The organism is Acinetobacter sp. P8-3-8 (genome assembly GCF_000214135.1).
GTDB lineage: Bacteria > Pseudomonadota > Gammaproteobacteria > Pseudomonadales > Moraxellaceae > Acinetobacter.
This window is the reverse complement of the sequence record NZ_AFIE01000004.1, coordinates 1-115343: the sequence shown is the minus strand read 5'-3', so window position 1 is coordinate 115343 and position 115343 is coordinate 1. Positions and strand designations below refer to the sequence as shown.

The window sequence follows — 115343 nt, the reverse complement described above, 5'->3', positions numbered from 1 at the left end:
TGTACGTGCTGGTTACCGCTTCTAATTTACAACTCTATAAAAAACCGCTCAATCGAGCGGTTTTTTATTTAATTTAACCTGAGTTCGGGATAAGATATTTTCCCAGCTATATGATACGTGGAAATGTCAGTCGCATTGTTCGAGGCAGGGCTACATCTGTAATATACTGTTTTTGCAATATATTAGGTACTTGATAGTATCTGTCGAGTTGGCGACTGACAAATGGTTTTGCCTACTTTTCCCGAAAGCCTTGCGAGGTAGTACCTCTCAGGTCGAACCGAAGGTTAATCCCTACATCTGACTTTAAACGATGGGACTCCGCTGTGCCTGATCAATCTTTTCAATAACTTACATCAAAATCTATCCCGAACTGACGTTAATTTAATTAGCGCTATTTATTGTGGTTAATGTTGTAAATGCAGCATTCTTAATTGCAAACTAACATTGCCATTAAATTGATTTTTATCTAACTCATAAACAATACGAACATTTTTTTGCATGGGATCAAAGTTAAATTTATTTAATGCATTAAACGCAATAGCATCCACAGATTGACCATTCTCCAAAGCCAATTTTAATTTAAGATGTACTTCTTTTAGCCAACGATAATCCAGTATTTGAAATTGACCTTCAAAAACAGGCGAAGGAAACTTTTGTCCCCACGGCCCCATCGCTTCAATTAAATCGACGGTTTGAATTTGAAATGCCTGACTTGGCAACTCACCATCTGTCCATAAAGTCGCTTGAAACAATTCATCTTCCGATTGTGCAATCAGTTGAGTAAAGACCTGTTTAAATTCTTCAAAATGTTGTTTTTGAATGGTTAAACCTGCCGCTGCTGCATGCCCACCAAAATGACTAACCAAATGCGGATATTGCTCAGCGACTTTTTCTATACAGTCACGGATATGAATTCCATCGATTGAACGTGCTGAACCTTTAATATGAACACCGTCTTTATCTGCTGCAAAGATAATACTTGGACGGTGAAATTGTTCCTTTAAACGCCCTGCAACAATCCCAATCACCCCTTGATGCCAATGTTCTTCAAACATCACCAATGCCGCAGGTAAATTGTCCTGATCAAGCTGTAATCCCTCAAGTGCAACCAATGCCTCTTGCTTCATTTGAGATTCAACTTGGCGACGCTCTAAATTTAAATCATTTAATTGTCGAGCCAATGCATAAGCTGTTTGCATATCGGTTGCTAATAAGCATTCAATCCCGATATCCATGGTTTCCATACGCCCAGCGGCATTAATCCGCGGGCCCAAAACAAAACCTAAATCAGAAGCTTTTAGTTCTGCTGGATCACGCCCTGCAATATCCAATAACGCACTGATTCCAGCACGACATTGATTTTGCTGAATGCGTTTAACACCTGCATCGACCAAAATTCGATTGTTATAATCTAAACTGGCCACATCGGCATAGGTTCCCAATGCCACCAAATCTAAATACTGCGGCATTTTCGCAGTCGATTTATTCAATTTAGCACGATGACTGCTTAAATTTGCCAATAAATAAAAAGCAACGCCTACACCTGCCAAAGCTTTACTAGGGAATTCACACCCCAATTGATTGGGATTGACCACGGCTTCAGCTTTAGGCGTCTCTTTAGTGGTTAAATGATGATCGGTAATGATCACTTGCATGCCATGTGCTTGAGCTTGCTCAACCCCTGCATGACTAGAAATACCATTATCAACCGTAATCAGTAAATCTGGTTGGAAGCTTTCAAAGGCTAAATCTGCAATTTTCGGGGTTAACCCATAGCCATACTTAAAACGATCGGGTACTAAATATTGCACATCAGCGCCCATTTCACGCAGTGCCAAAATCATCAATGTGGTACTGGTTGCACCATCTGCATCATAGTCACCAACGATGACCATTTTTTTATTTTCATCAATGGCTTGATCAATGATTTGAATGGCTTGATCTAAGCCTTTCATTTTCGGTGCAAGTAAATATTTGAGTTTTAAATCAAGCTCTTGTTCAGATTGCACACCACGACGTGCCAAAATTTCAGCAATAAAGGGTGACACGCCCTGAAATTGTTCAGGGCGTGTTAGAAATGGACGTTGTTTTATTTGAATGTTTTGCATTTATGGCATCAATCGCTGTAATTTCCATACATGATCAATACGCTCATAGGTCAAACGATCATGTAAACGATTTGGACGACCTTGCCAAAATTCATAATAGTTAGGCTCTAAGCGATAGCCACCCCAAAATTCGGGTTTAGATAATTCTTGTTTATTTTCAACACGATCTTGCAATGCTTGAAAACGTTGTTGTAACAATTCACGGCTTTCGATCACACCACTTTGTGGTGTGCTGATGTGCGCTGCAATTTGGCTATCACGTGGTCGTTTATGATAATAATCTGTTGATTCTTGTTCAGAAATTTTAATGACATCGCCACCAATACGAACTTGGCGTTCAAGTTCAGGCCAATAAAATAATAATTCTGCATAAGGATTTTCAGCTAAATCCAAACCTTTCTGACTGTCATAATTGGTATAAAAATCATAACCTGCTTCTGTTGCACCACGTAATAAAACCGTACGTACATGCGGACGACCTTGTACATTCGCCGTTGCTAATGACATGGCATAAGGTTCATGTAATTTTGCTTCTAAAGCTAGATTAAACCAATTGAGGAACTGCTCATGCGGTTGTGCATCCACCTGTTCCTCATGCAATTCACCCTTTTGATAAGTCAGTCTTAACTCACTCAAATCTTTAATCACATCACTCATGAACCTTACCTTTTTACATACTAAGCATTGGCATGTTGGCGTACAGAATCTGCTAAATGATTTGCTAAATCAGTCACTTCTTGCAGATCATCCCCTTCAACCATAACACGAATCACAGGTTCAGTACCTGATTTACGAATCAAAATTCGGCCACGGCCTTTCAGCTGTGCTTCTACTTGATCAAATTCATTTACCAATGCAGGAATCGCAAATGGATCAAACATTTGTTCAAGGCGAACATTGACCAATACATTCGGTAAGGCTTTAAAATCTGCAACCAATTCATCTAAAGATTTATTTTGTTCAACCAATACCGTTAACACTTGTAGTGCTGCAATAATCGCATCACCCGTCGTACTCTTGTCCAGCGTCAAGATATGACCTGATGGCTCACCGCCCACAACCCAACTATTTTCTTCAAGATTTTGAAGGACGTAGCGATCACCCACTTTGGCACGTACAAAAGGTACGCCTGCTTTTTCAAGTGCCAATTCAAGCGCCATATTACTCATGACCGTACCAACGATACCTGTTGGCTTAGTATTTGCCTGCGTCGCAAGAATATATAGAATATGATCGCCATCGACCAATTTACCGTAACGATCCACCAAGACCACACGGTCAGCATCACCATCAAAAGCAATACCTAAATCAGCTTGATGCTCAACCACTGCTTTTTGTAAATGTTCAGGATGGGTCGAACCACAATCTTTATTAATATTTAAACCATCAGGCTCATTATAAAGTGCAATCACTTTTGCACCCAACTCACGGAATACCGCAGGGCCTACGCTATAAGCAGCACCATTCGCACAATCCACCACGATTTTTAGATGACGTAAATTATAGTGATATGGGAATGTTGATTTACAGAATTCGATATAACGACCATTGGCATCTTTAACACGCACACTCTTACCTAAGTTTGCGTTGTCTTCAATCACGATGTCTTTTTCAAGTTCTTTGTTGATTGCTTCTTGGATTGAATCCGGTAGTTTTTTACCTTCATCTGAAAAGAATTTAATCCCATTATCAAAATATGGGTTATGTGAAGCTGAGATCACAATACCTAAGTTGGCATGTAATGCACGAGTCAAATGAGCAATCGCAGGTGTAGGCAAAGGGCCTAATAGATGTACATATACACCCGCAGCATTTAAACCCGCTTGTAAGGCTGCTTCTAAGATATAACCTGATAATCGAGTATCCTTACCCAACACCACAATCGGTTTAGATTTTGGGCTAATTTGCTTTAATACTTTACCAGCAGCAAACCCTAATTTAAGGGCAAATTCAGGGGTAATCGGAAGCTGACCAAATTGTCCACGAATACCATCTGTTCCAAAATAACTCATTTTTTACCCACTTATTATGTGTTGTATAACAATCAATTTTTCAATGGCACCACTTTACACCAAAATAAAAAAGCCGTCATAAACTGACGGCTTTTTTCAATAAAAATACTACGAAAGATTAACCCACACGATAGTTTGGCGCTTCTTTTGTAATCGTTACATCATGCACATGCGACTCTTGCATACCTGCAGCAGTGATTTTTACAAATTTTGCATTTTGACGTAAATCTTCAATCGTTGCAGAACCTGTATAACCCATAGATGAACGTAAACCACCCATCATTTGGTGCACGATATTGCCCATAGGACCTTTGTACGGTACGCGACCTTCAATCCCTTCTGGAACCAATTTCTCTGCGCCTGCTTTAGAATCTTGGAAATAACGATCCGCAGAACCTGTTGCACCCGCCATCGCACCCAATGAACCCATACCACGGTATGCTTTGTAGTAACGTCCTTGGAAGAATTCAACTTCGCCCGGCGCTTCTTCAGTACCCGCCATGAGTGAGCCAACCATGATCGTACTTGCACCTGCACCAATCGCTTTCGCCATATCACCAGAGAAGCGGATACCACCATCAGCGATTAAAGGAATTTGATCTTTCAGTGCATTGGCAACGCTATCAATTGCAGAAATTTGCGGCATACCAATACCAGCAACAATACGTGTTGTACAGATCGAACCTGGACCAATACCGACTTTTACAGCATCTGCACCAGCATCTAATAATGCCAAAGCAGCATCACCTGTTGCGATATTACCGCCAATCACTTGAACTTGTGGATAGTTGGCTTTTACCCAACGTACACGTTCAATCACACCTGCTGAGTGACCATGTGCAGTATCGACAACAATCGCATCGACACCCGCTTCAACTAAAGCTTCTACACGACTTGGAGTTTCTGCACCTGTACCTACAGCAGCACCGACGCGTAAACGACCTAGGTCATCTTTACAACTATTTGGGTAAGATTCTGCTTTACGGAAATCTGTTACCGTAATCAAACCTTTTAACGCGTTTTGATCATCAACCACCAATACTTTTTCAATACGGTGTTTTTGCAATAATGCTTGGATGTGTTCTTTAGATTCATTCTCACGAACAGTCACAAGACGATCTTGCCCAGTCATGATATTGCTGACAGGTTGTTCTAAGTTCGTCACAAAACGTGTATCACGACCAGTCACAATACCCACAACTTTACCGTCTTTCACAACGGGTACACCACTGATGTTGTTTGATTGAGTAATTGCAATCAATTCACGAATGGTTGTTTCAGGCGTCACAGTAATCGGGTCTTTGACCATTCCTGCTTCAAATTTCTTTACACGGCGAACTTCTGCAGCTTGCGCAGAAATATCCATGTTTTTATGTAGAATACCAATACCACCATTTTGCGCCATCGCAATCGCCATACGTGACTCAGTCACAGTATCCATTGCTGCTGAAACCATTGGGATATTTAAATTTATGCCACGAGTCAGGCGTGTCTTTAAAGAGACATCTTTTGGGAGAATAGTAGAGTAGGCAGGGAGTAATAAGACATCATCGAAGGTTAGCGCTTCTTGAACGATGGTCAACATAACAGTCTCGCTGGTAATTTCCGTGAGCTATTATATACAAATTTCAGTTCAATTTTCATTTTATAAGATAATTTTTATATTTTTGATGCTAAATATTGGTAATTATAGATTTTTTGAAAATAAAGTTTTTCGTCTTTATCACTTTCTCAAACTTAAAATGAATCTGGTTAAAATAGACAACTGAATTTACATTTTCGCTTTTATGAATCATTTAAATGATTGAATAAAAAACACGATGAATAGATCAACCATCCATGAGCAAATATGTGAATACACATCATTGTGCTTTAACAAACTTGGTCAAAGTTTTCATCATTACTTGGATATGCAGACTCGATTTCAATGAGAGGAATTAAGCCGTAGCCTTGTCTTGCTTTAGCACATTGCTCATCACCCGCCTGAACTTCTTTGCAAGTTGAACTGCGATGTTCATACATCATGCAACTGACCTGCTCTCCAACCGTACCACTTAAAGCGATACACCTCACTTGCTGTTGATTGGTACCTTTCATGCAGGAATATACCGCAGTTAAAGGCTCTACATAATCTGAAGGCATGGCCTCTCCTTCAGCCCAATAGAATGAGACTCGGAAAAAAGCACAACATGCTCCACAAGTTAAACACGCATCCTGCGCAGAAATTTGAGACAACATCTTTTTAAAATTCTCGTAGTCAAACAACCTCCTCCATTTTGACTCAATGGAAGAGGTTTACAATAGATTTAACGCAGAAAATTTTAAAAAAGTGAGCTATAAAAGCGAATATTTTGAACGCTTATTCAGGACAGGTAAAAACCGATTCATCCATCAAATCGATACCACATTGTAAATTTTCAATCCAATCTAAAAATTGGTTAATCATCTCTTTACCTATGAAGGGTTTACCATGTTGTGGCACGATCATTTCAATATCCATTTGACGAACCATTTTGACCCATAAACGAATAATACGATTACTACACATATAACGCTGATGAAATCCACGCATAGTTGGAATATGCAAAGCAAAATTCTCTATCGGCGTAGCTGCATCATCAACAATGGATGCACCCATATCTCCCGAAAATAAGATTTTTGAAATTGGATCGTAGAATTGAAAATTACCCACTGAATGCAAAAAATGGGCAGGAACCACAATAATTCGTGTTTCACCCAAAGCAATTGAACCGCCTTGATCAGGTAGTTCAATCAATCGTTCTAACCAACCACCTTTCATGCGATCACTCATAAATGCAGAATTTAAGTGTGGCAAAAAGCGGGCCCATAATTTTGAAGCCACAACCTTTGCATCGGTATATATCAACCAACGTGGCATAGAGGTGATAATGTCAGGGTCTTGATGTGAAGCCATCACATAATCTAAGTTTTGTAATCGAGTATATTTATTCAACTCCATGGTTAATGGCACATAAGTTAAATCACCACCTGGATCTAAAATTGCTGCTCGCTCATGATTGAGAATTAAAAACTGATTGGCCTGTACACCTTCCCCTTTGACCAAACTAGTAAAACTGATGCATTTATGTGTACCATTATCAAATAATACCTGTGATGTAGTGCGATCCAAAGCCATAACAAAACCCCAAAAAAATCTTTTAAAATAAATCTTTAATAATTCCATACAAGATATAAGGTTTTATTCTTACTGGCAATGAATATACAACTGAAGTTTAATAATTATTTATGTGATTCTTATATAAATATTACTTACTGATAATATGCCGACAATAAAAAACCCAACATCACGTTGGGTTCAATATCAATTAAAAAGAATACGGAACTTTATAGGAAATAATGTTGAACCAATGCCGCAACGCCGATAATAAAGAAAATCGCAGCGCCAATTTTATGAATCAAAGCAATCGGCAATTTATCCGCCAATTTATTACCAATAAATACAGCAGGCGCATTTACTAACATGATCCCAAGTGTTGTACCCAATGTCACCCAACCCACACTGTCAAATCGAGCTGCTAAAGCAACTGTAGCAATTTGAGTTTTATCACCAATTTCAGCAAGGAAGAACAAGACAAAAGTCGCCCCAAACACACCATATTTTTGCCATTTATTGATACTTTCAGATTCATCATCCAATTCATCTGGAATCAGCATCCAACCCGCCATGGCGATAAAGCCAAGTGAAACGATCCATAACAACACGGTAGGACTCAGAACTGTCGTGATCCATTGCCCTAATACAGCAGATACACCATGATTGACTAAGGTTGCTAATAAAATTGCAAAAAGAATTGGAATAGGTTTTCTAAATTTTGCTGCAAGAAGTAGTGCAAGAAGTTGGGTTTTGTCGCCCATTTCAGATAAGGCAACAACCACTAAAGAGATGAGGAAAGCGTTTAACATATCTTAGTCTCTGGCTAGCAAATATATACCGATGACTTACCCCTCCCGCTAGCCTATTTTGAATAGTCGCCTATCCAATGCGGAGTGATAAATCAAAGGTCTTGCCAACAAAAGATAACTGATTTAGAAATCAGTTAAATTGGTTCTTTGCTATGATGACCATGTTCTGTTGAACAATTATGTTGACCATCACCTATTCACTCATCAAATTTGATCGTGAATAGCGGCTACTCCCCAATGAAGTGCTTGTAGTTTACAATGTATTGTCATTTTTTTCATCTTTTTATCAAAAAAATCATTTCGACTTTATAATAGTTCAGTTATGCCTTCTCATTTTGATCAATATATTCAAGACCATAAGTTCATAGACACCATTTTCATTATCGGTGGCGGCCCCTCAATAAAAACAATGAATTTAGAAGCATTACGTGCCCCCAAGCACTTTATTATTTGTTGCAATCAAGCTTTTGAATTATTTCCTGACGCACAAATTGCACACCACAGCGATTACAGCTGGTGGACAAAATATCAATCATCATTGGAAACTCAGTTTAAAGGACATTTTATAACGGGATGTGGTTTGGGAAACAGCCGCAGTTATCCTGAAACAGTAGTGCCTATGCAATTTATTCACCACGCTAATCAAGATCAACTTTTCAGAACAAGCAATCATGTGTATGGGAATAATTGTGGCTTACAAGCTTTATCGCTTGCTCACTTATTCCAACCTAAAAATATTGTTTTAATTGGTTTTGATTTTAAAAGTCTGAATGGGCAAAGTCATGGTTATGAGAAATCAACGACAGATCCAAGCATAAATTACCCTCACTTTTGGAATACGTTTTTAAAAAGCTTTCAAGCTTTTGAACGACTGAAAACAGCCCAATGGCAAAGCGTACACCCTACACACAGCCCACCGCAGATTTGGAATTTGAATCCAGATTCAGCTTTAACCCTATATGATAAAACGAAGACTTTAAAAGATTTTTTATAACATTAGCTCTGAAATACGAGCAATAAAAAACCTCGCCGAAGCGAGTAATGCCAGTCAGTTAAGAGTAATTTAGTGATTACTGATTTAAGAATCTCCCCTAACCCCTCTTTGGAAAAGAGGGGAACTATTGCGAATTTAAAATAATTTTAGATTCTGGATGCTCCCTCCTTTGAAAAAGGAGGGTTGGGGAGATTTAAAAAACTTAACTAATCAACATTACGCCGAAGCGAGGTTTTAAATTCAAAAAACTCTTTTAAAGCAAAATATTACGAATATCAGCTAAAAGTTTCGTCAATTTATTGGTGAAACGAGCTGCATCCGCACCATTAATCACACGATGGTCATAAGACAATGACAATGGCAACATCAATTTAGGATCAAAACCCGAACCATTCCAAACAGGTTGCATGGTCGCAGGGGAAATACCTAAAATTGCTACTTGTGGCCAATTCACCAATGGCGTGAATGCTGTACCACCAATAGAACCCAAGCTGGTAATCGTAAAGTTCGCACCTTGTAAGTCTTTTGGAGAAAGTTTCTTATCACGTGCTTTTTTACTTAATTCACCTAGTTCAATCGCAATCTGCTTAATTGATTTTTGGTCAGGATTACGTAATACAGGAACCGTTAAGCCATCTGGTGTTGCCACTGCAATGCCCATATGGATTTCATTACGCAATAAAACACCTTTCTGATCATCAGCTAAATGACCTGCAAAATACGGCTCTTCTTTCAATAAGAAAGCAACTGCTTTTGCAATGAAAGCAAGGATCGTTAAGCTAATACCATCTTGCTTAAATTTACCTTTTAACTCACCACGCCAAGCTTCCAGTTCAGTGATATCAGCAAGATCAAACTGTGTCACTTGTGGAATAAAGTTATTTAAAGACAACTGCGGTACTGACACTTGTTGCAAACGTGTCATCGCTGCTACTTCACCACCACCAAATGCACTAAAGTCTGGTAATGCAGGCAGGCCCGAAGCCACTGCGGCAACGGCAGGCGCTGCTTTTGCAGGTGTCGTTAAACGTGCTTTCACATAAGCAAATACATCTTCTTTAATCACACGTTGGTGTGGCCCAGAAGACTCAACCTGTGCAAGTAAAACACCCAGCTCACGTGCAAGTTTACGTACAGCAGGGCCTGCATATACTTTGGCATTTTCAGCTTGCTGTTCTTTGCTGAGTTTATCTGAAGAATTTGCTACATGTGCTTTCGGCTCAACCACCGTTTCAGACGAAACTACAGTTTTTGATTCAGCTTTAACAGGTTGCGTAGCCGCTTTTTCTTGCGCTTGCTCAGAAGGTTTAACATCTGCAATACCATCAATCGTGACCAATGGCATGCCTTGTTTCACTTCTTGATTGGCACTGACATGAATCGCTTTGATGGTCCCTGCAACTGTACTCGGCACTTCAACAGAGGCTTTGTCAGACTCAGCCACCACTAAACTTTGATCTTTTTCAACGCGGTCACCCACACTGACTAAAATCTCAGAAATCGTCGCTTTATCTACACCCAAATCAGGAACAGCGATTTCAACTGGCCCAGATTGAGTTGCTTGCTGTGCTGACGCAGCTTTTACAGGCTCAGCTTCTGCTACAGGGTGAGAGGTAGTCGTTGGTGCTGATGAAGTTGCCGTTGCAGAAGCTACAGTTTTAACGGTAATTAAAACCACACCTTCTTGAACACTGTCACCTTCTTTGACCACAACACTTTCAACCGTACCAGCGACTGTACTCGGTACTTCTACTGTCGCCTTATCCGATTCAACCACAACAATACTATCGTCTACAGCAATTTCATCACCTACTTTAACCAAGATTTCCCCGACTAAAGCTTTTTCAACACCAATATCTGGAACTTTTACATCTACCACTTGTGTTGAAGTTGTTGCTGCTGGTGCAGATGGCGCTGCCGCAACTTGCGCTTCAACCTTTGCTTCTGGTTGAGTTGCTACAACAGGTTCGGCTTTTACAGTTTCCTGTACTGTTTCTTGAGCAGCAGATGCATCTGCTGATTCAACCTCAATCAAAACTGCACCTTCTGAAACTTCATCACCTTCAGAAACTGCAATACTTTTCACCACACCTGCTGAAGTGCTAGGCACTTCAACAGAGGCTTTATCTGACTCAAGTAGAACGATACTGTCATCAACTGCAATCGTATCGCCAACTTTCACTAAGATTTCTGCAACAGTGGCTTTATCTACACCAATATCAGGAGTCTTAATTTGCATGATTATTTCTCCTCAGTATAAGCCGCAACTTCTTGTGTAGATGGGTGAGCTTGCGGTAACCACGCCACAGGACGATCAACATCAAGTTCAAATGTAGAAATCGCATCTTTCACTAAACGTGCATCCACTTCGCCTTCGTCAGCCAATTTTTTCAACGTTGCAACAACGATATGCGCTGCATCTACACCGAAATAGCTACGTAAGTTTGCACGTGTATCCGAACGACCATAACCATCTGTACCTAAAGTTACATAAGGACGGCTGTCTGGAAGATAAGCACGGATTTGCTCGCTATACGCACGAACATGGTCTGTTGCAGAAACCACGATACCATTCGTATCACGTAACTGCTGAGATACCCACGACTCTTTGCCATCTTCTAATGGATGTAAACGATTAAATTCTTCAACAGCCATACCATCACGAGCCAACTCATTGAAGCTTGTTACGCTCCAAACGTTTGCATGGATTTGATATTCATCACGTAGGATTTGAGCTGCTTTAATCACTTCACGCAGAATCACACCTGAACCAAGCAATTGAACTGTGGCTTTGTCATCTTTTTCAAACAAGTACATACCACGTTTGATGCCTTCAATCGCCTCTTGAGGTAGAGCAGGCTGATCGTAGTTCTCATTCATTAAGGTTAAATAATAGAACACACGCTCTTGTTTCACATACATGCGCTCTAAACCATCATGGATGATTACAGCCAATTCATAACCAAAACAAGGATCATAAGCCACACAGTTTGGAATAGTATTGGCTAAAACATGTGAATGACCATCTTGGTGCTGTAAACCTTCACCATTCAGTGTCGTACGACCTGCTGTTGCACCAAACAAGAAACCTTGAGCTTGCGCATCACCTGCCGCCCATGCAAGATCACCAATACGTTGGAAACCAAACATAGAGTAGTACATGTACATTGGAATCATAGGTAAGTTATTGGTTGAATAACTTGTACCTAATGCAGCCCATGCACTCATCGCACCTGCTTCATTGATCCCTTCGTTCAACATATGACCATCTTTTGCTTCACGATAGTTCATTAGCTGTTCTTGGTCTTCAGGCGTATAGTTCTGTCCGTGTGCTGCATAAATACCTAACTGACGGAACATGCCTTCTAAACCAAAAGTTCGTGCTTCATCAGGAACAATCGGTACAACACGATCTTTAATCGCTTTATCTTTTAATAATGCTGCAATTAAACGCACCATGACCATCGTAGTCGATTGCTCTTTACCACCACTGCCTTTCAATACGCTGTCAAAGATCGATAGATCAGGAATATCTAAAGCAACACTCTCTTTACGACGAGCAGGTAAATAACCACCTAAAGCTTCACGACGTGCTTTCAAATACTTCAATTCAGGTGAGTTTTCACTTGGACGATAAAAAGGAAGTTCTTCCAATTGATCATCTTCGAATGGAAGATTGAAACGATTACGGAAATACTTTAACGATTCCAAATGCATTTTTTTGATTTGGTGTGTTTTATTCACCGCTTCAATTTCATCAGATAAACCATAACCTTTGACTGTTTTTGCCAAGATTACAGTAGGTTGACCATTACTGGTCATTGCAGCAGCATAAGCAGCATACACTTTATATGGGTCATGACCACCACGGTTCAAGTTATCAATATCTTCATCACTTAAGCCTTTAACCAACTCTTCAGCTTCAGGATATTTACCAAAGAAGTGCTCACGTGTGTATGCACCACCTTTCACTTGATAACGCTGGAAATCACCATCTAAGGCTTCGTCCATACGTGCTTTTAAAGCGCCTGAAGTGTCTTTGTCCAATAATGGATCCCAATGACGCCCCCAAACCACTTTAATGACACGCCAACCTGCACCACGGAACAATGATTCAAGCTCTTGAATAATTTTACCGTTACCACGTACAGGGCCATCTAGACGTTGTAAATTACAGTTCACCACCCAAATCAGGTTATCTAACTTTTCACGCCCTGCAAGAGAGATCGCGCCTAAACTTTCTGGCTCATCCATCTCACCATCACCCAGATAAGCCCAAACTTTACGGTTCTCATCTTTGATCAAGCCACGATTGGTCAAATATTTTTGAATATGTGCTTGGTAAATCGACATGATTGGGCCAAGACCCATCGAAACCGTTGGGAACTGCCAATAATCAGGCATCAAATAAGGATGTGGATAACTTGAAAGACCTTGACCACCGACTTCACGACGGAAATTATTCAATTGATCTTCAGTTAGACGACCTTCTAAATACGAGCGTGCATAAATACCAGGCGCACAGTGCCCTTGGTAATAAATCATATCACCGCCAAAGTTATCGCTATTGGCACGGAAGAAATGGTTAAAACCAACATCGTATAATGTTGCTGAAGATGCAAAACTTGCCAAGTGACCACCTAGGTCATCACCTGTTTTATTCGCTCGTAATACCATCGCCAAAGCATTCCAGCGAATCAATGCACGAATACGACGTTCCATATCTTGGTCGCCCGGCATCGCTGGAGATTCTTCAACTGTAATGGTATTTAAGTAAGGTGTATTTAACCGTTGAATAGGAACATGTTTCGAAATTGCTTGTTGATATAATTTTTCTAATAAAAAAGCAGCACGATCAGTTCCCATGTGCTGTAACACTGACTCAAAGGCATCTTGCCATTCTTTGGTTTCTTGAGCGTCGCTATCACCATAATACGCCATTTGCCACTTACTCCATGAACTGTTTTCTATATCTTATATGTATCATGTTTTGGACTTGTTAAGTTATCGTTACAGCTGAATGTGGATTGTCGCTATTATTTAGTAGCTAAATAGTCATTGACCAAACGTCACATAAAACAACAAAAAACCGCCAATTCAGGCGGTTTTTTATACAAACAAAATTTTATTTGGTGATAATGTAAATACTCAATCTAGGCCATTGCGACGGATGCTTTAAATTCAGATCCATTACCCTCAAGTGATCAAAAGCTTAAGGTAGCATTGCCAAGTATGAGCTTGGGTTTTTACGTTGACCATCTTTCACTACTTCATAGTGTAAATGAGGGCCAGTACAACGACCTGTGCAGCCTACATTGGCAATATGTTCACCCGCTTTGACTTGATCACCTACACGTGCAATTAAACGTGAAGCATGGGCATAACGAGTGATATAACCATTACCATGGTTAATTTCAACATATTGACCATAACCCGTACCCCAACCAGACTTGGTTACAATACCAGGGCCTGTAGCGTAAATCGGTGTACCGCTTGGTGCTGAAAGATCTAAACCTGAATGGTGTTCTGCACGACCACCCATAGTACGACCACCAAAATCAGAGCTTACACGCTTCATATCTGGAAGCGGATGAGTCACTAACCATGAATATGGAGAATTTGCTGAATAGCGATTAGTTGAAGCAGTACTAGAACCGTATTTTTTAGCAATTGATGCATTATTCAGTTCGATTGGTTTGTCTTGGCTACGCAAAGTAATATTTACTTTTGCACTAGCAGGAAGATCAAGATCATCAGGATGGCTATAAGAGCCTTGAGATAATGTTTTTGATAATTGTTCTAAACGATCAGGTGTTTGAGAATAACTTGAATCTACTTGAACCAAATCTGCGAATGCAACTGAAGCAGCAGAAGCCGCCAAAGTAAAAGCCAATAAAATACGTCGCGTATGCATAAAAAACCTCTTAAACTGCTCTTAATCAAGTTTCTTGCGTGATCTCATCCTTGATATCAACCGAAATGAGCGCTTAAGATAAGACATGGTCATGTAGGAACAATGTATGTCGGAACCCAAAAACGTCTTTCAACCAACAAGACAGCACATAAAAACAGGAAACTTATCGTTTCTTACAAAGCAAGTCACCGAATGGCAAAAACTTACTAAATTAATTCAACCGCTATTACCTCAACCTGAGGTATGGCAAGTTGTCTGTTATCAATACGGTATTTTGACCATCACCGGTGAAAATCAAGCCATGATTAGTCAGCTCGGTTATCTTCAAAAACAGTATATTTCTCAATTATCACAAATGAACGAGTTACGTGACTTACAAAAACTACAACTACGTTTACGTACCCCAAACAATAATACCGAAAAAAACCAGCAATCCAATAGAACCGTGAAAAGTATCGAACCAGCAACCTCTGAAATGTTACAAAATGCCGCTAGTTTTGTGAGCGACCCTAAGCTTAGCCAAGCTCTACTGCGTTTGGCAAGCAATAAAAAGTAAACAAAATAGCTGAATTTATAATTTAGAATCTTTAAAATGTGATAAATATCACAATAAAATTCGTTACACTATAACATAGCCCCTAAAAGACAATGACTTATGTCACGTTGACGAAATGAATTGGACATAATTTCTCGTCATCAAATGTTACAATTTCGTAGCTAGTTGGATCACTTTTCACATTGCGTAAAAGCTGATTATTGAGTGCATGGCCTGATTTGTAACCATCAAATTTGGCGATCACTTGATGACCAAGCAAATATAAGTCACCGACTGCATCTAAAATTTTGTGACGAACAAACTCATCTGCAAAGCGCAATCCTTCCTCATTGACCACGCCCGTATCGTCTAGCCCCACTGCATTATCCAAACTCGCACCCAAAGCTAAATTATTTGCCTTGAGGTAATCTAAATCCTTCATAAAACCAAATGTACGCGCACCACTCACCTCATACACAAAAGTTTCCGTAGAGAAATCAATCGTTGCAGATTGGTATTCTTTGGCAAAAGCAGGATGATCAAAATCAATAGTGAAGTTAATTTGGAATCCATTATGCGGCGAAAAAATGGCACGCTTATCGTCAATGAGTGCTTCAACAGGTTTTAAAATACGAATAAATTTCTTTGGTGCATCTTGTTCAACCAACTCACCTTGCATGAGTAGGTAAATAAATGGCCCTGCACTCCCATCCATAATCGGAATTTCTGAAGCGGACACTTCGATAATTAGATTATCAATCCCTAAACCTGCAATTGCACTGGTGACATGCTCAATTGTTCCCACTTTGGTTTCTTGATTGACCAAATTTGAGCACATAAAGGCTTCTTGAATCAGCATTGCATCTGCTGGAATCTCAACAGGTGGATCTAAATCAATACGGCGAAAAACAATACCCCCATCCGCCACATGCGGTAAAAAGTTAATCATGACTTTTTGTCCGCTATGTAGTCCGATGCCACTCGCTTTAACGACTCGCTTCAGGGTACGTTGTTTCAACATGCTGGTTAGGTCTTCATTCTTAAATCTGCTATACGTTAGCACATTTAGCCATTGATAAAAAACAAAAAAGGTAATGAATCTCACTACCTTTTTTGATGATTTTTCTTCTTTTTAAGAATTATCAATTATTTACGTTGTTGATTTTTCAAATAATCTTGAATACTCATTGGCGTAGAACGTGCGCCAGAACTTGGTGCAGCCGTTGGTGCAACACCATCTTGACGTTTATTGATCGCAGGAATATCGTCCTCATCTACAGCTGTGTTTTGTGCAACTTGCTGGATATGAGTAGTATTGCTGTTGGTTACATGTGTTCTACGTTTAGTATCATGCGCATCTGCTGCATTACGTGTTAAGCCTGTCGCAATCACAGTTACACGGATTTCATCACGTGCATCAGGGTCGAATACTGTACCAAAGAACACTTCACCTTCTTCAAGGTCAACAATTTGGTTCACAACATCTGTAATGACTTCAGTTTCACGTAAAGTAACATCTGCACCACCAGTGATGTTAATTAACACCCCTTTGGCATTCATGATGTTTACGTTGTCCAATAACGGACTACGAATTGCCAAACGCGCAGCTTCTTCAGCACGATCTGGACCACTACTTTTGCCTTCACCCATCATGGCATAGCCACGAGTGCTCATCGCAGTTTTTAAATCTGCGAAGTCAAGGTTAATGTGACCTGGACGCACCACTAAATCAAAAATGCTTCGTACTGCGTTCAACAAGACATCATCCGCTTTACGGTAAGCATCTTGCATAGAGATGTCACCATAAACACTGAGTAAGCGTTGATTTGGAATGATAATTAAAGAATCTACATGCTGCTCTAAAGCTTCAATACCCTTTTCAGCCGAACGTTGACGACGACGACCTTCAAAGTTAAATGGTGTAGTCACAACACCAACGGTAAGAATACCCATTTCTTGAGCAATTTCAGCAACTACTGGCGCAGCACCTGTACCTGTACCACCACCCATACCTGCGGTCACAAATACCATATCAGCACCTTCAAGGTGTTGACGAATTTGTTCACGGCTTTCTTCAGCAGCTATTTGCCCTACATCTGGATTTGCGCCTGCACCCAAACCACGTGTACTTTGTTCACCCAATTGCATTTTGAATGGTGCATTCATACGATCAAGCGCTTGCTTATCCGTATTTGCACAAACAAATTTCACACCTTTAATATCAGATTGCACCATGTGTTGTACGGCATTACCACCGCCACCACCAACACCAAACACTGTAAAACGGGCTTGACCGTTGTTATCGGTTTGTTCATCGTCTAAAAATTCAAATGAAGCCATGACCTATAAATTTCCTAATATATTTGGCAGTCACTTAAGCCCGTATACTGCCTTGATCTTCAATAATAAAAATTGCTTTTAGGATGCTGTTCATTGCGGAGCTTGTCAAGCGTAGAACGGCTAGCTTACAACTTCCTAACAATATTCCCCAAAAAATTACACCTAAAAAATACCCTTTAATTTGTTATTTAAGGCATTCCAACCACTTACGACTCGATCAGCAAATGATCGACGATCTGTAACTTCTGGTTCTTCAACAGCCTCTTGCATATCACTTTGACTGAATAATAATAATCCTGCTGCTGTAGCATACATCGAACGGCGCAATGATGGTAAGTGCTGATCATCGGCAACAACTTGTAACGGTGGATTACCCAAGTGCGCAGAAACACCTAACATACGACGCGCCAAGGTCACCATACCTTCAATTTGACAAACATCACCTGTCAATACAACGCCATGATACAAACTTTGTAATGCACCACGTTGCTCTAACTCATTACGCACCATCGTTAAAATTTCTTCATGACGTGCAATAATAATTTCAGATAATTCAATACGACTGATCGTTTGTGGACCATCAATTGCTTCAAACTGAATCATATGATCAGGTTTTACTTGGTGAATATCAACACAACCGTATAAAAGCTTAATGCGTTCAGCTTCTTCTGTCGTCGTTTGCAACACTGAAGCAATATCACGTGTCACATTCTCACCACCACGTTGAATGGTGTGTGCAAGAACAAGATGTCCTTCTATATATACAGCAATATTGGTCGTACCTGCACCAATATCAACCAAACATACACCATATTCTTTTTCGTCTTTGAGCAAACTTGCCTCAGCCGTTGCCAAGCAAGACACCACCATTTTCTCTACAGAAATATTGGCACCTTTCATTGCACGGTCTAGGTTTTGCATCGTACTAATCGGCATCATCATCAATTGATAATGTGCGGTCATACTATTTGCAGACAAGTTAATTGGATTTTGCACCCATTCAGATGAATCATCCAACTCAAAACCCAAAGGCACAGCACTTGCTAGATAATGGTCTGCCGTCATATGACTGGCTTTCGCAAGCTCTAAAGCACGCACCACTTCTGTAGTCGTAATCGTATGTTCAGCATTCGAGATTGGAGTACGGCCTATCGCATAATGGCTTTGTAATTCAGTACTTGGAATAGATACCCATGCTGAATGTATGCGACATTCAGCCATATCTTCAGCCTCTTGAACGGCTTGTTTAATAGCATTTGTAACTTTATCAAGGCTAACAATTTTGCCCTTATTCATTCCTTTATTGCGTGCACTAGCCATGCCAATAACCTGAATATGATCAGGGGCATGTACTTTTCCAATCAGTACTGAAACTTTATGTGTCCCAATGTCAATTGCAACAACTGAGGGAACAGCTTCATTCATCACATCACTACCATTATCTTGATTGTTTATGTTTTGGCTTAATGCCTCTTTTTCAAGCCAACTATTATGGCTTTGCAGTTATCCCACCTGCAACGCTTATGTCATTACTCGTTACAACAAATTGACCATTCACAATTTTTGGTGAAACTGAATTTTTCCATTGAATTGCTAAACCATTTCGATAGCGCAAATCAATTGCAGAAATATTCGACCAAATTGGCTTTAGATCTGTTTGTGCTAAATGACTTAAGCGTTGAAGCTTACTCATCGTCTGATCTTGATCGACAATAATTCGTAAACCTGAATCAAACTGCATAAACCAAGTCATACGTTCAGTGAGATATAATTCTTTTAAACGTATATTAACTGGGTGAAATAATTGATTAATTTCATTATAGCGACGCATCATGACTTTGGATTGGCTGAGCGGTCCATGAAGCAATGGCAGATTTGAATGATTTTTCGCCACTACTTCTGTATAGACATCTCCAGCATCACTTAACAATCGCCCTGTTCCCCAACGAGCAATCGCATGACGTGGCATAACGCGCACTCGAATACCATTTGGCCATGCGCGTGATACCACGACACGATCTACCCATGAGACATCAAGCGCTTTATCTCGAATTTGTTCTAAATCCGAAGTAAAATAATTCGCCTTCACAACAGGTGTTAAATGTTGTGACATAAATTGTGTTTCTACCGCTGAATTTGTTCCAACCACTTCAAGGGTTGCAACTCTTGCATCGGTAACAACTTTATAAAATCCGTATATCCCTGCAAGCAATACAACAACAGCAATCAACATGAGCAACCAACTCCCCACGTTCAGAAGCTTGTCCTTACGTGTAGGAGGTTTATCATGGATCGATGTGATCGCTGCACGTTTACGGCGCATTGAAGCAGGAAGTTGAGCCATAAACTTAGTGTGCTTGTTCCGTTAAAGTTTGCTCAAGAATAGCAACACATAATTCATCAAAACTATAACCTACCGCTTTGGCTGCTTTTGGTACCAATGAATGACTGGTCATACCTGGAACGGTATTCACTTCCAATAACCAGAAATTGCCTTGCTCATCTAACATGGCATCAATACGGCCCCAACCACTTGCACCTACAGCCTGAAAAGCACGTAAGCACAATTCTTGTAGACGTTTTTCTTCAGACTCGCTTAGACCACATGGAATACCATATTCCACATCATTGCGGCTATATTTCGCTTCATAATCATAAAAAGCAACATCTGCTGGTGGTTGTAAACGAATTACAGGCAATGGCAAACCATTGAGGAATGAAATCGTATATTCACGACCTGTAATCCATTTTTCAGCCATAACAACAGCATCATGTACTGTTGCTTTATCAATTGCTGCTGCTAGATTTTCAGCTTTTTCAACCTTACTCATACCGACACTTGAACCTTCGTGTACAGGTTTGATAATTAAAGGTAAACCAAGACTGTCGATCACTTCTTTTAAATCTGAATCTTTATTGATAATACGATATGGCGCTGTCGGCAAATCCGAACCTTGCCAAATCTGTTTGGTTTTTACTTTGTCCATACCGATGGCAGAACCCTGCACACCCGTACCGGTATAAGGCACATTCATCCATTCCAATGCACCTTGGATTTGACCATCTTCGCCGCCACGACCATGCAAAACAATAAATGCACGATCGTAGTTTACAAGTTCTGTCACGCTACGCTCTTTTGGATCGAAGCCTTCAGCATTCACACCCGAACGTAATAATGCTTCTAGTACAGCTTTACCACTATCTAATGACACCTCACGCTCAGCAGATTTACCACCAAGCAATACCGCTACTTTGCCGAATTTAGAAGCATTTGACACGTTTAAATCCTTAAACTTATAAGTTAGTCAATTTAAATTCCGAGATTAAGCTCATTATTCATAAGCTCAACCGAATTCATTATTTTAAATAAAGTTGGTTCTGCGCTAATTCTAGCGAAATTGCTCCAACGTTACCCGCACCTTGTGTTAATAACAAGTCGTTTGCTTGTAACACTTTTTGTATAGCGTGCTGCAAATTGCCTTCTACAGGGTCAATCAGAATCGGTTCAACTTCGCCACGCAAGCGAATACTGCGTGCCAATGCACGACTATCTGCACCGACAATTGGCTTCTCACCTGCAGCATAAACCTCGAGCAATAACAATTGATCCACTTGTGACAACACATCTACAAAATCATCAAAACAATCACGTGTACGGCTATAACGATGTGGTTGGAACATCATCACCAAACGACGATCAGGATGGCTAGCACGTGCAGCTTTGATCGTTGCTTCAACTTCTTTTGGATGGTGACCATAATCATCAACCAACTTGACATTGCCTTCACCCAGTTCAAATTCACCTTGAACTTGGAAACGGCGACCAACACCACTAAAGCCTTCCAATGCACGAGCAATCGCAGCATCAGATACGCCTTCATCGGTTGCAATACCAATCGCAGCGAGCGCATTTAAAATATTATGCAATCCTGGGAGGTTAATCGTTAAACGTAGTGGCTCACGACCTTTACGCAATACAGTAAAGCTTGATTGCATACCTGTTTGATCAATATCTACCGCACGGATATCGTTATCTTCGTTAAAACCGTAAGTCACTAATGGACGACCAATACGTGGCATGATTTCACGAATATTCGCATCATCACCACACACGACAGCCAAACCATAAAACGGCATTTTTTGTAAGAATTTTACAAAGGTATCTTTCAAAACATCGAAACTACCGCCATAGGTATCCATATGATCTGCATCAATATTGGTGACAATGGCAGCCATTGGCTCTAAATATAAGAATGAAGCATCAGACTCATCTGCTTCAGCAACAATAAAACGACTCGCACCCAATGCAGCATTCACACCTGTACGGTTCAACAAGCCGCCAATCACATAAGTTGGATCCATGTTTTCTTCCGCCAACATACAAGTCACCAAACTTGTTGTTGTGGTTTTACCATGCGTTCCAGCAACAGCAATACCATGACGGTAACGCATAAGTTCACCAAGCATTTCAGCACGACGAACCACTGGAATACGATTTTCAATCGCTTCTTTTACTTCTAAATTTTCAGGATCAATCGCTGTAGATACAACCAGAACGTTCGCACCTTTAATATTTTCAGCCGCGTGACCAATAAATACTTGAATACCATTTTCTTCAAGTTTTGCAGTTGTTTTAGATGCTTTAATGTCTGAACCCGAAACTTTATAGCCTTGGTTTTTCAACACTTCTGCAATACCGCACATCCCTGCACCACCGATACCCACAAAATGGATATGTTTAATACGGCGCATTTCAGGAATTTTAATCAGGCTTTTTGCTTTATCAGCTGGGCTTGTTGGAGACATAATCAACTCTAACTTACAAATCTTGAATTAAACCAACCACACGATCTGTTGCGTCTGGTTGAGCTTGTTGACGAGCTTTTACAGCCATTTCCATCAATAATTGACGGTTCATCAACGGGGTTAATACATCTTTTAACGAATCAGGTGTCATGGTGCTTTGTGGGCAAATCTTCGCAGCACCCGTTTTTTCTAAAAATCTTGCATTTGCTGTTTGGTGATCATCCACCGCACTTGGCAAAGGAACAAAAACTGCTGCCACACCAGCAGTTGCGACCTCTGTTACGGTTAATGCCCCTGCACGGCAAATAATCAAATCTGCATTGCTATAGGCCTGTGCCATATTTTCAATAAAAGGTTGAACTTCAACCTGTAAATTTTCAGGCGCATCAGCATATAACGCTTGGGTTGTATCTTGTTTATTTTGCCCACATTGATGAAACACTTTTAAGGGTACATCAAACTGTTTTAGCGCTTGTGGTACACATTCATTTAACGCTTGTGCGCCTAAAGAACCACCCACGATCAACACATGCAACGGTTCACCTGCATTTTCACGCTCTTTATAACGAAAAGATGGATTATAAATTGCTGTGATTTCAGCACGTACTGGATTGCCAGTCGTCACCACTTTTTCACTTTTTGGAAAGGTATTCGGAAAAGCTTCACATACGATTTTTGCTACACGAGCAAGTTGAGTATTGGTAAATCCTGCAACAGCATTTTGCTCATGGATAATCACAGGAATACCCAATAAACGTGCAGCTAAGCCACCCGGCCCTGCAACATAGCCACCAAAGCCTGCAACAGCATCGACTTTGAGTTGTTTCATATAGCGCATAGCACTAAGTGTCGCTTTTAAAATTTTAAACGGCGCACCCAATTTGCGAATGATACCGTTACCTCGTACACCTTGAATATCAATTTGATAAATTGGAATATCGTGTTGTTGTAATAATCGATTTTCCATGCCTGTTGGTGTTGCCAACCAAGACACCTGACAGCCTTGTTGTTGCAATTCTTTTGCAACTGCAAGTGCAGGGAATACATGTCCGCCTGTTCCTGCTGCCATCATCATGACGTGTTTTGGTGTGCTTTGTTGAGGTTTGGTCACAGTCTAATTCTTCAATTCAAAAATAAATGTTAAACGAATATTTAAAAAACCAATTGTAATCACAAACTGCTATAGGGGAAAAGTTTATTTACTTTTTTTCACCAAGCACTTCATTGTTTTTTTCTACTGATTTGGAAGTTTAAACTACTTTTATCATTAATCAGCTAAAAATTGTTTAACTATTCGTTATTTTTTATATTTCTTACATCTTTAACACTTTGAAAATAAGACAGAGCCATTCAATGACTCTGTCTTATTTTAGTTGAAATTTATAATTTCCAACCGAGTTAAAATAATTTTCTAAATCAAGTTGGCTTTCCAGCTTCGAGGACGTCAAATAAATCATCCGCAATCGATGTTCCAAACTGAGCATCAATCTCACGGATACAGGTTGGACTGGTCACGTTAATTTCGGTGACATAATTGCCAATCACATCTAAACCAACAAAAACCAACCCTTTTTCTTTTAAAAATGGGCCAACTTTTGCTGCGATCGCTTTATCATTTTCAGTCAATGGACGTGCTTCACCCAAACCGCCAGCAGCCAAATTACCACGCACTTCGCCATTTTGAGGAATACGTGCTAAGCAATAAGCCACAGCTTCACCATTGACCATCAAAATACGTTTATCACCATCCACAATTTCAGGAATATAGCGTTGTGCCATAATCGGTTGTGTGCCATTTTCAGTTAAGATTTCAATGGTTGAACCAATATTCACACCATCTTGATAAAGTCGGAAAATGCCCATTCCGCCCATACCATCCAATGGTTTTACAATCACATCGCCATGTTCTTTCAAAAATTCACGAATCAAACTTTGTTGTGAAGTCACCAGTGTTGGTACTTGTAATTCTGGGAATTGTGTTGCGAAAAGCTTTTCATTACAGTCACGTAGGCTTTGTGGTTTGTTAATAATCCACGAACCTTCACGCTCTGCTTGTTCTAAAATATAGGTGGTATAGACAAAATTCATATCGAAAGGTGGATCTTTACGCATCAATATCACGTCATAGGTCGCTAACGATTCTTTGGTTTTTTCACCCAATTCATAATAATGGTTGTAATCTTCAAACACTTTTAATGGTGAAATAAGACCAAAAGCTTTGCCTTGATCGATATATAAATCTTGTTGCAATGCGTAGCCTAACTCATGTCCACGACGTGCAGCAGCCCAAAGCATTGCCATAGTGGAGTCTTTTTTAAGGTTTACATTTTCGATGGGATCCATCACAACAAGTACGCGCATATCGATGCTCTTATAAAATTTTGGATTGCATGCAGTATAGCGGAGATTCTAGGTTTCTTTTTCTAAATTTCGCTAAACTGTTCGCAATTATTGTGAACAAGTTATAACGATATGCAACAAAAAATTATTGGCTTTCATTTGGATGATGAGCAACATTGGGTGGCTGATTTGGCTTGCGGTCATACACAACATGTCCGCCATACACCGCCTTGGCAAAATCGTCCGTGGGTGCTTAGCGAGCAAGGGCGCAATGAAAAGTTGGGCGTTGAGTTAAATTGTAAAGAGTGTGATTGTTTGAACAACGTTTAAGACATAAAAAAACTTAACGATAGAGATAAAATAGTTTATTAATAATTTTAATATTGTTGAAACTTTCACCATACCTTAAAAAAGATTCAATCGTTTTAATAAAAAATAACCAATCGAAGATATGTAATACATGAGCCATTTTTATGCCCAATTCAAAACATCAATCCAATATTAAAAGTTATTACAACCAACTTGCACAAAACTACGATGACAATCGATTTAATAATAGTTATGGGCAATACCTTGATCAGCAAGAAAGAGCTTTTCTTGCTGATGTTTTGATGGATGTTTCTACTAAAAAATGCATGGACATTGGTTGCGGCACAGGGCGCTTATTGGATTATGCTGACTACGGTGTAGATTTCAGCCCTGAAATGCTGAAAATAGCTGCACTAAAATATCCGAATAAAATACTTTTAGAGGGAAGTTTGACTGATATTCCAATTGAAAATAATGTCTTAGACGTGATTTATAGTTTTCACGTCATCATGCATCAAGACATGAATACAACTCAAGAATTTCTCAATCAAGCACATCAAAAACTAAAACGGGGCGGAAAGCTTATTTTTGATTTCCCATCGGCAAAACGCCGAAAAACCGTTCAACATGAACAAAAAGACTGGCATGCAGCCAATCAAATGACACGACTAGACATTGAAAAGCTGGCAGGTTCTCAATGGAAAATCATTAAAAGTCAGGGCTTTTTATTCTTTCCCATTCATCGTATTCCGAGCAGTATGCGTTCAATATTTAGACCTTTGGATAATTTTATTTGTCGCTCATTTTTTAAAGAATATGCTTCTTATTTAGTCATCGTTTTAGAAAAACAATAACTCAATAAACTTAAATAAGGAAAACAAGATATGAAACAATATTTACCTAAATCATGGAAATTACTTTATCAATTGTTTCGTAGATATTGTCGTGAGCATTTATTTTCTAAGCAAAATTTTGCTTTAAAGCATGAACAGCTTTGGCAGACACAATTTCAAATTTCAACACAACAAGAAATTAAGATAAATCAATATTTTGACAATAAAACTCATAATATTGATTTAACCATTCAAGCCCTACATGGCTTAGTGATTGAACCCAATCAAACCTTCTCTTTTTGGCATCTCGTCCCAGCACCTACGCAAAAAAATGGATATAAAATAGGACGTAATTTAGTTCAAGGGAAAGTGACTGAAGACGTTGGTGGTGGAATCTGTCAAATTTCTTGCTTGCTGTATATCAATGCATTAAAAGCGGGTTTAAGAATCATTGAAAGGCATGCTCATTCTGTTGATATTTACCAAGAACATGAACGTTTTACACCTTTAGGCAGCGATGCGAGTGTGGTTTATGGCTATAAAGATTTACAGTTTCAAAATACTTTAGATTTCGCCATTCAAATAAAAATACTCAGACAAAATGATCAATTACGTGCAATTTTTGTGACAAAGCGACCTGCACGCATCTATCTCTTAGATTTTGTTATTGAAGATTCCGAAAACTATCGAATTGTAAATACTTATGCAGATCATAAACATATCGCAAAGAATACATATCCATTGCCAAGTCAGTTAGGTACAGACTGAACTTATTTGGTTTTTTCCTGTTTCATGTTGGTAATCAAATATTCATGTGCTGTCCGCGGATCACGTGGTAAATCCAATTTAACGCGACAACCTAAATCAATATCATCTTTTTCAAAAACAATAATTTCTGCATTTAGCTCAATCGGACGCCCCGTTTCAAAATCGGTTTGTTGTAAGTTTTCACCCAATAATTCAGCATATCTTTTTTCTAAACGACCAATGGTTAAATCTTGGATCATCACTTTAATTGAATATTGCTGATTTGCGCATTCAGGCTCACGCTGTACGCGTGCTTTTTTGAAATAACCCGTTTCAGATGCTCTTAACATCAATGTATTGATCAATTTTTTTTGCGCATTACTATTCACATTTAGAACCAATTCAAACTGTTCTAAACCTTTCCATTGAAATGGGTTTTGGCGAAAATACATATCCCGTTCAAATTGATAGCGTTGCCAGCGCCGTTGATCGACATGTTTGGCAAAAATTACACCAAGTGCGATAACAGCGATAATGATCACTAAAATTAACATTGAAGATTGATATCCATTTTTAAATGAATCATAAAAATAAGGAGCATGAGCTCCTTATATTATCTAATTTTGAAACTTATACACCATATTTCACACGGTAAGCTTCCATTTTTGCTAAAGCTTCTTTTTCATCTTTCGATTCTAAATAATTCATCAAATCTTTCATGGTGATCAAAGCATGTACAGGAATTTCTAATTCTTTCTGAACTTCTTGAATTGCAGAATATTGCCCTTGTCCTTTTTCTTGGCGATCTAAAGCCACCAATACACCTGCAATCGTTGCACCTGCATTTTTAAGAATGGTCACCACTTCACGAATCGCTGTTCCTGCGGTGATCACATCATCAATGATCCAAACTTTTTTGCCTTCTACTGATGCACCCACCAACACGCCGCCTTCACCATGATCTTTGGCTTCTTTACGGTTAAAACCCCAAGGTACACTCACGCCATGTACCTGAGACAATGCCACTGCGGTTGCTGCAACAAAAGGAATCCCTTTATAAGCAGGGCCAAATATCACTTCCACATTGTTACATTGTGTGATTTTATCTGCATAACCTTGAGCTAAAAGCGATAATGCTTCACCATCATTGAGTAAACCTGCATTAAAAAAATAAGGACTCACACGGCCTGATTTTAAAGTAAACTCACCAAATTTAAGCACGCCTCGTGATAATGCGAGTTCGATAAAAGCTTGCGGGTTAAACTGAGCTGGCGTTGACATGAGGTGCTCCAAAAATTCATACATTGAGGTTATGACTGCACATGATACCAAAGAGTAGCTATCCAAGTGATCAAAAAATTTTAAGAGTCGTATCAATCAACGTAAATGGTCTACGTTCATCGGTTACTAAAGGACTTCTTGAATGGATGGAAAAGTCAGATGCTGACGTCATCTGCATACAAGAAAGTCGTATTACCCATGAACAATGGACAGATAAATTCAAACCCGAAGGTTGGTTTACGCATTTATTCCCTGCTGAAAAATCTGGCTATGCAGGTACAGCGATTTATAGTCGTTTACCATTTAAATCTGTTCATAATGGTTTAGGCTTTGAGCTCGCAGACTCTCAAGGTCGTTTTATTACAGCTGAATTTGATCTTGGTTTAGACAAGCCTGTACATATTTGTTCTTTGTACCTGCCTTCTGGTTCATCTGGTGATGAAGCTCAAGCACGTAAAGATCACTTTTTAGAAGAATATACAAAAATTTTAAAACAATGGCGTGATGAAGATAAATCTATCATCGTTTGTGGCGACTACAACATTGTGCATAAACGCATTGATATTAAAAATTGGTCAGGGAATCAAAAATCTTCAGGTTGTTTACCACATGAACGTGCATGGTTAGACCATATTTATGATGATTTAGGTTATGTCGATACGTTCCGTGAAGTTCGTAAAGAAGCAGAAGTATATTCTTGGTGGTCGAATCGTGGACAAGCTCGCGCTAAAAATGTCGGTTGGCGTATTGATTATCAAGCATGCTCACCCGATTGGAAAGCGCGCACTGTGAATGCGTGGGTTTATAAAGATGAATGGTATAGCGATCATGCACCTGTGATCATTGATTATACAGTATAAATTTTTCAATCCGCATATTGAGTTTACACATGTAAACTCAATATGCGTCAAATTCGCACAAAACTTGTCGTGTTATCTTATATTTTCATCATGCAAATAAGAGCATTATAGCTTCACGGCACAGGGACATTGTCAGGATGACAGCAAAAGGATAGGACGCCGTAGGATGAAAAGAAAATAAATATTTTTATATTTGTTTTCCAAGGATGTGACATTGGACGTTGTACTGAGACCCGCATAATCAGGATGATTTGATGCGGGCTTTCTCTTTTTTAAAAAGGCACTTTACCAAATCGCCATTCTCAATTTTTAGAATTATTATATTAGTGGTATGTTGTCATTTATTCAGAATGTAATCTCAAAATATTAAAGCTGTATGACAATCATTGCATCCTTTAAAAGATATTACCCATTCTCATACATTTTTCATTGGCAATTTTGCTATTCTTTCAGTCAAATCAGACAATTAAATACTTAGGTTTAATCATGCTTAAAATTTATGGAATTAAAAACTGCAACTCTATGAAAAAGGCTTTTGACCTGCTTACTGAAATTGGTTTGAGCTATGAGTTCCATGACTATAAAAAACAAGGGATCGATGCTGAAACGATTAAAGTATGGCTAAAACACATTCCTCAAGAGATTCTTTTAAATAAAAAAGGCACAACTTGGAAAAAACTGACAGAACAAGAGCAACAACTTGCCCTTTCAAGCCAAGAAGAACTGATTAAAGCATTAACCACGCATACAAGTTTAATTAAACGACCTGTGATTGATCAAAATGGTGAATATGTAGTTGGTTTTGATGAAGACAAAATCAAAGCTTTAAAATAGTGAATAAAATAATTAACCTGAGTTCGGGATAAGATATGTTCCCAACTATATGATACGCGAGAACGTCAGTCGCATTGTCTGAGGCATGAGGAATATATTCCGCAAGATCTGCAATATATTGTTTTTGCAATATATTAGGTACTAACTAGTATCTGTCGAGTTGGCGACTCTTGCGCTGCTTTAATCACAGCTCAGGTTTTACCCTTGCGTGGCAGTGCCACTCATCCCGAAAGCCTTGCGAGGTAGTACCTCTCAGGTCGAACCTGAGCGAGATTGAAATATATTTCAAGTGAAGTGCAAGACGAAGTAGGTTAATCCTTACATCTGAATTTAAATGATAAGACTCCGTTGTGCCTGATCTATCTTGCCAATGAATTACATCAGAGTTTATTCCGAACTGAAGTTAATCAGGTTAAAAACAAAAACCCGATCAATTGATCGGGTTTTTGTTCAAACGCAATTCGATTAGTTGGCACGAACCCAAGTTTGGTTACGACCAAGCGCAGCAATACCAATATAGCCACGTAGTTTCAACTGATTACCAGCCAATTCTGCTTTTAATTTATACGTTTTACCATTTTTCGGATCTAGAATTGAACCATTGTCATAGTTCTTACCACCAACATTCTTCAATCCAGTAACAATCGTTACGCCTTTCAAAGACTTATTGTGATATGGACCTTCACATTTAACACAGGCATTTTCTTCACCTGGTGTTAATACATTTTGAATGGTCGCATTCAGCGTTCCATTTTTCTGTTCTGTGAATTTCACAACAGCTTTTGGTTGTTTCGTTGTATCGTCAATTGTTTTCCACACAGTTCCATTTAATGGATCTGCAGCATTTGCGAAAACTGTTGCAGATAGTAATCCTAGTGCAAGAGCAATTTTTTTCATTGTTTTGTTTTCCCTAGTCATATATGACACTATATAGTATTAAAAACTCACAGCAAATTAGCAATTTTTGTCTGTGACTATATAGTGTACCCTTGTAAGAATTGTTGGTAAATCCACAAAAATAATGATCAAATTTGAAAAAAATGGAAGAAACATGAAGATTAATCCTGTTTTGAAACAATATTTTACAGAATCGATTTTGAAGGCAAATTTTAAGTTTCCAAGTCGCTTTAATCTTCCACCAACCACGGCTCGTTTTGCTATGGAACAACTCGCTCGTGTTTTTCCACAACGTAAAGATGTGCATATTCGAAGTTTACGCATTGCAGGTATTCGTGCAGAAGAAATCAAGCCCCAAGCGCATGCGACACAACTGATCTTACATATTCATGGCGGTGCTTTTTTTGTGGGGTCTTTAAATACGCATCGTGCATTTTTATCTGAAATTGCAGCTAGAACGCAAATGCAAGTTTTGCATTTAGATTATCCCCTAGCACCAGAAAATCGCTTTCCTGAAGCTGGAGATGCTATTTATGATGTGTATCAACAACTTTTAGATCAAGGCATTTTGCCTAAAGACATTATTATTTCAGGTGATTCCTGCGGTGCTAATTTAGCTTTGGCACTGGCTTTGAGAATAAAAGAAGAAAATAAACATCAACTGCCAAGTGGGCTGATTTTGCTGTCGCCTTTTTTAGATTTGACACTCACAGGTGAATCACTGCGCTACAACCAAAAACATGATGCTTTATTGTCCTTAGAAGCACTCGAATCAGGGATTGAATATTACGTACCTAAACATTTAGATCGCTCTTTGGCCCCACTTTCACCTATTTTTGGCGACTTTGAAGGTCTCCCTCCGACATTAGTACAAATTGGCTCAAAAGAAATTTTGTTATCTGATGCGCAACGTTTTGAAGAAAAAGCCAAAGCAGCCCATGTAGATGTGACCTATAAACTCTATACAGGAATGTGGCATAACTTCCAGATGTTTAGCCCATGGTTTGACGAAGCAAAACGCTCACTTGCAGATATTGCTGAATTTGCTCACCATCTTGATCGTGATTAACCTGAATAACGTTTGAGTTCCACATATTCAAGAATAAATTGTGATATATAAATCATATATTTATATATCACGATATTTTTTTAAAATATTTGTATTAAAATAAAATCATTTTAACAATCAACTTTTTTTGAAAAAATACTTTAAAATTAAAATAGATTAGTTATTAAATATGAATAACATACAAAACTTTTTAATGTGTATTTTTTAAATAGTGTTGTTTATTTTTCAGATTTATACTCATCACTTTTTTTAACTGAAAAACCCGTCACAATTTCAATAATAATGCATAGATCTATCAATAATTTATATGAACTTTAATTTGAATCTGAACGAATTAATTGCTACATTTGCACAGTGATACAATAAAAACTGAGCGTATGGGTGAAAAAGTATGCGAAATAAAGTTTATTCAAACAGACGCCGTAAAATCCACTCGCTGTTCAATCAAGTATTGAAGACGTCTTTTATTTCTAAATTAATGGGTAAAAATAAACTCGATAATGATTTAGAAATCGATCCTGTCACAGGTATCTATAATCAGTTTGCAATGAACCATTATCTGAAAGAATTACATCCTCAATCTGAATCAAATTTCGGTATTATTTTGTTGAGTCTTGATAATTTCAATCAGATTAAAGAAAAATACAATCAGAAAATCGCCAATAAAGCATTGATTTCTACTGCACAACAATTGACCCATCATCTCCGTGATACGGATTTAGTGGGACGGTATAGTGAATCTGAATTTATTGTCATTCTTGGAGACGTCACTCAAGATCAAGCGACTCGTATCGCGGGTCGACTCACGACCTTAGTCAATAAAAAAGCGTTGAAAGCAAACCGCCAAAACGTTGCATTAAAAGCGAGTTTTGGTGTATCTGTATCTGAAAAGAACTCCATCAGTGATAAAGTACTTCAGCAAGCAGACCAAGCTTTATATCTTGTGAAATCCAGTGGAAATAATGTTTCTTCGAATCCAAATTTTTAACCTTAATCGATTTATATTATTTTGGGTTTGATTAAAGCCAACGTTGCGGATATCAATATTTTGAATTGATACGAAAGAGCATTTAAATTTTTAAATGCTCTTTTTAACGATAATCATTACATCTCATTCTAAAAATATATTTAAAATAAAATCATATTCTTTTCAATCAGATAAAACTATTTTCTAAACTTTAATGAAAGATAAGACCATGCTCAGCCGATATTCGGCTCTTGTTTTTTTACTCTTTTTTTATATACTGGCTTAAAACATTTTGTATATAATTTAATCAATATAATTAACCTTAATTTAATTATTTAAAAATCAAGCTGTTACAAATTTATTTTAAATTTAGAAAGGGACAAAAAATAAATGATCTTTCCCGACCCAAAAATGAATAAACACCTTGAAATGCTACAACACCAATTTAACTCAAATATCATTATGAATTGGAGTAATGTTCATAAATCCATCTTGATGCTTTTTCTTACTTTAGGTGTCCATTTTGTCTGGATTGCATGGAAATTTTTAATTATTTTGGAACCAAGACTTTGGCAATGGGTCAATTTACCCTTACTCAAAACTCAGGTTTATCTCAATATTTATACCGCTTTGCTGGTTTCTTGCTTGATTATTTTTTGTTATTTTTTTCAAAAGAAACCTTGGGCAAACAATATTTTACCGCACTTTATCATTGGTTTTTTTGTGAATCTCATGCTGGCTGATGGGTTTTCAGTCGGTCTTTACAGCCCTGCAACGATTTTCGCATTTGTCTGTATTTCAGGTTTAGGACTCATTCTATTCAGTCGGAAATTTTTTTATGCGCAGCTCAGTTTTGCACTGATTGTGTACTTTACACTCATGTATTGTACCTACCATAAGCTGATTCCCTATGCCCCTTTATTCAGTGAACATCTCTTAAATCATCAACCTCAATACAATCTGTTTTGGATTGTGAGTATGCTTTATTTCATTATTCCAATATTTCTCACCTGCTTTATTTTATGTGAAATTTTACTTTCACAATGGCGTCACAGAGAAGCACTGATTAAATGCTTAAGCCAAACGGATCCTTTAACCAATTTATATAACCGTCGTTTTTTTAATGAAAGACTCAATGTCATTCAAAAAAATCAGTCGCATTATTCAATTATTTTGATGGATATTGATCACTTTAAATCAATTAACGATCAATATGGCCATCATTTTGGAGATGAAGTCTTACAACGTGTAGCACATTTATTGTCCACTCAAATACGAAAAACAGATATTGTTGCTCGTTATGGAGGTGAGGAATTTATTATTGCGCTCCCTGACACCTCACTGACTGTTGCGCAAGACATTGCCGAACGTTGCCGTCTCATCATTCAGAATGAAATTTTAGAAACACTTGAACATAAAAACATCCAATTCACTGCAAGTTTCGGTGTCGCTATTTCCATATATGAAACCAATATCAGCAAAGTGATTCATCTCGCCGATCAAGCTTTATATCATGCAAAACAACGTGGTAGAAACCAAGTACAACTCTACAATGAGCGAATTAAAGAGTTTAATTAAACTTATTCTCGTGTCCGATACTGCTCTTCACATGCAACAAAGACATGTTCTGCTTTAGCTTCAGTCATCCAGCGTTGTACCGCAGCAAGGTTTAATATTTTTTGCATATAGATCCGATTGTAATCTGATATTGGTATGCCATACCCAATAAAACGCATCACCACAGGCGCATAAAAAGCATCTACGATACTCAATGCATCTCCGCAAAGAAAACCATCTTGACTTGGCCGCTCAGCCCACAAAGCTTCAATCCGTTTCACATCCTCTTGCAACTGTGGGTGATCTAACCAAAGTTGAGCACCAACTTCAGATAAGTCTGCATCAAGGTTCATACCGCATGTGCTGCGTAAAGCCATAAAACTACTGTGCATTTCAGCACTCATTGATCGTGCACGTGCTCTTTGCTTTTGATCCTGTGGCCACAATTGTTTTTCTGGAAACTTTTCTGCTAAATATTCACAAATAGCCAAAGAGTCCCAAATCAAAAGATCACCATCTTTTAGTGCAGGGACTTTCCCCGTAGGGTTGATCGCTAATATGGTCTTTTTAAAAGGGCTTTCTAACTGAAAATCATCAAAAGGAATCAAATGCTCTGTGAATGCGATATCAAAATGTCTTAAAACCAACCATGGACGCATAGACCACGTTGAATAATTTTTATTGCCAATAAACAAATCCAACATCAGCCAAACTCCTTAAATTTCTTCTCAATTTTTATCTTAGAATAAAGCGTATAAGACTGATCGAATAGTTTTTATTCACCTATTTTTATGAAAATTTATGTCAAAACAAAACATTCAGGCAATAAAAAAGGATAGCTGAACTATCCTTCTTCAAATTCATTACGTTTCTACTGCTGTATGTGGCTTAGAATAGGAATGAAACGCCAAAGCCCGCTTTGTAACTGCGATCATCGCCATTTAAATCCACACCGATGCTACCATCAAACTGAGTACGATCATTTAAAGCATAGACCAAACCAGACTCAAGACCATATTCATAATCCTGACTTTCAGCTTTATGATAAACAAACTCTGAAAAACCAGACAAATTGCCGACAATTTTATAGCCAATGGTTGGAATTGCTGTAACAGCCCAATCACCATCTTGAACAGCATAATTCATCACGATTCCAGTATTCACTAAATCGTTATATTTATAATCCAAAGCTGTACCGATGCTATAAATATCATCTTCTTCGCTAAACTCTTTATTGCCCGTTGCAATTAAAGCCTGCGCCAATACAGCCATAGATAATCGATCATCTTGCAGATCAATGGCTTTTTTAATCCCGATTGAGACATCGCCCAAACCAGAATCGTCAGTTTTCTCACCTTTGTATTTGGTTTGTGTCCAAGCTGGACCTTGCCAACCCAGTTGTAATTCCATACTCGGTGTTAAACCTGTACGCAATAACATATCACCGTTCAAAGTAACTGTTTTTGCCTTTGCACCATCGATTTTGGTTTCAGTATAGGTTGCGCTCGGTAAACCTTGCTCCCATGCTAAATGACCAACAGGTGTAATACCTGTACCAAAACCTTCACCAGGACGGTCAAAGGAAAACTCAGCAGCCATTGCACTGACACTTAGGCTTGAAACAAGGGCTAGAGTTGCTGTTTTTAAAATTGCCATAATCTGACTCAAAGTTTATGCTATTTCTTTAGACATTTTCGCACCGCGACTACGTAGTAACTCTAAAGATTCTTTCTCTTCAGGTAAAGCCTGCGACCAATCTATTTGATCAAATTCACAATCAAAGAATAAATCACTAATTGACGATAAGATAGTCTTACCTTCTTCATCTTTAGTATTTGGATCAACTTTATAGTCTAATAGCTTTTGAATCGCAGGGGAACATGCTGCGCTTGCCGCATCCCATAATGGACCATAACATTCTTCAGCATCCCACAAATAAAAATTTGCTTTGGCTTTAATTAATTCATCTAAAATTTCTAAATGTGGTTGTAAATCTTCTACTTTTTGTTCGGTCGTGAGTGGTTGGCCTGCTTCATAAGCATCACAAACTTTTTCCCACCATTTAAATAATCCATCAGACCAGATCGAAACGGCTGGACCTTTTTCAGGTTCCATAAAATCTGGATCAAACCCCTCTGCAAGTAAGCGTCTAACTTGAGCAATATCTAAATCTTCCAAAGCCTGAACAAAGACTTGTTGCTGTGCTGATAACATATTGATCACTCTATTATATTCATATCTCCATTATGCCGAATATTTTGAAAATTACTGAAAAAAATTAATAAGGTCTTATTTTTCTGATTAAAGCAGCATTTATTGTTAATTTCTGACAAAGTTAACCCCTTTTGTAACTGAGGAATAAAATCACCATTAATAAAAAAAAGCCCCGTAGGGCTCTTTTCTTAAACTTCCTCGTCAACTATTTCAAGCTGACCACCACGAGGATTCTCTTTTTTCTCAAATACATGTTCCAAACTACGTTTTACTCGCTCTATCGCCCCATGCAAAGCTAAATCAATATTTTTTGCTTTATGCGTAGCGACAATAGGTTTGACTCCAGCAGCTTTTGCTTCGACCATACAGCGAATATCATCATCGCCACCTTTATCGCCATTTTCATCACTTAAATGAACCGAAAATTGAGTAATACGTTCACTATGACGTTGAAATTCCTGATTTAGCTCTTCTCTCACATATGTAATCAAACGTTCACTATTTTGTATATTTTTATCTGTACGGATTTCAATGTTCATAAAATATTATCCTCACATTATCTGAATCTTATTTACTGCACAAAATGATCAATGAATTTCAATTTTGTACATGATTTAAGCTTGCTGTTTACACAGCTTGTCATCTTCAATGAATTGGAACTTGTCACTCCTCAATTGAATAAATGAACACCTATTTATCTGCAGATTCGTGTTCTTATACATTCAATATCAGGCCATATTCAAAAATATGCAAGCGTATTTTTGAAATTTTTATGAAAAGAATATGAAAAATGACAACTTGTTACTTTGTTATATAATTTTATGATTTCTATATATTTTTTTGACTTAATTTTATCTATAATAATGCCTATCAAATTGACAATAGAAGCAATAGGTATCATTTAAGTCTTTATCTTTGTTTTTTTGATTAAAATAAAACCTCAACTAAAAATGACGAATGAGAAACATTCTCTATCTTGATATTTACATAATTTATTTATCTTTCATCTTATTTTCACTTTATTTTTATTGAAGAATCTGTATCCTTGAAGCGCTTTCTTGGGGGGAAGATTTTTCATGAAACTTACACAAATTGCTGCGATCTGCGCAATCGCTTCAACTGCTACTTTGGCTCAAGCTACACCAGTTTGGCAAGATTTTAGTATTACTGGGCTTTATGGTGAAAACTATGAATTAACACCAGATGAGAAACAATCGACAATCACATTTGAATATACTGCAAAACTTCAATATGGTGATTTCTTTGCATTTGCTGACCGTACAAACAGCGGTGGTCAATCAGATACTTATTTTGAAGCTTCACCACGTTTAAGCTTAGGCGCTGTTTCAGGTAAAAAACTTGAATTAGGCCCAATTAAAGATGTCCTTATTGCAACCACTTGGGAAGGTGGTAAAGATATGAACAACTATCTTTATGGTGTTGGCGTAGATTTAGCGATTCCGTATTTCCAATATGCACAATTGAACTTCTACCGTGCAAATAATGAAATCCAAGAAGACGACTATCAAATGACGTTTGCTTACGGTATTCCATTCAAACTTGCTTCTGAAGAATTTCTTGTAGATGGTTTCCTTGACTGGTCTACTGCTGAAAAAGATGAAGTTGCGCATAAGAGCGAACTTAACTGGACGACTCAGTGGAAATGGAATGCAGGTAAACACATTTCTCCAAATACTAAGCTTTATCTTGGTATTGAGCATTCTGTATGGCATAACAAATACGGCGTTCCAAACAAAGATGAAAACAACGTAAGCGCTTTAGTTAAATATCACTTCTAAGCGATATTGCAAACGTGATTCAAAAGCAAGGCTTCGGTCTTGCTTTTTTATTGCCTGTGTATTGCCTATGAGTTGCATGGATTTTATTGCACGACGTTATTTACCGAATTTATTGAATGATCGGATTGCTCTAAAACACAATTCTTCTTAAAATCATGATTCAAATTTTTAATCGATATTTTTTCATGAATTTTCAAATTCGACCTGCACAAAGTGCAGACATAGAACAAATCATGCATATTTATAATCATGAAATATCGACAGGATTGGCGACATGGAACAGTGAGCCTAAGACATTAGAAAATTATCAGCAATGGTTTTTGGACTTAACTCAACAGCAGTTCCCCATCTTTGTTGCAGAAGAAATTTCTACACAAAAAATTGCAGGTTATGCAGATTATTCTAGTTTTAGACAAATCAATGGTTATAAACAAACAGTTGAACATTCAGTTTATATCGACCCACAGTTTGCTCGACAAGGTTTAGGAAAAGCACTCATGTTCAAACTGATTGAGCATGCAAAACAGCATCATATTCATGTGATGGTTGCTGCAATTGATTTTGAAAATACAGGTTCTATTTATTTACATGAACAATTAGGCTTTAAACAAACAGGTTATATGCCACAAGTTGGGCAAAAATTTGGACAATGGCGTGATTTAGTCTTGATGCAACTCAATTTTGATTAAATACTGATAAAAAATTCGAGATGATCAAAATGAATAAAATATTACTCAAAACAATATTTTTAACAACTGGCGTTTTATTGGCTTCTCATAGTCATGCTGAATTTTCTTATGAGCAAGAATTAAAACAAGGTTGTGCACAAATCAAACAATACCGCCAATCAGGTCAAAAATTCTATCAACAAAAAAATTATAAAAAGGCTTTAGAACCTTTTCAAAATCAAGCCTCATGGTCAGCATTTTGTTTAAGCCAAGAAGATGAAAGTGGTATTCAAATTTCTGAAAAAGAGGTCGATATTGCAAATAATAATGTCGGTCTCACTTATGCAAAATTAGCAAAACCTTTATGGGCGAGAGCTTGGTTTCAAATCAATGCTCAATCCAAAACCAGTCAATTTAATTTAAAACAACTCCCAATACCTAAAAAACAAACTGATTTATCAGGTCAATATGTCAATTATGCAGGTTATGGGGCATGGAACTACATTACAGTTAAAAAGCTGAATCAAAAATATAACATTGAATTTGAAGGTGTTTATATGGGCCTTCGTAGTCTGATTTATGGCCCTAATCTAGGTCAGTTTGAAACCACAATGCCGCTCAATCATAAGAAAACCACAACGCAAGAATGCGCTATTGATTTAGCATTTGGTTTTAATGCACAAGTCGGAAATTTTGTTTCTGTAAACCAAAAGCAAAACTTATCAGATTGTGGATACTTTGGGCACAATGTTTCTGCGAATGGACTATATCGAAAAGTGGAAATTCGGTAATCGAATTGATACCAATCCATATTATTAATATAAATCAAACTGCTACTGTTTTTTCACTTATTAGCCCTACCACGATATTACTATCGTGGTAGGCGGCATCCATGCCGCCGTTGGACAAGGGCGATAGGGATATCCCCTTTGTCCAACAAAGGATTTTAGTTACCTTACGGAGCAATACTCTTCATCCTTCAAAGTAACAAACGCCTACACAAATTGTTTTAAAATTTTCATTATCATTGAGGCAATGCAAACTATTCATTTGTTTTTACAGGATGTTATTAAAAGCCCTTTCTTTTTGTAGAGGGAGGCTTGGAGGGATTCAAATTTAAAATCAAATCGCCACTAAATCTCGAATTCCCTTTTCAGGCATTTCTAAACCAATGCCTTGAGCCACCACTTGCCCACGCGCCATGACTGTATAATTGTCAGCCAATTCTTCAGCAAAATCATAAAACTGCTCAACCAATACAATGGCCATTTCACCACCATCTGCCAGCCTACGAATCACTCGACCAATATCTTTAATAATAGAAGGCTGAATGCCCTCAGTCGGTTCATCTAAAATCAAAACCTTAGGTTCAGATGCCAGAGCACGTGCAATCGCCAATTGCTGTTGCTGACCACCTGACAAGTCACCACCACGGCGATATTTCATTTCATCTAAAATAGGAAAAATTTCATACAAATGCTCAGGTACTTTTCGGGTTTTCGCCCCTGAAAATTTTGCCATACCAATTAAAATATTCTCCTCAACCGTCAATGTTGAAAAAATATCACGCCCTTGAGGTACATAAGCCAAACCTGCACGCACGCGTTGTTCAGGACTCATTTTGGAAATGTCTTTGTCATCCAATAGAATTTGTCCCGATTTGATCGGTAAAATGCCCATTAAACATTTTAATAATGTGGTCTTACCAACACCATTTCGCCCTAAAATCACAGAACATTCACCAATCGGGGCTTGTAAAGTCACATCACGTAGAATGTGACTGCCACCATAAAACTGATTGACGTCTTTAACTTCTAACATGCTGTTCCCCTTAACGACCTAAATATTTTTCAATCACATCTTCATTGGCTTGAACTTCAGCCAGTGTTCCTTCTGCAAGAATTGCCCCCTGCGCAAGTACAGTGACTTTCTCACTAATGGTATCGATAAAACTCATATCGTGTTCAACCACGATCAAAGTGTGGTTCTTTTTCAACTCTAAGCACAGTTCAGCCGTTCGTTCTGTTTCGGCATCGGTCATACCCGCAACTGGCTCATCCAATAAAATCAGTTTCGGGCGTTGCATCAACAACATGCCGATTTCAAGCCATTGCTTTTGACCATGTGACAATAACCCTGCTGGTTTTTGAATAAATTCCTGTAAACGAATTTGTTCTAAAGACTCATCCAAAGCCAATTGTGCATCGGGCGCAAGTTTGCTGAAAAAGCTCTTTTTTACTGTTTTATCTTTTGGTGCAGCCAGTAACAGATTTTCCATGACTGTAAAATTTTCAAATACAGTCGGTTTTTGAAATTTACGACCAATTCCAGCTTCTGCAATTTGTTCTGTACTCATTTTGGCTAAATCATAATTCTGCCCAAAAAATGCAGAACCTTCGGTTGGGCGAGTTTTGCCTGTGATCACATCCATCAACGTGGTTTTTCCAGCACCATTGGGGCCAATGATGCAACGCAATTCACCTTCTTCGATATAGAGGGACAAATCATTTAACGCACGAAATGAATCAAACCAAACGCTAACTTTTTCTAAATACAGCGCAATACCATGGCTGAAATCGGCACCTTCTGCTTTTGGTCGACCATAACCTTCGCCAATTTGACCACCATGTTGTGAATTTAGACCTAAATCTGAGAGTAATTCTGACATCAGTGATCCTCCTTTTTAAAACGCTCGAATAAGCCAATCACACCTTTGGGTAGGAAAATAGTCACAACGATAAACAGTGCACCGAGGATCAATAACCATGCTTCTGGATAAGCCACAGTAAAATAAGTTTTAACACCGTTGATTAAACCTGCGCCCAAGATTGGCCCGATCAACGTCCCACGCCCACCCGCTGCGACCCAAACAGCCATTTCAATCGAATTGACTGGATTCATTTCACTTGGATTGATAATTCCTGCCTGTGGTACATAGAGCGCACCTGCAATACCCGCTATCACAGCCGATAAAACCCATGCCGATAATTTGTACCAAAGCGTACGATAACCAAGGTATTGCAAACGATTTTCACTGTCACGAATTGCGCCCAATACTCGGCCATATGGTCGGTTCATCAAACTCCGCAAACCCATAAAACACAGTAAAAGAGCAAGTGCCGTTAAAAAACATAAGGTGGCACGCATGGAGGCAGAGGTAATGTCTAAACCTAAAATGCTTTTAAACCCAGTGAAACCATTGTTGCCACCAAAACCTGTTTCATTACGGAAGAACAATAATGCTGCGGCAAAGGTCATGGCTTGCGTGATAATTGAAAAATAAACCCCTTTAATTTTGGAACGGAATGCAAAGAACCCGAAAATAAAAGCAATCACACCCGGCACTAAAACAACTAATGCCAAAGCCCAAACCAAGTGTTCTGTTCCAACCCAATACCACGGCAATTCAGTCCAACTTAAAAAGCGCATAAAATCAGGCAACTGATCTCCTGCTGACTCACGCATTAAATACATACCAAAAGCATATCCACCTAAGGCGAAATACAAACCATGCCCCAAACTGAGAATACCTGCATAGCCCCAAACAAGGTCTAGAGCCAATGCCACCAAGGCTAAACACATGATTTTCCCAATCAAGGTGACCCAATAGGCTGAAAGGTGTAGCGCTGAATCCTGTGGCAATAAATGAAACCACGGCAAGATCAACATCACGGCAAAACATATGGCAATCGCAATTGCGCTATAGGGTTTATCTGAAAGTAATGAGGTGATTTTCATAGGCTTACTCCACAAAACGACCTTTGACGGCAAATAAACCTTGTGGACGTTTTTGAATAAACAAAATCACAAGAACCAAGAGAATAATTTTGGCAAGCACTGCACCCATACCAATTTCAAGCATCGTTCCGCTGACACCTAAACCTAGCGCAGCAAGCACAGCACCCCACACTTGACCTACCCCGCCAACGACCACGACAAGGAATGCATCGATAATGTAGTTTTGGCCTAAATCTGGGCCAACATTACCCACTTGAGCCAAAGCACAACCTGCTAAACCAGCAAGTCCTGAGCCTAAACCAAAAGCCATCATGTCGATACGTGCTGAACGAATACCGACAGCCCGCGCCATTTGACGATTTTGTGTCACCGCTCGAACGAATAATCCAAAACGTGTTTTATTGAGTAGATAAATCAGCAGCGAAAGCACAGCAATCGTAAAAACAATAATGGCGATACGGTTATAAGGCAGCATCAAACTAGGTGTAATTGAAATCCCACCTGATAGCCAAGAAATATTAGACACTTCAACATTTTGAGCACCGAAGATCATACGAACCAATTGCATGAGAATCAGACTGACGCCAAAAGTTGCCAATAAGGTTTCCAATTGACGACCATAGAGTGGACGAATCACCGTTCGTTCAATCAACATGCCAATCAAAGCGCTCACTAAAAATGCAGCAGGAATTGCAGCAATCAAATACCAATCGACATACGCACTGAAATGCGTTTTAAAAAAGCTTTGCACAACATAAGTGGTATAAGCACCTATCATGATTAACTCACCATGCGCCATGTTAATGACACCGAGCAAACCATAGGTAATTGCTAAACCTAAAGCCGCAAGCAGCAAAATACTGGCGGTGCTAAGACCCGAAAATACATGCCCTGCCCACTCACTGGCTTGTAATCGTGTTTTGATGCTACTTTTGGCATCTATTAACGTGGTTTTTAATTCAGGATTTAAATTCGGCTGTTGTAATTCTTGTTCAATAATGGCTAAAACATCAGGGCGATTTGATTCTTTTAAAATTTTGGTTGCTTGGATTTTTGTCAGTATGTCAGGACTATTAAAATCAATACGTGCCTTTAACTGCTTTAATCTCGCTTTCACTTTATTATTTTTTTCATTGAGATAAAGCTGATTGACGACGTTAATATCGAGTTCATCTAAATTATTTTCTAAAATATCAATCGCAGCCAAACGTTGCGATGCATCTTCCGATTGTAGTTTTATTTTCGCTTGTCCAAAGCTCAGTGCTTTACGTAACGTATTGACTAAAGTAACTTGATTAAGATCTGCTGGCCAATCTGTAATATTCTGATTTTGAGGATAATTAAATAATTTATCACCCTCTTTCATAATATAAGTATTGCCTGAACTGTCTGTATACAATTCATCCTTTTCTACATAAGCAACCAGTTTGTCTAATTCCTCAATACTGGCAGGCCACTGATTTAACATTGTTCGACGTTGTGCAAAATCTGCTCGTACAAATTGTTGAATCGCATCATCATTGGCATTTGCCGTTACGACCGTTTGCTCAGGTGATTGCTGATTTGCACGAGGAGATTCAGCAAAAATCTGTTGTATGAAAAATGTTTGGACTATGATCAATACAAGTGCCGCAAAATTCAGTTTAAGAAACATCTGTAACGCCCCCTTTTTGTTTAAATTTGCTGAAAAGGCAATCTTTGCTACTGCAAAGCCTGTTATGTACATCAGGCTTTGCAGTGCTTATTTATTATTTAGGGATGTAAGGACTCCAAGGCTCAGCCTTGATTGGTTGTGGTGATTTGTAAACCACATCAAATTGACCATCACCTCGAATTTGACCAATCATGACTGGCTTATGAAGATGATGATTGGTCGCATCCATGGTTAAGGTATAACCCGATGGTGCTTTAAACGTTTGACCTGCCATTGCTTCCCGAACTTTATCAACATCTGTGCTACCTGCTTTTTCTACGGCTTGCTTCCACATGTTGATCCCCACATAAGTTGCTTCCATTGGGTCATTGGTCACCATTTTATTGGCATTTGGCAGTTTGTATTCAACAGCGTACTGCTTCATTTTATTCACGAATTCAGTATTCACTGGATTCTTCACTGACATGAAGTAATTCCATGACGCTAAATGTCCAACCAATGGCTTGGTGTCAATTCCACGCAATTCTTCTTCACCTACAGAGAAAGCCATCACAGGAATATCGGAAGCTTTAATACCTTGATTGCCTAGCTCACGATAGAAAGGCACATTCGAATCGCCATTAATGGTTGAGATAACAGCCGTCTTTTTGCCTGCTGAGAATTTTTTGATATTGCCGACAATGGTTTGATAATTGCTATGACCAAATGGTGTGTATTCCTCCATGATGTCCGCATCTGCAATGCCTTTAGACTTTAAAAATGCGCGTAGGATTTTATTGGTGGTTCGAGGGTAAACATAGTCTGTACCAAGTAATACAAAACGTTGCGCTTTACCACCCTCATCACTCATTAAATATTCCACAGCAGGAATCGCTTGTTGGTTGGGTGCTGCACCTGTATAGAAAATATTTTTTGATTGCTCTTGCCCTTCATACTGCACAGGATAGAACAATAAGCCATTCAGCTCTTCAACTACTGGAAGCACAGATTTACGTGAGACCGATGTCCAACATCCAAAAATCACCGCAACTTTATCTTGAGTAATTAACTGGCGTGTTTTTTCAGCAAATAATGGCCAATCCGATGCTGGATCAACCACGACAGGTTCAAGCTTTTTCCCCATCACTCCACCTTTGGCATTGATCTCATTGATTGCCATAAGTGCCGTATCTTTCAATGAAGTTTCTGAAATCGCCATCGTTCCTGACAATGAATGTAAAATACCGACTTTAATGGTATCGCCACTGGTAGCAGCTGCTTTGGTTTCAGTTGTCGCTTTAGATTCAGCTTTGTCAGCAGGTTTCGAACAAGCCGTTAAAGCCATGCTCCCCATTATTGTTGTCGCCAAGAGTGCTTTTGAAAGCATATTATTTTGGAACATCATTCTTTTCTCCAAACCTTTCGAGTTGTGTTTATTTATATCGTTGTTATTCAATTTCCATGCCAACAAATCAAACCATTGTTTTATAAAAATTTATTCTATTTCGTCGATTTAAATATGCATCTTGTATACAACGTTGCATACAAATTAAAATTTTACTCGTCATAATTTGGTGCATTTATAAGCAGTGGCTTGCACCTTTATTGTTTTATTTCTTCAGTTTTCATACTGCGTAAAAAAGCCCGCATGATGCGTAATGCTGATCAGTTAAGCCTTTTTAAATCCTCCCCCTTGCGGAGCATGCTCCTCACCTTTTTCAAAGGAGGGAGTATCAAGAATCTAAAATTATTTTAAATTCCCAATAGTTCCCCTCTTTTTTAAAGAGGGGTTAGGGGAGATTTCTAGATGAGTAACGACTAAATTACTCTTAACTGACTGGCATTACACATACTGCGAGCTTTTTTGTACTACATTTGAGTATTAAACGCAGTCTTTAAAAATCTAAACCGCTAAATCAGCCAAATTACCTTTCTGTTCTAACCAATGTTTACGGTCTGCAGAACGCTTCTTGGCAAGTAATTTATCCAATAAACCTGCGGTAAAATGAATATCATCCAAATCCAACTGCACTAAACGACGAGTATTCGGATCCATTGTGGTTTCACGCAATTGGCTGGCATTCATCTCACCCAAACCTTTAAATCGTGTGATTTGTGGGTTTTTGGTTTTAACTTTCTTTAATATAGCTTCTAACTCATCTTCATCAAGCGCGTAATACACATCTTTATTATCATCAATACGGAACAATGGTGGCATCGCAACAAATAAATGTCCTGCTTCGACCAAGTTCGTGAAATGTTTAACGAATAATGCACATAACAAAGTTGCGATATGCAGACCATCCGAATCAGCATCGGCAAGAATACACACTTTGCCATAACGTAGCTCGGAAAGATCATCACTGCCCGGATCGACACCAATTGCGATCGCAATATCATGTACTTCTTGCGAAGCGAGAACTTCGTCAGAAGACACTTCCCAAGTATTTAAGATTTTTCCACGTATTGGCATGATTGCTTGGAAGTTTTTATCCCGTGCCTGTTTTGCAGAACCACCCGCAGAATCACCTTCCACAATAAAGAGTTCAGATTCTGCAAGTGAATGACCTACACAGTCTGCCAATTTACCCGGTAAAGCAGGCCCTGAAACAATTTTCTTCCGTTCAACTTTTTTAGCTGCTTTTAAACGACGACCCGCTTTAGCAATCGCCAATTCAGCCAATTGCATTGCCACATCAGAGTTTTGATTGAGCCATAAAGCAAAAGCATCTTTGGCAATATTCAATACAATATTAACCGCTTCACGGCTAGAAAGACGCTCTTTGGTCTGTCCTGAGAACTGAGGTTCTTGGAATTTAAGAGAAAGGATAAAATTAACCCCATCCCAAACATCTTCCGCAGACAATTTCATATTACGTGGTAATAGATTACGTAATTCACAAAACTCACGCATTGCATCGGTTACACCTGAACGTAAGCCATTGACATGCGTACCGCCTTGCGCAGTTGGAATCAAATTGACATAACTTTCTTGAATCTGCTCTCCACCCTCAGCATTCCAACAAATTGCAAATTCAGCACTAGCACGGTCTGCATCACCACTTGCAACGAAAGCAGGATCTGGAATAATTTCTCGATCTTCAAGCTCATCCATCAAATAGTCAACAAGACCATTTTCAAACTGCCATTCTATTTTTTCATCGTTGATTTGATCGATATAATTAATCTGCAAACCCGCAGCAAGCACTGCTTTGGCTTTAAGATTATGTTTTAACGCTTTTAATGCAAATTTAGGTGAATCAAAATATTTCGCTTCTGGCCAAAAACGAACTGTTGTTCCTGTCGCACGTTTCGCCACTTTACCTTCAAAAATCTCTAAAGGTGCAACAGGTTCACCACGCTCAAATGCCATCTTATACAGATTACCCTGACGTTGAACTTCTACTTCAACTCGATCGGATAATGCATTCACCACAGAGATCCCAACACCATGCAAACCACCTGAAAATTGGTAGTTATCAGTGCTGAATTTGCCGCCTGCATGCAATTTGGTCAGAATAATTTCAATCCCACTTTGTCCATATTCAGGGTGAATATCGACGGGCATACCACGACCATTGTCTTCCACAGACAATGAACCATCTTTATAGACTGTCACTGTGATTTTATTGGCATGTCCTGCAAGTGCCTCATCGACAGCATTATCAATAACTTCTTGCGCCAAATGGTTTGGACGAGTGGTATCGGTATACATACCTGGACGTCGACGAACAGGATCTAAACCCGATAAAACTTCAAGTGATTGAGCCGTATATTGAGACACGTTAATGTTTTTCCTTATATGCTACGGAGTAGGATAGAAACTCCAAAATCATCGGTATTTTATCTGCAAAATCTTCCATGGCATGGTTGCCATGCATTTCTGTCATGACCAACGATGTATGTGGAGCGGTACTATAATACTGTTCCGCTTCACGATAATCCAAAACTTCATCACCTTGTTGCAGCAATAGCAATATTTTGTCTGCATCTTGCACAAATGGCACTGCGATACGTTCTAAATGATCAAGTTGTGAGTCATCTAAAGTCCACTGTTCCGTAACTGGATAGGGAATTTGCTCAATTCCAAATAAATCACGAAATAGCTGCCATGGTCGCATAGCTGGGTTAATTAAAACAGCAGGAATGCCATACTTTGCGACCATCTGTGTCGCATAAAAGCCACCTAAACTGCTGCCCACCAATGCAACATCATCAAATTGTTCAATTAAGTTTGAAATTTTATCTAAAACATCTTGCGGTTGCATATTCAAATCGGGCAAATGGACATTATGTGACGAATGACAATGGCAATAGTCATTTAGTAATTGCCCTTTTATCGATAAAGCGCTACTTTTAAAACCATGTAAGTAAATAATATTCATTCGTTTAGGTTGCTTTTATAATCAATACCATTTTATATTTATGTGAAATACATCACATTCCGTTTTAATTTGTATATGACGCTGTATTGTCAGACAAAAAAATTAAAACTTAAATACAATCAAGAGTATTTTAAACATTGTTCAGGACGAACAGCATAAGCCGATTGACTAGGAATTTATACATTGATCTTGTCAAAAAATAAAGCTTTGACAGATGATCAATCAGGATGAGGAAAACAACAATGCCAAGTTTAACCCCTTTACACGAAACCTACTGTAAGTGGGATCGTTCGCCTCCTAGTCAGGCAGATGTATTGGAAGGCTTAGCACAACTTGTCAGCACACCTTTAAGTGGTGTTGTCCAAGACTTTATCCTGTCAATCCAACGTGAAATGTTGCTCAGTATTTTTGGTTTGAGTAAGCAAAAAGCCAAACGATTTCAATCACGTCCAGTAGTCGATAAACTTTATAAGATCGGTTATAACGCTTTACAAAACTATGGTAGCCATCTACTGGCACCAATTCTAAGAAAGACCATTGAACGCTTTCCAAATCTACATGAAAAGCCTTTAACAGCGCATATGACATTTTTAGTGAGTGCTTTAAATGGTGTGCTGGGTGATTATTTATTGACAACCCATAATCCTTTGGCGCTTTCCCCTGTTTTATATGATCATTATGGTGCTTTGCAACAGGGTGATTTAGCAGGTCGTGTGGTTATTTTCACTCATGGTCTATGCATGAATCATTTAGACTGGACCAATCGTGGCAATGGCGGTATTGGTGAAAAATTATTAGCGCAACGTGATAATAACACCATGTTGTATTTTAATTACAATACTGGGCGAAGAATCTCTGCCAATGGCCGTTCGTTGTCTAATCTATTAGAAGATTTAGTAAAACGTAATCCACGCATTACCAGTATTGATTTGATTGGCCACAGCATGGGTGGTTTAGTGTGTCGTAGCGCATTGTTCTACGGTAAACAAAATATGCAGCAATGGTTCCACATGGTGGAAAATCTAGTGTGCATCGGCTCACCACACCATGGCGCAGTATTAGAACGTTTTGGTTTTGCAATCCAAGATAAAATTGGCAACTTCCCGATTGTTAAAATTATCAGTCATGTGGTAAATATTCGCAGCAACGGAATTTTAGATTTGCGTTTTGGTAGTGTCCGTGATGATGATTGGGAACATAATAATGCACGTATTGGTTTAGTCGATGACAATCGTAAACCTGCGCCATTACCTTCACATATCAATACTTTCTTAATTGCAGGCACTTTAGAGTTTGAAAATCGCAAGAATCGCACTTTAAAAGTGATTGGTGATTACCTAGTCAGTGTAAAAAGTGCTTTAGGTGAACACCCAAATCCACGTTTTCAATTGAAACTACCTGAATCACACAAAGCTGTATTTTATGGGCTGAATCATTTTGATATTCAGTTCCATCCTGATGTTGCTGAACAAATTGCAAAATGGTTCTATCCTCATCATGATGAAATTGCAGAAGAACAAATTCGTAAATATTTGATTAAATTAGAAAGCATGCAAGGTATTGTAGAAACTTAATAGGCTTTCAAAAGCTGAGTTTATGTTTGGTTTTGAATGCTGATCATGTTAAGCCTTTTTAATCCTCCCCAACCCTCCTTTGATAAAGGAGGGGGTATCCAGAATCTAAAATTATTTTAAATTCTCAATAATTCCCCTCTTTTTTTAAAGAGGGGTTAGGGAGATTCTTAGATGAGTAACTACTAAATTAGTTTTAGCTGATCAGCATTAAATAAATACTGGCAATTTTTACAACTTCGACAACAACAAATTATTTTGGATATTTTCTAAATAATTGCCAAAGGCTAATCAACGCTAGTACAGCGAAGAAAAGGAATGACCATACTGGTAAGGACTGTCCCAAGAACGTCCAATCGACCATGGCACATTCACCAGAACCTTTTAAAACATTTTCAAATACAGATTTTAGCGGTAAAGTTTCAACCCAATAATCCAAACCAGGCCCACAACTTGGCACTTGGTCTTTCGGTAGGTTTTGTAACCAGACATGACGCGCAGCGACACCTGCTGACCAACTAATCGCAGCCAATCCCAAAAAGCTATAAATTCGTTTAAAAGCATTACTTTTAGGATTGTGTAAAAAAGCAATCAGTGAAATTGCCCCTAAGCCAATTAAACCAATCCGTTGAAAAACACATAGCGGACAAGGCTCAAGCCCTTGAACATGCTCTAAATACAGCGCAAATGCCATACCAATCACACTGGCTAAAAACAAAAAACCACTCACGAAGCGATAACTACGCCATTGCATGGAATTTCCTCTTAATTTTTTATCTTTGATTATCTAAACTTGGCAAGATATTCGTCAAAACTGATCTCTTTTTCTTGCTCAAGTTGCTGTTGATTTTGCAGTGAAGTCTGCGCAAGTTGCTCAAAATACGCTAAAGTTTCAGCACTTAATACATGTTGTTCGTAAAAATTAAGGTGTTGATTTGCCATAAAACTACCAAAGTTCCATGTTCCACCTTGTTCCATCGTATCTGCAATCACATGAGCAGATAGCGTTTCATCAACATCATCAATACGACTTTGCATTTCCAGCAATGCTTTACCATACAAATCAGTCGCATAGCTTTGATTTAAAATATCCGCCAAAGGTTGCATCGCTGTGACATGCTGCTGAATCCATTCTGTTAATGGATATTCCTGCCCTGCTTCTAAAATTTTTGCATTGGGCGCACGACCACGATTCACCACTTCAGCCTGATTTTGTTCAATCACATCTTGCTCAGCATCTAAAAGCTCAGGACTGTCTTTGAGCAAGCAATACAATGCCAAAACTTCTAAGAAACCAGCCGTGTCTTCATTGATTCCAATCGCACTATATGGATTCACATCAACAGCACGTAATTCCACATAGCCAATTCCACGATTTGCCAAAGCTTGAGACGGTGTTTCACCTGCTTGTGGCACTTGTTTAGGACGCACTAGACTGTAGTATTCATTTTCAATTTGTAAAACGTGATCATTGATTTGAATCGGTTCGCCATTTTCATCATTTAAGCCTAAACGACTAAACTGAGCATAAGGTGTATTGACTGCTTTTTGCAGCTCTGCAACATAACTTTCTAAGTTGTTATAATGAATACCCAATTGTTTTTGCGCAGAATTTTGGTAACCAAAACGCCCCATACGCAATGCGGTTGCATACGGTAAAAATAGTGTGCCTTTAATCAAAGGTAACAGTTGATGTTCACGTCCTGTCATAAAACATTTACAAACAGAAGGACTTGAACCGACCAAATACATCACTAAAGGCGTTAAACGAATAAAGTTACGAACCAATCCCAAATAACGGTGACTACGATAATCTTGTAAACTTAATTGTCTTAATGCTTCATCTGTTTCATGTTCTTGTAATTGTTGAAATAAGTGATCAGGGAAAGATACATTATAATGCACACCCGAAATAGTCTGCATACGGCGACCATAACGAATGCCTAAACCATGACGATATAAAGTTTTAAATTTACCAATATTTGAACTGCCATATTGAGCTAAACGAATATTTTCTTCTTGATCATCTAGCATGCATGGCATAGATAAGGGCCACAATTTTTCATCATTTTCTAAATGACTATGCACTACTGCATGAATATCAGTTAAAAAATTTAATGCCTCAGGAATACTCTCTTTCGGTGGCGTAATGAATTCCATCAGCGCTTCTGAATAGTCTGTGGTGATATGTGGATGGGTTAAAGCCGAACCTAAACTGCGAGGATGATCTGCCTGAGATAAAAAGCCATTACTCTGCATACGCAAGCTTTCACGCTCAATGCCACGTAACATACCATTGAATAAGGTAGAATCCACCCAAGTTGGTAAAATAGATTGGGAAATCACTTCGGGTTGACTCATTACTTACTCGCTTATCTTAAAGAACTTTTTAAAATAAAATGTTTTTGATGAGCGCAGTATAACGTGAATTATCGATATACATGTATAGATAGAATACTTTTGAGCTGATAATTCATCTTATTTCAGTTATTTTTTATCACAAATACTGACTACAAGACATTTAAAATTTGTGCTTTGATAGAAAAAACTCTGCTAATAAGTTGTAAATATTATGAATTATCAAACTGTTCTCGATTTTTGGTTTAATCCTGAAACTCAACCCTTTTGGTTTGCGAAAAGTGATGCTTTTGACCAAAAACTGCATCAACAATTTGCAACCACTCTTGAACAAGCTCGTCAATGTGAACTTTGGACATGGCGTGAGAGTGCTGAAGGCAGACTGGCTGAAATTATTGTTCTAGATCAATTTTCTCGTAATATTTACCGCGATAAAGTAGCATCTTTTACACAAGATCCTTTAGCTCTTGCTTTGGCACAAGAAGTGATTCACTTAGGGTTAGATAAAGACTTAAGTCCTGAACAACGTTCATTTTTATATATGCCCTTTATGCATAGTGAATCAAAAATTATCCATGAACAGGCATTACAACTGTTCGAAGCATTAGGCAATCCAATTAACTTAGATTTTGAGAAAAAACATAAGGTTATTATTGATCGTTTTGGACGTTACCCGCATCGCAATACTATTTTAGGACGTGAATCAACCGCAGAAGAAATTGAATTCTTAAAACAGCCCAATAGTCATTTCTGATAAAACCGCCAATCTATACAAATTTCATGACTTTAATTTTTATTTTTAAATCGAATTAAGGTCTGAAATTTATCGGATACATTTAAATAGTTTCACATGAATGAGTTATTAATTTTAAAAGAATAACTTATTCATTTAAATTACAAAAATATCGTATATCCGTTCAAAAAGCTCAGATATTCTTTGTGAACAACATCAATAAGGACAGAAAAAACATGGCTCAGCCTACAATTGTATTAGTACATGGATTTTGGGGTAATTCCCTGCACTGGCAACACGTTATTCCTTTATTGGTAAAGCAAAATTACCAAGTTAAAGCGGTTGAAGTTCCTTTAACATCTCTAGCTGATGATGTTGAAAGAACCACAAAGATGATTAATCAAATTGAAGGCCCAGTATTATTAGTAGGTCACTCATACGGTGGCGCTGTCATTACCGAAGCGGGCAATAACGATAAAGTCGCTGGTCTAGTCTACATCGCTGCATTTGCACCTGATACTGGCGAAAGCCCAGGTATGATTACGCAACAACATTTGCCTGAAGCTGCTGCAAATCTTGCACCAGACAGCGATGGTTACTTATGGGTTGTTGCAGACAAATATCATGAAAGTTTCTGTCAAGATTTAGACCCTACTGAATCCTTAGCCATGGCTGTTGCTCAAAAAGCACCGCTTGCAAGCACCTTTGGCGATAACATCACAAATCCTGCATGGAAAACCAAACCATGTTGGTACCAAGTTTCAACTCAGGATCGCATGATCGCACCTGAAAACCAAAGAAAGATGTCTGCAAGAATGAATCCTAAAGAGATCATCGAGCTTGATGCAAGCCATGCTTCGCTGGCTTCTAAGCCAGAAGAAGTGGCTAACTTTATTTTGAAGGCTGCATCATCTCTTTAATAAATAGTTAAGAGAAGCTGATCTTAAAAATATCTATGCCAGCAGCATCTTCTAAAACCAGATTTTAGAGAAAATAAGTGGTAGTGTAAGCAATAGAGAAACAATTGAAATGGGAGCTAGACTCCCATTTTATATACCTTTAATTTTTGAAAATGATTTAAATCAGTCTCAAAATAAAAACAATAAAAAACCAGTTCTATAACTGTGTAAATTGAGTAACTCAACAAGGCTTTTTATTTTCCAAAAACTATTTTGAAAGCGATTTTGTAAAGCAATATTTTCTTCGTTCCAATTCCTGACGCTGTAATCCCTCTTAGCCATGTACAATAGGGTGAATTAACAAAAATCTTCTTGAAATTCATTATCAATCCCTCATTTTAGAACAATATAGAGATTAAAATTACTGATCCATCTGAAGAGTGGAAAGGAGCGACACATGAAAAAAACACTCATCGGTCTGACTATGGTGGCAGTACTCACAATGACAGGCTGTGCAATGTCACCAAGCAAGCCTCGAACCTTTGATCAACTTGGACAATATTCAACTGTTCCACTCAATGATCACAGTTATCGTGTCAGTTTTAGAGCCAAAAGCGACATGAGTTTTGGAACAGCTGAAGAAATTACCCTACTCAAATCTGCACAAACAGCAGCACTCAACGGATTTCAATTCTTTAAAGTGCTTGATGATCCAAGTAATCGTAATCAACCGCCACGTAAAGCTGTGGTTTATCCAACCCCGATGTATCCACCCTATGGTTATGGATATAGACGTTTGGGCGGCTTTTATGACCCGTTTTATGATATTCCACAAGTAGTGACCGTTGACCCGATTCAAGTGTCTTATAGCATTGAATGTTATAAAGATAAAAAATCAGCACCTAACGATGCTTTTGACGCTCGTCTGATTTTACAATCTTTAGGACAAAAATATGGTGTTAGTCCGACAGGACAAGTACTTCAACCCCAACCTGTTGCGGTAACATCCTCTAAATAATTATTTTTAGGCATATGAATGGGCGAAATAGAACAACATACTATTCCGAGCTTGGATCGTAGTAAACGCTTTGCGACGATTGCATTAATCGTTGCAGTCGTGTCTTGGATTATTCTGATTTTTACAGCCAAGCTCCTGCCTGAATACGCATGGTTCATTCATATCCTCATGCTCGGTGCAGAAGCAGGTGTGGTTGGTGGCTTAGCGGACTGGTATGCGATCACGGTTCTATTTCGTAATCCTTTTGGGAAAATTCCGATTCCTAATTTTTTACGTGACCATACGGAAATCATTCCTCGAAATAAAGCCCGTATCGCTGAATCTATGGGGAAGTTTGTTCAAGAAAACTTTCTTTCCCCACAGGTTGTAGAAAGTAGTTTAAAAAGTACCGATCTCAGTTTAGCTGTAGGGCAATGGCTTGCGAACCCACAAAACAACACTCAAGTCGTTGAAGTGATTCAACAGACTTTACCTAAAATTTTTGAATTTGTTGGGCAAGAACAAATTGGGCGCTTTATTCAAAATAACAGCGTGCAATGGGTGCGTAATACACGAATCAATAATCTTGCCAGTGAAATGCTACGTGCCGTTTTAGAAAATGATTTCCATCAAGATGTATTGCAACGTGGACTAGATTTAGCCCATGAATGGATGATGACACATCCTGAAAAAACTCGTGAACTCACTCAAGTACTGTTTAAGGAACTCGGTGTTTCTCGTCTGGCCAAAGGCGCAAGCTGGATCGGAATCGATGTTGAACAACGCACTATTGATTCTGTAATTGAAAAAGTTGAATCCATGTTGGCTGATGAAGAACATCCGATTCGCCAAAAAATTGAAGAAGCTGCTCATCATGTCATGCTACAACTCTCCGACAATCACAGCACTGCAAGTATTCGTCTAAATGAAACCAAAAATGCGCTTTTAGACAGTGAATCTGTACTGAACTTTATCACTGGTGCTGTGGTCATTTTATGTGATGCAATTAAATCTGACCTAATGAAAGCAGATTCAGGTATTGCGATGAACCTCCGTATTGCCATTCAACAAGTTGGTGAAAACTTGATTCAGAATCAATCTGTTCGTGATTTATTGAATGATCGAATTAGTGGTATTGCTGTGAATTTGAGTGATCAATACAGTGAAAAAGTCATTCGTTTTATTAGTCAACGCATTCATGAATGGGACTCTACTGAAATGATCGCTAAGATTGAAAATGAAGTCGGTGGCGACTTACACATGATTCGCGTCAATGGTGTGGTGGTCGGTGCATTTATCGGTCTAACGCTTGGTGTAATTCGTGCTGTGATTGATTTTGTGATTTGAATATGAACGAGTTAAAGAGGTCATAAAAACGATTAATACTTAAAAAAGTCATCAAAATATCGTTCCATCAAGCACAATCTATCCTGATAGAATCACAAAGGGTATCAATAAGTTAAAATGAATCTCTTAAATTTTTAAATAAATTTTAAACAAAATACTACAATTATTTATAAAAACTTAAAAATAAACACATATACTTGCATAAAATTTTAACTAAAAAAGAAGCAACAAAATGAAAAAAATATTATTAATATCTCTATTCACAATGACAACATCTATTGCTTTTGCAGCAGGAAATCCTATCAAAACTGGTGATGTTCTTGGTCGAGATCTATCTGTTTACGGATTAGGGAGTTTAGGACATACAGGGCTACTTGTTAGCACTAATAATGTGGTTCAGGTCATGAATGAAACACCTTATGTAAACGTAGTCCAATACGTAACCGTTTCAGGTTTTAAAACAGATACTTATTGGGGAGCAAGAGCTAAATCTAGCTTTGGTTTCAGACAACCTTATACTTCCGCAGCGAATCAAATCACAGCTATTTCAAATATTCAACGACCTCATGTTGCTTACACGCTCTATTCATCTACTCCATCTCCTGCAATACAAGTTTGTTCATCCTATAACTCTTCAGGAGCATGCACTGCTTACACTTGGCAAAAAGGTACTTTCCGTTGTGATGGGTTTACTAAATGGCTCTATACTCAAACAGGGAATGGTAATTTAGGCGGTAGCACACCTAATGGAACTTATACGAGTTCTCTTTTAACGATCACTAGAACATAATCGCTTATTAAAAAGATGATTTTCTCACCCTCAATATTTCTTGAGGGTGTCTCTCTAATTTGAAATTGTAGATTATGAATAACAAAATAAAATACCTCTTAAGTATCGCCATCCTTCTGATATTAATTGTATTAATATTCTTTTATAGAAACTATCAAACCGACGTAGAACAAAAAAATACAAGATCAAATACTCTTCCAAAAGAACAAATTACTCATCAAATTAATACCTTGGATGGCAATTTAAGCAATACATCAAAACCAAAGCCTTCAAATATAAACCCACCTAAATGGGCTCAAGAGCTTATGTATATAAATGAAAATCCACAATATAATCGTGTTGATAAAATACAAAGGCTTATAAAATTATTAAATGAAAATAAAAATGATGCTTCAGCCGTGCGCGAAATACTGGCACATTTATCAAATCTAAACCCCATAGAAGCTGTTGATGACATTTTACCATTCCTAAAGAATAGTGACCCTTCTGTCCAAAATGCAGCTATAGGTGCGCTAAGTAATGCTTCTTTACTGACAGAGCAAGAACAACAACTTAAAAAAAACCTGCCTGAAAATGATGTCATTAGAAGAAAAATTGCAATTAATATTAATGAATTGAAAAATACTCCAAACATAGCAAATGAAGTTAAACAGGCAATATCCTCTTCATATGCTTCAACGAATCCATCGCTAGAAGATACAAAATCAATGATTAAAGATATACTCAATCAAAAAGAAATGAGTGCAAATGAATCCTCATATTTAGCGACATCCATTTTAAATGGTAAAGATGTAAAAAATACTATTTCATTACTTGATAATAAAAGTACGACTGTTAAAGATGAAGTCATAAAAAGTATAGGAAATAATATTGTAGACAATCCAAATGTATTAGATGTATTAAATACCGAACAAAAAAGAGAAGTTTTTTCTTTTATACACAATAACCCGCCCAGTATGAGAGATGATGATTTTAGCTTCAAAAATGATCTTTGGAAGAATGCTCTTAATCATTTTTAATCAATACATTGCTTTATCTAAAAATATCAACATATTATCAATCAATTGAATAGTTGATCGTTACAACAACACGTGCAATTTTATTAATGGTTGCCTTATCATATGCGCCACCATAATCGCTATCATCATCAGAGCCACTTTCAGGCAAAATATAAAATGCACCTTGGCTTGCAGAACGCATCGCACCCACTTGGACATTACCCACTTTTGCAAATTCATTGGCTCGGCTATGTGCATTTTTAGTTGCATTGGCAATCAATGACATTTTTATTTCTTCTAAATTAGAAACCAAATACTGCGGTTCTTGCTCGATAGAAATGCCCTTTTCATCTAATAAATACGCATCTTTTGCTGCTTTTTCTATCCTTTGAATATCACGGCTATCAATCACTAAAGATTGCATCGCATTATAACCTCTAAATTCACGGATCATTTTTCCGTCTTCATTTTCAACATCTTGATAATAAGGTTGAGAGCTTTTATTGCCCAATTTCATCTCAGTTGCTTTAAATCCATGCTCAATAAAAAAATTCTGTAGGGCTTTTATTTCTTGATCGAGTAACTGATAAGATGCCGAAATCGTGTCTGAAGCATGACTTGTGCGTAGATTGATTTCCCAACGTGCTAAATCAGATCGTATTGGTTTTTCAGCTAATCCTTTGACGATAATTGAATTTTTGTCACCGCCAAACTGCTTAAGTGCATATCCAATCACACCTGCAGAAATAATAAATCCTAAACTGAGAATGAGTGCTGAAACCCATAAGGTTTTATATATAATTGATTTATTTTCCATTTTTAATATCACTAAAAATTCTTATTCAATAATTTATAGTTAGGATTAAACGACAAGTCAACATAGTTTCGGTGTGTAAATAACACACTTTTATTATCTATTTATTTTATAAAACATCGGTTACTCCTTCGTGAAAATAAGCCATCTCATTGACATAATTTCAAAGGCAATACAAACAAAACTGCTTAGGTCATCCCTCAAGCAGTCTTTGAATGTCTAACAAAAGTTTTAATTCGTTTATTTTGTCCAACCAAATTTTTTAAATATCGTATGTCCTTGTTGAGACTTTAAAAAGTCGATAAAGCTTTTCGCTTCTGCATTTTTTGAACCTTGTTGTGTCAATGCAACACCCGTATCTCGATAAACAACCAATTGCGGCTCGATAGGAACAATTTGACCAATATCAGGATTACTCACACCCCAAATATTAAAAACTAACCATGCGTCATACTGACTATTTTCTTCCCAAGCTTTTTTAGCCATGCCTGTGTTAGGCGCATACATCGTGATATTTTTTCGGAATGCTTTGGTTAATTGAATATTGCCCGTTCTGCCTGCAATATCCTCCCACATACCTACTTGCCCTGCGCCATGAGTAACTAGTACTTTTGTATTTGGTTTTGCTAAATCTTTAAAACCTTTAATATTTTTAGGATTACCTTTTCTGACTAAAATCGCAGCAGGTCGTAAATATAGTGGTTCTACTGAATCTTTAACGATGCTCTCAGAGAATGTTTTTTCAAAATCAGACATCATCGCCTCAGAGCCACTATAGATAAGATCTGCATCTAATTTGGCTTTATCAGCCCATTGCGGGGTTGGTCCCGCAGTCACTTTTACTTCTATTCCCGTCTTTTTTCGGAATTGTTTTGCTGCCTCATGCATCGCAGGTGCAGGTCCACCAGGACCATAAACGTTGATATCTGCCATCGCATTTATAGATAAATAACAAACCGTTAGTCCCAATAAATAACGACTAAATCCATATTTCTTCGGCATTTTTCATTTCCATTGTTGTTGTATCAAAATGAGATATTATTATTTTTACTGATTTATTAATACATTTTATATTGGTTTTTTTGTTAATAAATTTATCGTGAAAAATAAAGTATTTTTAGGCTATACCTATTATTAATTAAGCCTAATCAATAGAGCAGAATATTGAGCAATGAGTGAGTGCCTTACATGAATAATCATGAAAAAACCGTTCTAGTGTGCTGAACTCTAGAACGGTTTTGACTAAAATATTGATGCTAGAAGGGATGATTTAAGCATTTCGTGTAAGAGATTTTATGTTAAATATTCATATTTTTGATTCAATGAATTCTTCAATAGATTTCTCAAAAATATATTTACTTGAACGCTTATGTATCCTTTCCAGTAAATAAATTAGTTGATGAATAGTTGTTATTGGATTATTAGATTCAACAGCTTGTTGACTTTGTGCTAACTTGGAAGAATTATGAGCAGCTTGCTTATAGCTCGTTGCGAAGATTTCAATAATTTCTTTATTTGTTTCATTGTAGTCAGGCTCAAAATTGTTTCTTATGTAGTCTTTAGCTGTATCACCAATAGATTTTTTACCTGTTGAATCGAATGGTTTAGTACAAACTTCATAGTGCAAGATGAACCAAATCTCGATACAAGGGAATGAATATATTGGAATGATTCTTGTGTATTTAGGTTTATATCTAGAGATCACTTCGAGATATTCTTTATTTTTAACCGTGTCTAAGTCAAAAATACAAAAAATATAGTTAAATTCATTTCCAATTTTTTCTTCTGCTTTAGAGATACTAATAGCTTCTTTAATGATTCCCACACTATCTGTATATGCACTTTTTTCTACTTCTAGTGTCTGCAGACCAAGAATATTTTTTATCTTCTCAAAATAAATTTTCTCAGATAAGCCTTCAGTTAATATTAATATTCTTGGAATCTCATTAAAGTTACGAGAAGCACGCTTAGATTGCTTACGAGATTCTCTTAACTTTTGACATTCCAATTTTCGTTTTTTTTCAATATCGTCACTACCCATTAAAAACTCTCTCTATATCTCTTAATTCAAAAAAGGTGTGGCGCCATATCGGCCAGATAGGTAGCGTAATTCCCAATTTTCTCTATCATTACGAGGGTTAAAATCTAGTAATGAATAAATAGAAGAAGCTTGTTCATCGTCTTTTTCTACAAAGTAAATTTGGTCTTTTCTTAAACTATTTGGATCAATTAAATGAGTATCATGAGTGACACAAACCATTTGATTATTAGTTGATTCTTGAAATTTTTTTAAGAAATTTCGAACTAATAAGGGGTGTAGTGCTGAACTTAATTCATCTACATAGAAACATGTAGTGGATGCGCCTTTCCCGTTTAGAAGTAACGGAGAAATTTGAAATAGTTTTCGAGTACCCGTAGATTCTGCGTCAAATTCAAAAGGAATTAGATCACCATCAGAATCTTTATGATAGGTTTTAATTTCTAAGACAAACTTATCTTGAAAATTTTTAATCACACGTTCTCTGACTTCTGGAGAAAGATCTTGTTGATTACTTAAAATTTTTTCTGCAATGGATGATTTATCAATACTAACATCTAAGATACTAATATCTTGGCTAGAAAGGAATTCTAAAAATTTCTCTTTGTATGAGCTGTCTGTATCGATAACTTTAGCTGCTTGTTCTAAAGTTGATTCTTCAGATAGTTTTAAATCGAACCAATCGTAAATATTTTTTAAAAACCTACTATTCTCTTGGACTGCTTTAGACAAGAAAAGAACGTTATCTGAGGTTTTTAATGCAATATCATCATAAATACGTTTAGGCTTTAAATCTTCACCAAAACTATATACGTATTCACCAGATTCAGTTAAATCTCGTGTAAATACATTTTTCTTATATTTTTTAGGGAAGTAGGATAGATACTCATAGTGAATTTTTTCTGAATCTAAAAGAACAGAATAACAATATTTAATATCATCACAAAAGAAATTAATCTCAAAAAAAGACGGCTCTTTTTGCACTTGCTTGTCTAGAGCAAATGAGGAAACAACCAACTTTTCATTGGGAGTGTTTTGTGCTGATGTTAAAACTAAAAATTTTAATTGACCTAGTGCTTTTAAAAGATTGGACTTCCCTGATGCATTTGCACCATAAATAACAACTGTTTTTAGTAACTTTAAGTCTTTAATAGGAGTATCTAGTAGGTGCTCACTATGAGTTGTGTATGGAGTATCAGCAACAAAACTTAAAGTTTGTGGTTCTCTAAAAGATAAAAAATTTGATACTGTGAAATCAATAATCATATAAAAACCCTATTTTATGGATAAAATATCCATAATTTTTATTATTTATGATTTATTTTTTATAGCAATTATATTTTAATATCAAGTATTATTTTTTAGCTTACATAGACCATAACGTTAAGATTTACTAAAATTAACATGATACAGCTTATGCAAAATCAATCTGCATCCTTATCATTGTCTCAACTTACCATACAACCATGCACATATCAGCTAAGCTCACATAAAAATCATTATGTAAAAAAATATTTCAAACCTATAAAACATACATCCCACCACCAATTTAATTATAAATAACAGCGTTACATATACTTTTCTTATCTCTTCAACAAACCAACCACCACACCCTATTTTGCTGTTAAAAACGACCTGTTAAACTGCATATAACACATTCATAAAACTCGTCTGGTCATGATCGAAATCCACTCTAAACTTCCTGCTCAAGGTGTCACCATTTTCAGCATCATGACCGCAATGGCACAACGCCTAAATGCCTTAAATTTATCGCAAGGTTTTCCAGACTTCCCTGCGCCACCTGATTTACTACAAGCTTTAAGTGATGCCACGTTAGCAGGCTATAACCAATATGCGGCTGGAGATGGCTTAGTTCCGTTAAGAGAACAATTAGCACAACTCTTTTTAAATCGAGACCAATTAAAACTAGACCCGATCACCGAAATCACCATCACTGCGGGCGCAACCATTGCTATCTTTTCTGCAATCCAAGCCATCGTACATGCAGATGATGAAGTGATTATTTTCGATCCAAGCTATGACAGCTATGCGCCGAGTGTGCAATTGGTGGGTGCTAAAGCCATTCATATCCCACTGAATGCACCTGAGTTTTGTGTCGATTGGAATCAAGTTAAATCTGCAATCACCGATAAAACCCGCATGGTGATCGTGAATACCCCACATAATCCAACGGGTGCAATTTGGTCGAAACAAGATTGGCTCAATTTGATTGAACTGATTCAAGATAAAAATATTGTTGTGCTGTCAGATGAAGTCTATGAACATCTCATCTATGACGGCGAACAACATTATTCAGCGCTCTCATTTCCAGAATTAAGAGATCGAAGTTTCGTGGTGGGTTCTTTTGGTAAAACCTTTCATGTCACGGGTTGGAAAACGGGGTATTGCGTTGCTTCACCACAGTTAATGCAAGTCTTCCGCCAAGTCTATCAATTCGCCAATTTCTGTGGCGTTACCCCTGTGCAAATGGCTTTAGCGCAATATATGCAACAATATCCTGAACATATCGCAGGTTTATCTGAGTTCTATCAAAATAAGCGAGATTTATTTATTTCAGGCATTCAAGATTCAGAATTTCGTTTAATTCCTTCGCAAGGCACGTTCTTTCAAAATATAGATTACAGTGATATTCGCCCTGATTTAAATGATGTGGAAATGTGTAAATTCTTAGCGGAACAACATAAAATTGTGGCAATTCCGGTGTCTGTTTTTTATAAGCAAGCCCCTGAAAATTTGCGTTTAATTCGCTTTTGTTTTGCTAAAAAAGACGAAACATTATTACAAGCCTGTGAGATTCTAAATCAGGTAAAATGAAGCGCTCATCATCTTCATCATTACCAAAAATAAGAAGCTTGAGTTACTCAAATCCTCAGGCTTTTTTTTAGATCTATGTTACTGTCATAAAAGCAATAAACTTAAAAATTGGACAATAGAAAGATAAATGCCAACACGTCAAAATATGATTGATCACCCACAGTTTTGGAAAGCATTTTTAATCTTTCTAGGCCCACTGATTGTCACCAATATCTTGCAAAACCTATCAGGTACTGTGAATACGATTTTTGTCGGGCAAATGTTGGGTGTAAATGCAATTGCAGCAATTTCAGTCTTTTTTCCAATCTTGTTTTTGCTTTTAGCATTTGTTATTGGCTTATCTTCGGGTGCAACCGTATTGGTTGGGCAGGCTTGGGGTGCTAAAAATATTGAAAAAGTTCGAACGATTGTCGGTTCATTATTGTTTATGACGCTGATTGGCGGAACAATCATTGCACTTGTGGGGGCATTTTTCTCAAAACACATTTTATTGTTATTGGGAGTCGACCCGAAGATTATGCATCTCTCTTTGCCTTATGTCAGATGGATGTTACTCGGCAGCCCATTCTTATTCATATACATCACCTATACCTCCATTCTACGTGGTGTTGGTGACAGTACTACACCGCTTATTGCATCGGGCTTAACCATTGTCATCGGAATGATCACAACCCCGATTTTAATTCGAGGCTATTTTGGTTTTCCTCAAATGGGAATTGTTGCGCCCGCGATTGCAAGTATCTTAGGTTTTATCGGCGTTTTAATTTTTCTTTATATTTATTTAAATAAAAAAAATCATGCGCTCAGACCCGATGCTGCTTTGATTGCTCATATTCGCCATCATCCTGAGTTAAGCCGAATTATTTTAAGATTAGGTATACCGACAGGTATCCAAATGGTCACAAACTCTGTTGCAGGACTCGTCGTCATTGGTTTGGTCAATCAATATGGCGCACATGCAACAGCAGCGTATGGTGCTGTGAATCAAGTCCTGAATTATATTCAATTCCCTGCGCTTTCTATTGCGATTGCAGGGTCAATTTTTGCAGCCCAAGCAATTGGTGCGGGTAAATCTGAACTGCTTTCGAAAGTGACTAAAATAGCTTTATTAAGCAATATTGTTATTACTGGTAGTTTAGTGATCATCGCCTATTTGGCTTCAAAATATTTAATGGCCTTGTTTATTACAGATCCGTCAGTGATTGAGTTAGGTCAGCAATTATTATTTATTGTGTTGTGGTCAATTTTGTTCTTTGGTGCAGGTGCTATTTTTGCATCGATCATGCGAGCCAGTGGAACCGTAAACGTGCCTATGCTTTTTAATATCTTAGCAATTGTACTGATTGAAATTCCTTGCGCTTATTTATTTAGTCAATGGTTCGGTTTACAAGGCATTTGGTATGCACTTGCATTAACCTTCTTCTGTCTATGTCTTATGCAAGGATTGTATTATCAATTTGTATGGAAGAAAAAAACCATTAAGATTTTGATTTAATGGTTTTTAATCGTAAAAAAGACTCGAAAAAGCTCTCATGCTATACATATAAATAATGCCAGTCAGTTAAGAGTAATTTAAAATAATTTTAGATTCTTGCTACCCCCCTCCTTTGAAAAAGGAGGGGGGTAAATGCTAATTTAAGCTTTTGGTTCTAATTTCTTACTAAACTTCGTCGCAAAACCTGTCAGCTTTTGATAGCCCGTCGGTAAAATACGTTGGATTAAATCTAAAGTTTTCGCATCATTACCAATTAACAAACGGCGTTTATCTTTGAGTACTGCATCCAGCATTTGCTGAGCAGCTTCTTCTGGAGGCATACGTAATAACTTATTGAATACTTTTGCAGATTTATCTGGGTTCATTCCCAATGAACGGATGCTGTCACTCATACGTGCATCATTGGCAATATTGGTACGAATACCCCCTGGATGTACGCAAAGTGCAGATACGCCACAATTTTCCATATCTAATTCTTGGCGTAGTGATTCAGTGAAGCCACGTACTGCAAATTTAGTTGCATTATAAGCAGACTGTGTCGGTTGTGCCGTTAAACCAAACAAGCTTGAAATATTGATGATGTGTCCATCACCTGTTTTTTTGATGTATGGAAGAAATTCTTTGGTGCCGTAAACCACGCCCCAAAAATTAATATTCACAATCCATTCAAGTTCTTCGTAAGTTGCGCCTTCAACAGTAGAACCCAATGCCACACCTGCATTGTTAAAAATCATATTCACAGAACCATGATTTTGTGCAGTTTCAGCAGCCCAAGTTCTTACTTCTTCAACATTGGCAACGTTCACTTTCTTACTTGTTACACGAACGTTATAAGGCTTAACCAGTTCAACTGTTTCTGCTAAACCCTTTTCATTCACATCACTAATCGATAAATGACAACCTGCTTTTGCCAATAAAATAGCAAGTTGTTGTCCCATACCAGAGCCTGCACCTGTAATTGCAGCAACTTTGTTCTTAAAATTCTTCATTCTCTATCCTTTTTTTAAATCCATACACACTTTCATGATGTGTCGCTCAGATCTCCAATATAATTTTGACAATCATTATTGTCAAATAATATATGATCAATTACCCGATGTTTTTTTATACAAAAGCGCTAAAATAGGTTTCAATCGCTTTTATTGCTAAAATAAGTCCACTTTGCGACAATCACCTTATAATACGAGTAATGCATTTCTATGACTGAGCAACAAAGCATTGAAAAAAAATCAATAAAAAAAACAGCCAATGAACGCCAATTTAAAGGTATGTCGTTGACTGAACGGAAGCTTGCACGTCGTGAAAAGTTGATTGAAGCGGGAATTGAGGCTTATGGAAATCACGGTTTCTTCTCTGTTACCGTGAAAGATATTTGTACTGAAGCCAAGCTCACTGAACGTTATTTTTATGAATCTTTTAAAAAGAGCGAAGAGCTTTTTCAGACAATTTTCTTACAATTGATTGAAAAATTACAAAAAACGGTCATGGAAGGCGTTATGCAAGCTGCGCCTGAACCGAAGAGAATGATTCATTCAGGTCTGACTGCCTTATTTACCATGCTTAAAGATGATCCACGTGTCGCTCGAATTATTTATGTCGATGCAATGCTGGTTCAGGAACTACATAATCATGCCACCATACAAGAAACTATGGGGCGTTTTGACCGTATGATTCACGCATTCGTCATGCTCATGTTGCCTCATATCGACCGCAGTGAACGAGAAATCTCGCTGGTTGCAACAGGCTTAAATGGTTATGTAACTCAGATTGCAGTCCGTTGGGTCATGGGTGGATTTAAACAATCCCTAGAGGAAATCGTAGCTGCATGTGAAATTGTATTTATTTCACTAATCGATACTTTTGCACAAAAGTAATCTGGTCATCAAATGGTCAAAAAATAATGATTTGAAGGTGAATAGTCCTTTTGCCTTTCATCTCGATAATTTTTTTGACTTTAATGGTTATAAATGATGCTTTGAATTTATTACTATTTTTCATATTTTTTTGCAAAAAAGAGTTCATATACCTTTTTTGCAATGATACTGTCATAATTAATCTTTGTAATAAGCCTGTCATAAATAAAAAACGGTATACCGTTCATACATAGGATATTGCGTTGTGAAAGATGACTATATATTAATCGTCGATGACGAACTTCCAATTCGAGAGATGATCCATACCTCATTGGATATGGCAGGTTTTCAGTGTTTACAAGCTGAAGATGCAAAACAAGCACATCAAATGATTGTCGATCAAAGACCTTCTCTCATTTTATTAGATTGGATGATGCCGGGTGGCGTGAGTGGCGTAGATTTATGTCGTCGTCTTAAACGCGATGAGAATTTATCAGAAATCCCAGTCATTATGTTAACAGCACGTGGCGAAGAAGATCATAAAGTTCAAGGTCTTGACGCTGGTGCAGATGATTATATGACCAAACCATTCTCTACACGTGAATTGGTTTCTCGTATCAAAGCCGTACTACGTCGTGCCAATGCACTCAGTGGCGAAAAAACCATTGATGCCAATGGCTTGATTTTAGATCCAGTCAGCCAACGTGTCAGCTTCGGCAATAGCATTTTAGAAATGGGCCCAACAGAATACCGTTTATTGGCATTCTTTATGACCCATCCTGAACGTGCTTATACACGTGCCCAACTACTTGACCAAGTTTGGGGTGGCAACGTTTATATCGAAGACCGTACCATTGATGTACATATTCGTCGTTTACGCAAAGTGCTTGAACCTTATGGTGCAGACCGTTATGTTCAAACTGTACGTGGAACTGGCTATCGTTTTTCAACTCGTGCAGATGTAGCTTTAGGCTAAGGCTCTATTCAGGTTAAATTATTTTTTATGTATGAACCCTACCCCGTCCCTGACATTGCTCGCGAACACCAAAAGTTTCGCTATAGCAGTTTATGGACTTTTGCTAAACAAGATGTACGCCTACTGGTTTTTTTACTCGTTATTGGGGGCTTTATCGGTTTAGGAATCGGGTATTTTTGGATTTGTATATCCATTGCTTTTGCTGTGTTTTTTATTTTCCAATTACATTCTTTATACCTTGTGAATGAGTGGATTTCGAATCGACCTTATGATTCACCACCGAATTTAGAAGGCATTTGGGGCGCATTACTTTTTAATGTGTATCGAGCACAACGACAAGAACGTGTTGTACAAGCAGAGATGGTTGGCTTAATTGATCGAGCACAATCATCTTTAATTGCTTTGGCTGAAGCCGTTGTATTAACAGATGAATTACACCAAATTGAATGGTGGAACCCTGCTGCTGAAAAGCTTTTGGGTATTCAACCACTGGATCGTGGTCGTAATATCTTAACCATCATTCGCCAACCCAGCTTTATTGAATATTTTAATAATATCGACCAATCCCCCGACGGAATTAAAATCAAATCATCGGTTTATGAAGAACATTATGTGCAAATTAAACTGACCCGTTTTGGTAGCGAAAGTCGTTTAGTGGTTGCTTATGACGTCACACGCATGCATAACCTAGAACAAATGCGTAAAGACTTTGTCGATAATATTTCACATGAATTACGTACACCATTAACCGTCCTAAGCGGTTATATCGAAACCTTTACCGATCAAGAAGATTTAAATCCACGTTGGAAGCGTGCTTTTGAGCAAATGCAATCACAAACACGTCGCATGAATGCATTGGTCAATGATTTATTATTGTTATCACGACTTGAAGGCAATAAACAAATTGCTAAAAATCAAATCATTGATATGCCAAGCTTAATGAATCAATTGTTTGATGATGCTCAGGCCTATAATGTCGATTATGGACATACTTTAAATCTAGACATCGACAGTCATTGTGATTTGATTGGCTCAGATGCTGAACTTGCCAGCGCTTTTAGTAACTTAATCACCAATGCGATTAAATACACACCCAAAGGCGGTACGGTCACGATCGGTTGGCATGATGATGGTGAACATGGTTATTTTACGGTTGAAGATACAGGAATTGGTATTGACCCAAAACATATCCCTCGTCTCACTGAACGTTTTTATCGTGTCGATAGTGCACGTAGCCGTCAAACAGGTGGAACAGGTTTAGGGTTGGCGATCGTCAAACATGTATTGATGCAACATAATGCTTACTTAGAAATTGATTCAAAAGAAAATCAAGGTTCAACATTTAGAGTTGTTTTTCCTAAAGAGCGTCTTGATTTTGCAGATTAATCATTTTCAAACGGATAAGTCGATGAAATTATTTTTAGACTGTGAGTTTAATGGCTTTGGTGGAGAACTGATTTCTTTGGCTTTGATTGATGAAAATAATCAATATTTCTATGAAGTTTTAGAATGCCAAAACCCTATTCCTTGGGTGGTTGAGCATGTTATTCCTATTTTAAATCAAGCACCTATTTCTTTAGGGAAATTTCAGAAACAGCTACAAAGTTTCTTAAATCAATATGATGACATTGAAATTATTGCCGATTGGCCAGAAGATTTTGCTCTGTTTTCACGTAGCTTAATTGTTTCTGCTGGAAGATGCTTAACCCTACCGCCCTTAAAAATGCAGCTTTGGATGGAGGAAACAAATGCTCATGTCCCATCGCAACAGCCACATAATGCCTTAGCAGATGCACAAGCTTTAAAACTGTCTTATTTGAATGCTATGACGCTTTGATTTATTCTAAAAAACAAAAAAGCACGCTTCACAGGGAAAAGTGCTTTAAGTAATCAATATTTTAACAGTAAATCATGAATTAAAGCGTATGCCCCAAAGCTTCGCCCATCACCACAACAGAATTCGCTTTAAATTGTGCATCCCAATCCATTTTATTTTGCTCAAATAAAACAACTGCTGTTGAACCTAGATAAAAACGGCCAAGCTCATCGCCTTTTGCCAATTTTAAATCATGATGGTTCAGTTCTAAACGACCTGTTGGTTTGACTTTACCTGTTGCTACAGTTTCAATCCCTGCAACGATCATAGCACCGACTAAAACCACCGCCATACGACCCAATTCAGTATCAAACAAACATACCATACGTTCATTACGCGCAAATAAACCTGGAATATTTTCCGCAGTGGTTTGATTCACAGAAAATAATTCACCTGGAATATACAACGTTTCAGTCAATGTACCTGCAAAAGGTGTATGTACACGATGATAATCACGTGGCGATAAATAAACCGTAGCAAATTGACCATTTTTAAACGGTTCTGCTAACTGTGGATCACCAATCAATTTTTCGACTGAGAAGCTCTGACCTTTGGCTTGAAAAACATCACCATTTTCAATTTTACCCAGTTGAGAAATCGCTCCATCTGCTGGAGAAACAATACTTGTTGGGTCTGCATCAATTTCACGTACACCATCTTTTAATGCACGGGTAAAAAATTCATTAAACGACTTATATTTAAGTGCATCTGTTTGTTCTGCGATTGACAGATCAATACCGTACTGTGCTTTAAACGCTTGAATTGCGATGTTTTTTACAATTGGGTTTTCACTTGCTGCAACTTTACCAACAACACGACTCAATTGTTGCTGTGGAACGACTTTTTGAGCCTGAATAAAAATTTGTTTTTTTAACTTCGATGTAAAACTCACGCAGGTGATTCTCCAGTAATAATTGGACTATCGAGGCGATTGCCCCACTCGCTCCACGCACCATCATAGGCTTGGATATTCCAACCCAATAATCGACCTACAATATAAGCTAGTCCAGACCGATGATGTGATTGGCAATATACCACTACAGCTTGATCCAGTTGAAAGCCTAATTGTTCTAAACGTTGTTGTGTGCGTTCTAAAGGATGCAATTTTAAATGATTTTGACGGTTAATAGCACTACTCCATTCGAAATGAATGGCATTTGGAATGTGACCGCCGCGTCTAGCTGCTAAGCGTTCCCCTGTATATTCATCATCTGTACGGCAATCCCACAGTTGAATGGATTGCTGATTTACTTTTTCTAATAATTTTGCATATTCAATACGATACTGATCAAGATGTTCTAAATTGACTTTAACTAGAGACTCAACTTTGGCAATATTTTCAACCTCCGAAGACGTTGGATAACCTGCACCTAACCATGCATGAATACCGCCATTTAACAAACTGACATTTTTAAAGCCAAGGCAATGCAAATTCCAAATCAAACGCCCTGCCCATGCACCACCTTCATCGTCATAGACCACAACATGATGATCAGGTGAAATATTTAAATATTCAACCAATGCATTCAGACCCGCTTCATCGGGTAATAAACCAGAAGCTTGCTCTTCTTGGCGTACCAGTAATTGAGGCTTTAGATGAATTGCATGTGGTATGTGTAATTGTTCGTAGACTGAACTACGACTCAAATCAACGATTCTGAGTAATTCATGCCCTAAAAAAGGCACAATCTGTTCCGCTTCAATGAGCAATCCAAAGTTAAAGTCAGTTGCAGTCATACGATTTTTCTAATTTAAGACCCTATACAAAATGATCTTATCACAGTGTTTTTTACCAATATGCTGATTTTTCACTTTCCTTTAGCAAAAAATCAGCTATGAATTTTCAATTACTCTGCAACTTCAGGAATTTCAAAGACCTGACGTAAATACGCTAAAAAGGTATCGTTATCTGTCATAGTTTTTCCTGGACTGTCAGAAATCTTCGCCACAGACTGTCCATTACATTCCACCAATTTTAATACGATATTTAACGGTTTTTGCCCCATATCGTTGGTCAAATTAGTCCCGATACCAAAACTGATTTGGAAGCGATCTTTAAAGTATTGATATAGATTCCAAGCACGTTCCAAGTCTAAACCATCACTAAAAGTCAGCATCTTGGTCTTGGTATCAATTTTGAGTTTACGATAATGCTGATAAGCTTTATCACCCCACTCATACGGGTCACCACTGTCGTGACGTAAGCCATCAAATAGCTTGGCAAAATACAGATCAAAATCACGTAAAAATGCATCCATTCCCACGACATCTGTCAATGCAATCCCCAAGTCACCACGATACTCCTGTACCCAAGTTTCAAGTGCTGATTTTTGGAAATCACGCAACCGGACATCAAGCGCTTGGAAAGCTTGCAAAAACTCATGCGCCATCGTACCAATTGGGTAAATGTTGAGTTCTTTTGCCAACAAAACATTGCTTGTACCACGAAAAACTGTAGGTACAGCTTGATGAAAAGTTTGAATCACATGACGTTGCCAATCTAGGCTATAACGGCGACGTGTACCAAAGTCTGAAACCAACAATGGTGGATCATTCGGTTTCTGATCTTTTTCATATTGCTTCAGCAGTTCAACTTTGGCCTGTAAGCGACGTTCACCTTCAATTAAAACATCATCTGAACGAATACGTTGAAAATAAAGTTCGTTGACGATCGCAAGTACAAAAATCTCGAACATCATTGCCTGAACCATAGGGCCTTCCACCCAAATGTCCAAGCGTCCCTCTTCATCTATGCCTGCTTTGATAAAGCGGCGTTTTAATTGGAATAATTCTAAATAATCAACAAAATCACTTTTGATAAAACGCAGACTGCGTAGATAGGTCAGCTCATCTTCTTGGAATTTTAAGGTACATAATTGATCAAGTTGATCATTTAAATCATCCAAAATATCCGTCAATGGATAGACAGTGTCGTCTAAATTGCGACATCTAAAATGGTACACACTATGCGTTTGCGGAAACTTGTGTAATACCACTTGTAACATTGTGAACTTATATAAATCGGTATCGAGCAAGGATTGAATTATTGGTTGCATAGCCTATCCATTCAGGAATGTTCTTCATTCACTATAAATAACTAAATCCATTGTTGCATAACATCCAAGCTAATTAATTCACTTTTTTTATTTTTTTAACAAAAGAATAATGATTTTTAATACTGAAATGTGAATGTATCGCTGCTTTGCGTATTTAATTTTATTATCATTTTATTATAATAAAATTAATATTTAATAATTTATTATTAACATTCATTGAAATTAAATTTGTTTTAAATTAAGATCAAATCTCAATAAATGTTAATATTATTCACTTTAAAATCAATAATATTATCCAATAACTCATGCTGGTATGGAAAATAACAATGGCTAAATTAGACTTAAATTCGTTAAGTGAAATTGATGGTTTTATTGCTGCTGCACTCGTTGATAGTTCAAGTGGCTTATCTTTATCTGCGATAGGCTCTGGATTAGATTTAGAACTTGCAGCTGCAGGAAATACTGAAGTCATTCGTGCAAAACGAAAAGTAGCAACGGCTTTAAACTTAAAAGATAATATTGAAGATGTACTGATTACTCTAGGCAAGCAATATCATGTATTGCGTCCACTGGATCGCAATACTGAATTGTTTCTTTATCTTGTATTAGATCGCCAAAAGTCAAATCTTGCGATGGCTCGTCATGAGTTAAAAATCTTTGAAAAAGAATTAGATTTCTCATAATTTTTGATATGAACTAAAAAGCCATCTTTCACAGATGGCTTTTTTTTTCAACATCATTTTTCTGTTGGATTCTGGACATTGCCTTTTAACTTCGTTGCATAATCTACACCATGTGTATGTAAATATTCACGAATAAGTTGTCGAACGACTTGTGAAGGTTTTAAATCTTGCTGACTACATAACGCTTCAAAAGCTTCTTTTTTTATCGGATCAATCAAAATTGTTAATCTTGCAGTTTTATTTTCCATGATCTTTTCTATCGTATTATTAACATAAAATGATAATATGATTATCATTTTATTATTGCAAGGCAAAATTTAAACTCATCAATGCCTCTCTTCAAATTTAACACCGATTCAGAATAACTTAATTTGAGAAATAAAACCATATAGTTTTTAAGGTTTTAATCATCCGTCTATTTCCAATATTTCTAGCCATAAAATATTAAATCCTCAATCTGCTTTTGATAGACTAACTTTGTTTATTCTTATATTAGTTTTTGATATGCGTGCATTATTACAAAGAGTTCTTGAAGCCAAAGTCGTTGTGGATGGAGCAACAACGGGGGGAAATTGGACACGGAATTTTAGTTTTTCTCGGTCTAGGCAAAGAAGATGATTTGGAAAAAGGCAAAAAACTGATTGATAAGATATTGAAATATCGCTTCTTTGATGATGAGCAAGGCAAAATGGGCTGGAATGTCAGTCAAGCCAATGGTGGTATTCTACTGGTTTCACAATTTACCTTGATGGCTCAAACTCAAAAAGGCTTACGTCCAGATTTCGGCCCTGCAATGCCTCCTGTAGAAGCCAAAGCACTCTATGAACAATTGGTTGCTTATGCGCAATCACAATTTGAACATGTACAAACTGGTATTTTCGCAGCAGATATGAAAGTGCATTTGGTCAACGATGGACCTGTAACCTTTAATTTAGAAGTTGAATAATGTATTGGACATTTTTCAGTTTTTAAGCAATAAAAAAGCCCTTGATGGGCTTTTTTAACATTTTAAATCTTAACGGCCAGTCTTTTCTTTTAAGAACTGGCGTGCCAATTTAATTTTGTCTTTTACTGGTTTTGGCACTTTAGGTGGGATCAGTTTAGCAACTTGGTTAAACCAAACCAATAAGCTGAAATCACCTTCCATTTTAATGCTGCCATTTTGCATACCCGTCATAAACGCAGTTGGATCGCCTTTTACTAAGGTTTTTACACCTTGCTCGCTATCGGCAAATTGCAAAACAAAATCAGCTTTATTCTCAGTACCAGAAACAGTATCAATTTGACCATTGTTTACGATAATTTGACGCGCTACACCTAAATCCGTACCAATCTGTATACGGAACTGACGATCATGCGTCAATTCAATAAACTTTGGACTCGTACGTGCCAATTGCTTCATACGAAGTGCTAAACCCAATACAAGTAGATCTAAAGGATCTGTGCTTGCATCTACGATCGGTAACTTCACAACTGGAATTGAAGAAAATTTCATGACATTTAAGCCTGTTGTTTTTAAATTAGATTTGAATTTGCTCATCGTAGCATAACTTGTCATTTCTAAGACACGGCTTTCAGAACAAAGTATAAGGTCAAAAAAAGGTATATCATTTCGATATACCTTTGAATGTCTAAATTCAGTTTTTTCGTGTAATTAAAGTCAGTATCCTTGTTTAAGAAAAATAACTTTACTTACTCATCTTCATACACGGGTGTATGTTCGATGTATTGGCGGTTTGCAAGTGCTTTTTGAGCACGGTTATCTTCACGTAGTAGCAATGCAATCAACGCTGACATTGCAAGCATAATGGCTGTTAAATAGCTATATGCCATCGAAATTTCAAAAATGTTCTGTACGCTATAACGAATCGCCTCTAGCGCTCCCCAGAAGATCATGCCCGCAAACATGAAACCTAACCAATGACGGTAAGGGGAAAAGAAAACAGTAGCCAACGCTGCAGCAATCAGACCAAATCCAATGAGTGTTGCCAATGTCGCTGATACCATAAAAACCTCCGTCAAAATGATGTCTCTCTATACCGTCTAAATGGTGTTTCACAACAAGTCCAAGCTTTATAATTTTTCTTAAATAATCTTATAAAAGCTTATGCATTGCATTATGTATGGTTTTTATCAGAAGAAAAGAGCTGTTTTCTAGCTAAACGACACACTTTGTCGCAACATTCATTTGTCATTACATTTTTTAAAAATACTGTTTTGCTCACAATCTAATTGCCATCACTCTTGCAGTGTCATTACAAAAAAATACACACGATCTTCAATACGAAAAAACTTTTTTTAGTTGGATGATACATATTTTTATCGGGCTGTTTTCTTTAGGTTTTATGGAATAGTCAGAATTCATTCTTTAATAGAAATTCAAAAGAAAATAGCGGCATTTGAGCCGCTATTTGTCACAATGTTGCAATAATCTTATTGCTATTTATGCCCTATTCATATCTTTATCATGCACACCAAGTAAGTACAACACACCATCTAAACCAACGCTTGAGATGGCCTGATTGGCATTTTGACGGACTAAAGGTTTTGCACGGAATGCTACGCCTAAGCCAGCAATAGACAGCATTGGCAAGTCGTTTGCACCATCACCTACAGCAATCGCCTGTTCGAGCGAAATCCCCATTCTTTCAGCAAGTTCAGTCAATAATAATGCTTTACGAGCACCATCCACGATATGACCTTTTACAACACCTGTAACCACACCATTTTCCACATCAAGTACATTGGCATGTACTTCGTCTATTCCCAATTTCTGCTGTAAATATTCTGCAAAATATTGGAAACCACCTGAAAGAATTGCAGTTTTATAACCCAATGATTTCAGTGTTAAAATTAGACGTTCAGCACCTTCAGTCACGGTTAAACGTTCCGCAATTTTAGGTAATACAGCCGCATCTAAACCTTTAAGTAATGCCACACGCGCACGGAAACTTTCTTGGAAGTCCAACTCCCCTTGCATTGCTCGTTCAGTAATTTCAGCAACCTGATCACCAACACCAGCTTCAATCGCCAACTCATCGATCACTTCTTGTTCAATCAAGGTTGAATCCATATCAAAACAGACCAAACGGCGATTACGACGGTACGCATTGTCTTCTTGTACAGCAACATCAATGCTCGATTCAGCAGACAATCTTAGACATGCAGCACGCATGGCTTGTGCATCAAGCATTTGACCACTTAAACCAAACTGTACACATGAACGTTTCGGCCCTTCTTGCTCGCCATCACGTTCAGGACGTCCCGATAATCGGGTGACTGTTTCAATGTTAAAGCCTTGACTTGAAACGATATTGGTCACGGCTTGTAAATGAGCAGCTGTCAATTCAGGCGCTAAAGCCGTCACGATATAACGTGTTCTTCCGCCTTCACTGACCCATTGATCGTATTCTGTCGCTGAAATTGGTTTAAAGCGAACAGTTAAACCAATATCATGTGCTAAAATAAGGATATCTTTCATGGCTAAAGCTGTTGCTGTTTGATCGTTTGATGAAACAACAATACCTAAAGTCAATTGATTATGAATAACGGCCTGCCCAACATCTAATATTTGCAAAGAATGTACGGACAACACTTGCATTAATCGAGTAAACTGATTGGGTTGGTCAGGACCTAAAAATGATATAAGAATGATTTCTCGCATAAATTGACTCAAGTCAGAGCTACAACTATTGTGAGAATCATAATCGATATTGATGTGGGGCTGTTAATAATCCCTATAATTTTCTTTGGAAGTTTAAGTTGAATGCGCCAAGACAAGGGCTATTTGCTAGCCTACTCATTGTAAGTTTTGCATTTCATACCTTTTTATTGGTAGTTGCAACAACACATCAATTAAATGAAAACCGTGCGAGTCAAGGTCAGCTCATGACCAGCCAATTGGTGACTGACAGCCTTGCTGAGCTTGAACCTGCCAATACTGTTTCATTGGCATTGCTTGCAAATCGTTATGCAACCAATCCAAGTGTCGCTTCTATCCGTATTTTGGATGCACAAAAACAAGTTTTGGCAACCAGCGGCATGGCAAAAACCCGTCAAGGCGAAGTCTTTGTTCGTGATGCATTACAAAATGAAAAGAAAGTAGGCACCATTGAAATCACGTTAATTAAACCAAGTATTGGTGAAATTTTACGTACGCAATGGTTGGCTATTTTAGTGTCATTATTGATCCATGTTTTCTTATGGTTGGCTTATCGTGCTATTGCTCGTCCAACACGTAGCGAATATTTGGCCCGTATCAATAATGAAGCACGTTTGAAGCATGAAATCCAACAACTGACTGAAGCACTTGAAGCTGAAAAGGCCAATCGTGTGATTGCCTTGGCGCAAGCTCAGCAAAATCCAATTAAGGTCAAAGCTGAACCGAAACCTATCCTTAAACCAGTTGAAAATGATCAAGACGTTTTGGCGCTTAATATCCAATATTATGATCCGAAACAATTGATGAATACAGTCAATCAATCTGTTTCAGTGCCTTATTTTAAACTTTGCCAAATTTTTCTGAGCAAAAGCATTGAACTTTGTGCACAACATTTCAAACTGAGCGCTAAAGATTTCACCATCCATCAGGAATTTAGCCAAAATGGTGCATTGATCAGTATTGATGCTGAAAAACCTGATGCTGCGCAATGTATTCTAATGATTGGTTCAGTTTTCCAATTGCTCTCTGAAGTCCTCTACAAACGCTACCGTGAAGACAAACGTTTTGTTTTACAAACACGTTGTGCTGTCACCAATGCGGTTGAAGCGATGCAATTGGATGCGTTGCAGGCAGCTGAACGTTTAGCCAACCATTTGATTGCTAAAGAAATGGCTTTATATTTAAGCAATGATCAACTCAAACACATTGATGATTGTTACCAATTGGTTGCATTACCGAATCCAAGCAATGTACTTACACGTCACTCATTTATGATCAATGGTATGAGCAATGATTGCGCTGAATTGGCTCAAAGCATTCGTACTGAAATTTTAAAAGGTAAGAAAAATGCTGTAATTTCTGATTCTGTTTCAGAAATTTAAAAATCAGCTAAGAACAAAATGTAGCCCTTATTTTCTAAATGAAAGTAAGGGCTTGCTTTTATTCATATACATTTCACATAAGATCATCTGAAATACTCACAAATATGTGAATGTTTAATCTTTATACAAACGGTGCTTGAATCAATTTTTCTTCTCTTTTCATAGCCCTATCAAGTTGTGTATAACGATGTAGCGCAATGGAATATGATAAGCATAGGCAAAATACGTAAAAACACGTTAAACTATGTCACGATGAATTAAATGAAAATGTCACACGACAGAACAAAAAGGTGAAGCTTGATGTCGCTTAATACAGTTGAAGAGCTTGTAGCAGATATCCGTGCAGGAAAAATGGTTATCCTCATGGATGATGAAGATCGTGAAAATGAAGGCGATTTAGTCATTGCTGCGACGCACGTACGTCCTGAAGACATCAACTTTATGATCACACATGCACGTGGTCTAGTTTGCCTAACGCTCAGTCGTGATCGTTGCCAACAATTAAATCTACCGCTGATGGTTGATGCAAATGGTGCACAGCATGCAACCAATTTCACACTGTCGATTGAAGCGGCAAACGGTATTACGACAGGTATTTCTGCGGCTGAACGTGCACATACCATTCAAACTGCTGTTGCGGCACATGCTAAGCCTGCAGATATTGTTCAACCAGGACATATTTTCCCACTGATGGCACAGCCAGGTGGTGTTTTGCATCGCGCAGGGCATACTGAAGCAGGCTGTGACTTAACTCGTTTGGCAGGCTTAGAACCCGCTTCAGTGATTTGTGAAATTATCAATGAAGATGGCACCATGGCACGTCGTCCTGATCTTGAAGTTTTTGCTGAAAAGCATGGCTTGAAAATGGGTACGATTGCCGATCTTATCCATTATCGAATGACCAATGAGCAAACTGTAGAACGTTTAGATCAACAAAGTATTGATACTGAATACGGTACTTTTGAACTTTACCGCTACCGTGAAGTTGGTAATCCAGATATTCATTTGGCTTTGGTTAAAGGTGAACCTAAAGAAGGTGTAACCACTGTACGTGTACATGGCTTTAACCCTACACGTGATTTACTCAAACTGAATAAACAAGACGGTGAACCTGCTTGGAATTTAGATAAAGCATTGAAAGCTATTGCGAATAGTGATCGTGGTGTTTTAGTTTGGATTGGACAACGTCATTTATCTGACTTAGGCCCTGCTTTAGAGTCACTCGGAAAGCCAAAACCAACCAAGTCCAATGCAGCATTATCACAACAATATCAAACCATTGGTGTAGGTGCTCAGATTCTTCGTGATTTAGGCGTTGAAAAAATGAAGCTACTCAGCTCGCCATTACGTTTTAATGCATTATCAGGTTTTAATTTAGAAGTAGTGGAATACATCACTGCGGACCAATAATTTTTGTAAAATCATCGAGGTTGCTATGGCGATTCGCCGAATTGAAGGTTTATTACATCTCGCGAGCGAAGGCCGTTACGCGATTTTAGTTGGACGTTTTAACAGCTTTGTTGTTGAACATCTATTAGAAGGTGCAATTGATACATTGCATCGTCATGGTGTAAGCGACGATAATATCACTGTCGTTCATGCACCAGGCGCATGGGAACTTCCAGTGGTTGCTAAAAAACTAGCAGCTTCAGGTAATTTCGATGCCGTGATTGCACTTGGCGCAGTGATTCGTGGTAGCACACCACATTTCGACTTCGTTGCAGGTGAATGTGCCAAAGGTTTAGGTGTTGTTGGTTTAGATACTGGCTTACCTGTAATTAATGGTGTATTGACTACGGACAGTATTGAACAGGCGATTGAACGCTCTGGTACAAAAGCAGGTAATAAAGGTGGTGAAGCTGCCCTTACTGCGATTGAAATGGTTAACCTGTTAAAGGCAATTTAAAGCATGTCGCAAACACTCCAAGCTACTTATGCAGCTAAACGCAAAGCACGTCGTTTTGCTGTACAAGGGATTTATGAATGGCAAATGAGCCACAACCCAGTGCATGAAATTGAAGCACGCACTCGTGCTGAAAATGCCATGCATAAAGTGGATCTCGGCTATTACCATGAGTTGCTCACTCAAGTGATTGCAAATCATGAAGCATTGGATGCTTTACTCGTTCCTGTACTTGATCGTGAACTCAGTGCATTGGATGGTGTAGAACTTGCAACATTGCGTTTAGGCGCATATGAACTTAAAGATCATATTGAAGTTCCTTATCGTGTTGTACTCGATGAAGCGATCGAACTTGCAAAGCATTTCGGTGGCGCAGACAGTCATAAATACATCAATGGTGTATTAGACCGTTTAGCATCTAAGCTTCGTGAAGCAGAAAAACAACAAGCGAAATAAGTTGTTTGACCATGGCTGAGTTTTCAATTATTGATACCTATTTCAATCGTCAGCAACAAAGTGATGTTGATTTAGGTGTTGGGGATGACTCAGCCCTGCTCACCCCTCCTCCGCAGCACCAGCTAGTCATCTGCACAGATACCCTCGTTGCAGGACGACATTTTCCACTCAATACTTCAGCCCATGCAGTCGGCTGGAAATCTGTTGCCGTCAATCTCTCCGATATTGCTGCAATGGGTGCCACACCTCACAGTATTCTTTTGGCATTGAGCCTACCCCAAATTGATCATGACTGGCTCAAAGCTTTCAGCCAAGGTTTATATGATTGTTGCGATCAATTCGGGGTACGTTTAATTGGTGGTGATACCACGCAAAGTCCGCATTTAACCCTGAGTGTTACAGCACTCGGATGGATTGAAACTGGTCAAGCCATTGCTCGTTCTGGCGCGCAAGTTGATGATTTAGTGGTTGTCAGCGGGACTGTAGGTGATGCGGCTTTTGGACTGCAACATTTAGGGCACCCATTACAACAACGCTTAGACTATCCAACACCTCGTTGTGAACTAGGCGAGATGCTAAAAGGTCTGGCTTCAAGTATGATTGATGTTTCAGATGGTTTGGCGCAAGATTTGGGTCATATTCTAAAAGCGTCCAATGTCGGTGCAAAATTAGACCTGTCTTTAATTCCCATTGATGACGCTTTAAAAGCATGCTCTGAGCAAGAACAATGGAAATATGCACTGGCAGGCGGTGATGATTATGAGTTATGCTTTACAATAACTATGCAAAACTACCAAAAACTTTTGCAATTACAACCCAATGTAAAAACTACAATCATCGGGAAAATTACGCAACAATGCGGATTAACATTTGAAAAAGATGGCTTAGATCATCCACTTCAACTTCAAGGGTATCAACACTTTGCATAAACCTCCTATTGTCTTTAAAAATATGACATGGTCTGAACGCTTTATTGTGTTCTGCGGTGTTGGTTTTGGCTCGGGTTTAGCACCCAAAGCACCTGGGACTTTTGGTTCAGCATTTGCCTTGTTGTTTATCCCTATTTGGCTTGCAATTGACTTTTATGGCTCCATATTAGCCATTTTCATCATGTCATTGGTTGGAATTTGGATCTGTGGCAAAACCGCTGACATTATTCATGTCCATGACGATGGCCGAATTGTTTGGGATGAGTTTGCTGGACAATCAATCACCTTTTTACCCTTGATCTATTTTGGACAAATGAGCTGGATTTGGGTCTTGGTCGGATTTGCATTGTTCCGTTTATTTGATGTGTGGAAGCCTTGGCCGATCCGAATCATTGATCAAAAAATCGATGGTGGTTTTGGCATCATGTTTGACGATATTATTGCTGGATTTTGGGCAGCAATTTGTATATTAATTTACTTATATTTTAAAATGGCTTAAGCCAAACTGTAGGGTGTGTTATGTCAACGACTGTGATCATTCTTGCTGCAGGTAAAGGGACTCGAATGCGTTCTCGCTTACCTAAGGTGCTTCAACCTTTAGCAGGACGTCCACTGCTCGGTCATGTGATTGAAACAGCAAAACAATTACAAGCAGAAAATATTATTACCATCTTTGGTCACGGCGGTGATTTAGTCAAACAAGCCTTTGCCAATGAAAATGTAAAATGGGTAGAACAAACTGAACAATTGGGTACAGGTCATGCAGTCAAAGTGACACTTCCTGTGTTACCACAAGATGGAATTTCATTGATTCTTTCAGGTGACGTGCCATGTGTTCAACAAAGCACTTTACAGCGTTTAGTGGATGCCTCAACAAAAACAGGTATTGGCTTAGTAACGCTTACCCTCGAAGATTCAACGGGCTATGGTCGTATTGTTCGAAAAGACAATAAAATTCAAGCGATCGTTGAACATAAAGATGCTTCTGAAGAACAACGTCAAATTAAAGAAATCAACACTGGTATCTACTGTGTCAGCAATGCCAAATTGCATGAATGGTTACCAAAACTTAGCAATGACAATGCCCAAGGCGAATATTATTTAACTGATATTGTCGCTATGGCTCTTGCAGATGGTATGGAAATCGCTTCTATTCAGCCTGAATTGGCATTTGAAGTTGAAGGTGTTAATGACCGAGTACAACTTTCCGCTTTAGAGCGTGAATTTCAAAATTACCAAGCGAAGCAATTGATGCAACAAGGCGTACACCTGATTGACCCATCACGTTTTGATTTACGTGGGCAACTCAATGTTGGACAAGATGTTCGTATTGACATCAATGTCATTATTGAAGGTTCGTGTACTTTTGGTGACAATGTTGAAATTGGTGCAGGTTGTATTATTAAAAATACGTCCATTGCAGCAGGTACAAAAGTACAGCCATATAGCGTTTTTGATAATGCAATCGTTGGTGAAAATGTACAAATTGGACCATTTGCACGTTTACGTCCAGGTGCAAAATTAGCCAATGACGTTCATATTGGTAACTTTGTCGAAGTTAAAAATACCTCAATAGGTGTTGCTTCAAAGGCAAATCATTTTGCCTATTTAGGTGATGCTGAAATTGGTTCAGAATCAAATATTGGTGCAGGTACAATCACCTGTAACTATGATGGTGCCAATAAACACAAAACCATTATTGGCGATCAAGCTTTTATCGGTACCAATAATTCATTGGTCGCACCTGTAAAAATTGGTCATGGTGCAACCACTGGTGCAGGTTCAGTCATCACACATGATGTCGCAGACAACAGTCTTGCATTTGAACGTGCTAAACAAATTTCTAAAGAAAATTATCAACGTCCCCAAAAGGTCACGAAATAAGAGGATATAACTATGTGTGGTATTGTTGGTGGCGTTGCTGAACGTAGCATTACAAATATTTTAATCGAAGGTTTAAAGCGTCTTGAGTATCGTGGTTACGACTCTGCAGGCGTAGCATTGGTTGACCAAGGTCAAATTTTACGTGAACGTCGTGTCGGTAAAGTTGCAAATCTTGAGCAAGCCGTTTCAGAATCTAATATTTTAGGTTCATTGGGTATTGCACATACGCGTTGGGCAACGCATGGTAAACCTACCGAAGATAATGCACATCCACATATATCTGGTCATGTTGCTGTCGTTCATAACGGTATTATTGAGAACTATCAAGAGCTTAAAGATGATCTTGAAGCCTTAGGCTATGTCTTTACTTCTCAAACAGATACAGAAGTCGTGGCGCATCTTGTGCACGAAGCATTGAAATCAACGCCTAATTTACTTGAAGCTGTTGAACAGGTGGTTCCTCAGTTGAAAGGTGCATATGCACTGGGTATCGTACATACTGATCATCCTAATGAATTGATTGCAGTACGTGAAGGTTCTCCATTAGTAATTGGTGTCGGTATTGGTGAAAACTTTATCAGTTCTGATCAATTGGCATTATTACCTGTAACCAATCGTTTTATTTACCTTGAAGAAGGTGATATTGCACGTTTAACACGTAGTAGCATTGAAGTTTTTGTGAATGGTCAACCTGTCGTTCGCCCTGTAAAAGAACTTGATGCAACGGTCAGTAATGCTTCAAAAGGTGAATATAAACATTACATGCTCAAAGAAATTTATGAGCAACCTGAAGCCATTCAACAAACCATTTCACAAGCTTTAAATGGCAATGCATTACGTGATGATTTCTTAAAAAGCGCTGAAATCGACTTTGCAAATGTGAAACAAGTACAAGTACTGGCTTGTGGTACCAGTTACCATGCAGGAATGATTGCAAAATATTGGTTAGAACAACTGATTGACGTGCCGTGCCAAGTTGAAATTGCCAGTGAATTCCGTTATCGCTCGCCAGTAATTGTTGAAAATACGCTCTATGTTTGTATTTCTCAATCTGGTGAAACCGCAGATACTTTGGCAGCATTACGTGATACACAAAAACGTGCTGAAGCAAAAAATATTAATATTAGTACGTTGACCATTTGTAATGTCGCAACATCATCTATGGTACGTGAAACCAATCATCATCTTTTAACCCTTGCTGGGCCTGAGATTGGTGTAGCGTCAACTAAAGCATTTACGACACAGCTTGCAGCATTAATGTTATTGACCCTTAAATTAGGTCAAGTAAAACAAAGTATTTCTGTTGAACGAATTGCTGAAATCGCATCTGCTTTATGGCATATCCCGAAAGTGATTTTAGATACACTACAAAATGATAAAGAAATTTTGCATTTATCTGAATTGTTTAAAGAAAAACAGCACTGCTTATTCTTAGGTCGTGGTACAGAATTCCCGATCGCACTCGAAGGCGCGTTAAAACTGAAAGAAATTTCATATATTCATGCTGAAGGTTATGCTGCTGGTGAGTTAAAACATGGTCCATTGGCATTGGTGGATAATGATATGCCTGTGGTAATTTTAGCCCCAAAAGACGACATGTTGGATAAACTCAAATCTAATATGGAAGAAGTACAAGCTCGTGGCGGTGAGTTATTTGTTTTTGCAGATGAGAACAGCGGTATTGTCGATAAAGATCGTCAGCATGTCGTGCATGTTCCAAGTGTAAATCAATGGTTAGCACCGATTGTTTACAGTGTTCCTGTACAGTTACTTTCTTATCATGTCGCAGTATTACGTGGTACGGATGTTGACCAACCTCGTAATCTAGCAAAATCCGTAACTGTAGAATAATCAATAAGTTGTATTGATTATTAGTGATATAAGAGCAATAAAGTTTCATACTAGATTGCTCAAAAAAAATCCACACAAGCTATGCTCTAACCAAGCATGAATGTGTGGATTTTTTATGTCTACCTCAAAAGTTCATATAAAACCAACGTGAAAATGCAGAACTGGAAAATCAAAAATAGGGGATCTTGGACAAAGTATAAAATCACAAATTAAAATAATGTTGAACATTCCATTTTTTGATTTTTTTCACCTGAACTCAGCGCTACAGATTCCCATTCGGGTATAAAGACAAAACCATGCCTCGAATAAAAACTTACAGCTCGTAAATTATGTGGAGACACGCTTAACACCATTCGATGCTGCCCTTTAGAAATCGCTAAGTTCTTAATCGCAGAAATCAGAAGATCAGCAATGCCCTTACCACGAAACTCAGGATTCACCCACATTGCGACCACGTTAAACTCAAGTTCAGGATTTTGTGTTCCACCAATCATACCAATAGCTCGAACACCTTCAATTGCTAAAATATATTGATATTGCGTCTTATGTGAAGCACGATCACGCCATTGTGATTCGCTATATTTCTCAGCAGTATCATACGTAGCTAAGAAAACATCTGGACGATCAAGCAGAGATTCTAAGCGAACAGTTTTAAGGATTTCCCAGTCTTCTTCTTTTGTAAGACGAATCACGAATTCATTCAAACTTCGATTCATTTGAAACTGCTCCTAGACATTATTGCAGACAATCACTCTTTAAATTTTTCACATATAACGAGATAGCGCTGAATCACTTCAATTATCCCGTATTGAATACATTCAATCGTAAATGCATGTCCAATTGACACTTCACTAATATGACAATGGCTTAATAATCTTTCTAAGTTATCTAAATTCAAATCATGGCCTGCATTCACGACGAGTCCTTCATGTGCAGCAGCAATACACTTTTCTGAAATCGACTGAATAGCCAGATCTATTTGATCTTTTTCAATACGACTCGCATAATATTCTGTATATATTTCAATCGCATCAACACCAAGCTGCTTGGCTAAAATCGCATCTTGTCTATTCGGTTAAATAAATAATGCCAATCGTGTAGGCGTACATCTAAGTTCTTTGATGACAGCTTGAAGAAACTTTGGATCTTTTAAATCCCAGCCATGGTCAGACGTTAATTGTGTTGGTGAATCAGGCACTAATGTACATTGTGCAGGTACAACCTCCTTAATCAAATCAATAAACGTCTGATCAGGATAGCCTTCAACATTCAACTCAACATCAGGATACTGTTTAAGAATATTAGAGATTTGATAAACATCATCATACTTAATATGACGTTGATCAGGTCTAGGATGTACCGTGATACCTTTAACACCAAGCTTTAATAAATTTTCTACAAAGAGTGCTAAATCTGGAAAATTAGTCCCTCTAGAATTTCTAATTAAAGCAATTTTATTTACATTAATACTGAGTCTGGTCATATTCAAAACTCTATCGATATCAGTTTATTTTTTAGCACATAAATAAATCAAAAAGCTAAATTTTTACAAGACGATCTTTGATTATTTTTGGATATCATCATAATACAGTTTTGTACACCAAAGCAAAATAACATGCTGTAATACATCAATTTTTCTTATTATTGAAAATCTCTAGTTTTACTCCAATCCTATTAATTGCATTTTTAACTTTTTCCCACACATAATAATGGTTTTACGATCTGCATCAATTGCGCCATAAGCAATCACTAAAATACGCATTTCCAAGGTAATATCATAATGTGGATAAGACGCAGAACGATGAAAAAGTCGTGGATCAATCCCAACGATTTTTGCAAAATCATGCAGTTCCTCAAGCGTATCTGCCATCATATGACACCACTCTTTTCCTTTAAAAGGAACTTTTGCACGATCCACATAAACTGCCATAAAAATATTCCCAAATTTCAATTCAATGTTGCAACGCTCAATAGTTCTAAATTTATAAACATGTACCTCCACGATATTTGTTTATAATCCAAGGATAATGCGTACCAACAGCAGAGTCGAATGAATAAATACCTGATCAGCGCTTGCCTAGTCGGTGAAAATGTTCGCTATGATGCAAAAAATTGCCTACAACTCAGACTTAAACACTTGGTCGATACACAGCAAGCCGTTGTGATTTGCCCAGAAGTTGCAGGTGGATTATCCACACCACGATACCCTGCTGAAATTATTGATGGTGATGGCGTTGCAGTTTTACAAGGACTGGCTAAAGTGATAGATAGCCAAGGAATTGATGTAACAAGAGAATTTATTTTAGGTGCAAACAAAACATTAGAACTTGCACAATACTATCAAGTGACACATATCATTCTCAAAGCCAACAGCCCTTCTTGTGGTTCGCAAATGATCTACGATGGTTCTTTTTCAGGTCAGAAAATTGCAGGTAAAGGCGTAACTGTAGCTTTACTTGAACAACATGGGTTTACACTGATGACCGAAGATGCGTTTTTACAACAATTGTCATTCCCACAAACCACACCAAAATAAAAAAGAGCCGAAGCTCTCTAAAATAGAAGTCTAATCAATATTTATTCTGTTGATTCTATTGTTTGCTTTTTAGATTTTTTATCTGCTTTTGCTGCCCAATACGTTGCTAAAGCAGGGCCTGAAATATTGTGCCATAAACTAAAAATTGCACTCGGCACAGCAGTAATCGGTGATGCTGCAAAATGAATAGCAGCCAAAGTCACGCCCAAACCTGAATTTTGCATGCCAACTTCGATCGCCACCGCCTTAGCATCGGGATAAGACAATTTAAATAAACGACTTGCCCAATATCCTAAGAAAAAGCCTAAACTGTTATGTAACATCACTACAACTAGAATGAGTAAACCAGACTGCAAAATTGAAGCCTTACTGGCTGCAATAATTGCCGCTACAATCGCAACAATTGCGATAACTGAAATCAGTGGCATAAGCTGAATGTACTGTTCTGTTTTTTGCTTAAATAAACTTCTTAATACAACGCCGATAATAATGGGGAAAATCACCACTTTAAGAATGTCGATAAACATCGATCCTGCGTCGATTGGAATCCATTGGCTGGCTAAAACATAGAAAATCGCAGGGGTCAAAATCGGCGCTAAAAAGGTAGAAACCGTGGTACACGCAACAGATAAAGCCGTATTTGCTTTGGCCATATAAGCGATTACATTCGAAGCCGTACCACCAGGACAACAGCCAACCAATATCACTCCGACTGCAATTTCAGCAGGTAATTGAAAGAGTTGACATAAGAGATAGGCCAGTCCGGGCATAATCACAAACTGAGCAATGACGCCAATCACCACAGCTTTAGGGTTTTGTAAAACACCTTTGAAATCATCCAGTGTCATGGTCATGCCCATTCCAAGCATGATAATGCCCAAAACCCACGGAATATAAGCCTTCATCCAGACAAAAGCCGATGGGAAACACAGGGCAAGAAAAGCAAAAACCACTACCCATAACGCAAAAGTTTTTTGTACAAACTGACTAAAACGTAAAATTGCAGACATCATTCCCACCAAAACAGACATTTACTATGCGCTATATGGCTTATATTAATAGAAGCATCCTATGAATGTTGTATTTTTATCAGCTTATGAGGATTGAATAGGATCAGTTACATTTAAAATTTGATGCGCAACCACTCGTTTCACCCCAGCAGCCAACATTTCTTGCCATGCATGTTGCAAAGACCCTTGCAAATCAATGGCTTTCGTTGCATCTGAAATTACAAAGGTTTTAAACCCTAATTTAGCCGCATCTATCGCAGTCCACGCCACACAGAAATCTGTCGCAATTCCAACAATATATACCGTATCTATGCCACGCTCTTTGAGATAACCTGCTAAACCTGTTGTAGTTTTATGATCAGCTTCCATGAATGCCGAATAGCTGTCTATTTGAGAATGAAAGCCTTTACGAATAATCATTTGTGCTGTTGGAATATTTAAATCAGGATGAAATTCAGCATCTTGTGAACCTTGTACACAATGTGATGGCCACAAGACTTGTGTACCATAATCTAGTCGAATCGTGTCATACGCTTTTTTATCAGGATGATTTTCAGCAAAAGAAATATGGTTTGCAGGATGCCAATCTTGAGTGAGGACAATATTTTCAAAATGCTGTGCCAATTGGTTAATGGTTGGAATAATCTGCTCGGCATTTGCGACCGCTAAATTTCCACCCGATGTAAAACCATTTTGAACATCAACAACAATTAAAACACTACGCTCAGATTGCAACATTTCCCCTATTCCCTTTTAAACTAAATCCTATGTAAAGATCTTAGTGATGAAAATAAAAATCCTATATGACTCAACATACAATAAAAAAGCCTAAAAATGCGAGTTCTCAATCATAATCAAAATATTCAACAACGATTCAATGCTATGAAAAGCATCACAGTAAAGTTAAAAGAGCTGATACAGCGAACATAATCAACAAAATTAGCCTTTTACCACATCCTTTAACGACATGACTGTAACTGGTATTTCTATCTTAGAAATACCCTCTGAATCGTCTTTGACAAAGAAAATATAGCAATGCATAGGCCTATATTCAAAAGCGTTAAAATCTATTTGTTTCTTTTTATAAAGATTTCTTCAGCTTTGAATAAATCGTATTGTTCTCACTCGCTGAATCAGTCATAATTTGCATAAGCATTACTCAATCTCTAAAATGATTGTTTCTCGCTCAAATCAAAATACTGCAACCATCTACATATATTTTTACACAACGTAAACTGTAGATGGAAAAATAGGATATTTTTTCAAAATGACTCAGCAAGCACAGATCATTCAAGGCTCAATTGTCGCAATCGTCACCCCTATGTTCGAAGATGGCAGCGTAGATTGGAAGGGTCTCGAGAAGCTCGTTGAGTGGCACATAGAACAAGGCACTAATAGTATTGTTGCTGTCGGTACAACTGGCGAAGCATCTACTCTTACTTTGGCAGAACACACACAAGTCATTAAAGAAATTATCCGTGTAGCCAATAAACGTATTCCAATTATTGCTGGTACTGGTGCAAACTCAACACACGAAGCGATTGAGCTCACCAAAGAAGCAAAACAACTCGGTGCAGATGCTGCGCTGCTCGTTACGCCTTATTATAATAAACCAACACAAGAAGGCTTATTTCAACATTATAAAGCCGTCGCTGAAGCCGTAGATTTACCGATCATTCTTTACAATGTACCGGGTCGTACTGGTGTAGATATGCACAACGACACGGCTATTCGTTTGGCAGATATTCCAAATATTGTGGGTATTAAAGACGCGACTGGCGATGTGCCACGTGGTAAAGAACTGATTGATGGCTTAAAAGACAAAAACATGGCTGTGTATTCAGGTGATGATGAAACAGCATGTCAATTGATCGCGCTAGGTGCGCAAGGCAACATCTCTGTAACAGCCAATATTGCCCCAAAAATCATGAGCGAACTTTGTGCTGCTGCACTTGCAGGTCAAACTGATGTTGCACAAGCCAAAGACAGCCAAGTTGCAAAATTAAACAATATTCTATTTTGTGAATCCAACCCAATTCCAGTCAAATGGGCACTCCATGAAATGGAATTAATTGGTACAGGCATTCGCTTACCATTAACGCCACTTGCAGAACAATACCGTACACCACTGCGTGAAGAACTCAAAGCAGTGGGTATCATTTAATAAGAGCTTAGTATTATGCAATTACGTTTAGGTTTAACTCTTGCCCTTTCAGCTTTAAGTTTGGCGGGTTGTAGTTCACTTGGGATCAGCAATGGTTCTTTAGATTATAAAAATACGACCACAGTAGAGCCACTTAATTATCCTGAAGGAACAATGGTTAGACCTGCTTCGCCTTTGTATCCAGCGCCGATCGTTGACGCTCAAGCGATTCAACATGCGCCTAAGTTTGAAAATAAACGTGGTAACCGCTATGAAGTGCCACGTCCTGAAACTGCTCAAATCAGCACATCAACAAATGAAACTTCAGCATCGAATGAAAGCGTAGGTCGTCCGCAACTTTTAACCGATGGAAACGGCAATCCACTGATTAAAATTGATGGAAATTCTGCTACAATTTGGCAGTATGCACTTGCCACACTGAGTAGTTTAAATATTAAGGTCGATAGTCAAAGCAAAAGCGGTTATGAAGCGACGATTAAGATCGACAAACAAACTTATATTTTAAAACTTAACTCAGTGGGATCGAGCAATACGCTTGCCCTGTTCAATGCTGACAACAGTTTTGCAGATAAAGAAAAAGCTGCTGAACTGTTATCCCAGATTTACCAAAACTGGCCAGCCTAGTCCTTCTAGGCAATTTTTATTTGCAAAAGGTTCCCCCATGTTAAAACAAACCTTGCTCTATACTGGTAAAGCGAAATCCGTTTATGAAACAGATAGCGCAGATCATTTAATTCTTGTTTTCCGTGATGATGCATCAGCATTTAACGGCGAAAAGATAGAGCAACTAGATCGTAAAGGTAAGGTAAATAACCGTTTTAATGCCTTTATCATGGAAAAATTGGCTGCTGCTGGTATTGAAACTCACTTCGAAGAACTGCTTTCTCCGACTGAAGTTTTAGTTAAAAAATTACAAATGATTCCTGTTGAATGCGTAATGCGTAACTATGCAGCGGGTTCATTATGCCGTCGTTTAGGTGTAGAAGAAGGCTTAGAACTTACTCCACCAACTTTTGAATTGTTCTTCAAAGATGATGCTTTGGGCGATCCAATGGTTAACGAATCTCAAGCAATTGCTTTGGGTTGGGCGAATGCTGAGCAATTGGCACAAATGAAAGAACTCACTCAAAAAGTAAATGTGGTGCTTAAAGACTTGTTCGATCAAGGCAACATGTTATTGGTTGATTTTAAACTTGAATTTGGTGTGTTCCATGACCGTATCGTTCTTGGTGATGAATTCTCTCCAGACGGTTGCCGTTTATGGGACAAAGACACTAAGAAAAAACTCGACAAAGACCGTTTCCGTCAAGGTTTAGGTGGTGTTGTTGAAGCTTATGAAGAAGTGGCTACTCGTATCGGTGTAGACCTTTCTGATATCTAATTTTAGATAACGAAGTATTGAAAAACCGAGCTGAATAGCTCGGTTTTTTATTTCAAATATTTTTAGAATAACTCATCCGCTTTTGTATTTGGATCTCTTCCAGATAAATTCAAACCATCATCTACTTCACCACCACCTTCATAGGTGCTGAAAAGATATGATAAAAATTTTGCGGATCAATCTGATATTGATAGCCTGCTAAAACATAAGCTGTTCCCTTTTCAGAAAAGCGCAATTGACCATTTTTAAGCTCATACTTGGGTGAACCTGATAAAACCAGAAAATTGCTGATCTCTTGGCTAGATTGAGTCTGATCTTGTTGGGTGAGTTGAGCCGTCACTTGTACAGCCTGATTCATTTCAACCTTCATATTTTGTGGCACTTGAACATCAACAACATAAGCTGAATAAAGCTGTACTGAATTCGTTGTTATTCCGTATGTGCCTGCGATATAAAGTTTTTTAAAGGTTTCATCATTCAATGCCCACGGCCAAAAGCTAATACCACGATGTTTTGTTATTTCTAATAAAGCGATTAAATCTGCACGATATGCAGGGTTATAAGATGAATGATACGTTTGAACATCTGCATTGATTTGTTTGGCATTGACCAAATTATTATAGTTTTTAGGCATGCTACCCACCAGTAAACCCCGTGGAATATTGGGTAATAATGTCTGCGCACGTGCCACTTGATCTATATTAAAAGAGGTTGTAACCACCTGATTTTCAACTTGATACTTTTTAATTTCATCCTGCATTTTTGGCACTAATCGTGGATCAGCACTTTTCATTTCAATCATTAAGACAAAGTTTGGATTGTACTTAAAGTTTGAAAAATATTCTGCAAGTGTCGGAATTTTATAGCCTTTATTTTTTGATTTGAGTTGTTGAACTTGAGCAAGTGTCATCTCCTCAATTTTACCTGTTGACGTTGTAGTACGATCAACCGTTGCGTCATGCATCACCACCAGTTGTTGATCTTTAGTCAGATAAATATCGTTTTCGACAATATCTGCACCTAAAGCCACAGCATGTTTCGCACTTTCTAAAGTATTTTCATCTTCCAGACTCGGCACACCACGATGTCCAATAATAAACGGTTTACGCAACAAGGTATTTTTAGGAAATTGCTTTAAAACGCTACTGAATAATGTACTTTGCGTAGTCATGACGCCATTCACACCCGACGTTAAAATTTGCGCCACCTGTTGCAGTTGTGTAGCAGAACTATCCATCCAAACCGTCATTAAATGTCGTTGAATAAAACTAACACTGCTTTTATTGGCCAACGACTGTGGCAAAACCACAATTCTTGCATAGGCTTGATTGCTACGGCGGATAATTTCTGAAAGACTTTTATGATTATCTTTTAATTTTTCAGCACTTAAATCTAAAGCTGTACGTACTGTAGGTATGATTTGATGTGCTACTTTTAAGAGATCATCACTTTTCGACAATAAGGTAATATCACTAATATCTTGAGTATTCGCCAATAATTTCAAAGCTTCTAGTGTTTTCGGTGTTTGGATTTCGAGTACAGGAATCATATTACGCTGAGGCTGTGCTAAATATTGCGCCAAAGTCCCTATATTTTGTCCATTTTGATTGATTAAATTGAGCTGCTCATCAAGTTGATAATAAAGCTGATTGGCTGAATTTAACGGCGAACTGCTATTTTCTACTTTTTGAATAATCGTCGGTGCTAAAGCAACATTACTTTCAATTTCATGAACTTGGATCACTTTATTTTGTAAGTTGGGTAAAGCGGTCACTTGTTCAGATACTTGAATATTTTTAACTTTTAAAATAACACCTGCTGCAGATAAACCAATCCCCCCTTTGGCTGAAAGCTGTTCCAATTCAACATCTTGCATCAATTGACCATTTAAATAATGCTGTACGCGCTGTCCTGATACGACGATACTGGCTTTATACCACTGATTCGGTTTGATATTTTCAGAAAATTCTTTAGTTTCAATCAGTTCCCACTGCCCATTGGCTTTACGTCGACCAAACTCCGTACCATTTTTCGCTGTGGTATCTGCACGCAATGTAAATTGATAATAGCGACTTGGAATCACACCTTGTGCTTCTGTCACATCATAAATCACACTACCCCAACGTGAATTATTCAGGGGCTGATCTAAACTCAATTCTAAATCAATTCGATAGTTTTGCTGTTTTTCTAAATTTTGTGGCAATAAAATTGAAGTGGTCTGCATCGCATTCGCACGACCATCAATATTCAGTACCCCTTTTTCCACATAAACATTGCCTGCATTATTCCCAGGAATACGCCAACCTTGAGGAATGGTTTTTTGTTGGGTGAAATTTTGTTGATAAAGCACTTTGAGTTGAGTTGCCGAAATGGTTTGAGTTTGCGCTTTTGTTGTAATTTTTGTAGAAATTTCAGCATAACTGAGGACAGGAAAGAGCGTAACGACTGTGAGCGATAAAAGAGATAATTTCATAATCAATTCTGAATCATTGCAAATGTATTTTCCAATTGATGCATAACTTAGTCGAAGCTATGCATCAATCTCACTTATTGTTGTTGCTGTTCTTGTTGCCAACGACGTTGCTGTAAACGTTCCCCTTCAACTTCACGTTTATTACGTGCAGATTCGTATAATTTCGTGCCTTTGAGTTCAGGTGGTAAATATTCCTGAAGTACAAAATGCTCAGGATAATTATGCGGATAAAGATAATCCACACCATAACCTTGTTCTTTCATCAACTTGGTCGGTGCATTGCGTAAATGCAACGGCACAGGAAGGTTTGCAGTTTTATCAGCCAATTCTAACGCTTTATTAATCGCTAAATAAGTACTGTTACTCTTGGCACTGGTCGCTAAATAAACTGCGCATTGTCCCAAAATAATACGACATTCAGGCATACCAATCGCTTGTACTGAACGGAAACATTCTCCAGCGAGCAACAACGCATTTGGATTTGAATTACCAATATCCTCCGAAGCAGCAATCAACATACGGCGTGCAATAAAGACTGGATCTTCTCCGCCTTTTAACATCCGTGCCATCCAATATAAAGTTGCGTCAGGATCACTTCCACGAATGGATTTAATAAAAGCCGACACCAGATCGTAATGTTGCTCGCCTGACTTGTCATAACGTGCAATATTCTGCTGTGCAACTTTCACAACAATCGCATTGGTGACAATATTTTCAATACCTACTTCAAAAGTGCTGGCAATTAAATCAATTAAATTTAAGGCCTTACGTGCATCACCAGCAGCAAATTGAACCAATGCATCAAATTCTTCAATTTGAATATGGCGTTCTTTTAAAAAATGATCTTGTTGAACCGCACGAAGGATTAAATCTTGAATGGCTTCATTGCTCAGCGCATGTAATGTATAAACCTGACAGCGTGATAGCAATGCGCTATTTACTTCAAAAGATGGATTCTCGGTTGTCGCACCGATTAAGGTAATTTTGCCTTTTTCAACAGCGTTTAATAGTGCATCTTGCTGTGACTTATTAAAACGATGAATTTCATCAATAAAAACCACAGGTGTCAGCAAATCACCACTTTCTGCAATAATTTCACGTAGTTCTTTAACACCCGTATTCAGTGCAGATAAACTCACAAAAGGACGATCTACCGCTTGCGCTAAGAGTAAAGCAATCGTGGTTTTCCCAACCCCAGGTGGCCCCCAAAAAATAATTGAAGGTAAGTGACCTTGATCAATCATTTGACGTAAAGGCGCATTTTCACCAAGCAAGTGATCTTGCCCGATGATTTCAGCCAAGTCACGTGGACGAAGACGTTCTGGAAGTGGTATTTGGGTATCTGACATACTTCTTTTTAATCGCTGATTTCTGCGTCTAGTCTACTATGGAAAACAGCGAATTTCGCAAATTGAAATTTAAAATAATCGATTGTTTAAAACATCCATCAACGAGGCCTGAAAAACCGCTCCATGACTCAAATGAGGATAAAGCATTAATTTGGCATCAACGCCTTTGCTCGCTAAATCTAAAACCAATTGGCGATTATTTTTAATCATATCTCGATCTGCATTTGGGCTAATTGGTTGTTCTGCTTTTGGCACAAAATCACCCTCCATAACCCATAGCTTTTTTGCATTGACCTGTTCAGCTTTTACTTTTTCTACAGCATTGAGAATACGTCGATCTGCCCAAGTCAGAGATGGACTGGCTGAAAAATAATGTGAAAATTGATCACTATGCAACAGCGTATCTAATACAAATAAACCACCATAAGAATGTCCCCATAACGCTGTACGTTGTGGATCAAGTTTGACCTGCGTATTCACCCAAGGCATGATTTCTTTAAACATCAATGCTCGATATTGCTGACTTCCACCCGCCATTCGCTCAGGATTACGTGGGTCGGCTGAGATCAGCCCAGATTCATCCGTAGGGGTATAATCCACTGAACGAGAAGCGGATTCAAACGGCAAATTACTCTCATAACCTATAACGACAAGAACTGGGCTGTCTTGTTCAGCTTGTTTTTTTAATAATGACTCATCTAAACGAGCCATGACTGAATTACCATCCAGCATAAAAATTGCAGGTAAGGCTTTATTTTTATTGATGTGTTTGGGAATGCCTAACCAAACTTTATAATGACGCTGTTGATCAGCAGATTGAAAGTGATGAATCTGAAATTGATAATATTTTGATCCTTGATCGGCAATATTTGCACCAAGTGGTTGCAAGTCTGGTTTCGCATAAGCCATTGAATTTAAAAACAACGCTATACTCAAAATCGATATAAATGAAGCACGTTTATTCAGGCATAATGATAAAGCAGACATTTTCAATATAATCGAATCAATAATTAGACTTATCTTATTCTTTATTGATAATGATTATCAATTCATTTTAATCAAAATTATCGAACCCAACGCACAATATAATCTTCGATCTCTTCTTCATCGATATCTACTTCAGAAATACAACGCCCTGCTGCGGATTTTCGAGCTTCAATGACACTATTCCTCGAACCCGTATTGAGATAATGCCACGTAGGTAAATGCTTACCCTCATTTAAACGACGATAGGCACAACTTGATGGTAACCAATGGATATTTTGTAATTTTTCAGGCGTCAGTTGAATACAATCAGGCACATGCTGTAAGCGATTTGGATAATCTGAACAACGTGCTGTTTTACAATCTAATAATTTGCATGCAACTTTGGTGTATGCGACTTCATTGGTTTCTTCGTCTTCCAATTTAATCAAACAACATAGACCACAGCCATCACACAATGCTTCCCATTCCGCTTGATTCATTTCAGCGAGAGAATAATGTTTCCAAAATTGTGGACGCAGGCTTGGAGTCATACGATTTAAAAAAATTCATCAAAGTTTGACTGATTATAACAGTTTTAATTACCTAGACTGTGACATCACCAACGTAAAAACATAACAGATCAACAACATATCATTGATATCTTCACATTTAGGCCACATAACAATACACGTTTGATGAAAAAACATGCATATACTGAAAACCGATAAAAACAATATGGAGATCAAATCATGTTTCGTTGGGCGATTATCTTTGCAGTGATTGCACTGGTTGCGAGTTTGTTTGGCTTCGGTGGCGTTGCAGGTATGTCTAAAGACTTCGCTGTTATCCTTTTGGTTGTTGCAGTGATTTTGGCAATTGTAGGATTTATTTCCAGAGGGAGAGTCTAATCGACTTAAACTTATAAATGATATTTAAATTGAATACTTAAAGAAGGATTTTAATCCTTCTTTTTGCTTTTTGGGGCATTCATAAATTCTCACATTTCAATTCCAATATTGCTAAATTATTCATTTGAATCTTGCCAATATATGCTTTAATCAAGTTCATTCTCATTCATATAAGGATTGAACAGATGGTTGCCGCAATCAAAACTCGTGAAATAACCTATACAGCTGCTGATGGTTCAACACTCATTGGTTATTTTGCCGCACCTGAATCTGTAGAACCTGTTGCAGGCATCATCGTTGCTCCCGAATGGTGGGGTCGTACTGAATATACTGAACAACGTGCTCGTGAACTTGCCGAACATGGCTTCGCTGCCTTAGCGATTGATATGTATGGTGATAAAAAAGTAACGTCAACAGCATCTCAAGCCAGTGAATGGATGATGCAAACATTTCAAGAAAATACCATTGTTGATCGTGCCAATGCAGGCTTAGCAACGTTGGCTGCACAGCCTGAAGTCGATGCAACTCGTCTTGCAGCGATTGGTTTTTGCTATGGTGGGAAAGTGATTTTGGATTTAGCACGTTCAGGCGCTGACTTAAAAGCTGCTGTGACCTTCCATGCAAATTTATCTGCTCAACAAGTCGCTCAACAAGATACATTCAAAGCGGAAGTTTTAGTCCTTCACGGCGAACTTGACAGCATGGTGTCTTTGGCAGATGTTGAATCATTTAAACAAGAAATGAACAACGCCCATGTCACAGCAGAAGTGATTGTGTTAAAAGATGCTAAGCATGGCTTTAGTAACCCACTTGCAGATGAACGTGCCAAAGCCAACAATGTAGATTTAGGTTATAACGCTGAAGCAGAGAAGAAAGGCTTAGATGCTATGTACAGCTTATTAGATCGCACACTTGCTTGATTCAACCCTATAGCGAATGTCTTGATTTAAACGATATTGAAAGAGGAATTTAAAATGACTGATAACAAATGCCCATATTGCGAATTTGATGAATTTGACATCATTGATAAAAATGAATTCGGTGCAATTTTGCCTGAACCGAATCCTTTGTCTAAAGGGCATACAGTGATCATTCCTCTACGCCATACCGATTCCTTTTTTGGTTTAACTGAAAAGGAGCGTAAAAGTTTGGCAACATTACTTGAACTGGCACGTAATGAGTTGAAAATTCGTCATCAACCTGAAGGTTTTCATATCGCTTTTAATGATGGCCATGTGTTTGGCGATGAAAATGCGGAACATTTCCATATGCACATTATCCCACGCTATAAAAATCAACCGCTCAAACTTGATAAGCGTTGGGGCATCATCAACGAAGATTAAGTCGATGCTTCATGTTGTTTAAAAAGACGCTACGGCGTCTTTTTTATTGTGCTCTTTGTCAAAGCCAATCATCCATAGCATCAAATCTCCGAACAGATTTGGATTGTTGATAAAATACAACTCAAACAACAACACATTTCGCTATACTAGTCTTTCAGCTCTTGCACATGCTTTCTCCCTGACCAATATGTCGAATTTTTCCTTTTCAGATGCCCTCCTTACTTGGTTTGATCAACACGGACGCCATGATCTACCTTGGCAAGTCGCAGATGATCCATACAAAGTTTGGGTATCAGAAATTATGTTGCAACAAACTCAGGTCAAAACCGTACTGCAATATTTTGATCGTTTTATGCAACGCTTTCCTACAGTAAATGATTTAGGCACAGCTTCATGGGATGATGTTGCACCTTATTGGGCAGGACTGGGTTATTACGCACGCGCACGTAATTTACATAAGGCAGCAACCATTGTCAGTCAACAAGGTCACTTCCCTGAAACTTTAGCAGAATGGATTGAACTTCCTGGAATTGGGCCATCGACTGGTGGTGCATTGATGTCACTTGGCTTACGTCAATATGGTGTCATTATGGATGGCAATGTAAAACGTGTTTTAGCACGATTTTTTGCCATAGAAGACGATCTGACCAAACCTATCCATGAACGGGCAATGTGGCAACTGGCTGAAAGTCTTTGCCCTACTGAGCGAAATCATGACTATACTCAAGCCATTATGGACTTGGGTGCAACCATTTGTACGCCGAAAAAACCGCTCTGCTTATACTGTCCAATGCAACAACATTGTCAGGCACATCAACAAGGTTTAGAAACTGAGCTACCCTATAAAAAACCGAAAAAACCTGTTCCAGTAAAAACAGCCAAAGTCCTGTTGCTACAGTCAAATGAATTACAACCAAATGAACAGCGAGCAGATGGTCAATGGTTATGGTTACAACGACCAAATAGTGGATTATGGGGTGGCTTGTGGAGTCTACCGATCATAGAAGATGATACTGAATTCAATCAACTGTGCCAAAGACTCAAACTGGTTTCTACCGTTGATCCTGTTCAAATATCCCATAGCTTTACCCATTTCACTTGGATATTGAATGCTCAGATTTTCCAAATCGATGCAGATCAAAAAGAATATTTACAGGCTGAACTCGGTGGAGAATGGTTAACGCCACAAAAAGCTACACAAATGGGCATTCCCACGGCCATGAAAAAATTGATCTCTGCGGTAGAGATATGACATAGTCAAACTCAATAAGAAATGTGAATCATCCCATTTCTTATTGTTTCAAAACCAAAGAGCAAAAATTTATAAAACAAGGATTCCCCGTGTCACGTAGCATCCATTACAGCTTTATTTGCTTATTTATATTTATTTTAACGGCCTGTACAACAACACCAAAAAAATCAACACCTTTGCCGCAAAAAACTATTATGCGACTTAAAGCCATGCCCTTACCCAACCAATTGCCTATCCCTGTTGATGGTATAAAAGCTAAAAATCTAACCGACACATGGGGCGCTTCTCGTAGCCAAGGGCGTGCGCATGAAGGCATAGACATCATGGCTTCAAGAGGTACAAAAGTGTACAGTACCACTGAAGGTGTGATTGCAAGTTTAAAAAGTAACAATTTGGGTGGTAAAGTGATCTGGCTGATTGGACCAAGTGGCGCTTATCATTATTATGCACATTTGAATGACCATAAACGTGGTCTCAAAGAAGGCGATTATGTGAAAAAGGGGCAACTGATCGGCTATGTGGGCAATACAGGAAATGCACGCCATACTGCCCCACACTTACACTATGGACTATACTTAAACGGCAAAGGTCGTGGTGCGGTCAACCCTTACCCATATTTACGTTAATTGATGTCCATTCATTCATTTTAAGTCAGATTTTAGGAATATTTCATGTCAGAAGCTTTGATTGAGCGTTTAGTTAAGTTTGCAGAATCAGGCAATCAACAAAAAATTGTGCTCAACGGACAAACGCATCAAGGTTGGATCATGGAAATTACTGAAGATGCACTCTTGATCAGTACTGGATTTGCCGATAAGACTGGAAAAGATGTTTGGATCAAATTTACTGATTTAAACCAAGCTGAATTGTCCTATTGGGATACTGAAACAAACCAATGGGCTAATTTTCAAATCTAAACCATCATTTTATATAAATAAAAAAGGAGCATCTTTCATGTCAATTCAACGTTGTGGTTGGTGCTCAGATGATCCGATTTATATCGAATACCATGACCACGAATGGGGAAAGCCCAATCGTGATGAAAAGCATTTATTTGAAATGCTGTGCTTAGAAGGGCAACAAGCGGGATTATCTTGGATTACCGTGTTAAAAAAACGTGAATGTTATCGTACACATTTCTTTAATCATCCGATTCAAACCATTGCTGAACTCACCAATGATGACTTAGCTGAAAAGTGTAAAGATGCAGGTTTAATTCGCCATATTGGTAAATTAACAGCCATTCGTGACAATGCCATCGCATGGCAAAATATGAAGGCTCAAGGCATTGATATGGTGGATTGGTTATGGAATTTTGTCGATCAACAAGTTCAAAGCAATGATGTTCCTGACTATAAGCAAGCACCTGCACAAACCGATATTAGTTTAAAGCTTTCAAAAACATTGAAAAAAAATGGTTTTAAATTTGTTGGCCCAACGACGATTTATGCATTTATGCAAGCTATAGGCATGGTCAATGACCATGAAAATGATTGCTTAGCTCGTTAATATCCCATTAGATGATAGAAAGGATTCAAAATGTCTGAAAATACCATCCAAGCCTATGCTGCCTTAGAAGCAGGCGCAGCGCTTGTTCCTTATCAATTTGATGCAGGTGAATTACAAGCGCATCAAGTCGAAGTCAAAGTTGAATATTGCGGGTTATGCCACTCCGATGTTTCAGTGATCAATAATGAATGGGGGAATGCTGTTTTCCCTGTCGTTGGTGGACATGAAATTATTGGTACGATTACCCAATTGGGTTCAGAAGCCAAAGGTCTTAAAGTCGGACAACGTGTCGGGATTGGTTGGACTGCTGAAAGTTGCCAATATTGTGATCCGTGCATCAGCGGTCAGCAAGTGCTTTGTACAGGTGAAAAACAAGCGACTATCGTCGGTCATGCAGGCGGTTTTGCAAATAAAGTTCGCGCAGGTTGGCAATGGATTATTCCTCTTCCTGAGGATTTAGATCCTGAAAGTGCTGGACCATTACTGTGTGGGGGTATTACGGTTTTTGATCCAATTTTAAAGCATCAAATTCAAGCAGTTCATCATGTCGGTGTGATTGGTATTGGTGGTTTAGGTCACATGGCAATCAAATTACTCAAAGCATGGGGTTGTGAAATTACTGCATTTACCTCCAGTCTTGATAAAACTGATGAACTCAAAGCGATGGGGGCTGATCATGTCGTGAATAGCCGTGATGCCAATGCACTCAAAGCACAACGTGGAAAATTCGATTTATTATTGTGTACCGTCAATGTCACTTTAGACTGGAAACTCTACCTCAATACACTTGCGCCAAATGGTTCAATTCACATGCTAGGAATGGTTGTAGAACCTATGGCAATCCCTGCTGGGAATTTAATTAGTGGTGCAAAATCTGTCACAGGCTCTCCAACAGGTTCACCATTTGCATTACGTCAGCTTCTACAATTTGCAGCACGTAAAAATATTGCACCACAAATTGAGCTTTATCCCATGTCTAAAATTAATGATGCCTTAGAGCGCTTACATTCAGGAAAAGCTCGTTATCGTATTGTGTTAAAAGCAGATTTTTAATTCTATTGATCAAGATTGCTATTCACAACGTATGTTGTGAATAGCAAAAGCTAAAAAACAAAATCCATTTTTAAATAGATGAATAAAAATAAAATTCTCCAAACAATGTCTTAATAATCGCTTAAATCAATTAAAATAACCATATTGTTCAGTTTTTCAAATTTATAAATTCAGCCTATAGTCAAACTCAAGATGAATCAGCATATTGAGGAAATATTCATGAAAGATCAAAAACATAAAATTGAAATGATTCGCTCCATTGAACAATTACAACTTCCAACTCAACTGATTCAAGCTTTAGATGATGCCCAACAGGCTGAAAATGTTGTTAATGCAATCAATCACTTAAAACACATGACCCATCAATGGCACTAAACTTGTCTTCAAAATTACGCTATCCTTAAAAATAAGAGATTAAGTTGGAGCATTGTTCTGCGTTATTTTTATAATTCTTTACATTTTTTTGAACCCATTCACAATTTTCTAATTCGGCTTAATGTCTTATCATATAAGCGTTTCGAATAGTACTTTTATCAAATAAAGAAATATGTTCTTATTATCTCTGTATTTTTAAATGAAAAACTGAACTTTCTTCACAGTTTCTCTGCAATTAAGCAGTACAGTAGTGGTGTGAAAAATCTACACATCCAAAAGCGAGGGCTCTTATGAAAAAGATTTTAGCGATCATCGCAATCTCTTTATCAACACTGATGACAACTCAGATCAGCAGTGCAAAGCCTCATTTTGACAATGGTCGTGGATTTGATCGTGAAGATCGTGGTAATAAACATGATCGTGGCGACCGTGGGCGTCAATTCCGTGAAGATGACGACGACGATATTCAAGAACAGCGTCGTGAACGAGAAGAACGTGGTGTACGACGTTTACAGCAACATCGTTGGCAAACAGGTTATGTGATGCCTCAGCATTATCGTGGTAATAGTTATAAAGTCGATTATAAAGACAGTAATCTTCCAAAACCTTCTCGTAACCAACAATGGTACAAAATCAATAATGACTATATTTTAGTGGATTCTGACAGTAATAATATTGTCAGTATTCGTGGGATGTAAAACATCACCATTATTTAGAATTCGAAATGAAGAATATAAAGCTCAAACTTAGTTTGGGCTTTTTTATTATCGAGTGATTTGAAGCTGTGAATCATGAATTTCTTTTGTGCTTTTAAATACGGTTACATTCCTCCATCAAGTCTTCATATATTTCACAATTCAACTAAATCCCCCTCACCGTTTATCTCAAATTATTGAGTAAATTGATTTCATCAAAGGACAAAAGTTCAGTTCAGGTGAATCAAATGAAAAAAGTATTAACTGCGATTACATTATCACTCGGTGCTTTAGTTGCAACTTCAGCAATGGCTCATGATTATCATCAAAACGACCATGATCGTTATCAGCAAAATCATTGGGATCATAAAAATGATAACCGCTGGAATAACAATGATCGCTATGACAAATATGACCGCTATAACAACCGAGTAAATCCAAGTCGTGAATGGCGTTCTGGACAATATTTACCAAATCAATTCAACTCATCACGTTATCATGTCAACTATAAGAACTACCGCCAATTGCCAAAACCAGGCAAATACCAACAATGGTACAAAGTAAACGGTGACTATGTTTTAGTGAATGAACGTAATAATCGCATCATTCGCGTGATTGGTTAATTGCAGAATGATTAAATCATTTATGTACTTTGCCCCGCCAATTTATATTCAATAAAATCAAAAGCTCAATACCCATTGGGCTTTTTTTATATTCAGAGAATAAGCACCTCCTATTTTATTGATTATTGAAGATGAAAAAGAACAATACGCATTGTAACCTTCATCATTTCTCTATGATTTTCAATTAAATTGATCTCATCAAAAGACCAGACGATATTAGAGACTTAGTCCAATCTAAGAAAAACGCACAAAATCGAACACCCTTTTCGCACCAGTTCTCCCACGTTCTGGTGCTTTTTTTATTTTCTCTATTCTTCATCCCTATTTTTTGTTTAGAATCTCTTTCATACACCATCAAATTGAGATTGGCATGCAAACTGACATTTTAGAAACTTCACAAAGCACGACCCAGCAATATGTGCATTGGTTTCGTCATTCTGCACCTTATATCAATGCACACCGTGGCAAAACATTTGTCCTAATGTTTGGTGGTGAGGCAGTACAACATGAAAATTTTCAACATATTATCCATGACATTGCATTACTACATTCATTGGGTATCCGCCTAATCTTGGTGCACGGCGCTCGCCCACAAATTAATGCAAATTTAAAAGAAAAAGGGATTCAAAGCCCAATCCATATCAATCGTCGTGTCACGACACGTGAGTCCTTAGCTTGTGTAATGAATGCCGTTGGCTCAATTCGTCTACAAATTGAAGCCTTATTGTCTATGGGCTTGGCGAATTCACCGATGTATGGCGCTCGCATTGATGTCGTGTCAGGAAATTTCGTCACAGCAAAACCTTATGGCATCCGTGATGGTGTAGATTTTCAACTAACTGGAGAAGTTCGCACGATCGATACGGAAGCAATTCAACGCCATTTAGACAGTCAAAATATTGTTTTACTTGGGCCAACAGGTTACTCCACCACAGGTGAAGTGTTTAACCTGCTTGCAGAAGAAGTTGCGACTAAAACCGCAATTCATATTCAAGCCGACAAGCTGATTTTCTTGGGTAATCAACAAGGTTTAATGGATGAATATGGTCAATTATTGCGTGAAATCACACCATTGCAATTAGACCAACATATTGAAAAATACCAAGATTCCAACTTTGAAATCGCCCTACATTTGCAAAATGCCAAAGAAGCTTCTTTAAAAGGAGTGCATCGCGTACATTTACTCTCCTATGCCTATGATGGTGCATTGATCGAGGAATTATTCACACGAGATGGTCATGGCACCATGATCACTGATGCACATTATGAAGAAGTGCGTATGGCAAATATTGGTGATGTCGGTGGATTGATTAATCTCTTGCGCCCACTCGAAGAAGATGGGATTTTGGTTTATCGTTCACGTGAACGTTTAGAGAATGAAATCGGTCAATTTGCCGTGATTGAACGTGACGGAACAATTTTGGCCTGTGCTGCCTTATATCCAATTCCTGTCACTGGTGGCGAGATAAAATCGGCAGAAATTGCCTGTGTCGCAGTACATCCAAGTTATCGTAAATCTAACCGTGGTAGTCAAATTCTGCAATTCTTAGAAGAAAAAGCTCAACAATTACAGATTCAACAATTGTTTGTATTAACCACACGTACTGCGCATTGGTTCTTAGAACATGGTTTTAGTACAGCAAATGTAGATGACTTACCTGAAGCTCGCCAAGCTTTATATAATTATCAACGTAATTCAATGGTCTTTAAAAAGCAGATTTAAAGATTTGAAAATACCTGTTTGTTATCTGATTTTTTGCTAAGAATATTCGCTATCGCTATAGAAAAATCGAATTTATTCTTAGCAGAATCTCAGCTTAAATTATAAAAATTTAAAATAACTATTATTTAATTGATTATTTTTAATAACTTATAAACATTAAAGGTAATTGATTTTCAAATTTCTTTTGCACAATTTTAAATAAGTTTCACATTTTTAATTTTATCTTTTTTTTTCATTAGCAATCATCGAAAACTTATTTTTTGGAAATTACAAAGCGCTCTAAGCTGATGCTCATTCACTTCTCATCATTTCAAGTTTAGGAGCAACATGAGCCATGGCTAGTCAATTTCAACCTTCATGGAAAAAAATCACCCTTCTCAGTGCTAGCCTTGCCACCATCATGCTGCTTTCTGGCTGTGCCAAACAACAACAAACCACAACGCTGAATATCGGTTATCAAAAATATGGTTTACTTCCGATTATCAAAGCTCGTGGCGATTTAGATAAAGCGCTAAAAGAAAAAGGCGTCAATATTAAATGGGTCGAATTTCCTGCTGGCCCTCAACTACTCGAAGGCCTAAATGTTGGAAGCGTGTCATTTGGTGAGGCAGGCGAAGCACCTCCGATCTTTGCACAAGCCGCCAATTCAAATTTAGTTTATATCGCAAACCAACCTGCTGCACCCAAAGCAGAAGCCTTGATCGTTCCAAAAGATTCAACCATTAAATCCATTCAAGATTTAAAAGGGAAACGTGTCGTACTGAACAAAGGATCGAACGTTCATTATCTTTTACTCAAAGTTTTAGAAGCCAATCATTTAAAACTTGAAGATATTCAAGTGGTGTATTTACCCCCTGCCGATGCTCGTGCTGCTTTTGAAAAAGGTGCAGTGGATGCATGGGTGATTTGGGATCCGTTCTTTGCTTCAGCAGAAAAACAGCTGGGTGCGAAAGTTTTAGCCACAGGTGAAAACCTTGTAAGTAATCATCAATTTTATTTAGCTGATCGTAAATTTGCAGAACAACATCCTGATATTTTAAAAGCCGTTGTTAATGAGTTAAACACCACGACACAATGGGTTTCTCAACATCAAACTGATGCAGCCAAACTTTTAGAAAAACCAACAGGCTTACCTTTAGATGTGCTCAATACATCGATTTCTCGCATGGGTTTTGGTGTTCAACCGATTTCAAATGAAGTCGCAAAAGAACAGCAATATGTCGCAGATGCTTTTTATCAGCAAAAATTAATTCCAAACAAAATCAATATTCAAGCAGCCATTTTGGCAAATTAAAACCACATGAAATAAACAGGTTATAGAGGAAATAGACATGACTCAACACATTGCACAGCACAAAACAGCAACATGGTTCAACGCACAGGGTCATGGCATGACCGCCATGTTCATTGCTTGTGCAATGTTAGGTTCTACAGCAGTTTGGGCAGTCGATCCGAGTGTGAAACAATTACGTATTGGTTTTCAAAAAAGCTCAATTAATTTTGCCATCGCCAAACAGCAAAAACTGTATGAAAAGGAATTTCCAAATGCCAAAATTTCTTGGAATGAATTTCCCGCAGGCCCACAAATTTTAGAAGCACTTGCTGTCGGTTCTCTCGATATTGGCGTTACAGGTGATACACCACCCGTTTATGCGCAGGCAGCCAATAAGCCCTTGTATTACATTGCTTATGAAGCAGCGAAGCCGTTGGCTTCAGCTATTTTAGTGCCTAAAAGTTCACAACTTACGCAATTAAGCCAACTCAAAGGCAAACGTATTGCCTTACAAAAAGGCTCAAGCGCACATTACTTATTGGTACAAGCGGTACGTAAAGCTGGTTTGCAGTGGTCTGATATTCAACCAATTTGGCTCACACCTGCCGATGCTCGTGCCGCATTTCAAAAAGGCGCTGTGGATGCATGGGCAGTTTGGGATCCTTATTTTGCTTCGGCACAAGTTGAAGATCAGGCTCGAATTTTGGCATCTGGTAAGGGACTCAGTCCAAATTACACCTTCTATTTGGCTTCACCTGATTTTGTCAAACAGCATCCTCAAGCTGTGAAAAGCATTATTCAACAGGTCAATATTGCAGACAAATGGGTGCAAGCACATCGAACTGAAACTGCACAATCCATTGGACAAAGTACGGGTTTAAAACCTCAAGTCAGCCAAGTCTTTATTGACCGACGACCAAGACCTTCTGGTGCAGCACCACTCACCGCTCAGGTGATTGCCGACCAACAGCAACTGGCAGATCGTTTTAGTGAACTCAAAATTATTCCCAATAGCATCAACATTAAACAAGCTGTTTGGACAGCGAAATAATATTTAAATACTTTTTCAGGATTGAATGAAATGAAAATCTTCTGGTTTATTCCCACTCACGGTGACAGTCGTTATTTAGGTACCAGTAAAGGCGCTCGCCAAGTAGACCACGCCTATATGAAACAAATTGCAGTAACCGTTGACCATTTAGGCTATGAAGGTGTACTCATCCCAACAGGACGTTCTTGTGAAGATCCATGGATTACTGCTGCAAGCTTAATTGATGCAACCCAAAATTTAAAATTCTTAGTGGCTTTACGTCCTGGTGTTACGACACCAGCGCTAGCTGCTCGTATGGCTGCCACTTTTGACCGTTTATCCAATGGTCGTGTGTTGCTTAACCTTGTTACGGGTGGCGATGAACAAGAACTCAAAGGTGATGGTGTCTATGAAGATCATTCAACACGTTATAAAACAGCTGCGGAATACACCACTATTTGGCGTGAAATTTTAAAACGTTCACATACTGGTGAAGCATTTACATTTCATGGTGAGCGATTAAGTGTTGATGATGCCAAATTACTTTATCCGCCAATACAACAGCCTTATCCACCGCTCTGGTTCGGTGGTTCATCAGACGATGCGATTGAGCTTGCTGCTGACCAAGTGGACACCTATTTAACATGGGGTGAACCTCCTGCCGCAGTCAAAGAAAAGATTGCAGTTGTAAAAGCCAAGGCCGATGCCAAAGGTCGTCAGCTCAATTATGGTATCCGTTTGCATGTGATTGTCCGTGAAACCAATGAACAGGCATGGCAAGCAGCCAACGAACTGATTCAATATGTCGATGATGCGACCATTGCCGCAGCACAAAAGAAGTTTAAGCAAATGGATTCAGTCGGTCAGCGCCGTATGGCTGAGTTACATAATGGAGATCGAAGCAAACTGGAAGTATCGCCAAATCTCTGGGCAGGTGTCGGTCTAGTTCGTGGCGGTGCAGGTACAGCGTTGGTGGGTGATCCACAAACCGTTGCAGACCGTATCCAAGAATATGCTGATCTAGGAATTAATACCTTTATTTTCTCGGGCTATCCACATTTGGAAGAATCAATTCGTTTTGCAGAATTGGTATTCCCACTGCTTCCTATTGAAACCCGAAAAAAACTGACTCAACCGAATTTAACAGGCCCATTTGGTGAAATTGTTGCGAATAATTACACGCCTGAAGAGAACAAAGCACCGCTTAAGGAGTCAGCATGAATGCAACGATCAAAAATATAACTCCATCTAAAAGCACAGCTGTTTCACGTGGAACAAAACAATTCGGGCAACGCTTGTTGCCTTGGATTGTGCCTATTTTATTAATCGTAATTTGGCAAATTGCGTCTAAAGGTGGTCTTTTAGAAAGTCGTGTTTTACCAGCACCTACGGCTGTTGTTTCTGCATTTTGGACATTACTGATCAGCGGTGAACTTTGGCAACATGTCAAAGTCAGCGCAGGACGAGCTTTGTTGGGTTTATTGGTGGGTGGTGGTTTGGGTTTATTACTTGGACTTTTGAATGGTTCATCTAAAGTTGCCTCGAACCTACTGGATACAACCTTGCAAATGATTCGTAATATTCCAGCTTTGGCCTTAATTCCTTTAGTTATTCTTTGGTTTGGTATTGATGAATCAGCAAAGTTATTTCTGGTCGCTATCGGTGTATTTTTTCCTATTTATATCAATACCTATCATGGTATCCGTTCTGTAGACCCGCAACTTATTGAAATGGGTAAAAGCTATGGGCTCACTAACTGGCAACTCTACAAGGAAATTATTTTACCGGGTGCGATGCCTTCTATTTTAGTGGGTTTACGTTTTTCTCTCGGTTTGGTTTGGGTATTACTGATTGTTGCTGAAACGATTTCTGCACAATCTGGTATTGGTTATATGACCATGAATGCGCGTGAATTTCTGCAAACAGATATCGTCTTAGTGGGCATTTTACTCTACGCCCTTTTGGGTAAATTGGCAGATGTCTTTGCACAATACTTAGAAAAATATTTACTGCGTTGGCACGCAGGCTATCAAAAATAGGAGAAGACCATGACTGACTTAAGTATCAGCCAATATGCGAATGATCTGCTTCCTGTGACTGAGTCACAAACTGACAATCAGACGCAAGTTGGCGCAGAAATTTCCATAGAACAACTCTATAAATATTATGCTGATGTCAAAGTACTTGAAGATTTAGATCTTAATATTGAAGCAGGCGAATTTGTAGCGATTGTCGGGCGCAGTGGTTGCGGTAAAAGTACCCTGCTGCGATTGATTGCCGATTTAGAACAACCGAGCTATGGCGAAATCAAATTTAAATCTTTACGCAATTTCCGTGAAGGTATTACATCTGATGATATTCGAGTGATGTTCCAAGACCCTCGCCTACTGCCATGGAAAAATATTTTAAATAATGTTCAGCTTGGATTAAACAAAGATCAACATGATAAAGCAGAACAATTATTAGAAAAAGTTGGCTTAAAGGAAAAATCTAAATTATGGCCTTCACAACTTTCAGGTGGGCAACGACAACGTGCTGCTTTAGCACGTGCGTTATCACATACACCTCGAATATTATTATTGGATGAACCGCTAGGTGCTTTAGATGCACTGACTCGCTTAGAGATGCAAAACCTCATCGAGAAATTATGGTTGGAACAAGGTTTTACCACTATTTTAGTCACGCATGATGTGAGTGAGGCAGTGCAATTGGCAGATCGTATCATTCTACTTGATCAAGGACATATCGCTCAGCAATTTAGCATTGATCTACCACGTCCACGCCAAAAAGGTCGTGCTTTTGCTGAACTTGAGCAACAAGTCCTGACTGCTGTACTTGCCACTTAAGTTCAACACCATGCAAATGATGAAACTACGACCTCTGCAAAATCCTTTAATTTCTATATCCTTTAATTTCTATTTTTATTTGAATTAAAGGATATTATGATTATAAATACGAATAGTTATTATTAACTTGGATACAATGCGATTATAATATCGTCCAATGGCTATTTTTATCTCAGCTTAAAAGTACATTTAATATTTAAAATGTCTTAATGTTAAAATAATAGGCTTTAAATGACAGAATTTCATCAATTATTTCGCTCTAGTTTAGTGCAAAAATAATAAAAAAGCCGAGAATTCACTTATTAGTAATACTTCATCATAAATTATCACAAATATTTCAAAATAATGCTGCTTTCTGTGCACAAATCAAACATTTTACCGTACAATTTATGAATCATTTATTTAGTTCAAAGTTGCGATGGAACAAAAGAAGAGCGCTCAAAAACGACAGCAATTACTCAATGCTGCATTAGATGTATTTTCTGTATACGGTTTCAATGGTGCAAGTCTGGATGAAATTGCACAATTGGCAGATATGCATAAGTCGAATATTTTCTATTACTATGAAAATAAAGAAGCTTTGTATGTCGAAGTACTCACAACCGTTATGCAAAAATGGCTTGCGCCATTACAATCCTTAGAATCTGAACTAGAACCCGCTGAGGCTCTAGCGCATTACTTGATGACCAAAATTGAAATTTCTCGAGTGCAACCTAAAGCATCAAAACTGTTTGCATTGGAAATTATTCAAGGGGCACCGCATATTTTACCGATTTTAAAAGGCCCACTTAAAAAGCTATTTAAACGCAAAGCCAAAGTTATTTTAAACTGGCAAGAGCAAGGTAAAATATCAGATAAAATTGATCCAGAATTATTGATTATCAATATTTGGGGATTAACGCAAAACTATGCTGATTTTAGTACCCAATTAGAAATGGTGACTGGAAAAACCTTACGCAATAAAAGCATGTGCCAACGTGCAATTGAACACACTGTACATATGATTTTATACGGTGTTCTTCCTCGCAATCCATAATTTGATAATCCATTATTGAATTATTTTGGCAAACGGCCATAGTTCCCTATGGTCGCCAAGATACTCATCCATCAATCTTTAAATAGATTGATACAGTTTTAAGAGTTTCTGCGCCCCCAATAACAAATTTTCTTCCCAATCTAAATGTGCTGTATCATTTGCACCGTCTGTAATGTATTTGATTGAAATCAATCGTACATTCAACTTTTTACAGACCTTAGCCAAAGCATAACCTTCCATATCAACCAAGTTACAATTGACTTTAGGCTGCCCTGTTTCAAAACTATCCCCTGTACCGCAAATCCCTTGTGGAAGGTCTAGGAAATAAGGTTCAAGCTGAATCTCATGCGGGAAATGGTTATCCATTGGCGTGACACCAACCTCAAAACCAAGAGGTGAAACATCCATATCTCTCTGCACAAAAGTGGTAACCTCAACCAATTCATGTGCATTAAAAAATGAACTTCCAGCTGAACCTAAATTCAAAATGGTTTTACAGCCTGTCTTTTGAATCACATCAAAAGCCGTAAATGCGGCATTAATCTTACCGATACCACTATAGTGAATAGGTATCTGCGCTTGCTCAAATAACCCTTTTGATTCATTCGGTAAAGCCATAATCAGCGCGAGATCATTTTTCATATTCAAATCACATCCAGTTTTAGCCATTAGAATTGAAAATATTTTCAGAATCAATAATAAAGATGCCCTATTTATTCATCATAGAACATCGATGAACAGCCTCAAATCGACATTTATTTAGATAAAATATATACAAATCACTACGATATCGGTGAATTGATTTATTCATAATGATTCAAACAAAATAACTGAGCAATCATCTATGAATATTCAAATCATTGTCGGTAGTATCCGTGAAGGACGTGTTGCAATAAAAATAGCGGACTGGCTAATCAGCGAAATCAAAAAATTAGAATTCAGCACTTTAAATGTAGATATTGTTGATCTGAAAGAGTGGGATTTGCCTTTTTTTGCAGGAAAAAACCCTCCTGCAACGGGTATCTACGATCAACCTAAACAACAAGAATGGGCTAAAAAAATTGCATCTGGTGATGCCTTTATCTTTATCACACCTGAATATAATCATGGTTATAGCCCTGTGCTTAAAAATGCAATTGATTATGTATTTAAAGAGTGGCAAGGCAAACCAGCCGCTTTTGTAAGCTATGGCGGAACCAATGGTTCTCGTTCTATAGATCAAATTAAGCAAGTATGTGCTTCTATCGGCATGATTGACTCAAATGCAGTGATTGAGATTCGAGATATCGGGCAACGCAATAAAGCTGAAACTTTTGAAGGCAATGAGTTTGATAATAAAGCAGTTAAATCTGTTATCAATAAACTCATTCAGTATGCCAATGTCTAGTTTATGATGTAGGTTTTGGCTTACAACAACTATTCACTTTTTCTTCTTTTCTGTCATGTGAATCTTTCATATTCTATAGCCATAGGGAACAGGAAGTTTCCCAGACAAAAAACAACAATAATCGGTCTGAGCATCAGGAATGTGAGATTAGACAGGAGTCAAATCTAACTAACCAATACGAAGAAACCTCGTCAGGATGACGGGGTTTCTTTTTATTTATTGTTTTTACTACTATCAATTA

Annotated in this window: 114 protein-coding genes, 2 pseudogenes and 1 riboswitch (1 of these 117 running past the window's edge); of the genes and pseudogenes, 60 read left to right on the top strand and 56 right to left on the bottom strand. The window is 38.0% G+C overall.

What is annotated here, in order from left to right:
* On the top strand, positions 1–25 hold the end of the coding sequence (locus tag GGG_RS0103675) for a putative porin (protein ID WP_010112355.1). It extends 746 nt beyond the left edge of the window; 25 of the gene's 771 nt are visible here — the last part of the coding sequence; the start codon falls outside the window, past its left edge; the stop codon is at positions 23–25.
* Between the two features lie 379 nt (positions 26–404).
* Here GGG_RS0103675 and recJ read toward each other — a convergent pair whose 3' ends face one another.
* The 7 genes from recJ to GGG_RS0103640 form a co-directional block, all read right to left on the bottom strand.
* On the bottom strand, positions 405–2108 hold the full coding sequence (recJ, locus tag GGG_RS0103670; RefSeq protein WP_010112354.1) for a single-stranded-DNA-specific exonuclease RecJ: 1704 nt from the start codon (positions 2106–2108) through the stop codon (positions 405–407).
* Positions 2109–2765, bottom strand: coding sequence for a pyridoxamine 5'-phosphate oxidase (pdxH, locus tag GGG_RS0103665; RefSeq protein ID WP_010112352.1), 657 nt, complete (start codon positions 2763–2765; stop codon positions 2109–2111).
* Between the two features lie 20 nt (positions 2766–2785).
* Complete coding sequence (gene glmM, locus GGG_RS0103660) at positions 2786–4120, bottom strand: phosphoglucosamine mutase (RefSeq protein ID WP_010112350.1); 1335 nt, start codon at positions 4118–4120, stop codon at positions 2786–2788.
* A 118-nt stretch (positions 4121–4238) separates the two neighbouring features.
* Positions 4239–5705, bottom strand: coding sequence for an IMP dehydrogenase (gene guaB, locus GGG_RS0103655; RefSeq protein WP_010112349.1), 1467 nt, complete (start codon positions 5703–5705; stop codon positions 4239–4241).
* Between the two features lie 287 nt (positions 5706–5992).
* Positions 5993–6358: a YkgJ family cysteine cluster protein gene (locus GGG_RS0103650; protein ID WP_010112347.1), complete on the bottom strand. Its 366-nt coding sequence runs from the start codon at positions 6356–6358 to the stop codon at positions 5993–5995.
* Between the two features lie 121 nt (positions 6359–6479).
* Entirely contained in the window at positions 6480–7277 is a 798-nt protein-coding gene (locus GGG_RS0103645) for an MBL fold metallo-hydrolase (protein ID WP_029574427.1), read from the bottom strand.
* Positions 7278–7486: 209 nt separating this feature from the next.
* Positions 7487–8065: a TMEM165/GDT1 family protein gene (locus tag GGG_RS0103640; protein WP_010112344.1), complete on the bottom strand. Its 579-nt coding sequence runs from the start codon at positions 8063–8065 to the stop codon at positions 7487–7489.
* Between the two features lie 16 nt (positions 8066–8081).
* Positions 8082–8313, bottom strand: a riboswitch (yybP-ykoY riboswitch).
* A gap of 74 nt (positions 8314–8387) precedes the next feature.
* On the opposite strand from GGG_RS0103640, the gene GGG_RS0103635 reads away from it, so the two are divergent.
* Complete coding sequence (locus GGG_RS0103635) at positions 8388–9059, top strand: type 11 methyltransferase (RefSeq protein ID WP_010112343.1); 672 nt, start codon at positions 8388–8390, stop codon at positions 9057–9059.
* Positions 9060–9312: 253 nt separating this feature from the next.
* Here GGG_RS0103635 and GGG_RS0103630 read toward each other — a convergent pair whose 3' ends face one another.
* From GGG_RS0103630 to GGG_RS0103620, 3 genes are all read right to left on the bottom strand, one after another.
* On the bottom strand, positions 9313–11298 hold the full coding sequence (locus GGG_RS0103630; protein WP_010112341.1) for a 2-oxo acid dehydrogenase subunit E2: 1986 nt from the start codon (positions 11296–11298) through the stop codon (positions 9313–9315).
* Positions 11299–11300: 2 nt separating this feature from the next.
* Positions 11301–14000: a pyruvate dehydrogenase (acetyl-transferring), homodimeric type gene (gene aceE, locus GGG_RS0103625; RefSeq protein WP_010112339.1), complete on the bottom strand. Its 2700-nt coding sequence runs from the start codon at positions 13998–14000 to the stop codon at positions 11301–11303.
* 271 nt (positions 14001–14271) lie between these two features.
* On the bottom strand, positions 14272–14973 hold the full coding sequence (locus tag GGG_RS0103620) for a M23 family metallopeptidase (RefSeq protein ID WP_010112337.1): 702 nt from the start codon (positions 14971–14973) through the stop codon (positions 14272–14274).
* Between the two features lie 106 nt (positions 14974–15079).
* On the opposite strand from GGG_RS0103620, the gene GGG_RS0103615 reads away from it, so the two are divergent.
* Entirely contained in the window at positions 15080–15529 is a 450-nt protein-coding gene (locus GGG_RS0103615) for a hypothetical protein (protein ID WP_010112336.1), read from the top strand.
* Between the two features lie 97 nt (positions 15530–15626).
* Here the strand turns inward: GGG_RS0103615 and lpxC are convergent, their stop codons facing one another.
* The 8 genes from lpxC to gshB form a co-directional block, all read right to left on the bottom strand.
* Positions 15627–16529 carry a UDP-3-O-acyl-N-acetylglucosamine deacetylase gene (gene lpxC / locus GGG_RS0103610; RefSeq protein ID WP_010112334.1) on the bottom strand — a complete coding sequence of 301 codons (903 nt, stop codon included), beginning with the start codon at positions 16527–16529 and terminating at the stop codon, positions 15627–15629.
* A 125-nt stretch (positions 16530–16654) separates the two neighbouring features.
* A complete protein-coding gene (gene ftsZ, locus GGG_RS0103605) occupies positions 16655–17848 on the bottom strand; it encodes a cell division protein FtsZ (protein WP_010112331.1) in 1194 nt (397 codons plus the stop codon).
* Between the two features lie 162 nt (positions 17849–18010).
* Positions 18011–19273 (bottom strand): cell division protein FtsA, encoded by a 1263-nt coding sequence (ftsA, locus tag GGG_RS0103600; protein WP_010112329.1) that lies wholly within the window; start codon positions 19271–19273, stop codon positions 18011–18013.
* A 64-nt stretch (positions 19274–19337) separates the two neighbouring features.
* A complete protein-coding gene (locus tag GGG_RS0103595; RefSeq protein WP_010112327.1) occupies positions 19338–20192 on the bottom strand; it encodes a cell division protein FtsQ/DivIB in 855 nt (284 codons plus the stop codon).
* Between the two features lie 4 nt (positions 20193–20196).
* Positions 20197–21126 (bottom strand): D-alanine--D-alanine ligase, encoded by a 930-nt coding sequence (locus GGG_RS0103590; RefSeq protein WP_010112323.1) that lies wholly within the window; start codon positions 21124–21126, stop codon positions 20197–20199.
* 79 nt (positions 21127–21205) lie between these two features.
* Positions 21206–22654, bottom strand: coding sequence for a UDP-N-acetylmuramate--L-alanine ligase (gene murC / locus GGG_RS0103585; RefSeq protein ID WP_010112321.1), 1449 nt, complete (start codon positions 22652–22654; stop codon positions 21206–21208).
* Positions 22655–22667: 13 nt separating this feature from the next.
* Positions 22668–23765 carry an undecaprenyldiphospho-muramoylpentapeptide beta-N-acetylglucosaminyltransferase gene (gene murG / locus GGG_RS0103580; RefSeq protein ID WP_010112319.1) on the bottom strand — a complete coding sequence of 366 codons (1098 nt, stop codon included), beginning with the start codon at positions 23763–23765 and terminating at the stop codon, positions 22668–22670.
* A gap of 305 nt (positions 23766–24070) precedes the next feature.
* On the bottom strand, positions 24071–25015 hold the full coding sequence (gene gshB / locus GGG_RS0103575) for a glutathione synthase (protein WP_010112317.1): 945 nt from the start codon (positions 25013–25015) through the stop codon (positions 24071–24073).
* Positions 25016–25126: 111 nt separating this feature from the next.
* On the opposite strand from gshB, the gene GGG_RS0103570 reads away from it, so the two are divergent.
* The 3 genes from GGG_RS0103570 to GGG_RS0103560 all read left to right on the top strand — a co-directional run bounded on the left by GGG_RS0103570 (position 25127) and on the right by GGG_RS0103560 (position 26904).
* Positions 25127–25324, top strand: a complete 198-nt coding sequence (locus GGG_RS0103570) for a DUF3565 domain-containing protein (RefSeq protein WP_010112316.1) — start codon at positions 25127–25129, stop codon at positions 25322–25324.
* Between the two features lie 143 nt (positions 25325–25467).
* A complete protein-coding gene (locus tag GGG_RS0103565; RefSeq protein ID WP_010112315.1) occupies positions 25468–26157 on the top strand; it encodes a class I SAM-dependent methyltransferase in 690 nt (229 codons plus the stop codon).
* Positions 26158–26187: 30 nt separating this feature from the next.
* Positions 26188–26904, top strand: coding sequence for a VanW family protein (locus GGG_RS0103560; RefSeq protein ID WP_010112314.1), 717 nt, complete (start codon positions 26188–26190; stop codon positions 26902–26904).
* A gap of 2 nt (positions 26905–26906) precedes the next feature.
* Here the strand turns inward: GGG_RS0103560 and GGG_RS0103555 are convergent, their stop codons facing one another.
* Entirely contained in the window at positions 26907–27437 is a 531-nt protein-coding gene (locus GGG_RS0103555; RefSeq protein ID WP_010112312.1) for a hypothetical protein, read from the bottom strand.
* A 76-nt stretch (positions 27438–27513) separates the two neighbouring features.
* Positions 27514–28164: an orotate phosphoribosyltransferase gene (gene pyrE, locus GGG_RS0103550; RefSeq protein ID WP_010112310.1), complete on the bottom strand. Its 651-nt coding sequence runs from the start codon at positions 28162–28164 to the stop codon at positions 27514–27516.
* 41 nt (positions 28165–28205) lie between these two features.
* On the opposite strand from pyrE, the gene GGG_RS0103545 reads away from it, so the two are divergent.
* Entirely contained in the window at positions 28206–29024 is an 819-nt protein-coding gene (locus GGG_RS0103545) for an exodeoxyribonuclease III (RefSeq protein WP_029574426.1), read from the top strand.
* Positions 29025–29510: 486 nt separating this feature from the next.
* Positions 29511–29858, top strand: coding sequence for a Spx/MgsR family RNA polymerase-binding regulatory protein (locus GGG_RS0103540; protein ID WP_029574425.1), 348 nt, complete (start codon positions 29511–29513; stop codon positions 29856–29858).
* Positions 29859–30323: 465 nt separating this feature from the next.
* On the opposite strand, the gene GGG_RS0103535 is transcribed toward GGG_RS0103540, so the two are convergent.
* The gene (locus GGG_RS0103535) at positions 30324–30755 is read right to left on the bottom strand and encodes a DUF2147 domain-containing protein (protein WP_010112304.1); all 432 of its coding nucleotides are present in this window, start codon (positions 30753–30755) and stop codon (positions 30324–30326) included.
* Between the two features lie 154 nt (positions 30756–30909).
* Between GGG_RS0103535 and GGG_RS0103530 the strand changes: the two genes are divergently transcribed.
* From GGG_RS0103530 to GGG_RS0103520, 3 genes are all read left to right on the top strand, one after another.
* On the top strand, positions 30910–31824 hold the full coding sequence (locus GGG_RS0103530; RefSeq protein WP_010112303.1) for an alpha/beta hydrolase: 915 nt from the start codon (positions 30910–30912) through the stop codon (positions 31822–31824).
* A gap of 391 nt (positions 31825–32215) precedes the next feature.
* Positions 32216–32812, top strand: coding sequence for a GGDEF domain-containing protein (locus GGG_RS0103525; protein WP_010112302.1), 597 nt, complete (start codon positions 32216–32218; stop codon positions 32810–32812).
* 369 nt (positions 32813–33181) lie between these two features.
* A complete protein-coding gene (locus GGG_RS0103520; RefSeq protein WP_010112301.1) occupies positions 33182–34369 on the top strand; it encodes a GGDEF domain-containing protein in 1188 nt (395 codons plus the stop codon).
* 2 nt (positions 34370–34371) lie between these two features.
* Here the strand turns inward: GGG_RS0103520 and GGG_RS0103515 are convergent, their stop codons facing one another.
* The 4 genes from GGG_RS0103515 to GGG_RS0103500 all read right to left on the bottom strand — a co-directional run bounded on the left by GGG_RS0103515 (position 34372) and on the right by GGG_RS0103500 (position 37101).
* Positions 34372–35052, bottom strand: a complete 681-nt coding sequence (locus tag GGG_RS0103515) for a glutathione S-transferase family protein (protein ID WP_010112293.1) — start codon at positions 35050–35052, stop codon at positions 34372–34374.
* A 184-nt stretch (positions 35053–35236) separates the two neighbouring features.
* Complete coding sequence (locus GGG_RS0103510) at positions 35237–36004, bottom strand: transporter (protein WP_010112291.1); 768 nt, start codon at positions 36002–36004, stop codon at positions 35237–35239.
* A 15-nt stretch (positions 36005–36019) separates the two neighbouring features.
* Complete coding sequence (locus GGG_RS0103505) at positions 36020–36562, bottom strand: ankyrin repeat domain-containing protein (RefSeq protein ID WP_010112289.1); 543 nt, start codon at positions 36560–36562, stop codon at positions 36020–36022.
* A gap of 188 nt (positions 36563–36750) precedes the next feature.
* Positions 36751–37101: an HPF/RaiA family ribosome-associated protein gene (locus tag GGG_RS0103500; RefSeq protein WP_010112288.1), complete on the bottom strand. Its 351-nt coding sequence runs from the start codon at positions 37099–37101 to the stop codon at positions 36751–36753.
* Between the two features lie 537 nt (positions 37102–37638).
* Between GGG_RS0103500 and GGG_RS0103495 the strand changes: the two genes are divergently transcribed.
* The 3 genes from GGG_RS0103495 (at position 37639) to GGG_RS0103485 (ending at position 39820) form a co-directional block, all read left to right on the top strand.
* Entirely contained in the window at positions 37639–38361 is a 723-nt protein-coding gene (locus tag GGG_RS0103495) for an outer membrane protein OmpK (protein ID WP_010112285.1), read from the top strand.
* Positions 38362–38546: 185 nt separating this feature from the next.
* Positions 38547–39050 (top strand): GNAT family N-acetyltransferase, encoded by a 504-nt coding sequence (locus GGG_RS0103490; RefSeq protein ID WP_010112283.1) that lies wholly within the window; start codon positions 38547–38549, stop codon positions 39048–39050.
* 29 nt (positions 39051–39079) lie between these two features.
* The gene (locus GGG_RS0103485) at positions 39080–39820 is read left to right on the top strand and encodes a hypothetical protein (protein WP_010112281.1); all 741 of its coding nucleotides are present in this window, start codon (positions 39080–39082) and stop codon (positions 39818–39820) included.
* Positions 39821–40151: 331 nt separating this feature from the next.
* On the opposite strand, the gene urtE is transcribed toward GGG_RS0103485, so the two are convergent.
* The 7 genes from urtE to GGG_RS0103450 all read right to left on the bottom strand — a co-directional run bounded on the left by urtE (position 40152) and on the right by GGG_RS0103450 (position 48785).
* Entirely contained in the window at positions 40152–40850 is a 699-nt protein-coding gene (urtE, locus tag GGG_RS0103480) for an urea ABC transporter ATP-binding subunit UrtE (RefSeq protein WP_010112279.1), read from the bottom strand.
* Between the two features lie 10 nt (positions 40851–40860).
* Entirely contained in the window at positions 40861–41697 is an 837-nt protein-coding gene (gene urtD / locus GGG_RS0103475) for an urea ABC transporter ATP-binding protein UrtD (protein ID WP_010112278.1), read from the bottom strand.
* Complete coding sequence (gene urtC / locus GGG_RS0103470; RefSeq protein WP_010112277.1) at positions 41697–42767, bottom strand: urea ABC transporter permease subunit UrtC; 1071 nt, start codon at positions 42765–42767, stop codon at positions 41697–41699. The genes urtD and urtC overlap by 1 nt, the downstream gene beginning before the upstream one ends.
* A gap of 4 nt (positions 42768–42771) precedes the next feature.
* Positions 42772–44421 carry an urea ABC transporter permease subunit UrtB gene (urtB, locus tag GGG_RS0103465; protein WP_029574424.1) on the bottom strand — a complete coding sequence of 550 codons (1650 nt, stop codon included), beginning with the start codon at positions 44419–44421 and terminating at the stop codon, positions 42772–42774.
* Positions 44422–44515: 94 nt separating this feature from the next.
* Entirely contained in the window at positions 44516–45802 is a 1287-nt protein-coding gene (gene urtA / locus GGG_RS0103460) for an urea ABC transporter substrate-binding protein (protein ID WP_029574423.1), read from the bottom strand.
* Between the two features lie 501 nt (positions 45803–46303).
* On the bottom strand, positions 46304–48184 hold the full coding sequence (gene parE, locus GGG_RS0103455; protein ID WP_010112272.1) for a DNA topoisomerase IV subunit B: 1881 nt from the start codon (positions 48182–48184) through the stop codon (positions 46304–46306).
* A 1-nt stretch (position 48185) separates the two neighbouring features.
* Positions 48186–48785 carry a YqiA/YcfP family alpha/beta fold hydrolase gene (locus GGG_RS0103450; protein ID WP_010112270.1) on the bottom strand — a complete coding sequence of 200 codons (600 nt, stop codon included), beginning with the start codon at positions 48783–48785 and terminating at the stop codon, positions 48186–48188.
* Between the two features lie 242 nt (positions 48786–49027).
* Between GGG_RS0103450 and GGG_RS0103445 the strand changes: the two genes are divergently transcribed.
* Positions 49028–50359 (top strand): alpha/beta hydrolase, encoded by a 1332-nt coding sequence (locus GGG_RS0103445; RefSeq protein ID WP_010112268.1) that lies wholly within the window; start codon positions 49028–49030, stop codon positions 50357–50359.
* A 250-nt stretch (positions 50360–50609) separates the two neighbouring features.
* Here the strand turns inward: GGG_RS0103445 and GGG_RS0103440 are convergent, their stop codons facing one another.
* Both GGG_RS0103440 and gshA read right to left on the bottom strand, forming a co-directional pair.
* A complete protein-coding gene (locus GGG_RS0103440) occupies positions 50610–51110 on the bottom strand; it encodes a disulfide bond formation protein B (RefSeq protein WP_010112267.1) in 501 nt (166 codons plus the stop codon).
* 29 nt (positions 51111–51139) lie between these two features.
* The gene (gene gshA, locus GGG_RS0103435) at positions 51140–52717 is read right to left on the bottom strand and encodes a glutamate--cysteine ligase (RefSeq protein ID WP_010112266.1); all 1578 of its coding nucleotides are present in this window, start codon (positions 52715–52717) and stop codon (positions 51140–51142) included.
* Between the two features lie 211 nt (positions 52718–52928).
* Between gshA and GGG_RS0103430 the strand changes: the two genes are divergently transcribed.
* From GGG_RS0103430 to GGG_RS0103400, 6 genes are all read left to right on the top strand, one after another.
* Complete coding sequence (locus GGG_RS0103430; RefSeq protein ID WP_010112265.1) at positions 52929–53468, top strand: DUF924 family protein; 540 nt, start codon at positions 52929–52931, stop codon at positions 53466–53468.
* 215 nt (positions 53469–53683) lie between these two features.
* Positions 53684–54367, top strand: coding sequence for an alpha/beta hydrolase (locus GGG_RS0103425; RefSeq protein ID WP_010112264.1), 684 nt, complete (start codon positions 53684–53686; stop codon positions 54365–54367).
* Between the two features lie 436 nt (positions 54368–54803).
* On the top strand, positions 54804–55364 hold the full coding sequence (locus GGG_RS0103415; protein ID WP_010112262.1) for a hypothetical protein: 561 nt from the start codon (positions 54804–54806) through the stop codon (positions 55362–55364).
* A gap of 18 nt (positions 55365–55382) precedes the next feature.
* A complete protein-coding gene (locus GGG_RS0103410; RefSeq protein WP_010112261.1) occupies positions 55383–56690 on the top strand; it encodes a DUF445 domain-containing protein in 1308 nt (435 codons plus the stop codon).
* Between the two features lie 265 nt (positions 56691–56955).
* On the top strand, positions 56956–57480 hold the full coding sequence (locus GGG_RS19445; RefSeq protein ID WP_227500478.1) for a hypothetical protein: 525 nt from the start codon (positions 56956–56958) through the stop codon (positions 57478–57480).
* 74 nt (positions 57481–57554) lie between these two features.
* The gene (locus GGG_RS0103400) at positions 57555–58499 is read left to right on the top strand and encodes a HEAT repeat domain-containing protein (protein ID WP_010112259.1); all 945 of its coding nucleotides are present in this window, start codon (positions 57555–57557) and stop codon (positions 58497–58499) included.
* Between the two features lie 37 nt (positions 58500–58536).
* Here the strand turns inward: GGG_RS0103400 and GGG_RS0103395 are convergent, their stop codons facing one another.
* From GGG_RS0103395 to GGG_RS0103380, 4 genes are all read right to left on the bottom strand, one after another.
* Complete coding sequence (locus tag GGG_RS0103395; RefSeq protein WP_010112258.1) at positions 58537–59295, bottom strand: SIMPL domain-containing protein; 759 nt, start codon at positions 59293–59295, stop codon at positions 58537–58539.
* A gap of 237 nt (positions 59296–59532) precedes the next feature.
* A complete protein-coding gene (locus GGG_RS0103390) occupies positions 59533–60294 on the bottom strand; it encodes a substrate-binding domain-containing protein (RefSeq protein ID WP_010112256.1) in 762 nt (253 codons plus the stop codon).
* A gap of 304 nt (positions 60295–60598) precedes the next feature.
* Positions 60599–61333, bottom strand: coding sequence for an RloB family protein (locus tag GGG_RS0103385; RefSeq protein ID WP_010112254.1), 735 nt, complete (start codon positions 61331–61333; stop codon positions 60599–60601).
* 21 nt (positions 61334–61354) lie between these two features.
* Positions 61355–62596: an ATP/GTP-binding protein gene (locus GGG_RS0103380; RefSeq protein WP_010112253.1), complete on the bottom strand. Its 1242-nt coding sequence runs from the start codon at positions 62594–62596 to the stop codon at positions 61355–61357.
* 411 nt (positions 62597–63007) lie between these two features.
* On the opposite strand from GGG_RS0103380, the gene GGG_RS0103375 reads away from it, so the two are divergent.
* Both GGG_RS0103375 and GGG_RS0103370 read left to right on the top strand, forming a co-directional pair.
* On the top strand, positions 63008–64165 hold the full coding sequence (locus GGG_RS0103375) for a methionine aminotransferase (RefSeq protein ID WP_010112252.1): 1158 nt from the start codon (positions 63008–63010) through the stop codon (positions 64163–64165).
* Between the two features lie 127 nt (positions 64166–64292).
* Entirely contained in the window at positions 64293–65660 is a 1368-nt protein-coding gene (locus tag GGG_RS0103370; RefSeq protein ID WP_010112251.1) for an MATE family efflux transporter, read from the top strand.
* Positions 65661–65800: 140 nt separating this feature from the next.
* Here the strand turns inward: GGG_RS0103370 and GGG_RS0103365 are convergent, their stop codons facing one another.
* Positions 65801–66649 carry an SDR family oxidoreductase gene (locus tag GGG_RS0103365; protein ID WP_010112250.1) on the bottom strand — a complete coding sequence of 283 codons (849 nt, stop codon included), beginning with the start codon at positions 66647–66649 and terminating at the stop codon, positions 65801–65803.
* A gap of 210 nt (positions 66650–66859) precedes the next feature.
* On the opposite strand from GGG_RS0103365, the gene GGG_RS0103360 reads away from it, so the two are divergent.
* From GGG_RS0103360 to GGG_RS0103340, 4 genes are all read left to right on the top strand, one after another.
* On the top strand, positions 66860–67534 hold the full coding sequence (locus tag GGG_RS0103360; RefSeq protein WP_010112249.1) for a TetR/AcrR family transcriptional regulator: 675 nt from the start codon (positions 66860–66862) through the stop codon (positions 67532–67534).
* A gap of 244 nt (positions 67535–67778) precedes the next feature.
* A complete protein-coding gene (phoB, locus tag GGG_RS0103350) occupies positions 67779–68489 on the top strand; it encodes a phosphate regulon transcriptional regulator PhoB (RefSeq protein ID WP_010112248.1) in 711 nt (236 codons plus the stop codon).
* A gap of 27 nt (positions 68490–68516) precedes the next feature.
* Complete coding sequence (gene phoR, locus GGG_RS0103345) at positions 68517–69875, top strand: phosphate regulon sensor histidine kinase PhoR (protein ID WP_010112247.1); 1359 nt, start codon at positions 68517–68519, stop codon at positions 69873–69875.
* Between the two features lie 22 nt (positions 69876–69897).
* Positions 69898–70326, top strand: coding sequence for a hypothetical protein (locus GGG_RS0103340; protein WP_029574422.1), 429 nt, complete (start codon positions 69898–69900; stop codon positions 70324–70326).
* A 79-nt stretch (positions 70327–70405) separates the two neighbouring features.
* On the opposite strand, the gene asd is transcribed toward GGG_RS0103340, so the two are convergent.
* The 3 genes from asd to pncB all read right to left on the bottom strand — a co-directional run bounded on the left by asd (position 70406) and on the right by pncB (position 73421).
* On the bottom strand, positions 70406–71257 hold the full coding sequence (asd, locus tag GGG_RS0103335) for an archaetidylserine decarboxylase (protein WP_010112244.1): 852 nt from the start codon (positions 71255–71257) through the stop codon (positions 70406–70408).
* Positions 71254–72102, bottom strand: a complete 849-nt coding sequence (locus GGG_RS0103330; RefSeq protein ID WP_010112242.1) for a sulfurtransferase — start codon at positions 72100–72102, stop codon at positions 71254–71256. Before GGG_RS0103330 ends, asd begins: the two co-directional genes overlap by 4 nt.
* Before the next feature lie 110 nt (positions 72103–72212).
* A complete protein-coding gene (pncB, locus tag GGG_RS0103325; RefSeq protein WP_010112241.1) occupies positions 72213–73421 on the bottom strand; it encodes a nicotinate phosphoribosyltransferase in 1209 nt (402 codons plus the stop codon).
* A gap of 326 nt (positions 73422–73747) precedes the next feature.
* On the opposite strand from pncB, the gene GGG_RS0103320 reads away from it, so the two are divergent.
* Positions 73748–74104, top strand: a complete 357-nt coding sequence (locus tag GGG_RS0103320) for a hypothetical protein (protein WP_010112240.1) — start codon at positions 73748–73750, stop codon at positions 74102–74104.
* 53 nt (positions 74105–74157) lie between these two features.
* Here the strand turns inward: GGG_RS0103320 and GGG_RS0103315 are convergent, their stop codons facing one another.
* Positions 74158–74352 (bottom strand): hypothetical protein, encoded by a 195-nt coding sequence (locus tag GGG_RS0103315; protein WP_010112239.1) that lies wholly within the window; start codon positions 74350–74352, stop codon positions 74158–74160.
* 256 nt (positions 74353–74608) lie between these two features.
* Here GGG_RS0103315 and dtd point away from each other — a divergent pair.
* Positions 74609–75050, top strand: a pseudogene (gene dtd, locus GGG_RS19435) (D-aminoacyl-tRNA deacylase).
* Between the two features lie 69 nt (positions 75051–75119).
* On the opposite strand, the gene GGG_RS0103305 reads toward dtd, so the two are convergent.
* From GGG_RS0103305 to serB, 3 genes are all read right to left on the bottom strand, one after another.
* Entirely contained in the window at positions 75120–75599 is a 480-nt protein-coding gene (locus GGG_RS0103305; protein ID WP_010112237.1) for an SCP2 sterol-binding domain-containing protein, read from the bottom strand.
* A gap of 197 nt (positions 75600–75796) precedes the next feature.
* Positions 75797–76111, bottom strand: a complete 315-nt coding sequence (gene aciT / locus GGG_RS0103300; protein WP_010112235.1) for a ciprofloxacin tolerance protein AciT — start codon at positions 76109–76111, stop codon at positions 75797–75799.
* Between the two features lie 436 nt (positions 76112–76547).
* On the bottom strand, positions 76548–77768 hold the full coding sequence (serB, locus tag GGG_RS0103295; RefSeq protein WP_010112233.1) for a phosphoserine phosphatase SerB: 1221 nt from the start codon (positions 77766–77768) through the stop codon (positions 76548–76550).
* 98 nt (positions 77769–77866) lie between these two features.
* On the opposite strand from serB, the gene GGG_RS0103290 reads away from it, so the two are divergent.
* From GGG_RS0103290 to glmS, 8 genes are all read left to right on the top strand, one after another.
* Positions 77867–79147 (top strand): hypothetical protein, encoded by a 1281-nt coding sequence (locus GGG_RS0103290; RefSeq protein WP_010112231.1) that lies wholly within the window; start codon positions 77867–77869, stop codon positions 79145–79147.
* Positions 79148–79447: 300 nt separating this feature from the next.
* Positions 79448–80557, top strand: coding sequence for a bifunctional 3,4-dihydroxy-2-butanone-4-phosphate synthase/GTP cyclohydrolase II (gene ribBA / locus GGG_RS0103285; protein ID WP_010112229.1), 1110 nt, complete (start codon positions 79448–79450; stop codon positions 80555–80557).
* Between the two features lie 25 nt (positions 80558–80582).
* The gene (gene ribE, locus GGG_RS0103280; RefSeq protein WP_010112227.1) at positions 80583–81053 is read left to right on the top strand and encodes a 6,7-dimethyl-8-ribityllumazine synthase; all 471 of its coding nucleotides are present in this window, start codon (positions 80583–80585) and stop codon (positions 81051–81053) included.
* 3 nt (positions 81054–81056) lie between these two features.
* On the top strand, positions 81057–81506 hold the full coding sequence (gene nusB / locus GGG_RS0103275; RefSeq protein WP_010112226.1) for a transcription antitermination factor NusB: 450 nt from the start codon (positions 81057–81059) through the stop codon (positions 81504–81506).
* 11 nt (positions 81507–81517) lie between these two features.
* On the top strand, positions 81518–82435 hold the full coding sequence (gene thiL, locus GGG_RS0103270) for a thiamine-phosphate kinase (RefSeq protein ID WP_010112225.1): 918 nt from the start codon (positions 81518–81520) through the stop codon (positions 82433–82435).
* A gap of 22 nt (positions 82436–82457) precedes the next feature.
* Positions 82458–82934, top strand: a complete 477-nt coding sequence (locus GGG_RS0103265) for a phosphatidylglycerophosphatase A (RefSeq protein ID WP_050809024.1) — start codon at positions 82458–82460, stop codon at positions 82932–82934.
* Positions 82935–82954: 20 nt separating this feature from the next.
* On the top strand, positions 82955–84319 hold the full coding sequence (gene glmU, locus GGG_RS0103260) for a bifunctional UDP-N-acetylglucosamine diphosphorylase/glucosamine-1-phosphate N-acetyltransferase GlmU (RefSeq protein WP_010112223.1): 1365 nt from the start codon (positions 82955–82957) through the stop codon (positions 84317–84319).
* Between the two features lie 12 nt (positions 84320–84331).
* On the top strand, positions 84332–86170 hold the full coding sequence (gene glmS, locus GGG_RS0103255) for a glutamine--fructose-6-phosphate transaminase (isomerizing) (protein WP_010112222.1): 1839 nt from the start codon (positions 84332–84334) through the stop codon (positions 86168–86170).
* Between the two features lie 209 nt (positions 86171–86379).
* On the opposite strand, the gene GGG_RS0103250 is transcribed toward glmS, so the two are convergent.
* The 3 genes and pseudogenes from GGG_RS0103250 to GGG_RS0103240 form a co-directional block, all read right to left on the bottom strand.
* Positions 86380–86886 (bottom strand): GNAT family N-acetyltransferase, encoded by a 507-nt coding sequence (locus GGG_RS0103250; protein WP_010112221.1) that lies wholly within the window; start codon positions 86884–86886, stop codon positions 86380–86382.
* Between the two features lie 32 nt (positions 86887–86918).
* Positions 86919–87653 (bottom strand): annotated as a pseudogene (locus GGG_RS21300) (pyridoxine 5'-phosphate synthase).
* A 177-nt stretch (positions 87654–87830) separates the two neighbouring features.
* Positions 87831–88100 (bottom strand): DUF4031 domain-containing protein, encoded by a 270-nt coding sequence (locus tag GGG_RS0103240; RefSeq protein WP_010112219.1) that lies wholly within the window; start codon positions 88098–88100, stop codon positions 87831–87833.
* Positions 88101–88220: 120 nt separating this feature from the next.
* Here GGG_RS0103240 and GGG_RS0103235 point away from each other — a divergent pair, with 120 nt between their 5' ends.
* A complete protein-coding gene (locus GGG_RS0103235; protein WP_010112218.1) occupies positions 88221–88706 on the top strand; it encodes a DUF523 domain-containing protein in 486 nt (161 codons plus the stop codon).
* Between the two features lie 41 nt (positions 88707–88747).
* Here the strand turns inward: GGG_RS0103235 and GGG_RS0103230 are convergent, their stop codons facing one another.
* Positions 88748–89716, bottom strand: a complete 969-nt coding sequence (locus tag GGG_RS0103230; protein WP_029574421.1) for a bile acid:sodium symporter family protein — start codon at positions 89714–89716, stop codon at positions 88748–88750.
* Positions 89717–89800: 84 nt separating this feature from the next.
* Complete coding sequence (gene pncA, locus GGG_RS0103225) at positions 89801–90454, bottom strand: bifunctional nicotinamidase/pyrazinamidase (RefSeq protein WP_010112216.1); 654 nt, start codon at positions 90452–90454, stop codon at positions 89801–89803.
* A gap of 529 nt (positions 90455–90983) precedes the next feature.
* Here pncA and dapA point away from each other — a divergent pair.
* Genes dapA through purC form a run of 3 tightly spaced genes read left to right on the top strand, consistent with a single transcriptional unit; the run spans position 90984 to position 93261 of the window.
* On the top strand, positions 90984–91880 hold the full coding sequence (dapA, locus tag GGG_RS0103220; RefSeq protein WP_010112215.1) for a 4-hydroxy-tetrahydrodipicolinate synthase: 897 nt from the start codon (positions 90984–90986) through the stop codon (positions 91878–91880).
* Between the two features lie 15 nt (positions 91881–91895).
* Entirely contained in the window at positions 91896–92504 is a 609-nt protein-coding gene (locus tag GGG_RS0103215) for a hypothetical protein (RefSeq protein ID WP_010112214.1), read from the top strand.
* Between the two features lie 37 nt (positions 92505–92541).
* Positions 92542–93261: a phosphoribosylaminoimidazolesuccinocarboxamide synthase gene (purC, locus tag GGG_RS0103210; RefSeq protein ID WP_010112212.1), complete on the top strand. Its 720-nt coding sequence runs from the start codon at positions 92542–92544 to the stop codon at positions 93259–93261.
* A 121-nt stretch (positions 93262–93382) separates the two neighbouring features.
* Here purC and GGG_RS0103205 read toward each other — a convergent pair whose 3' ends face one another.
* The 4 genes from GGG_RS0103205 to GGG_RS0103190 all read right to left on the bottom strand — a co-directional run bounded on the left by GGG_RS0103205 (position 93383) and on the right by GGG_RS0103190 (position 98600).
* A complete protein-coding gene (locus GGG_RS0103205; RefSeq protein ID WP_010112211.1) occupies positions 93383–95734 on the bottom strand; it encodes a glycerophosphodiester phosphodiesterase family protein in 2352 nt (783 codons plus the stop codon).
* Positions 95735–95808: 74 nt separating this feature from the next.
* Entirely contained in the window at positions 95809–97083 is a 1275-nt protein-coding gene (locus GGG_RS0103200) for a replication-associated recombination protein A (RefSeq protein ID WP_010112210.1), read from the bottom strand.
* A gap of 69 nt (positions 97084–97152) precedes the next feature.
* On the bottom strand, positions 97153–97992 hold the full coding sequence (locus GGG_RS0103195) for an alpha/beta hydrolase (protein WP_010112209.1): 840 nt from the start codon (positions 97990–97992) through the stop codon (positions 97153–97155).
* 155 nt (positions 97993–98147) lie between these two features.
* Entirely contained in the window at positions 98148–98600 is a 453-nt protein-coding gene (locus GGG_RS0103190; protein ID WP_010112208.1) for a YcgN family cysteine cluster protein, read from the bottom strand.
* Positions 98601–98798: 198 nt separating this feature from the next.
* On the opposite strand from GGG_RS0103190, the gene GGG_RS20575 reads away from it, so the two are divergent.
* The 18 genes from GGG_RS20575 to GGG_RS0103100 all read left to right on the top strand — a co-directional run bounded on the left by GGG_RS20575 (position 98799) and on the right by GGG_RS0103100 (position 113715).
* Complete coding sequence (locus GGG_RS20575; RefSeq protein ID WP_010112207.1) at positions 98799–98957, top strand: DUF1328 domain-containing protein; 159 nt, start codon at positions 98799–98801, stop codon at positions 98955–98957.
* A 185-nt stretch (positions 98958–99142) separates the two neighbouring features.
* Positions 99143–99877: a dienelactone hydrolase family protein gene (locus GGG_RS0103180; protein WP_010112206.1), complete on the top strand. Its 735-nt coding sequence runs from the start codon at positions 99143–99145 to the stop codon at positions 99875–99877.
* Between the two features lie 54 nt (positions 99878–99931).
* Complete coding sequence (locus GGG_RS0103175) at positions 99932–100300, top strand: HIT family protein (protein WP_010112204.1); 369 nt, start codon at positions 99932–99934, stop codon at positions 100298–100300.
* A 187-nt stretch (positions 100301–100487) separates the two neighbouring features.
* On the top strand, positions 100488–101552 hold the full coding sequence (gene mutY / locus GGG_RS0103170) for an A/G-specific adenine glycosylase (protein WP_010112202.1): 1065 nt from the start codon (positions 100488–100490) through the stop codon (positions 101550–101552).
* Positions 101553–101641: 89 nt separating this feature from the next.
* Positions 101642–102178: a M23 family metallopeptidase gene (locus GGG_RS0103165; protein ID WP_010112200.1), complete on the top strand. Its 537-nt coding sequence runs from the start codon at positions 101642–101644 to the stop codon at positions 102176–102178.
* 45 nt (positions 102179–102223) lie between these two features.
* The gene (locus GGG_RS0103160) at positions 102224–102469 is read left to right on the top strand and encodes a hypothetical protein (protein ID WP_010112198.1); all 246 of its coding nucleotides are present in this window, start codon (positions 102224–102226) and stop codon (positions 102467–102469) included.
* A gap of 37 nt (positions 102470–102506) precedes the next feature.
* Entirely contained in the window at positions 102507–103061 is a 555-nt protein-coding gene (locus GGG_RS0103155) for a DNA-3-methyladenine glycosylase I (RefSeq protein WP_010112196.1), read from the top strand.
* A gap of 30 nt (positions 103062–103091) precedes the next feature.
* Complete coding sequence (locus tag GGG_RS0103150) at positions 103092–104114, top strand: NAD(P)-dependent alcohol dehydrogenase (protein ID WP_010112194.1); 1023 nt, start codon at positions 103092–103094, stop codon at positions 104112–104114.
* Between the two features lie 219 nt (positions 104115–104333).
* The gene (locus tag GGG_RS21140; protein ID WP_171057647.1) at positions 104334–104489 is read left to right on the top strand and encodes a hypothetical protein; all 156 of its coding nucleotides are present in this window, start codon (positions 104334–104336) and stop codon (positions 104487–104489) included.
* Between the two features lie 290 nt (positions 104490–104779).
* Entirely contained in the window at positions 104780–105187 is a 408-nt protein-coding gene (locus GGG_RS0103140) for an RcnB family protein (RefSeq protein WP_010112192.1), read from the top strand.
* Between the two features lie 245 nt (positions 105188–105432).
* Positions 105433–105807 carry an RcnB family protein gene (locus GGG_RS0103135; protein WP_010112190.1) on the top strand — a complete coding sequence of 125 codons (375 nt, stop codon included), beginning with the start codon at positions 105433–105435 and terminating at the stop codon, positions 105805–105807.
* A gap of 370 nt (positions 105808–106177) precedes the next feature.
* Positions 106178–107530 (top strand): amino-acid N-acetyltransferase, encoded by a 1353-nt coding sequence (gene argA, locus GGG_RS0103130; protein WP_010112188.1) that lies wholly within the window; start codon positions 106178–106180, stop codon positions 107528–107530.
* A gap of 334 nt (positions 107531–107864) precedes the next feature.
* The gene (locus GGG_RS0103125) at positions 107865–108824 is read left to right on the top strand and encodes a sulfonate ABC transporter substrate-binding protein (RefSeq protein ID WP_010112186.1); all 960 of its coding nucleotides are present in this window, start codon (positions 107865–107867) and stop codon (positions 108822–108824) included.
* Positions 108825–108921: 97 nt separating this feature from the next.
* Positions 108922–109854: a sulfonate ABC transporter substrate-binding protein gene (locus GGG_RS0103120; RefSeq protein WP_171057648.1), complete on the top strand. Its 933-nt coding sequence runs from the start codon at positions 108922–108924 to the stop codon at positions 109852–109854.
* A 30-nt stretch (positions 109855–109884) separates the two neighbouring features.
* Positions 109885–111054: an FMNH2-dependent alkanesulfonate monooxygenase gene (gene ssuD, locus GGG_RS0103115; RefSeq protein ID WP_010112182.1), complete on the top strand. Its 1170-nt coding sequence runs from the start codon at positions 109885–109887 to the stop codon at positions 111052–111054.
* Complete coding sequence (ssuC, locus tag GGG_RS0103110) at positions 111051–111872, top strand: aliphatic sulfonate ABC transporter permease SsuC (protein ID WP_010112181.1); 822 nt, start codon at positions 111051–111053, stop codon at positions 111870–111872. Before ssuD ends, ssuC begins: the two co-directional genes overlap by 4 nt.
* Before the next feature lie 9 nt (positions 111873–111881).
* On the top strand, positions 111882–112679 hold the full coding sequence (locus GGG_RS0103105; RefSeq protein ID WP_010112180.1) for an ATP-binding cassette domain-containing protein: 798 nt from the start codon (positions 111882–111884) through the stop codon (positions 112677–112679).
* A 418-nt stretch (positions 112680–113097) separates the two neighbouring features.
* Positions 113098–113715, top strand: a complete 618-nt coding sequence (locus tag GGG_RS0103100) for a TetR/AcrR family transcriptional regulator (RefSeq protein WP_010112179.1) — start codon at positions 113098–113100, stop codon at positions 113713–113715.
* Between the two features lie 78 nt (positions 113716–113793).
* On the opposite strand, the gene GGG_RS0103095 is transcribed toward GGG_RS0103100, so the two are convergent.
* Positions 113794–114357, bottom strand: a complete 564-nt coding sequence (locus GGG_RS0103095) for a 5'-nucleosidase (RefSeq protein ID WP_010112178.1) — start codon at positions 114355–114357, stop codon at positions 113794–113796.
* A 202-nt stretch (positions 114358–114559) separates the two neighbouring features.
* Between GGG_RS0103095 and GGG_RS0103090 the strand changes: the two genes are divergently transcribed.
* Entirely contained in the window at positions 114560–115102 is a 543-nt protein-coding gene (locus tag GGG_RS0103090; protein WP_010112177.1) for an NADPH-dependent FMN reductase, read from the top strand.
* Positions 115103–115343 lie beyond the last annotated feature (241 nt).

Bases quoted from the DNA above. Each gene is read 5' to 3' on its own strand.
- recJ (WP_010112354.1), bottom strand. From the start codon at position 2,108: ATGCAAAACATTCAAATAAAACAACGTCCATTTCTAACACGCCCTGAA.
- pdxH (WP_010112352.1), bottom strand. From the start codon at position 2,765: ATGAGTGATGTGATTAAAGATTTGAGTGAGTTAAGACTGACTTATCAA.
- glmM (WP_010112350.1), bottom strand. From the start codon at position 4,120: ATGAGTTATTTTGGAACAGATGGTATTCGTGGACAATTTGGTCAGCTT.
- guaB (WP_010112349.1), bottom strand. From the start codon at position 5,705: ATGTTGACCATCGTTCAAGAAGCGCTAACCTTCGATGATGTCTTATTA.
- GGG_RS0103650 (WP_010112347.1), bottom strand. From the start codon at position 6,358: ATGTTGTCTCAAATTTCTGCGCAGGATGCGTGTTTAACTTGTGGAGCA.
- GGG_RS0103645 (WP_029574427.1), bottom strand. From the start codon at position 7,277: ATGGCTTTGGATCGCACTACATCACAGGTATTATTTGATAATGGTACA.
- GGG_RS0103640 (WP_010112344.1), bottom strand. From the start codon at position 8,065: ATGTTAAACGCTTTCCTCATCTCTTTAGTGGTTGTTGCCTTATCTGAA.
- GGG_RS0103635 (WP_010112343.1), top strand. From the start codon at position 8,388: ATGCCTTCTCATTTTGATCAATATATTCAAGACCATAAGTTCATAGAC.
- GGG_RS0103630 (WP_010112341.1), bottom strand. From the start codon at position 11,298: ATGCAAATTAAGACTCCTGATATTGGTGTAGATAAAGCCACTGTTGCA.
- aceE (WP_010112339.1), bottom strand. From the start codon at position 14,000: ATGGCGTATTATGGTGATAGCGACGCTCAAGAAACCAAAGAATGGCAA.
- GGG_RS0103620 (WP_010112337.1), bottom strand. From the start codon at position 14,973: ATGCATACGCGACGTATTTTATTGGCTTTTACTTTGGCGGCTTCTGCT.
- GGG_RS0103615 (WP_010112336.1), top strand. From the start codon at position 15,080: ATGTCGGAACCCAAAAACGTCTTTCAACCAACAAGACAGCACATAAAA.
- lpxC (WP_010112334.1), bottom strand. From the start codon at position 16,529: ATGTTGAAACAACGTACCCTGAAGCGAGTCGTTAAAGCGAGTGGCATC.
- ftsZ (WP_010112331.1), bottom strand. From the start codon at position 17,848: ATGGCTTCATTTGAATTTTTAGACGATGAACAAACCGATAACAACGGT.
- ftsA (WP_010112329.1), bottom strand. From the start codon at position 19,273: ATGAATGAAGCTGTTCCCTCAGTTGTTGCAATTGACATTGGGACACAT.
- GGG_RS0103595 (WP_010112327.1), bottom strand. From the start codon at position 20,192: ATGGCTCAACTTCCTGCTTCAATGCGCCGTAAACGTGCAGCGATCACA.
- murC (WP_010112321.1), bottom strand. From the start codon at position 22,654: ATGTCTCCAACAAGCCCAGCTGATAAAGCAAAAAGCCTGATTAAAATT.
- gshB (WP_010112317.1), bottom strand. From the start codon at position 25,015: ATGCGCGTACTTGTTGTGATGGATCCCATCGAAAATGTAAACCTTAAA.
- GGG_RS0103570 (WP_010112316.1), top strand. From the start codon at position 25,127: ATGCAACAAAAAATTATTGGCTTTCATTTGGATGATGAGCAACATTGG.
- GGG_RS0103565 (WP_010112315.1), top strand. From the start codon at position 25,468: ATGCCCAATTCAAAACATCAATCCAATATTAAAAGTTATTACAACCAA.
- GGG_RS0103560 (WP_010112314.1), top strand. From the start codon at position 26,188: ATGAAACAATATTTACCTAAATCATGGAAATTACTTTATCAATTGTTT.
- GGG_RS0103555 (WP_010112312.1), bottom strand. From the start codon at position 27,437: ATGTTAATTTTAGTGATCATTATCGCTGTTATCGCACTTGGTGTAATT.
- pyrE (WP_010112310.1), bottom strand. From the start codon at position 28,164: ATGTCAACGCCAGCTCAGTTTAACCCGCAAGCTTTTATCGAACTCGCA.
- GGG_RS0103545 (WP_029574426.1), top strand. From the start codon at position 28,206: ATGATACCAAAGAGTAGCTATCCAAGTGATCAAAAAATTTTAAGAGTC.
- GGG_RS0103540 (WP_029574425.1), top strand. From the start codon at position 29,511: ATGCTTAAAATTTATGGAATTAAAAACTGCAACTCTATGAAAAAGGCT.
- GGG_RS0103535 (WP_010112304.1), bottom strand. From the start codon at position 30,755: ATGAAAAAAATTGCTCTTGCACTAGGATTACTATCTGCAACAGTTTTC.
- GGG_RS0103530 (WP_010112303.1), top strand. From the start codon at position 30,910: ATGAAGATTAATCCTGTTTTGAAACAATATTTTACAGAATCGATTTTG.
- GGG_RS0103525 (WP_010112302.1), top strand. From the start codon at position 32,216: ATGCGAAATAAAGTTTATTCAAACAGACGCCGTAAAATCCACTCGCTG.
- GGG_RS0103520 (WP_010112301.1), top strand. From the start codon at position 33,182: ATGATCTTTCCCGACCCAAAAATGAATAAACACCTTGAAATGCTACAA.
- GGG_RS0103515 (WP_010112293.1), bottom strand. From the start codon at position 35,052: ATGTTGGATTTGTTTATTGGCAATAAAAATTATTCAACGTGGTCTATG.
- GGG_RS0103510 (WP_010112291.1), bottom strand. From the start codon at position 36,004: ATGGCAATTTTAAAAACAGCAACTCTAGCCCTTGTTTCAAGCCTAAGT.
- GGG_RS0103505 (WP_010112289.1), bottom strand. From the start codon at position 36,562: ATGTTATCAGCACAGCAACAAGTCTTTGTTCAGGCTTTGGAAGATTTA.
- GGG_RS0103500 (WP_010112288.1), bottom strand. From the start codon at position 37,101: ATGAACATTGAAATCCGTACAGATAAAAATATACAAAATAGTGAACGT.
- GGG_RS0103495 (WP_010112285.1), top strand. From the start codon at position 37,639: ATGAAACTTACACAAATTGCTGCGATCTGCGCAATCGCTTCAACTGCT.
- GGG_RS0103490 (WP_010112283.1), top strand. From the start codon at position 38,547: ATGAATTTTCAAATTCGACCTGCACAAAGTGCAGACATAGAACAAATC.
- GGG_RS0103485 (WP_010112281.1), top strand. From the start codon at position 39,080: ATGAATAAAATATTACTCAAAACAATATTTTTAACAACTGGCGTTTTA.
- urtE (WP_010112279.1), bottom strand. From the start codon at position 40,850: ATGTTAGAAGTTAAAGACGTCAATCAGTTTTATGGTGGCAGTCACATT.
- urtD (WP_010112278.1), bottom strand. From the start codon at position 41,697: ATGTCAGAATTACTCTCAGATTTAGGTCTAAATTCACAACATGGTGGT.
- urtC (WP_010112277.1), bottom strand. From the start codon at position 42,767: ATGAAAATCACCTCATTACTTTCAGATAAACCCTATAGCGCAATTGCG.
- urtB (WP_029574424.1), bottom strand. From the start codon at position 44,421: ATGTTTCTTAAACTGAATTTTGCGGCACTTGTATTGATCATAGTCCAA.
- urtA (WP_029574423.1), bottom strand. From the start codon at position 45,802: ATGTTCCAAAATAATATGCTTTCAAAAGCACTCTTGGCGACAACAATA.
- GGG_RS0103450 (WP_010112270.1), bottom strand. From the start codon at position 48,785: ATGAATATTATTTACTTACATGGTTTTAAAAGTAGCGCTTTATCGATA.
- GGG_RS0103445 (WP_010112268.1), top strand. From the start codon at position 49,028: ATGCCAAGTTTAACCCCTTTACACGAAACCTACTGTAAGTGGGATCGT.
- GGG_RS0103440 (WP_010112267.1), bottom strand. From the start codon at position 51,110: ATGCAATGGCGTAGTTATCGCTTCGTGAGTGGTTTTTTGTTTTTAGCC.
- gshA (WP_010112266.1), bottom strand. From the start codon at position 52,717: ATGAGTCAACCCGAAGTGATTTCCCAATCTATTTTACCAACTTGGGTG.
- GGG_RS0103430 (WP_010112265.1), top strand. From the start codon at position 52,929: ATGAATTATCAAACTGTTCTCGATTTTTGGTTTAATCCTGAAACTCAA.
- GGG_RS0103425 (WP_010112264.1), top strand. From the start codon at position 53,684: ATGGCTCAGCCTACAATTGTATTAGTACATGGATTTTGGGGTAATTCC.
- GGG_RS0103415 (WP_010112262.1), top strand. From the start codon at position 54,804: ATGAAAAAAACACTCATCGGTCTGACTATGGTGGCAGTACTCACAATG.
- GGG_RS0103410 (WP_010112261.1), top strand. From the start codon at position 55,383: ATGGGCGAAATAGAACAACATACTATTCCGAGCTTGGATCGTAGTAAA.
- GGG_RS19445 (WP_227500478.1), top strand. From the start codon at position 56,956: ATGACAACATCTATTGCTTTTGCAGCAGGAAATCCTATCAAAACTGGT.
- GGG_RS0103400 (WP_010112259.1), top strand. From the start codon at position 57,555: ATGAATAACAAAATAAAATACCTCTTAAGTATCGCCATCCTTCTGATA.
- GGG_RS0103395 (WP_010112258.1), bottom strand. From the start codon at position 59,295: ATGGAAAATAAATCAATTATATATAAAACCTTATGGGTTTCAGCACTC.
- GGG_RS0103390 (WP_010112256.1), bottom strand. From the start codon at position 60,294: ATGCCGAAGAAATATGGATTTAGTCGTTATTTATTGGGACTAACGGTT.
- GGG_RS0103385 (WP_010112254.1), bottom strand. From the start codon at position 61,333: ATGGGTAGTGACGATATTGAAAAAAAACGAAAATTGGAATGTCAAAAG.
- GGG_RS0103380 (WP_010112253.1), bottom strand. From the start codon at position 62,596: ATGATTATTGATTTCACAGTATCAAATTTTTTATCTTTTAGAGAACCA.
- GGG_RS0103375 (WP_010112252.1), top strand. From the start codon at position 63,008: ATGATCGAAATCCACTCTAAACTTCCTGCTCAAGGTGTCACCATTTTC.
- GGG_RS0103370 (WP_010112251.1), top strand. From the start codon at position 64,293: ATGCCAACACGTCAAAATATGATTGATCACCCACAGTTTTGGAAAGCA.
- GGG_RS0103365 (WP_010112250.1), bottom strand. From the start codon at position 66,649: ATGAAGAATTTTAAGAACAAAGTTGCTGCAATTACAGGTGCAGGCTCT.
- GGG_RS0103360 (WP_010112249.1), top strand. From the start codon at position 66,860: ATGACTGAGCAACAAAGCATTGAAAAAAAATCAATAAAAAAAACAGCC.
- phoR (WP_010112247.1), top strand. From the start codon at position 68,517: ATGTATGAACCCTACCCCGTCCCTGACATTGCTCGCGAACACCAAAAG.
- GGG_RS0103340 (WP_029574422.1), top strand. From the start codon at position 69,898: ATGAAATTATTTTTAGACTGTGAGTTTAATGGCTTTGGTGGAGAACTG.
- GGG_RS0103330 (WP_010112242.1), bottom strand. From the start codon at position 72,102: ATGACTGCAACTGACTTTAACTTTGGATTGCTCATTGAAGCGGAACAG.
- pncB (WP_010112241.1), bottom strand. From the start codon at position 73,421: ATGCAACCAATAATTCAATCCTTGCTCGATACCGATTTATATAAGTTC.
- GGG_RS0103320 (WP_010112240.1), top strand. From the start codon at position 73,748: ATGGCTAAATTAGACTTAAATTCGTTAAGTGAAATTGATGGTTTTATT.
- GGG_RS0103315 (WP_010112239.1), bottom strand. From the start codon at position 74,352: ATGGAAAATAAAACTGCAAGATTAACAATTTTGATTGATCCGATAAAA.
- GGG_RS0103305 (WP_010112237.1), bottom strand. From the start codon at position 75,599: ATGAAATTTTCTTCAATTCCAGTTGTGAAGTTACCGATCGTAGATGCA.
- aciT (WP_010112235.1), bottom strand. From the start codon at position 76,111: ATGGTATCAGCGACATTGGCAACACTCATTGGATTTGGTCTGATTGCT.
- serB (WP_010112233.1), bottom strand. From the start codon at position 77,768: ATGCGAGAAATCATTCTTATATCATTTTTAGGTCCTGACCAACCCAAT.
- ribBA (WP_010112229.1), top strand. From the start codon at position 79,448: ATGTCGCTTAATACAGTTGAAGAGCTTGTAGCAGATATCCGTGCAGGA.
- ribE (WP_010112227.1), top strand. From the start codon at position 80,583: ATGGCGATTCGCCGAATTGAAGGTTTATTACATCTCGCGAGCGAAGGC.
- nusB (WP_010112226.1), top strand. From the start codon at position 81,057: ATGTCGCAAACACTCCAAGCTACTTATGCAGCTAAACGCAAAGCACGT.
- thiL (WP_010112225.1), top strand. From the start codon at position 81,518: ATGGCTGAGTTTTCAATTATTGATACCTATTTCAATCGTCAGCAACAA.
- GGG_RS0103265 (WP_050809024.1), top strand. From the start codon at position 82,458: ATGACATGGTCTGAACGCTTTATTGTGTTCTGCGGTGTTGGTTTTGGC.
- glmU (WP_010112223.1), top strand. From the start codon at position 82,955: ATGTCAACGACTGTGATCATTCTTGCTGCAGGTAAAGGGACTCGAATG.
- glmS (WP_010112222.1), top strand. From the start codon at position 84,332: ATGTGTGGTATTGTTGGTGGCGTTGCTGAACGTAGCATTACAAATATT.
- GGG_RS0103250 (WP_010112221.1), bottom strand. From the start codon at position 86,886: ATGAATCGAAGTTTGAATGAATTCGTGATTCGTCTTACAAAAGAAGAA.
- GGG_RS0103240 (WP_010112219.1), bottom strand. From the start codon at position 88,100: ATGGCAGTTTATGTGGATCGTGCAAAAGTTCCTTTTAAAGGAAAAGAG.
- GGG_RS0103235 (WP_010112218.1), top strand. From the start codon at position 88,221: ATGAATAAATACCTGATCAGCGCTTGCCTAGTCGGTGAAAATGTTCGC.
- GGG_RS0103230 (WP_029574421.1), bottom strand. From the start codon at position 89,716: ATGTCTGCAATTTTACGTTTTAGTCAGTTTGTACAAAAAACTTTTGCG.
- pncA (WP_010112216.1), bottom strand. From the start codon at position 90,454: ATGTTGCAATCTGAGCGTAGTGTTTTAATTGTTGTTGATGTTCAAAAT.
- dapA (WP_010112215.1), top strand. From the start codon at position 90,984: ATGACTCAGCAAGCACAGATCATTCAAGGCTCAATTGTCGCAATCGTC.
- GGG_RS0103215 (WP_010112214.1), top strand. From the start codon at position 91,896: ATGCAATTACGTTTAGGTTTAACTCTTGCCCTTTCAGCTTTAAGTTTG.
- purC (WP_010112212.1), top strand. From the start codon at position 92,542: ATGTTAAAACAAACCTTGCTCTATACTGGTAAAGCGAAATCCGTTTAT.
- GGG_RS0103205 (WP_010112211.1), bottom strand. From the start codon at position 95,734: ATGAAATTATCTCTTTTATCGCTCACAGTCGTTACGCTCTTTCCTGTC.
- GGG_RS0103200 (WP_010112210.1), bottom strand. From the start codon at position 97,083: ATGTCAGATACCCAAATACCACTTCCAGAACGTCTTCGTCCACGTGAC.
- GGG_RS0103195 (WP_010112209.1), bottom strand. From the start codon at position 97,992: ATGGCTTATGCGAAACCAGACTTGCAACCACTTGGTGCAAATATTGCC.
- GGG_RS0103190 (WP_010112208.1), bottom strand. From the start codon at position 98,600: ATGACTCCAAGCCTGCGTCCACAATTTTGGAAACATTATTCTCTCGCT.
- GGG_RS20575 (WP_010112207.1), top strand. From the start codon at position 98,799: ATGTTTCGTTGGGCGATTATCTTTGCAGTGATTGCACTGGTTGCGAGT.
- GGG_RS0103180 (WP_010112206.1), top strand. From the start codon at position 99,143: ATGGTTGCCGCAATCAAAACTCGTGAAATAACCTATACAGCTGCTGAT.
- GGG_RS0103175 (WP_010112204.1), top strand. From the start codon at position 99,932: ATGACTGATAACAAATGCCCATATTGCGAATTTGATGAATTTGACATC.
- mutY (WP_010112202.1), top strand. From the start codon at position 100,488: ATGTCGAATTTTTCCTTTTCAGATGCCCTCCTTACTTGGTTTGATCAA.
- GGG_RS0103160 (WP_010112198.1), top strand. From the start codon at position 102,224: ATGTCAGAAGCTTTGATTGAGCGTTTAGTTAAGTTTGCAGAATCAGGC.
- GGG_RS0103155 (WP_010112196.1), top strand. From the start codon at position 102,507: ATGTCAATTCAACGTTGTGGTTGGTGCTCAGATGATCCGATTTATATC.
- GGG_RS0103150 (WP_010112194.1), top strand. From the start codon at position 103,092: ATGTCTGAAAATACCATCCAAGCCTATGCTGCCTTAGAAGCAGGCGCA.
- GGG_RS21140 (WP_171057647.1), top strand. From the start codon at position 104,334: ATGAAAGATCAAAAACATAAAATTGAAATGATTCGCTCCATTGAACAA.
- GGG_RS0103140 (WP_010112192.1), top strand. From the start codon at position 104,780: ATGAAAAAGATTTTAGCGATCATCGCAATCTCTTTATCAACACTGATG.
- GGG_RS0103135 (WP_010112190.1), top strand. From the start codon at position 105,433: ATGAAAAAAGTATTAACTGCGATTACATTATCACTCGGTGCTTTAGTT.
- argA (WP_010112188.1), top strand. From the start codon at position 106,178: ATGCAAACTGACATTTTAGAAACTTCACAAAGCACGACCCAGCAATAT.
- GGG_RS0103125 (WP_010112186.1), top strand. From the start codon at position 107,865: ATGGCTAGTCAATTTCAACCTTCATGGAAAAAAATCACCCTTCTCAGT.
- GGG_RS0103120 (WP_171057648.1), top strand. From the start codon at position 108,922: ATGACCGCCATGTTCATTGCTTGTGCAATGTTAGGTTCTACAGCAGTT.
- ssuD (WP_010112182.1), top strand. From the start codon at position 109,885: ATGAAAATCTTCTGGTTTATTCCCACTCACGGTGACAGTCGTTATTTA.
- ssuC (WP_010112181.1), top strand. From the start codon at position 111,051: ATGAATGCAACGATCAAAAATATAACTCCATCTAAAAGCACAGCTGTT.
- GGG_RS0103105 (WP_010112180.1), top strand. From the start codon at position 111,882: ATGACTGACTTAAGTATCAGCCAATATGCGAATGATCTGCTTCCTGTG.
- GGG_RS0103100 (WP_010112179.1), top strand. From the start codon at position 113,098: ATGGAACAAAAGAAGAGCGCTCAAAAACGACAGCAATTACTCAATGCT.
- GGG_RS0103095 (WP_010112178.1), bottom strand. From the start codon at position 114,357: ATGAAAAATGATCTCGCGCTGATTATGGCTTTACCGAATGAATCAAAA.
- GGG_RS0103090 (WP_010112177.1), top strand. From the start codon at position 114,560: ATGAATATTCAAATCATTGTCGGTAGTATCCGTGAAGGACGTGTTGCA.